84 protein-coding genes and 8 pseudogenes (1 of these 92 cut by a window edge) are annotated in these 115,343 nt (G+C 35.1%); 38 read left to right on the top strand and 54 right to left on the bottom strand.

What is annotated here, in order from left to right; translation table 11 throughout:
* The 9 genes from PSA_RS20895 to PSA_RS20855 all read right to left on the bottom strand — a co-directional run.
* Positions 1-61, bottom strand: partial view of an aldo/keto reductase gene (locus tag PSA_RS20895; RefSeq protein ID WP_231665462.1) — the start only. 953 nt of this gene lie to the left of the window's left edge; the window shows 61 of its 1,014 coding nt (coding positions 1-61); its start codon is at positions 59-61; the stop codon falls past the left edge of the window.
* 151 nt (positions 62-212) lie between these two features.
* On the bottom strand, positions 213-1,337 hold the full coding sequence (locus PSA_RS20890; RefSeq protein WP_042143631.1) for a DUF3083 family protein: 1,125 nt from the start codon (positions 1,335-1,337) through the stop codon (positions 213-215).
* Positions 1,338-1,370: 33 nt separating this feature from the next.
* The gene (locus PSA_RS20885; RefSeq protein ID WP_127924073.1) at positions 1,371-3,431 is read right to left on the bottom strand and encodes a methyl-accepting chemotaxis protein; all 2,061 of its coding nucleotides are present in this window, start codon (positions 3,429-3,431) and stop codon (positions 1,371-1,373) included.
* Between the two features lie 279 nt (positions 3,432-3,710).
* Positions 3,711-4,652, bottom strand: coding sequence for a substrate-binding domain-containing protein (locus PSA_RS20880; protein ID WP_042143635.1), 942 nt, complete (start codon positions 4,650-4,652; stop codon positions 3,711-3,713).
* Between the two features lie 306 nt (positions 4,653-4,958).
* On the bottom strand, positions 4,959-7,175 hold the full coding sequence (locus PSA_RS20875) for a multiheme c-type cytochrome (protein WP_082305854.1): 2,217 nt from the start codon (positions 7,173-7,175) through the stop codon (positions 4,959-4,961).
* Positions 7,176-7,325: 150 nt separating this feature from the next.
* Complete coding sequence (locus tag PSA_RS20870) at positions 7,326-10,427, bottom strand: efflux RND transporter permease subunit (RefSeq protein ID WP_042143637.1); 3,102 nt, start codon at positions 10,425-10,427, stop codon at positions 7,326-7,328.
* Positions 10,417-11,637 (bottom strand): efflux RND transporter periplasmic adaptor subunit, encoded by a 1,221-nt coding sequence (locus tag PSA_RS20865; RefSeq protein ID WP_042143639.1) that lies wholly within the window; start codon positions 11,635-11,637, stop codon positions 10,417-10,419. The genes PSA_RS20870 and PSA_RS20865 overlap by 11 nt, the downstream gene beginning before the upstream one ends.
* Positions 11,634-13,022, bottom strand: coding sequence for a TolC family protein (locus PSA_RS20860; protein ID WP_042143641.1), 1,389 nt, complete (start codon positions 13,020-13,022; stop codon positions 11,634-11,636). Before PSA_RS20860 ends, PSA_RS20865 begins: the two co-directional genes overlap by 4 nt.
* Positions 13,023-13,244: 222 nt before the next feature.
* A complete protein-coding gene (locus PSA_RS20855) occupies positions 13,245-14,702 on the bottom strand; it encodes a sulfatase-like hydrolase/transferase (protein WP_052379867.1) in 1,458 nt (485 codons plus the stop codon).
* Positions 14,703-14,979: 277 nt separating this feature from the next.
* Between PSA_RS20855 and PSA_RS20850 the strand changes: the two genes are divergently transcribed.
* From PSA_RS20850 to PSA_RS20840, 3 genes are all read left to right on the top strand, one after another.
* Positions 14,980-16,455 carry a sulfatase-like hydrolase/transferase gene (locus PSA_RS20850; RefSeq protein WP_082305853.1) on the top strand — a complete coding sequence of 492 codons (1,476 nt, stop codon included), beginning with the start codon at positions 14,980-14,982 and terminating at the stop codon, positions 16,453-16,455.
* Between the two features lie 102 nt (positions 16,456-16,557).
* Positions 16,558-18,144: an alpha-L-fucosidase gene (locus PSA_RS20845; protein ID WP_052379868.1), complete on the top strand. Its 1,587-nt coding sequence runs from the start codon at positions 16,558-16,560 to the stop codon at positions 18,142-18,144.
* 73 nt (positions 18,145-18,217) lie between these two features.
* On the top strand, positions 18,218-19,771 hold the full coding sequence (locus PSA_RS20840; RefSeq protein WP_052379869.1) for an alpha-L-fucosidase: 1,554 nt from the start codon (positions 18,218-18,220) through the stop codon (positions 19,769-19,771).
* A 109-nt stretch (positions 19,772-19,880) separates the two neighbouring features.
* On the opposite strand, the gene PSA_RS20835 is transcribed toward PSA_RS20840, so the two are convergent.
* The 12 genes from PSA_RS20835 to PSA_RS20780 all read right to left on the bottom strand — a co-directional run bounded on the left by PSA_RS20835 (position 19,881) and on the right by PSA_RS20780 (position 37,687).
* Entirely contained in the window at positions 19,881-20,282 is a 402-nt protein-coding gene (locus PSA_RS20835; RefSeq protein WP_042143645.1) for an N-acetyltransferase, read from the bottom strand.
* A gap of 216 nt (positions 20,283-20,498) precedes the next feature.
* Entirely contained in the window at positions 20,499-20,864 is a 366-nt protein-coding gene (locus PSA_RS20830; RefSeq protein WP_042143667.1) for an MmcQ/YjbR family DNA-binding protein, read from the bottom strand.
* A gap of 585 nt (positions 20,865-21,449) precedes the next feature.
* Positions 21,450-21,737 carry a type II toxin-antitoxin system RelE/ParE family toxin gene (locus PSA_RS20825; RefSeq protein ID WP_042143669.1) on the bottom strand — a complete coding sequence of 96 codons (288 nt, stop codon included), beginning with the start codon at positions 21,735-21,737 and terminating at the stop codon, positions 21,450-21,452.
* Positions 21,727-21,978, bottom strand: coding sequence for a type II toxin-antitoxin system Phd/YefM family antitoxin (locus PSA_RS20820; protein WP_042143671.1), 252 nt, complete (start codon positions 21,976-21,978; stop codon positions 21,727-21,729). The genes PSA_RS20825 and PSA_RS20820 overlap by 11 nt, the downstream gene beginning before the upstream one ends.
* 712 nt (positions 21,979-22,690) lie before the next feature.
* The gene (locus PSA_RS20815; protein ID WP_052379870.1) at positions 22,691-24,586 is read right to left on the bottom strand and encodes an alpha-L-fucosidase; all 1,896 of its coding nucleotides are present in this window, start codon (positions 24,584-24,586) and stop codon (positions 22,691-22,693) included.
* A 507-nt stretch (positions 24,587-25,093) separates the two neighbouring features.
* Positions 25,094-27,454 (bottom strand): right-handed parallel beta-helix repeat-containing protein, encoded by a 2,361-nt coding sequence (locus PSA_RS20810; RefSeq protein ID WP_052379871.1) that lies wholly within the window; start codon positions 27,452-27,454, stop codon positions 25,094-25,096.
* 54 nt (positions 27,455-27,508) lie between these two features.
* On the bottom strand, positions 27,509-29,668 hold the full coding sequence (locus tag PSA_RS20805) for a right-handed parallel beta-helix repeat-containing protein (RefSeq protein ID WP_042143674.1): 2,160 nt from the start codon (positions 29,666-29,668) through the stop codon (positions 27,509-27,511).
* Entirely contained in the window at positions 29,668-31,341 is a 1,674-nt protein-coding gene (locus PSA_RS20800) for a sulfatase (protein WP_197276863.1), read from the bottom strand. Before PSA_RS20800 ends, PSA_RS20805 begins: the two co-directional genes overlap by 1 nt.
* A gap of 2 nt (positions 31,342-31,343) precedes the next feature.
* Positions 31,344-32,843: a sulfatase-like hydrolase/transferase gene (locus PSA_RS20795; RefSeq protein ID WP_042143676.1), complete on the bottom strand. Its 1,500-nt coding sequence runs from the start codon at positions 32,841-32,843 to the stop codon at positions 31,344-31,346.
* A 163-nt stretch (positions 32,844-33,006) separates the two neighbouring features.
* Positions 33,007-35,916, bottom strand: coding sequence for a TonB-dependent receptor (locus PSA_RS20790; RefSeq protein ID WP_042143679.1), 2,910 nt, complete (start codon positions 35,914-35,916; stop codon positions 33,007-33,009).
* Between the two features lie 569 nt (positions 35,917-36,485).
* Entirely contained in the window at positions 36,486-37,511 is a 1,026-nt protein-coding gene (locus PSA_RS20785) for a winged helix-turn-helix domain-containing protein (protein WP_082305852.1), read from the bottom strand.
* Positions 37,463-37,687, bottom strand: a complete 225-nt coding sequence (locus PSA_RS20780; protein ID WP_052379873.1) for a hypothetical protein — start codon at positions 37,685-37,687, stop codon at positions 37,463-37,465. Before PSA_RS20780 ends, PSA_RS20785 begins: the two co-directional genes overlap by 49 nt.
* A 277-nt stretch (positions 37,688-37,964) precedes the next feature.
* Here PSA_RS20780 and PSA_RS20775 point away from each other — a divergent pair, with 277 nt between their 5' ends.
* The 5 genes from PSA_RS20775 to PSA_RS20755 all read left to right on the top strand — a co-directional run bounded on the left by PSA_RS20775 (position 37,965) and on the right by PSA_RS20755 (position 42,835).
* Positions 37,965-38,846, top strand: a complete 882-nt coding sequence (locus PSA_RS20775) for a MipA/OmpV family protein (protein WP_042143680.1) — start codon at positions 37,965-37,967, stop codon at positions 38,844-38,846.
* A gap of 23 nt (positions 38,847-38,869) precedes the next feature.
* Positions 38,870-39,286 (top strand): DUF3019 domain-containing protein, encoded by a 417-nt coding sequence (locus PSA_RS25480; RefSeq protein WP_197276862.1) that lies wholly within the window; start codon positions 38,870-38,872, stop codon positions 39,284-39,286.
* Entirely contained in the window at positions 39,287-40,024 is a 738-nt protein-coding gene (locus PSA_RS20765; RefSeq protein ID WP_231665460.1) for a response regulator, read from the top strand.
* A 19-nt stretch (positions 40,025-40,043) separates the two neighbouring features.
* Positions 40,044-41,333, top strand: a complete 1,290-nt coding sequence (locus tag PSA_RS20760) for an ATP-binding protein (RefSeq protein WP_042143683.1) — start codon at positions 40,044-40,046, stop codon at positions 41,331-41,333.
* Positions 41,334-41,668: 335 nt separating this feature from the next.
* The gene (locus PSA_RS20755) at positions 41,669-42,835 is read left to right on the top strand and encodes a serine hydrolase (protein ID WP_042143685.1); all 1,167 of its coding nucleotides are present in this window, start codon (positions 41,669-41,671) and stop codon (positions 42,833-42,835) included.
* A 91-nt stretch (positions 42,836-42,926) separates the two neighbouring features.
* On the opposite strand, the gene PSA_RS20750 is transcribed toward PSA_RS20755, so the two are convergent.
* Entirely contained in the window at positions 42,927-44,210 is a 1,284-nt protein-coding gene (locus PSA_RS20750) for a DEAD/DEAH box helicase (RefSeq protein WP_042143687.1), read from the bottom strand.
* 411 nt (positions 44,211-44,621) lie between these two features.
* Between PSA_RS20750 and PSA_RS20745 the strand changes: the two genes are divergently transcribed.
* Genes PSA_RS20745 through PSA_RS20735 form a run of 3 tightly spaced genes read left to right on the top strand, consistent with a single transcriptional unit; the run spans position 44,622 to position 46,144 of the window.
* Positions 44,622-44,900: a hypothetical protein gene (locus PSA_RS20745; protein WP_042143689.1), complete on the top strand. Its 279-nt coding sequence runs from the start codon at positions 44,622-44,624 to the stop codon at positions 44,898-44,900.
* Entirely contained in the window at positions 44,881-45,813 is a 933-nt protein-coding gene (locus tag PSA_RS20740) for a hypothetical protein (RefSeq protein ID WP_042143691.1), read from the top strand. The genes PSA_RS20745 and PSA_RS20740 overlap by 20 nt, the downstream gene beginning before the upstream one ends.
* The gene (locus PSA_RS20735) at positions 45,749-46,144 is read left to right on the top strand and encodes a hypothetical protein (protein WP_157575808.1); all 396 of its coding nucleotides are present in this window, start codon (positions 45,749-45,751) and stop codon (positions 46,142-46,144) included. Before PSA_RS20740 ends, PSA_RS20735 begins: the two co-directional genes overlap by 65 nt.
* Positions 46,145-46,305: 161 nt before the next feature.
* On the opposite strand, the gene PSA_RS20730 is transcribed toward PSA_RS20735, so the two are convergent.
* Both PSA_RS20730 and PSA_RS20725 read right to left on the bottom strand, forming a co-directional pair.
* A complete protein-coding gene (locus PSA_RS20730; protein ID WP_042143695.1) occupies positions 46,306-46,881 on the bottom strand; it encodes a PepSY-associated TM helix domain-containing protein in 576 nt (191 codons plus the stop codon).
* Positions 46,871-47,344 carry a DUF4920 domain-containing protein gene (locus PSA_RS20725; protein ID WP_082305851.1) on the bottom strand — a complete coding sequence of 158 codons (474 nt, stop codon included), beginning with the start codon at positions 47,342-47,344 and terminating at the stop codon, positions 46,871-46,873. The genes PSA_RS20730 and PSA_RS20725 overlap by 11 nt, the downstream gene beginning before the upstream one ends.
* A gap of 163 nt (positions 47,345-47,507) precedes the next feature.
* On the opposite strand from PSA_RS20725, the gene PSA_RS20720 reads away from it, so the two are divergent.
* The 5 genes from PSA_RS20720 (at position 47,508) to PSA_RS20700 (ending at position 54,047) form a co-directional block, all read left to right on the top strand.
* On the top strand, positions 47,508-49,754 hold the full coding sequence (locus tag PSA_RS20720; RefSeq protein ID WP_231665458.1) for a TonB-dependent receptor domain-containing protein: 2,247 nt from the start codon (positions 47,508-47,510) through the stop codon (positions 49,752-49,754).
* 905 nt (positions 49,755-50,659) lie between these two features.
* Positions 50,660-51,076, top strand: a complete 417-nt coding sequence (locus tag PSA_RS20715) for an MbcA/ParS/Xre antitoxin family protein (RefSeq protein ID WP_231665456.1) — start codon at positions 50,660-50,662, stop codon at positions 51,074-51,076.
* 7 nt (positions 51,077-51,083) lie between these two features.
* Positions 51,084-51,749 (top strand): RES family NAD+ phosphorylase, encoded by a 666-nt coding sequence (locus tag PSA_RS20710; protein WP_042143697.1) that lies wholly within the window; start codon positions 51,084-51,086, stop codon positions 51,747-51,749.
* Between the two features lie 1,189 nt (positions 51,750-52,938).
* Positions 52,939-53,196 (top strand): hypothetical protein, encoded by a 258-nt coding sequence (locus PSA_RS20705; RefSeq protein ID WP_042143698.1) that lies wholly within the window; start codon positions 52,939-52,941, stop codon positions 53,194-53,196.
* Positions 53,197-53,705: 509 nt separating this feature from the next.
* Positions 53,706-54,047 carry an N-acetyltransferase gene (locus tag PSA_RS20700; RefSeq protein ID WP_052379875.1) on the top strand — a complete coding sequence of 114 codons (342 nt, stop codon included), beginning with the start codon at positions 53,706-53,708 and terminating at the stop codon, positions 54,045-54,047.
* A 122-nt stretch (positions 54,048-54,169) separates the two neighbouring features.
* Here PSA_RS20700 and PSA_RS20695 read toward each other — a convergent pair whose 3' ends face one another.
* The 5 genes from PSA_RS20695 to PSA_RS20675 all read right to left on the bottom strand — a co-directional run bounded on the left by PSA_RS20695 (position 54,170) and on the right by PSA_RS20675 (position 60,644).
* On the bottom strand, positions 54,170-55,636 hold the full coding sequence (locus PSA_RS20695) for a serine hydrolase (protein WP_042143701.1): 1,467 nt from the start codon (positions 55,634-55,636) through the stop codon (positions 54,170-54,172).
* 276 nt (positions 55,637-55,912) lie between these two features.
* A complete protein-coding gene (locus tag PSA_RS20690) occupies positions 55,913-56,824 on the bottom strand; it encodes a GTP-binding protein (protein WP_042143704.1) in 912 nt (303 codons plus the stop codon).
* 54 nt (positions 56,825-56,878) lie between these two features.
* Entirely contained in the window at positions 56,879-57,337 is a 459-nt protein-coding gene (locus PSA_RS20685) for a DUF6702 family protein (protein WP_042143746.1), read from the bottom strand.
* Positions 57,338-57,375: 38 nt separating this feature from the next.
* A complete protein-coding gene (locus PSA_RS20680; protein WP_042143706.1) occupies positions 57,376-59,847 on the bottom strand; it encodes a M1 family aminopeptidase in 2,472 nt (823 codons plus the stop codon).
* Between the two features lie 122 nt (positions 59,848-59,969).
* Positions 59,970-60,644, bottom strand: coding sequence for a DUF1826 domain-containing protein (locus PSA_RS20675; RefSeq protein WP_052379876.1), 675 nt, complete (start codon positions 60,642-60,644; stop codon positions 59,970-59,972).
* A 374-nt stretch (positions 60,645-61,018) separates the two neighbouring features.
* Here PSA_RS20675 and zigA point away from each other — a divergent pair, with 374 nt between their 5' ends.
* Both zigA and PSA_RS20665 read left to right on the top strand, forming a co-directional pair.
* On the top strand, positions 61,019-62,221 hold the full coding sequence (gene zigA / locus PSA_RS20670) for a zinc metallochaperone GTPase ZigA (RefSeq protein ID WP_042143709.1): 1,203 nt from the start codon (positions 61,019-61,021) through the stop codon (positions 62,219-62,221).
* A gap of 180 nt (positions 62,222-62,401) precedes the next feature.
* Positions 62,402-63,727, top strand: coding sequence for a dihydroorotase (locus PSA_RS20665; RefSeq protein WP_042143710.1), 1,326 nt, complete (start codon positions 62,402-62,404; stop codon positions 63,725-63,727).
* Between the two features lie 97 nt (positions 63,728-63,824).
* Here PSA_RS20665 and PSA_RS20660 read toward each other — a convergent pair whose 3' ends face one another.
* Positions 63,825-65,888, bottom strand: a complete 2,064-nt coding sequence (locus tag PSA_RS20660; RefSeq protein WP_042143712.1) for a S9 family peptidase — start codon at positions 65,886-65,888, stop codon at positions 63,825-63,827.
* Between the two features lie 276 nt (positions 65,889-66,164).
* Between PSA_RS20660 and PSA_RS20655 the strand changes: the two genes are divergently transcribed.
* Together PSA_RS20655 and PSA_RS20650 are read left to right on the top strand one after the other, a co-directional pair.
* Positions 66,165-66,725 carry an XRE family transcriptional regulator gene (locus PSA_RS20655; protein WP_042143714.1) on the top strand — a complete coding sequence of 187 codons (561 nt, stop codon included), beginning with the start codon at positions 66,165-66,167 and terminating at the stop codon, positions 66,723-66,725.
* A gap of 5 nt (positions 66,726-66,730) precedes the next feature.
* Positions 66,731-67,273, top strand: coding sequence for an N-acetyltransferase (locus PSA_RS20650; RefSeq protein WP_042143716.1), 543 nt, complete (start codon positions 66,731-66,733; stop codon positions 67,271-67,273).
* Between the two features lie 190 nt (positions 67,274-67,463).
* Here the strand turns inward: PSA_RS20650 and PSA_RS20645 are convergent, their stop codons facing one another.
* Positions 67,464-67,778 (bottom strand): transporter substrate-binding domain-containing protein, encoded by a 315-nt coding sequence (locus PSA_RS20645; RefSeq protein ID WP_042143718.1) that lies wholly within the window; start codon positions 67,776-67,778, stop codon positions 67,464-67,466.
* A gap of 361 nt (positions 67,779-68,139) precedes the next feature.
* Here PSA_RS20645 and PSA_RS20640 point away from each other — a divergent pair, with 361 nt between their 5' ends.
* Together PSA_RS20640 and PSA_RS20635 are read left to right on the top strand one after the other, a co-directional pair.
* Positions 68,140-70,521, top strand: coding sequence for a TonB-dependent receptor (locus PSA_RS20640; protein ID WP_042143720.1), 2,382 nt, complete (start codon positions 68,140-68,142; stop codon positions 70,519-70,521).
* A 69-nt stretch (positions 70,522-70,590) separates the two neighbouring features.
* Positions 70,591-72,156, top strand: a complete 1,566-nt coding sequence (locus PSA_RS20635) for a tetratricopeptide repeat-containing sulfotransferase family protein (RefSeq protein WP_042143722.1) — start codon at positions 70,591-70,593, stop codon at positions 72,154-72,156.
* A 914-nt stretch (positions 72,157-73,070) separates the two neighbouring features.
* On the opposite strand, the gene PSA_RS20630 is transcribed toward PSA_RS20635, so the two are convergent.
* The 4 genes from PSA_RS20630 to PSA_RS20615 form a co-directional block, all read right to left on the bottom strand.
* Positions 73,071-73,808: a complement resistance protein TraT gene (locus tag PSA_RS20630; protein ID WP_082305849.1), complete on the bottom strand. Its 738-nt coding sequence runs from the start codon at positions 73,806-73,808 to the stop codon at positions 73,071-73,073.
* Between the two features lie 39 nt (positions 73,809-73,847).
* Positions 73,848-74,015, bottom strand: coding sequence for a hypothetical protein (locus PSA_RS25475; protein ID WP_157575807.1), 168 nt, complete (start codon positions 74,013-74,015; stop codon positions 73,848-73,850).
* A gap of 459 nt (positions 74,016-74,474) precedes the next feature.
* Complete coding sequence (locus PSA_RS20620) at positions 74,475-75,158, bottom strand: transposase (RefSeq protein WP_193216491.1); 684 nt, start codon at positions 75,156-75,158, stop codon at positions 74,475-74,477.
* 24 nt (positions 75,159-75,182) lie between these two features.
* The gene (locus PSA_RS20615; protein ID WP_042143727.1) at positions 75,183-75,551 is read right to left on the bottom strand and encodes a transposase zinc-binding domain-containing protein; all 369 of its coding nucleotides are present in this window, start codon (positions 75,549-75,551) and stop codon (positions 75,183-75,185) included.
* A 110-nt stretch (positions 75,552-75,661) separates the two neighbouring features.
* Between PSA_RS20615 and PSA_RS25470 the strand changes: the two are divergent.
* Positions 75,662-76,253: pseudogene (locus PSA_RS25470) on the top strand (IS1634 family transposase); the annotation flags it as partial.
* Here PSA_RS25470 and PSA_RS20605 read toward each other — a convergent pair.
* The 5 genes and pseudogenes from PSA_RS20605 to PSA_RS20590 form a co-directional block, all read right to left on the bottom strand.
* Complete coding sequence (locus PSA_RS20605; protein ID WP_042143756.1) at positions 76,250-76,627, bottom strand: PDZ domain-containing protein; 378 nt, start codon at positions 76,625-76,627, stop codon at positions 76,250-76,252. The pseudogene PSA_RS25470 and the gene PSA_RS20605 sit on opposite strands and share 4 nt — an antisense overlap.
* Before the next feature lie 207 nt (positions 76,628-76,834).
* Positions 76,835-77,695, bottom strand: a complete 861-nt coding sequence (locus PSA_RS20600; RefSeq protein ID WP_042143759.1) for a PDZ domain-containing protein — start codon at positions 77,693-77,695, stop codon at positions 76,835-76,837.
* Positions 77,696-77,718: 23 nt separating this feature from the next.
* Complete coding sequence (locus PSA_RS20595; RefSeq protein WP_042143760.1) at positions 77,719-78,300, bottom strand: hypothetical protein; 582 nt, start codon at positions 78,298-78,300, stop codon at positions 77,719-77,721.
* Between the two features lie 40 nt (positions 78,301-78,340).
* Positions 78,341-78,460, bottom strand: a pseudogene (locus tag PSA_RS27360) (RNA polymerase sigma factor); the annotation flags it as partial.
* Positions 78,461-78,472: 12 nt separating this feature from the next.
* Positions 78,473-78,856 (bottom strand): RNA polymerase sigma factor, encoded by a 384-nt coding sequence (locus tag PSA_RS20590; RefSeq protein ID WP_042143762.1) that lies wholly within the window; start codon positions 78,854-78,856, stop codon positions 78,473-78,475.
* Positions 78,857-79,978: 1,122 nt separating this feature from the next.
* Here PSA_RS20590 and PSA_RS20585 point away from each other — a divergent pair.
* Together PSA_RS20585 and PSA_RS20580 are read left to right on the top strand one after the other, a co-directional pair.
* On the top strand, positions 79,979-82,543 hold the full coding sequence (locus tag PSA_RS20585; RefSeq protein ID WP_042143764.1) for a TonB-dependent receptor: 2,565 nt from the start codon (positions 79,979-79,981) through the stop codon (positions 82,541-82,543).
* Between the two features lie 357 nt (positions 82,544-82,900).
* Positions 82,901-84,280, top strand: coding sequence for a TonB family protein (locus PSA_RS20580; RefSeq protein ID WP_231665454.1), 1,380 nt, complete (start codon positions 82,901-82,903; stop codon positions 84,278-84,280).
* On the opposite strand, the gene PSA_RS20575 is transcribed toward PSA_RS20580, so the two are convergent.
* Entirely contained in the window at positions 84,277-85,029 is a 753-nt protein-coding gene (locus PSA_RS20575; RefSeq protein WP_042143768.1) for an MBL fold metallo-hydrolase, read from the bottom strand. The two genes, PSA_RS20580 and PSA_RS20575, sit on opposite strands and share 4 nt — an antisense overlap.
* Before the next feature lie 659 nt (positions 85,030-85,688).
* On the opposite strand from PSA_RS20575, the gene PSA_RS20570 reads away from it, so the two are divergent.
* The gene (locus PSA_RS20570) at positions 85,689-85,970 is read left to right on the top strand and encodes a hypothetical protein (protein ID WP_127924074.1); all 282 of its coding nucleotides are present in this window, start codon (positions 85,689-85,691) and stop codon (positions 85,968-85,970) included.
* Between the two features lie 165 nt (positions 85,971-86,135).
* The gene (locus PSA_RS20565; RefSeq protein ID WP_042143773.1) at positions 86,136-86,588 is read left to right on the top strand and encodes a GNAT family N-acetyltransferase; all 453 of its coding nucleotides are present in this window, start codon (positions 86,136-86,138) and stop codon (positions 86,586-86,588) included.
* A gap of 53 nt (positions 86,589-86,641) precedes the next feature.
* On the opposite strand, the gene PSA_RS20560 is transcribed toward PSA_RS20565, so the two are convergent.
* Positions 86,642-87,436 carry a hypothetical protein gene (locus tag PSA_RS20560; protein ID WP_042143776.1) on the bottom strand — a complete coding sequence of 265 codons (795 nt, stop codon included), beginning with the start codon at positions 87,434-87,436 and terminating at the stop codon, positions 86,642-86,644.
* A gap of 295 nt (positions 87,437-87,731) precedes the next feature.
* Here PSA_RS20560 and PSA_RS27355 point away from each other — a divergent pair, with 295 nt between their 5' ends.
* Positions 87,732-87,962, top strand: coding sequence for a hypothetical protein (locus PSA_RS27355; protein WP_193216493.1), 231 nt, complete (start codon positions 87,732-87,734; stop codon positions 87,960-87,962).
* 144 nt (positions 87,963-88,106) lie between these two features.
* On the opposite strand, the gene galK is transcribed toward PSA_RS27355, so the two are convergent.
* From galK to PSA_RS27345, 7 genes and pseudogenes are all read right to left on the bottom strand, one after another.
* On the bottom strand, positions 88,107-89,252 hold the full coding sequence (gene galK, locus PSA_RS20555; RefSeq protein ID WP_042143778.1) for a galactokinase: 1,146 nt from the start codon (positions 89,250-89,252) through the stop codon (positions 88,107-88,109).
* A gap of 1 nt (position 89,253) precedes the next feature.
* Positions 89,254-90,294: a UDP-glucose--hexose-1-phosphate uridylyltransferase gene (locus tag PSA_RS20550; protein WP_042143780.1), complete on the bottom strand. Its 1,041-nt coding sequence runs from the start codon at positions 90,292-90,294 to the stop codon at positions 89,254-89,256.
* Between the two features lie 111 nt (positions 90,295-90,405).
* Positions 90,406-91,293, bottom strand: a complete 888-nt coding sequence (locus PSA_RS20545; protein WP_042143782.1) for an aldose 1-epimerase — start codon at positions 91,291-91,293, stop codon at positions 90,406-90,408.
* A pseudogene (locus PSA_RS26605) lies at positions 91,290-91,952 on the bottom strand (SMP-30/gluconolactonase/LRE family protein). The gene PSA_RS20545 and the pseudogene PSA_RS26605 overlap by 4 nt, the downstream one beginning before the upstream one ends.
* A 212-nt stretch (positions 91,953-92,164) precedes the next feature.
* A complete protein-coding gene (locus PSA_RS20530; RefSeq protein WP_042143785.1) occupies positions 92,165-93,727 on the bottom strand; it encodes a sodium/sugar symporter in 1,563 nt (520 codons plus the stop codon).
* 297 nt (positions 93,728-94,024) lie between these two features.
* Positions 94,025-94,377, bottom strand: a pseudogene (locus tag PSA_RS27350) (2-dehydro-3-deoxygalactonokinase).
* Positions 94,378-94,442: 65 nt separating this feature from the next.
* Entirely contained in the window at positions 94,443-94,601 is a 159-nt protein-coding gene (locus tag PSA_RS27345; RefSeq protein ID WP_371257875.1) for a 2-dehydro-3-deoxygalactonokinase, read from the bottom strand.
* A 173-nt stretch (positions 94,602-94,774) separates the two neighbouring features.
* Between PSA_RS27345 and PSA_RS27340 the strand changes: the two are divergent.
* The 3 genes and pseudogenes from PSA_RS27340 to PSA_RS26005 form a co-directional block, all read left to right on the top strand.
* Positions 94,775-94,849: pseudogene (locus tag PSA_RS27340) on the top strand (hypothetical protein); the annotation flags it as partial.
* Positions 94,846-95,346, top strand: a complete 501-nt coding sequence (locus tag PSA_RS20520) for a transposase (protein ID WP_197276861.1) — start codon at positions 94,846-94,848, stop codon at positions 95,344-95,346. The pseudogene PSA_RS27340 and the gene PSA_RS20520, both read left to right, overlap by 4 nt.
* A gap of 32 nt (positions 95,347-95,378) precedes the next feature.
* Positions 95,379-95,567 (top strand): annotated as a pseudogene (locus PSA_RS26005) (ISAs1 family transposase); the annotation flags it as partial.
* A gap of 266 nt (positions 95,568-95,833) precedes the next feature.
* Here PSA_RS26005 and PSA_RS20510 read toward each other — a convergent pair.
* Both PSA_RS20510 and PSA_RS20505 read right to left on the bottom strand, forming a co-directional pair.
* A pseudogene (locus tag PSA_RS20510) lies at positions 95,834-96,232 on the bottom strand (transposase); the annotation flags it as partial.
* 122 nt (positions 96,233-96,354) lie between these two features.
* Positions 96,355-97,126: pseudogene (locus PSA_RS20505) on the bottom strand (IS5 family transposase).
* Positions 97,127-97,497: 371 nt separating this feature from the next.
* Between PSA_RS20505 and PSA_RS20500 the strand changes: the two are divergent.
* Positions 97,498-98,958 carry a Gfo/Idh/MocA family protein gene (locus tag PSA_RS20500; RefSeq protein ID WP_042143797.1) on the top strand — a complete coding sequence of 487 codons (1,461 nt, stop codon included), beginning with the start codon at positions 97,498-97,500 and terminating at the stop codon, positions 98,956-98,958.
* A gap of 318 nt (positions 98,959-99,276) precedes the next feature.
* On the opposite strand, the gene PSA_RS20495 is transcribed toward PSA_RS20500, so the two are convergent.
* The 3 genes from PSA_RS20495 to PSA_RS20485 all read right to left on the bottom strand — a co-directional run bounded on the left by PSA_RS20495 (position 99,277) and on the right by PSA_RS20485 (position 105,815).
* Complete coding sequence (locus PSA_RS20495) at positions 99,277-100,740, bottom strand: basic secretory protein-like protein (RefSeq protein WP_042143799.1); 1,464 nt, start codon at positions 100,738-100,740, stop codon at positions 99,277-99,279.
* Positions 100,741-100,852: 112 nt separating this feature from the next.
* A complete protein-coding gene (locus PSA_RS20490; RefSeq protein ID WP_042143801.1) occupies positions 100,853-102,907 on the bottom strand; it encodes a basic secretory protein-like protein in 2,055 nt (684 codons plus the stop codon).
* 67 nt (positions 102,908-102,974) lie between these two features.
* Positions 102,975-105,815 (bottom strand): TonB-dependent receptor domain-containing protein, encoded by a 2,841-nt coding sequence (locus tag PSA_RS20485; protein WP_082305845.1) that lies wholly within the window; start codon positions 105,813-105,815, stop codon positions 102,975-102,977.
* A 747-nt stretch (positions 105,816-106,562) separates the two neighbouring features.
* Here PSA_RS20485 and PSA_RS20480 point away from each other — a divergent pair.
* The 6 genes from PSA_RS20480 (at position 106,563) to PSA_RS20455 (ending at position 114,907) form a co-directional block, all read left to right on the top strand.
* The gene (locus tag PSA_RS20480) at positions 106,563-107,837 is read left to right on the top strand and encodes a sugar MFS transporter (protein ID WP_042143803.1); all 1,275 of its coding nucleotides are present in this window, start codon (positions 106,563-106,565) and stop codon (positions 107,835-107,837) included.
* Positions 107,838-108,677: 840 nt separating this feature from the next.
* On the top strand, positions 108,678-111,302 hold the full coding sequence (locus tag PSA_RS20475; RefSeq protein ID WP_042143806.1) for a basic secretory protein-like protein: 2,625 nt from the start codon (positions 108,678-108,680) through the stop codon (positions 111,300-111,302).
* Between the two features lie 78 nt (positions 111,303-111,380).
* On the top strand, positions 111,381-112,127 hold the full coding sequence (locus tag PSA_RS20470; protein WP_042143808.1) for an FKBP-type peptidyl-prolyl cis-trans isomerase: 747 nt from the start codon (positions 111,381-111,383) through the stop codon (positions 112,125-112,127).
* 17 nt (positions 112,128-112,144) lie between these two features.
* Positions 112,145-113,164: a S9 family peptidase gene (locus tag PSA_RS20465; protein ID WP_042143810.1), complete on the top strand. Its 1,020-nt coding sequence runs from the start codon at positions 112,145-112,147 to the stop codon at positions 113,162-113,164.
* Positions 113,165-113,266: 102 nt separating this feature from the next.
* The gene (locus PSA_RS20460; protein WP_059365033.1) at positions 113,267-114,466 is read left to right on the top strand and encodes a serine hydrolase; all 1,200 of its coding nucleotides are present in this window, start codon (positions 113,267-113,269) and stop codon (positions 114,464-114,466) included.
* Between the two features lie 111 nt (positions 114,467-114,577).
* Positions 114,578-114,907, top strand: coding sequence for a hypothetical protein (locus tag PSA_RS20455; RefSeq protein WP_042143813.1), 330 nt, complete (start codon positions 114,578-114,580; stop codon positions 114,905-114,907).
* Positions 114,908-115,343: the final 436 nt, after the last annotated feature.

Here is a 115,343-nt window from a genome sequence, read left to right as displayed (position 1 = left end):
AATTTCCTAAACTACTGGTACCAAATACGATTTTTGGAAAATTTATCAACTTAGTCATCATTATTTACTCTTTAAAACCAAGTAACAGTTTATGTATCTACTGTTACTAAGCTAATTAATGCACTTAAATTTTATTGTGTTCATATTATGTTTATTTTATATAACAATCAATTAAAATTGACTTTTACATATAAAAAACAAAAAGTAAGCTTCTACACTTTTCTTACTAGCTGCTGATTCAAGCGCATTAACATATAGTCTTGTTGTTTCTTCCAGTTAAGCGATAATGCAACATCTGCCATTGATAGCATTACTTGATTTACAAATTTACCGTAAGTTTGATGTGTTTCATCAAAATCAGTTGCACAAAATACCAAGCGTATTGTGTCTACCAATTTATCCCCTTGCCAATTACAGGTTATTTCACCTAGTTCATTATGAGGGTTATATCCAAGTGAAATAATATCGCCATTAATTATAGTATTTTCTTTTTCGTCATAACGTACTATTGGGGACATGCCATCAGCTATCATAGCACTATGATTAAGTTTGTATTTTTGTGCAGATTTACTAAATGCATGGGCTATCTCTCTATAAAGCTCATCAAATGGTTGCTCGCTATTATAATCAATATCAGTCCCTTTAAGTAACCTTCGTGTCATTGGTACACTCACCACAGCGTAAGTTATGGCTGTATGCTCTCCTGAAACAAGATAGTCTTGCTGTAAGTATCGTGCAGATATTTCACGAAAACTATGTGTCATCGTTTCTTTATAACCTTTATCTCGAGCAAAAATATCATAAGTTAAATGTTGATGATCGCGCATTTTTAGTTCGCCTTTTTCAAGACCAATACATTGAGATATTTTATTGACAGCATCAAATACTTTTTGATGAAATTTAGCTGCACCTTCACGCAAGTTATCACCTGTAGCCAAAAATAAAAACTTAACCTTGTTAGAGCGTACAGACCCATCAAAGTAACCTTTAAACGTACTATTATGCCCTGGACTATAAAAGAAATAGGATTGCTTTTGTGTATGTATCACTTGTTGTTCATCACTGTTACGTACACGCACTAATCTATTGTTAGCTATAAAGTTAGCATGTTCAATATTGCAGTCTTCTACAACATCAAATGCCAATTTAGCCAGTTTTTGATAAAAATGTTGGTAGGGTTTTTCTTGAGTATTGTCGACTACAACCCCCATTAAATCGATAAGTTTGTCAGTCAAAGGCATTTCAGCAATGATATAGTGATTGTCTCTGGCATTTTTAGGAACATAGACTTTATCTGAAGCACGGTGTCTACGCAGTATTGAGTTTGCTCTTGTCATAATATTTCCTCTTATATAACCAAAATGTGTGTTTTAGACGAGTTTAAATTTACTGATATGACCCTCTAATGAAGCACCATCAGATGTTAGAACATGAGTTGCATCTAAAGAGTTTTTAGCATGTCCTGCCAGAACCACAGAATCATCAGTGATCCCATGTAACCTTTGATTAATTTCTTCAGAAACGACAGTTTGTTCTTGGGCTGAATCAGCTATTTTACTTGCCATATTATTAATTGTGTCTAATTGAGTTTTTAGTACTGCAAATGCTTTTGAGTTTTCAAGTACACTTTGAATTGCTTTATCACCATTGCTTTGTAGTTGGCTCATATTTTTGCTGGCATTATTAGCGCCTAGAACCAGTGACTCAATTTGCTTTTGGATCTCTAATGTTGATTGTTTTGTTTTAACAGCTAAGTTTCTTACTTCATCTGCCACAACAGCAAATCCACGACCAGCCTCTCCAGCTCTTGCAGCCTCTATTGCTGCATTGAGTGCTAATAAGTTAATTTGTTCAGAAACTGTTTGGATCACACTTACAATGGCATTTATTTCATTAGCCTCATCATTTAACTGCTTAATCAGCTCAGTATTTTCACCTAGTTGAAAGTTCAGCTTATACATAATATCTGTACTGTTAGTTGCATCAATTTCACTATCGATCGACACTTTATGCGCTTTTTCGACTACTTCCTTTGTTGATTGTGCAGAGCCTGATACTTCTTGAATACTTGTGGTCATTTGGTTTACAGCAACTGAGATACTATCTGTAATATCTCTTTGCCTTTGAGACAAATCCATAGATTCAATCATATAACCTGATACTTTAGAGCTGGTTAAATTCATGGTATTTACATCTTTTTTCACGCCCGATAAAGCCAGGTTAAAACTTTTAATTAATTGATTAAATGCAAGCGTCGCTTCTGATAATTCATCTTTACCAAAATGACTTGCACGTAAACCCATATCTTTATTTTGTTCTAACTGAGTAAGTAAACTCACTAAAGTTTTTAATGGATGTGTGATACTTTTCATGATCAAAAGTGATATTGACCCTATTAATATCAATAAAAAAATTAAAATAAATAAGGTGTCTTTTACTTCTGTTTTAGCATTTTCGAGATATGCATTTGTTTTGTTATCAATTTCATTTAATACAAAACGGATCAGCTCATCATAATTATTATTAACTGATTGAGATAAGTTATCCCAATAGCTACGATTGATCGACAATGGTTTATTAATTAGCTTTCTTACATCTTTGCGTAGTTTTTTATAATGCTCAATAATCGTTTTATATTCAGGGTTATTTATAAATAACGTTTGGTGTTTTAATTTTGAGTCATAGCTTGCGAATAATAAAAATCCATCGATATTAGCTTGCTCTAAAGCATCAAATTTAGATATTTTACCCAATAAATTTGGGTATAAACTGGCTATTATGCCTCTATCTATGGCTTCAGCCATTAGCACTGAGTTGTATTTAGCTTTTGTTAAATGTAAATAAGCGTTTGTCATTTTACTTAACTGCTCATCTTTAGCTGCAATTAAGTTAATTTCACTCGTTGTAGCCATGAGTGCCCATATTAATTTTTCTATTTCTCTAGAGGCGAATAAAATTCCTCCAGTTAAGTTTTTACGTGTTGTTGATTTTCTTAACCTTTGTGAAATAAGACTTCTTACATATGTATGCTGTTTTAAACGCTTTTCTACTATGTCTATATTTTTTAATACTTGAGTAAATTGATCTAGTTTATTTCTGTTGTGTTCAACAAAGTTTTGATAATCCTTTATTGCTTTATCTACATATTGACGCTGTTTTAACAACGCAGGTTTTTCGTCTAAACCAATTGGATTATCTATTTTATCAGGACCTAAATATTTTCCTGAAAACAAGTGTTCACCTTCAAGCGCTGAGATCAAAGGTGCCGTTTTATTAATATACTCAGTTAATAACCCCAATTTTTCCATTGAATGTAATTGCGATAATGAGTCTTGATATTTCGAAAAGGATAAGTAAAAAATCGCCAATAATGGCAGTAAAACCAAAATAATGATCCGCGACTTAATTGTTATATTATTTAATATTTTCAAAATACAAACCCGATAATTAATGCTTAAAGTGATTGTTGTGCAAGATAAAAGGCATCAATCACAGTATCCTTAGATACAACCTTACCATGTCTTTTATATACAAGAAACACAAAATGCATTTAATTATAAAAAGTCGTTAGGCTTCATTTGAAAATTGAGCTCAAGGATTAATAGTGATTAAGTTTTGAAATATTTTGATTTGAATGTTTAAAAGCACTTACAAGGTAACATATGTTTAAATTACTTAAGCGCTGGCAAGGAAATTGAGGATTGAATTAATTAATGTATAGACGGGTATAAAACAGACTTAGTGTAAATAACATTAGAGCTTAATTTTTTTCCTTGTTTTAAATTAAACAAAGTTTCAAGGGCTTTTTCACCCATTTCAAATGGACTTTGACCTAAATTTCCAGAAGAAAGGCCACGTTTTAAAAGAAATATCTGTTCTTTAGATGCATCAATAGATACGATATTAATTGTTTGGTTTTTAATATTGTGTTTATATTTTTCAAATGCGTTTGTATATTTATCAATATTAATTTGTGCCCAGCTCCCCATATAAACTAACGTTTTGCTTTGTACATCACTGTTAAAATCTTCTATAAAACTGAAACCTTGTTTTATTGCTGATTCAGGGTTTTCTAGACTATATAAAGGGCATCTCGCATTTTCTTTAAGTAAATTTGAATGCCTAATTGCCTTTTTAAACCCTTTGATCCTTTCGTTTAAGTTATCTGTGACTTTATAGCCACTTACAATACAATATTCATGATTAATTTTTACTATATCCAGCAGGTATTTACCTAAATTATAACCAAGCTGATAATTATCACTACCAACATAGGCAGCTCTTAATCCATCAACTTTGGCATGCGTGTCTTTAGCAAAATCAGCATCAACGGTCACAACCGGAATGTTGTTTTCTTTAAAGTATTTTAAAGAATCAATATGAAATTTTGAATGGATCACAGATAAGGCCAAGCCGTCAACTTTTTGTGTTTGAAGTGCTTTTATAGCGTTTTTTTGAAGAAAAGGATTACTGGCAGACATTTCAATAAAATGGCAATTAACATTTAGCTCTGTAGCTTTACTGATACATCCTTGTTTCATTTTTTTAAAAAATGGGATCTCAATACTCTTAGTTACAAAGTAAAAATCTTGAGCTATTGAACAGTTAGAATGCAGAAAAAGAGAAACAATAATGCTTAATATGCTTTTCATATACTTCCTTATATTTCTAAAAAGTGTTTAGGGTAACAAATCTAATATTAACCTAACTTATTGGATTTAAACAAAATTATTTAAAGCCACCAATGATGTATACCAACTCTAATAAATATATGATCAATCTAAATGGTCTAAATATACAATAGCGGCGTTGCTTTCACTCCTTATAGCCAGCTATTACTCAATCAAGCGCCTTGCCTACATGGATGTAGGTAATTAGGTTTAGCCTGGAGCTATAAACCTGTGCTCTTGAAAATTTATCCTAATTTATATTAGATCACCAACTTAATAGAATTGGTATTACAATTGTTGAAACCAATTAAATGACTTTTCATCTCCCACTTTTTGAGATAAATATAACCCAAGTTCTTTTAATTGCTGGCTGCCTTTAAACTTCTTAATTTTCATTTTAAGCTTTTGCAACGCAAATTTAGTTTTATTTTCACCATCAAGCGATAATACATAGGTATATAAGTACTGTTCTTGTTCTGGCGCATAAAACATGGCTTTAGCAAAATGTTTTGTTGCTTTATGATGTTGCTGCTGTCTAATTAAATACAGTCCAAAAGCATATTGCACTTGCGCTGACTTGGGCAGTTTAAATAAAGCCTTATTTAATACTTGTTGTTCTTGATCTGATCTTTGTAAATTCCGATACAACTCAGATAAATTCAAATAGCCAGATTCAAAATAAGGGTCAACCTCAATGGCTGCTTTAAATGATTCTTCAGCACCAGTCCAATTACCAAGCCTCATTTCTAATACGGCTTGATTTGCTCTGCCCTCACCACGCCAACTATTTACTGTATTTGCGGATAATAATTCATTAAATACAGCTCTAAAAACAGTCATATTATTTGCTGCCATATTGGTATTAATTAAGCTTCTTGCCGCTTCAATCCGTACCGCTTTGTATTTATCTTTTAGCAAAGGAGAGATTAAACTAATGCGCTCCCTTTCATTTAATAATCCGCCTAAGGTTGCAGCTGACAGCCTTAATAAATCTTCTTCATGTTTTAAGTAAGGTTTTAAAAATTGCCCAGATAGCGTTTGCGTTGTCATATTTAATAAGCGTAATGCCGTGGCTCTTGTAATAACGTCTATATCCTTATCATTTATAATTGCTTTATGTTTTTCTAAACCAATTGGCTGTCCAGAATTTAATAAATAATAATCGTGACGTGTTGATGATAAAGCCTTAGATTTACCATGCCATTTATTTAGTGTTTTAGCGGCCCATAAGTTATCTTTATCTTCATGACATTGTACGCAGGCATTAGGCGTATTAAATTGTAGCGACAGATCAGGTCTGGGTATTTTGAAGCTATGATCACGGCGATCATCTACACCCATATAGCGATTTGTTGGCATATGACAGTTAACACATTGTGCACCTGTACTTTCTTGCTCATGCTGATGATGTGTTGGCACATTATAAACTTCAGCACCGTGGCATTGTAGGCACAAGCCATTGCCTTCAATTTTCAACTTCATAGTATGTTGATCATGGCAATCTAAACAATTAACCCCATTTTCAAACATTTTACTCTGTAAAAAAGAGCCATAAACATAAACTTCTTCTTGTATCTGCCCATCAACATGATACATAGGTGCGTTAAGCATTTGCGGTGTAAATTGATCTAAATACGGTGTGTTTGCTTTAAAACCGTCGGTTAAAGGAGAACGTAAGGAATGGCAGGCAAAACAATTGTCCATAAAAGCATTATCACGTTTAGCGCCTTGCCAATGTGCGGTTTTTTGGCCTGATTTCCTTAGCCATAAACCTGTGTTTTGTGTTTTGATACTTGGTTTGCTTAGTGTTGATATATTATTTGAGTGTTCAGTGATATCACCATGGCAAGATAAACAGCCCACATTAATATCATCCCATTTTGTATCAAATGTATTGGTTTTTTCATTATAATTTCGAACTAAACCATCAGAATGACAATCGGCACACATGCCATTCCAATTTTGTAATGGTTGCTTCCAGTGTAATCTATCTTCAGGGCTAATTTCTTCATTACTATAATTGTGATACCAACGCTGGCCTTTATCTTCTTTACTGCGTGCATCCCAAGCAAAAGGTAATACTTGCAAAGAACCCTGTTTAGTTTCTACAAGGTATTGCTGTAATGGAAAGTGACCAAAGGTATATTTAATATCATAGGTTTCAGTTTTATCATCGTAAGAAACTTTAGCTTTGTATTTATCATTCTCTATATAAAACAGTACTTTTTGGCCATAATGTTCTGCTGATACATTATTAAAGTCACCTAATACACTGGTTTTATCAGCGTTCGCCATCGCTTTGGCATGATCTGATTTTTGCCAATCATGAGTTTGTGATTTATGGCAATCAATACAAGTTGCATTGGGTGATTTTTTAGTAATAAAGTGAGAATCAACATTATCGATTTTTGCTAATTTTTTTGCATAGTTTTTAACAACCTCGCTTTGATCAGCCCATAGGTATGGCGACACTAAAACAAGTAAAAACCAAAGTTTTGAATTCAAAATACACCTTTATATTATTATTTTTTATTATTTACAATTAGCATTTTAACTATAAAAAACACTACTTAGCAATTAAAGTCTGCTCTGTTACTATACTAGGTTGTTCTTTTTAATTAATGAACAAATATAAACAGGATGGTTCCATTAAACTTATTGCTTAACCAGCAAATTATCTACTGCTATTACTACTGGCTTTTGTTTTTCATTTATAACTAAATACAAACACGGTAAAACCAATAAACAAACCAAAGTGGTAAATAATATGCCAAACCCTAAAGACACTGACATAGGTACAACAAACTGTGCCTGTCTTGAGGTTTCAAATACCATAGGTGCTAAACCTACAAAAGTTGTAATGGTTGTCAGCAAAATAGGTCTTATTCGTCGTCTACAGGCTTCTTTAATTGCATTAAGTGCTGTTTCATCCTGTTCAAGTTTTTTATTTGCATATTCAACTAATATCAAACTATCGTTCACAACTACGCCCGCTAACGCTAACATGCCCATTAAACTCACCACACTGAGTCCATAACCCAATATTAAATGCCCTAAAATTGCACCCACAGCACCAAATGGAATAATCGCCATAATCACAATTGGTTGAATATAATTTCTAAAAGCAATAGCTAACAAAATATAGATGGCAGCTAAAGCAAACCCAGTGCCAAGCTCTAATCTTGAAACACTTTTAGCGATTTCTTCTTGATCGCCACCAAAAACAACTTTTATTCCAGAGTACCTGCCCTCAAGTTCTGGTATTAAATATTGCTGAACCATTTTAGTGACCATTGGAATATTCTCCTCTGGTAGTATTTCAGCACCTATTTTTTCGACCCTTTGGCCTTTTCTTCTTACTATAAAAGCAGGTGCTAAAATTTTATTTATTCTGGCGACATTACCTAAAGGCACATAACCTCCAGCTTTTGTTCGGATCAGCAATGACTCCACTTTATTCACATCAGCTCGTTCATTTTTTGGTAATCGCACCAATGTTGTGACTTCATTTCTTAATCTATGCTGTCTTTGTGCCTTTGCGCCATATAAAGCCGCACGCATTTGCTTAGATAACTCAACGGCATCTAAGCCTAATGCTCTGCCGTTTTCATTTAACGTTAATTTCCATTGTGGTGTACCTTCTTCCAAGGAATTCACTGTTGCAACAACATGCTCTATTGAATCTAAAAAACTGACAGCGTCTTTTGCTCCCTGAGCCAAAATAGTGCTATCACTGTGCCTTAATTCTATTGTTAGAGAAGCCGTAGCCAAAGCACTAGAGCCTCTTCTTGCACCACTAAATCTCAGTTTGCCATATCGTGATAGTGACTTTGCTTGCACTCTCCAAAATTGCTTTATATCTCGTGTTGCGTATTCTCGTTCTTCACTTTCCACCAGCAATAACGCCACTTCAACACTGTTATCTCTAATAATGCTGCGAATACTGACCACACTGTCTGCTATTTTATAGTCAGCTATCATAGATTTTGCGCTATTTTCTAATAAGCCTCTCAAGGCAATTGCTTGTTGCTCAGTTGTAGTTTCTGATATCTCGTAACTGGCTTTTACCCATCTAGCATCCATTTTTGGATAAAGACTAAAACCCATTTTTCCGCTAAAGGCATACGCCAATACAATACAAAAAATAAAAGCAGCAACAGCAAGTGTTAAGGCTGGCCAATTCAAACATTTATTAAGTATTGGAAAATAAACATCATTAACAAATTTGTTCAAACCATAATTACACCGTGACTGCGCTTTGTTTAATGCAATCTCGAATTTATTGGGTGGTTTATCTTTTATATGCGCTAAGTGTGATGGCAAAATAAATAGCGCTTCAATCCAAGATACAACAAAGCATAAAACGACCACAATAGGGATTGCCCCAAATAACAACTTCATGCTGCCAGGTAGTAGTAATAAAGGTAAAAATGCCACAATATTGGTTAATATTGCAAAAGTGAGTGGTTTTGCTACTTCATTAGCGCCTTTAATTGCCGCGTCATGAAAAGAGAGTCCCTCTTGCATGTGTGCATAGATATTTTCTCCTGCAATAATGGCATCATCTACCACAATGCCTAACGCTATAATAAAGCCAAACATAGAGACCATATTAATAGACACATCAAATACAGGTAAAAATAACATAGCGCCTAAAAACGATGAGGGAATACCCGCAACAACCCAAAATGCCAATTTAAACTGTAAAAATAAGCTCATAATAATAAGCACTAAAAGCAAACCTAAAAACGCATTTTTAAGCAATAAGCTCAGACGTTTTTGATAATTTTTAGCATCATCATCTACTATGGCAATGCCTGCATTTTCTGGCAACATAGCTAATATTTCTGGCCACATTTTTTCAATTGATTGTGCTATTTGTGATGGTGTTTGCTCTCCCATACGATAGATATTCAATTGCGCAGATAATTGCCCGTTATAGGTGACTAAATTTCGCTCATCTGCAAAGCCTTCTGTCACTTTTGCAATATCGCCTAATGTGAGTTGATCACCCGATTTATCAGAGATCACTGGCACATTTTTAAGTTTTTGCGCCCAAAATGCCCGCTGATCAACAGAAACAATAATATCGCCATTATTTGCTTTAATTTTACCTGCCGATTGTTCTACCACATTCTTTTTTAATAATGCTGAAACTTGATTTAAGGTGAGGCCGTAAGCTTGTAGATCAGCCTGAGATATTTCTACATGTATCTCTTCTTTTGGAAATCCTTTTAATTTAATTTGTGAAATATAGGGAGATTGTAAAATACGGTCTCTTACTTGCTCTGTTAAGCGCTTTAAAGTAAATCTGTCCATATCTCCATGAACAATCAGCTCCATCACATCAATCACTCGGGTATCTAATTTTACTCTTGGTCGCTCCATAGATGCAGGAAAAGAGGATATGCGATTGACCACTTGTTGCGCATCTTGATAAATTTTTTGGCCGTTTGCGCCTGCCTCTAACTGTGCCCGTACTCTCACCCAACCAGTACCAATGAAAGTATTTACTTCACTGATACCCGATAAACTATGTATAGCAGCTTCAATAGGGACTGCTATGCTGTGTTCTATTTCACTTGGTGCGGCACCTGGATAAGAGACATATACAGATAATGTATCCCTTGATGTTTCAGGCATATATTCTTTACGGATAATAAATGACATCACTAACCCGCCTAAAATCAAGGCAAGCATCAATAAATGTGGCGCAACTCCATGGCGTATCATCCAAGAAATAGGATTAGATTTCATGATCTACTCCTTGGCGTTTATTATCAGTTTTTTTAGCTGTTTGTGTTTGCTCGATTGCTAAATTCTTACGACGTTTTACTTTAAGCCCTATGCTGGCGATGCCAGGTTTTTCTGCTAAAGCTTTATCACCTTTTTTAAATTTTGCTTTCACAAAAATATCATCAGTGCCTTTATAAAGTACTTCTACATTTCGCTTTTGCAATGTACTTTGTTTATCCACCACCCAAATTGTATTATCAGGCTGTAACCAATGATGCTTAATCGTCCACGCTTTTTTAATCGGTTTTCCTTTTAAAGCGATATTCAAAAAGTCATTAATAAAAACTTTTGGCTGACTCAAAGTTTCATTTAAGGGATTATCAATTGCTAATAATATTTTTACTTGTCTATCTTTGGTATCAAGCTCTGGCATCGTTGCGATATATTGCGCTTCACGTTTTTGATCACCCCATAAACGATTTTGAAATATATCAACCTTAGCGTGAGTATTTAATAATGCTAAAAATTGATGAGGAACTTTTGCTTCTATCCAATAACGTTGGCTATTGACCACTGAAAATAGAGTTGAATTAGTTGTAATACGACTGCCTTGCCCTATATTTTTTGATATAATTTTGCCATCAAATGGCATTAATATTGTTGCGCGTGATAAGTTTAATTGTGCCTTGGCGACATTATTTTGAGCTATCATCACTTTAGATTTAGCCGCTTCAATTTGTGGTTTTCTCAAAACTAAAGTTTGATCAATATTAAAGCCATCAATGTTATCAACTAACGCAAGCTCTTCCCGTGCTAATAGTTGTTCAGCCTGCTCAAGCGCTAAATTAGCCTGTGCTTGCACTAGCCTTGCCTGTTCAGATTTTAACGCTAATGTTAAGTATTCAGTATTGAGCTTTACAAGCCACTGACCTTTTTTAAGCATAGCTCCCGGAAAAGCTTGCGGGTTTATCGTTTTAACATGCCCCGATACTAACCCATTTACTTTTACTGACTCAGCTGGGATCACAAATCCAGAAGTATGATAGATAGGTATTACAGAGCCCTTTTCTAGTTTCTCTGTATATACAATCCGAGCACGTTTCTTATCTTGTTTTAAGTATTCCACTGGTTTTTGCTGGGCAGACACTAAGATTTGATAACCTAAGCCAATTCCTAATAAAACAATAAATAAAGGCAGCCATTTATTTTTAGTAAATCTTAAATTAATCATGACTTTATTCCTGTATTAATGTTTTTATTTTTAGCAGTTTGATCACGATTAAAGTCCCCATGACTTAATGCGCGATAAAGTAAAACTCGGTTATTCATTACATTTTTTTGAGCATCTATCATTTGTCTTTCTAAAACTAAAATGCTTTCTTGTGCTTTGAGTAAGTTTAAATATGAAGATTTACCATTGAGGTATTTAATATTGATTAGGGCTTGAGTTTGTTTAGCTAATCTAGTTTGTAATGTTAAATTTTCTACCACTTTTAATAACTGTGCTTCATTAACCAAAATTTGGTTAACATTGGCAACCGCTTTTAACCATACCTCTTGATACTCAACAATAAGTGCCTGCAATAATAACTTTTTTTTAGAAACATTATGTTTTCTTGCACCTGAGTCAAACAAAGGCATTACAAATGAAGTGATTAAATTTCCGGACCAGTTCTGCAACAGATCATGTGTATTATTTTTTGCTGAAGCATAATTAGCACGTAGTGTTATACGCGGATATTGCTCTGAAATGGCAATTGCTAATTGCGAATCTGCGGCTTCAATTTTAGTAATAATATATTGAATGTCTGGTCGGTGTAATAAAGTTTTAGCTGGCAATCCCATGTTTGGTAATGCAGGTAAAATCGGTAAATTTCTATCAGCCAAGTTTTCAAGTTCATGTGTATTTACACCAAGCAATAAGGCCAACTTCTGTTGCTGACTATAAATATTGGCAACATTTTTTGCTTGTAATACCTCAATAGATTTTAATAATTTTTGTTGTTGCCAAATATCTGTAATGGAATTTTTTCCCATAGCAAATCGTCGACTAATTACCTTTAATGAATCACTTATACGCTCAAATTGAGTATTGAGTACTTTACTCTTTTGCTTTTGAGATATTAAAGAAAACCAGGCATTGCTAATATTGCCAGCCACTAAGTTTGCATCGGCATGAAACAACGCTTGTTGTCCTTGGTATTGCCAATGTACTTTTTGTTCATTAGCAGAGATTCGACCAAAAAAATTAATTTCCCAACTAGCACTTAAGCCTAAAGATGCTGCGCTTGCCCGGTTTAAATCATCAGGTTTTACAGTTGTACTCGCATTTAAGTTTAAACTTGGATACAAAGAAGAGGCTGCAATATTGCTATCTAATGCCTTACTTTTTAATCTTAAACTACTGGCTTTAAGGGATAAGTTATCGTTTAAAGCATTCTGTACAAGTTCATTTAAGTTTTCATCATCAAATGATAGCCACCAGCGCATATCTAAAGGTGCAGCACCTTGTTTAATAAAGGGAACTGTAGTTTTTAAAGGTTGTTTTTTTATATCATGAGTATGCGAACAGGCCGAAATTAAAAACATACTGATAAAAATTGATATTAACTTCACATTTCACTCTGAGTGATTACTTATTGTCGATTACAAATAATAACCAAGAGAGTGTTAACTCTCATCAAAATTTACATTACTTTACTTCGTAATTTAAAGGAATTGGGCTTTATTAATATAAGTGATTTTGTATTTTATGTTCTAAAAACAAAAAATCACTTTCAAGATATTTTGAAAGTGATTTATAAATTCAGTTTTTAACAATACGCAGCCAATTATTGGTTATTGTTTCCATTGCTGACTTTTTACAGTGACAGGCTTATCCCAAGGCAATTTTGCTTGTTTTTGATAGTTGGGATCATTATCTCTGGTAGGTAAACCTTCCACTATTTTAATCAAGGCATTTTTAGCATTAATTACTTCGGGATCTTTACTATCTAACAGGTTCACTTTTTCCTCAAAGTCAGTTTTAAGATCAACTAGCTTTTCATAACCACGCTCTGGAGATGCTTTAACATAAAGTTTGTAACGTTTATCTCTTACAACACGATCACGATATACGTACTGGTTTTCGACCCCTTTTTCAGACACTTTTGCATTATTTTTTCCGCCCATAGACAAAATAAAATTACGCTGTGAGTCATCTGCTTTCCCTAAAATATGTGGTGCAAAAGATTTACCATCTAAATCATATGAAGCAGGCGCTTTTGAGTGAGCAAGATCTGCAAAGGTAGGCAAAATATCAGTAAAATCTACTAGTGCATCTGTCACAATATCTGATGGCACAACACCTGGACCATTTACAATAAATGGCGAGTTAATACCATTTTCTGTGGTCATCTGTTTACCGCCTTTAACAACACGACCATTTAATCTTCCTGTGACACTTTTGTCTGTACCATTATCTGTTGTCCACACAATAATGGTATTTTCTCGCTCTCCCATAGCTTCAAGTTGGCTTAACATTCTCGCTAAAATATAATCGGCATATTCGACCATAGCGCGATGTTTGCCCATCTCAGATCCTATTTCAGGTTTAAGGGGCGTGGTTGTTTTTGGGCCATGCGGTAAATTCATCGCGTAATACGCAAACCAAGGTTGGTCTTTTTTCTTTTCAATAAAATCTAATATAAAACTTGAAAAAACATCTTCTCCAAATTGACTTTGATAAGTGCGGCTACCTGATTTTGTATGAATATATGGGTCCCAATAACGCTCTGCACTGGCAGGCACGCCAGTTTCGTAACCTGTCCACATTGCGTAATCATCAAATCCATGTTTTGTCATCGCATCTGGTTCAATTCTAAAATCATTAACTTGCCACTTTCCTGCAGCCACGGTTGCATAGCCTGCATTTTGCATCACTTTCGCGAGGCTTTGATTTTTTTCACTATCTAAATATGCTTGACCCCAACGCGGGCTATCCCAATGATTAACCCAACCATTTTTATAAGGATATTGGCCTGTGATCAAAGCAACACGAGATGGCGTACATTGTGGATGCGACCAAGCATTATTAAATCTCATGCCATTTGACGCTAACTTATCTATATTGGGCGTTTTAATTCCTTGAGCGCCATATGCACTGACCCACTCTTTACCCATATCATCAGCTAATATAAATAAAATATTGGGTTGCTGTTTTTCTAGTTTATTTACAGCAAACGTAGGCATGCTCATTGTTGCGACAATACAACACGCAGTTATTAAATGACATAAAGTTTTAGGCTGAGTCTTCATCTTACGCTCTTGGTTGATTTTTATTTATATAAAACATAATATTTTGATTTTAACATGTCAATATTTCTTGTAACCCGTTTGGTTAAGCTTGAACAAATATTTAAGTTTTGTCTATCTATAGCTAGATTTTTAAAGCGATACACAGGAGTGTAATGTTTTGTAAAGACGCAAAGCGCAATGTAATTTTATGTAAAGATATTTTTAATTCATTGACAAGCTTTACCCCCTAAAACAAAATGACCTTTATAAATTATAAACACAAAAGAGAGCCGCTTTAATGAAATTGCTATTATCACTCATATTAATGTGCTTATCCCTATATAGTCATGGGCAAGGATCACGACCTAATATCATATTAATTATGGCTGACGATGTTAGCCCTGATCTATTTGGTGCTTATGGCTTAAAAGGCGCAGCCAAAACCCCCAATATAGATATGCTTGCTAATGAAGGTGTGATGTTTAAAACAGCTTACGCCAGTGCAATGTGTGGTCCATCAAGAGTTGAAATCATGACTGGTAGATACGCCAATACAACTGGGGCATATCATAATTCAATTTGGTTAGATGGCGCGAGAAAAGATGTATATACCGATAATATCGCCTTTTCTAAAGTACTAAAAGAATCAGGTTATGCCACTGCAATTACAGGAAAGTGGCACGCTGGCGTGCAAATGCCACATGAAAGCGTATTAGCATTTGATGAGTATTCATTATGGGAAGGGCTAAAAGAAATAAAAGCTTTACCTGGCTCACCTAAATTTACAGGATTATTTGAGAATAAAAAAACAACCTCTCGTTATTGGCATCCAGCGTATATTCAAAATGGTAAGTTGCTAGATACTAAGCCTAGTGATTATGGTCCACGTATAGAAGCTGATTTTATAATGGACTTTATGGAACGCCAAGTTAAAGCGAAAAAACCTTTCCTTGCTTACTGGCCTACAGTTGCACCACATGGCACACGTAAAGGATACCCAACTACACCGCTTCGCGGCAAACAAGGCGAAATGGATAAAGCGCCAAATGCAACTGAGAGTCGCGCAAGATTTGTTGCTCTCAATGAATACCTAGATATGTTAGTGGGTGATGTTGTTACAAAAGTAAAAGATTTAGGCATAGCAGACAATACCGTTATTATTTTTGTTTCAGATAATGGCACTGCTGTAACAGCTAAAACCAGAGGTGTTGAACGTGGACCACAAGTAGCGCATATAGTGTGGGGTGCAGGTATTAAAAAACGCGGTGCGACAGATGAATTAACAGACTTTTCGGATATTGCGCCAACTTTAATTGACTGGGCAAATGCAGAAGATAAATTACCAAAAGATTATAAATTTGACGGCACTAGCCTAGTACCTTTCTTAACAGGTAAAACAGACGCCCATAGAGACTGGATCTATGGTTATATTTCAGGTTCTCAAATTGTTCGCACTAAAAACTATTTATTAGAAGTGGTTAATCCTATGTTGGGCATGCCTAAAGGCCGAATGTATTTCACAGGAGATAATCGTTTTGGAGAAGGCTATCAACTTGTTACTGGTGATATAAGTGGTGATAAAAAACATGCTAAAGCCAGAAAGCAATTTGATGATATTTTAGCGCAATATCCACCATTAACGGCTGACCACCCATACTTTTCAAAGAAAAGAGGTAAAAAGTTTTTACAAGATTACACATCTAAAAAAAGCAAAGCCAAGCACTTACATAATCACAGAGATTATCAAACTTATGATGAAACCTACATTGAGTAAACCATAAAAAACTCACTAGGATGTGCCTATAAACACAAGCACATCTTTACCCTATAAAGCAAACAAAGTTTTAGATAAACGAATAATTAACATGGCAGAGTTATGATTACATTTAACAATAATAAAATTTACACCATTTCAAAAGTAACATTTATTACCGCTGCAATTTTAGGCCTCAGTGCTTGTAATACAACAAACAGCACAACAAAGAACACAACACAAACAAATACTGATACAACACCTGAAGTTTATGAAGCCAATATCGCTTCATTACAACAATACAAAACACCCCAATGGTTTCGAGATGCTAAACTTGGTATCTATTTACACTGGGGGCCTTATTCAGTTGCAGAAGTAGGCGAATGGTACCCACGTAAAATGTACATCCAAGGTACTGAAGAAAATAAACATCATGTTAAAAATTACGGCCACCCTTCTGAGTTTGGTTATAAAGATCTTATTCCATTATGGAAAGCCGAAAAATTTGATCCTGATGCTTTAGTGGGATTATTTAAACAAGCTGGAGCCAAATATTTTACCCCTGTGGCTGTGCATCATGACAATTTTGATTTATGGGATTCTAAGCATCAAGAATGGAACTCAGTTAACCATGGGCCTAAAAAAGATATAACTGGCATGTGGCGAGATGCAACATTAAAACATGGATTACGTTTTGGTGTGACAACGCACCTTTCTCGTAGTTATAGCTGGCTAAATACGTCTAAACTTGCAGATGCAAAAGGCGAAAAAGCAGGTGTGCCTTATGATGGTAATGATAAAAACTTTTCTGGTTTATACCATGAACAACACAGCGATACACATCCAAGAGCGCCATTAAATCCACCTAAGGCCTGGCGAGATCACTGGTCTGCGCGTATGAAAGATTTAATCGATAAATATCAGCCAGATCATTTCTACTTTGATAGTGCGATTCCTTTTAGAGGCGAAGATAATGGCCAAACAGGTATGGATGTCATTGCACATTTATACAATACCAGCTTAAAAAAATATGATGGTGAACAACAAGCTGTCATGGCCATTAAAGAACGCCCTTGGCAAGCTATGTATGACGATGGCATGGCAACGTTAGATTATGAGCGTGGTAAAGCTAGCCACATTCTATCGGAACCTTGGCAAACAGATGATTCGATTGGTGATTGGGGCTACCGTAAAAAAGCCACTTATATGGAAACGAATTTAGTGATTGATAAATTTATCGATATCGTAAGTAAAAACGGTAATTTATTATTAAACATTCCAATTAAAGCCGATGGTACGTTAGATAAAAGAGCGACCCAAACACTAGAAGAAATGGGCCAATGGATGTCAGCTAATAGTGAGGGCATTTATGGTTCTCGCCCTTGGTATTTATTTGGAGAAGGTAAAGTTAACGAAATTGACCATAAAGCACAAAAGTCACCTTATACCAGTAAAGATATTCGTTTTACTACTAAAGATGGCAACCTTTATGCTTATGCGTTAGCTTGGCCAGGTGCAGGGAAAACCCTACGCATTAAAAATATTACCAAAGGCAATATGCGAATTGGCTTAGTTGAAAGCGTTACTATGCTTGGTTCTAATGCAAAAATAAAATGGCAATCTGCATCTGATGGTTTAGAAATCATTATGCCTAAAAAGCCTGCAAGCGATTTTGCTCATGGCTTTAAAATCACCTTTAAATCACGTTAAACACACTTTCATAATCGCTCACTTATTAACAACAAGTGAGCTTTCTATCCTATTTATTTAAATTAGGTATCACATGAATTTATCTATAAAACCGATTGCATGTTTATTAATGTGCTCAGTTGTTTCTTCGTGCGCGGCTATCAAACACGAACAAAATAACGTAATTGAACCAATTAAAACATATTCAGAAAATTGGCAGTCTTTAGCCAAACATCAAGCAGCACCTAATTGGTACCAAGATGCCAAACTCGGTATATATCTTCATTGGGGCGTATACTCGGTACCAGCCTTTGCCAGTGAATGGTATCCAAGGTGGATGCACTTTGAGGGCCGTAAAGAAAACAAACACCATATTGAAACTTATGGTGAACTCAATGAATTTGGTTACCATGACTTTGTGCCCATGTTTAAAGCTGAGCATTTTGATCCACAAGCTTGGGCTGAATTATTTAAAAAAGCAGGTGCTAAATTTGCAGGCCCAGTGACTGAACATCATGATGGTTTTGCTATGTGGGATAGTGAGTTAACGCCATGGAATGCCATGGACAAAGGGCCAAAAGTAGATGTAACCGGTAAACTTAAAGAAGCGATTACTGATAAAGGCATGAAGTTTATTACTACCTTCCATCATTCAAGAAACTTACAAAGATATAATGCCATAAATAAGAAAGGTGAAAACAAACCAAACGAGAGATTTGGTGGTAGTCACTACCCTTATTTTGAAAATACACCACCAGCAAGTTCAGATCCAGAACTTGCTTTACTGTATGGCAATATGCCTGCAGATGAATGGAATGAACAAATTTGGTTTGGTAAGTTAAAAGAAGTCATCAATAACTATCAGCCAGACATTATTTGGTTCGACTCATGGTTACACTTAGTACCAGAGAATTACCGTAAAAAATTTACCGCTTATTATTTAAATGAAGCAAAAAAACGCGACCAAGAAGTGGTTATTATTCGTAAGCAAAACGATCTGCCGCTATCTTTTAGTGTTGATGATTTAGAAAAATCTCGAAAAAATCATATTGGTGAGCAACCTTGGATGACAGATGAAACCATCAGTAAAGGCAGCTGGTCTTATACCAAAAATTTACGTGTTAAAAAAGCACAAGATATATTACATGTGCTCATCGATGTAGTAAGTAAAAATGGTACTATGCTGCTAAATGTCTCTCCAAAAGCAAACGGTATCATTCCACAAAACCAACAAGATGTATTGCTTAAAATGGGCGCTTGGTTAGATAAGCATGGAGAAGCAGTATATGGCACTAGACCTTGGTACACATTTGGCGAAGGACCAACTAAAGAACCTGTAGGCCACTTTAAAAACCATAGGGAATTCGCCAAAATAAAATATACCAACCAAGATATTCGTTACACCACTAAAAAAGACACCATTTATGCGACGATCTTAGGGCTAGTTAAGCCAAATAAAAAAATAAAGTTAACAGCATTTGCTAAAACCAATTTACCAAATAATATTGATATTTCGAATATCAAGTTACATGGATCAGACGCAAAAATAAGCTGGAAACTTAATAATGATGGGCTAGTAATTAATATCCCTAGTGATATTAAAACGGATATGGCCAGTGTATTTAAGATTTCGTTATTACCATATTAAAGACTGTAAATAAGATCGATTCAAATAACAAATCAGCTTTTAAATACGTTTAAAAGCTGATTCTTAAACAGTTGTTTATGAATTACTTAAACACTTAGGGCAAGTTTTTCTATGCCATGAGTAGGGCAAGTTTTTCTATGCCATGAGAAGGTGTCCATCTTTTAAATTCAACAAACCCATGCTTTTGATATAACTTAATTGCAGGTTCATTTACAACAGCAGTCTCAGCAATGGCTTTATCATGAGCAATCGAAGTTAAAACATAAGCGATTAACTTATCTGCTATGCCTCTTCTAAAAAAGCGAGGATCAACCGTTAAACTATTAATCTCTAGGTTATTAACATTCATTTCTATTTCAATAACCGCCGCTAGGCATTTGTCATCAAAATAACCATAAAAGTCTGTTTTTGAATTCCTAATATCATTTATACCACGAGATAAAGGAGGGAAATTATCTGTACCAATCAATTCAGCCTCAATTTTATATGAGCTTTGGAAAACATCATAGATACCACTTGCCGCGGGTTCATCTGAGTTTTTAAGTTTTTAAGTTTTTAAGTTTTTAAGTTTTTAAGTTTTTAAGTTTTTAAGTTTTTAAGTTTTTAAGTTTTTAAGTTTTTAAGTTTTTAAGTTTTTAAGTTTTTAAGTTTTTAAGTTTTTAAGTTTTTAAGTTTTTTTATCATGTTCAATAGTGCCTTTATTTTTGTATAACTTTCTTATTCTTGGCTAAGTTTGATTTAACCCTAATTCTTTTTGTTTTCTTTTAGTTAACCCTAAAGAAACTAAACGATGAGATTGTGTAATGTAATATTCTAAGTCTTCATCTTTTTGATTATCACAATCAACTTGCTGTATCCATTTCATGCCGCGGTTAGCAAAGTATGGTGCAGGTATATAACCATCGCATTCACTTAAAAAATAAAAATTTTGCTCTGAGGTTTTAAAAGTAAAAGCGGGTTGCTTATCTTTACCCCATCCACCAATTGCAAAAACTTTACCACCTACTTTCCATACATGAGAATTCCCCCATTGAACAACATAAGTAGTTGCAGGTAACCCACCACAAAATTTATTAAATTCATCGTAATTCATAAATACATCTAGATCTTATTATGAGCGAAAAACTTGTTATTTAACTTCCTTAATTTATGATATATATGCTTATTTTTATATTATTCAAATAACGTTCATTCACCAAGCCAATTTAGCTTGGCATTTTTGTTAATTTTATTACATTTAGACTGGGTGATGTTTTTGTCTGCTAAATCCTTTTCGGCAGCCCTAATAATTTTGATATATTGAAGTTCTATTTCCGCAAGTATATATCCTAATTTTCTTTCGGTAATTTTACTGATCTATTCATTGATTGAAGTGTTTGTTAAGTTCCATTACACACTTTACTTTCAATAAACTGAAGTGAAGCAGTGATTGGATTTGAATAGTACCAGTTGAGGTTAACCGATAAACCTCTCGATTAGTGCATCCTGCTTCATTTATTAAGAGCTTAAAAACATTTAAAAACAACAGGCTACGGTGGAGTTCCATAAGAGAGCCTCTATATGTGTTTTCTGTAATTGACTTAGACAGCCACATGACAGATGTTGACTGTAGATTAAAAAGATTTTATAAATTGAAATAAAATTGACGATGATCCGGCTCATATGTGCTACACAGGTATTATTCTAACCTAGAAGCTAACTTTTTATAGATTGCACTTTTATCACGTTTACCAATAACTAATACGTAAATGACGATTTCATTATCAATAACCTCGTAAGCTAACCGATATCCAGCGGTTAGCAATTTAATTTTATAAACAGATTCATATCCTCTCAGCTTAGCAGACGGTACATGTGGATTTTCTAACCTTTCTTCAAGTTTTTTCTTAAATTGCTTTTTGAGTGGTACTGCCAATTTGTCCCACTCTCTTTTAGCAGCAGGAAGAAACTTTAATTTATAAGTCATCTAAGTTAACTTCAATAGCGTCAGATAAATCACCACGACGATCTTCTACCACTTTAGCCAATTCATAATCATCAACAACATCCATTAGCCATTCGTAAGTTTCGGCTGGGACTAAATATGCAGCAGGTTTATTGTGATTTAATATTGCGATAGCAGAACCATCAGCTTCATTAAGTAATGCTGTAGGGTTTTTCTTAAGTTCAGAAATACTCGCTGAACAATCAGCTAGAACTTGTCTCATAATAACCACCAATTAAGTGTCAAATTTAGCTCTTATTTTAGACCTAATTAAACTATTAAGCTAGAACTTAATTTAGCGGTATAACGCCGCTATCAGTAGCTGGCTTGTAATTGTGAAGTTGTGCTAAACGTTTTAAAATTCATCTAATTCATTAAGCAATAAATCAACTTCAGGTGAAGAAATTAGCCTAATACTATTTGCTTCATAATTCATTTTTAACTGCTCAGCATTTAATTCAAAAAATAAATTTTGAATATCCTGAATAAATTTGGCGTTACCCTGATTTTGAAATTCTACATTTCGCTCATCTTCTATTTTATTGATATCTTCAATTAAAGCTTTATTTTACCCTTTCACCTTCAAGTATGCGGTTAAATAGATTGCAAGTGAGCCTAAACCAAAGCAAAAAATATTTATGATTACATCAATATTAAATTTAAACTCCATGACGGCTAACAACTTATTAGAAACAAAACAGCTTTGTTGTCTTCACACAAGTTGATATTTAGTAATTTTTCATTTTAAACAAGAATACGTGTTTAGTTATTTAAAAACAACAAAATAGAAAATATTTCCATTGCTAATTTCACATCTAAAAATACGAATAGCAGTATATTGAGTCATAAAATAACTCATAGACAATTACTAAATAAAAAAAATCAGATATTACACAAAACACCTGATCTTTTTGCAGAGTTTTGGCTTGGACTTTTTAAGTATTTGGTAGCATGAGCTCAATTGAGTCTATTTCGATATTCATAGCGCGGTAACGCTGATCTTGTGCTTTAAAATCTTGAGTACTGGCTTTTAATTCAAATGCCTGCCCTTGCTTTAAAGTTACTTGCTGAATACCTGCTTGGCTAAAATGTAATTGACCTAGATTACTTTTAAAAAAATTACTTTGTGAAGTATTGTTTTGTGAAAAGCTGTTTTTCGAAGGTTCATCTAAGTTATCACTTGTTTTAGCGACTTGCTCATTGCCATCAAAAGCTTGTAATTTTTTAACTTTTTTTCCCTTTCCTTTTAAGTTAAATGCTAACTCATCACTGCTATTCGCTAAAATAAAGTCTTTGTCTTTATAGCGCATTTTATAATTTATTTTAACCTTATAACTGCCCGCTTTTGGCACATCTACATACCAGCTTCGCGAGAAGTCTTTAAGCATTGAACGATAACTTTGTTTACCAAATTTCCCATGTTTTGTCGCTTCATCACCCACTAGCGTAATTTTGCCATCTTGATTAGCTTTGCTGTGCCTAGGTATTAAATTAAGTTCTCCCTCATAACTGAGTTTTATTATGCTCAAATATGGATCTTTAGCTACACCAGATAAATCAACTATCGCATTACCATTGGCATAAACTACCGATAAATTTTTATCCAATTGGGTTAAAGGTGAAGCTTTTGAAACTGTACTTTTAAATCCAGGTAAAACTATTTTATTGTCTTTTGGCCATTGATGAATATGTAAATACAAAGTGCCTTGTTTAGTTGATACCTGACCCCAGTCTAATTTCAAAAATGGGTTTAAACCTGTTTCAAAAATAGCTTCTTTATTTTTATCTACCCAGTTACCTACACCAAGTAAAACATCTTTTTCATAAGGTAAAACACTGCCATCACCTTTTGGACCTATATTTAATAGGAAATTACCACCCATGCTTGCTATATCAGAAAGCTTACGTACTTGTACTGAAATTTGCTGCTCCAAAGGTAAACCTTTGACCCAAGATTTATAACCCCAAGTATGATAAAAAGTACCCGGTGTTTCCCACGGATAATCTGTAATTGGCGAGTCTGGTACATGATTATCTGGCATCGTTAAAAAGTCGCCTTGATTATTCATCACTCTGCCATTTATAAGTGCATTAGGCTGATATTTTTTCACTACGTCTCGAAAACGCTTACTTTGGGCTAATGTGGGCTCTCCCATATCAAAAAATACTTCAACAATGTCACCATAATTTGTCATTAACTCTTCAAGTTGTGCCACTTGAAAGTCTTCATTGGCTTTTGATACTTTGCCAAATACGCTGATCTTGCCATCAACTGGATTACGTTCTGGATTTGGACCATTAAAATGCCAATCTGGTGTTGAATAATATAAACCTAACTTTAAACCATAGCGCTTTGTTGCATCAGCAAGTTGTTTTAACAGATCTTTTTTATAAGGTGTAAAGTCAACAATATCAAAATCTGTATGTTTTGATTCAAACATTGAAAAGCCATCATGGTGTTTTGTGGTTAAAACGATGTAACGCATCCCCGCTTTCTTTGCCAGTTTTACGATTTTTTCAGCATCAAAGTTTTTTGGATTAAATTGCTTAACTACTTTTTGATAATCTTCAGATGAGATATCGGCATGGCGCTGTATTTGCTCACCAAGTTTTTCGATTTGTTTTCCCTGCCAAACGCCTGCTAAATCAGCATAAGCACCAAAATGGATAAACATGCCAAAGCGCATAGCTTGCCACTTTTCTATTGCTGATTGGTTTGGTTGTAAAGGCGTTTCTATAACATTTTTCTCGTAAGTACACCCAAGTAAAACACTTGTTGATAATAGACCTATTAGTACTATTTTTTTTAATAGTATTGATACGTTTGCCATAAACGAAACTCCTTATTCTTCTTAGAGGATATAATTATTTTGAGCAACACAAATGAACCTTACATTTAATAAATGTGAGGCTTAGTGATAAAACAGTATTAATTTAAATGAAGTTTAACTTTAAAACCCAAACCAGTTTCCGATAAAATAACTCGGAGATGACGTATATAAAGCTTTGGGAGAAGGCAAACATAAAGTAATTAACCAAGCCTAAAATCATAGTCATTCCCGTGGTGTTTATATCGTGAATCTATGCCCGCTAAACTTCAATCTAATCTCAAAAACCAGACCTTAGATAAAACACCTCGGAGATGACGTATGTATAGCTTTAGGGGGAGGCAAACATTAAGTAATTCACCAAGCCTAAAATCATAGTCATTCCCGTGGTGTTTATATCGGGGATCTATACCCGCTAATCTTCAATCTAATCTCGAAAATCAAATCTCCGATAAAACACCTCGGAGATGACGTATGTATAGCTTTAGGGGAAGACAAACATTAAGTTTGCTAATGTACGTTCTTTTGTACGCCCTCTAAACCACCATGAAGCAAAGTTTCACCGCCCCATTGCATGGTATCTCTGTCTAATTTTAATAAGTGTTCAGGGTAATCTTTACTCACGCCAAAAGAATCCATGCTGACATCAAATGGAATAAAACCAGACTTTAATGCCGCAGCATTATCAACTAAACGGAAATCTTTATTTTCAATATCAACAAATTGCTGCATTTCTGTTGCGATAGAGTTTTGCTCAACACCATGCTTTTGATGTTTAGCTAAAAACTTTTCAGCACCTTCAAATGCATAAGTATTGTTATCTAAAATGTATTCATAAGGGATTAATTTCGTGCCTTTTTTAGTAGCAAAAAATTCTTTAGTATTCCATAAATTGCGAGAGCCATATGGTGGTCTTCTCCCTTTAGTAAATATATTTTTTTCAATAATAGATTCTGGTTTGAAATATTGACGTGGAAAAGCACGCATTCGAATGGCTTCACCATTTATATTAATAAATAAATTATTAGTAATATGGTTGTAATCTTTATGAACGATACCTGTTCCCGCGTTTTCTATAATATTTTGTGTCGTAATTGTGCCTCGTTGCCAATCATCTGTACGGGTACCTATGTAATCCACATCAAAAATATAGTTATGACGTATGATATTGCCTTCACCCGCACCTGATACATTAATTGAAGCACCATCATGCAGTTGTAATAATGTTTTAGTTACTTTGTTATTTTCAATAATGTTATTTTTAGCATGTAAATAAGGCATAAAATGCGCTTGCGTATCGTCAGACCATTCAACATCTAAATCAAGCTCATTCCAACGGATCGTTTTAGCTGCTTCATCAAAATCTTCATGTTTTTTCATCAAAATTTGAACGCGAGGGCCTGCAACTCCAACGGCTTTACGTGGTACATGATGGATCCAGTTATTAGAAATCGTATTGCTACCACTTTGCCAAGCAAAAATCGCATGACCATGCCAAATAATTTCACCGACATGATGGATAATGTTATTTGTAATTGTATTGTGATGATTTACATCTTTGGTACCTGGCCCATAGCCAGCAAGTAAAATGCCCATATGGCCTACATAATCAATTAAGTTATCTTTGATTGTGATATTTTGCGCATGTAAATCCAAACGCATTGCAGAGCCTGCTGAGTTAGTAAAGTGATTGCCTTTTACTAACATATTTTCAGCACCACGAAAACGTAACATGGCATTACCTGTATCAAAGGTATCCCAGTCATGTTGAATGCCCCAACCTTTACGACCTTTATACCAAGTTGCGCGTTTTGCTTTTGTAAACGTAATGCCTTCAAAACTAATGTTTTTTACTGGTTGATCAACTGGGCCATCATAATCAATTTCCCCCTCAACTCTTACTAGTTCTTTTAATTGAGGAATTGTGATATCTGTTGGCTTTTTATTATCATGAGGCCAGTAATAAAGTTTACCTGTTTCACTGTTATGGGCCCACTCACCAGCTTCATCAATAAAGTCTACTGCATTTTCAATAACCGCCCATGGGCTATCTTGTGAAAACGCAGGTGCATTTGCTTCATACTTTAAATTCAAAAGCTGTTTATCTAAATCGATAGACTCTAACGGGATGAAATTTAATGCCCAAGGAACAGGGTTAAAAAACACTTCTATATCATCTAAATTTGACCAATTGCGAATAGGCGCACCTGTTTTATAAGTGATCTTTTTCAAAAGATGACGATCTTTTTTATGCATTACATTTCGAGAGTCTGCAATTTCGTATCCTGTTGGTTTTTCACCATCAAAACGCTCACTACGTGCTCTTGGTAAACGTTTATCTTTTGTGAAAAGAGCTGTAAAACGACCATATTCTTCTCTAGATACATCGCTTACCCAAACCTTACCTTTTGCGATATCAGGTAACCCATCTAAAGGAGAATCTAATAGCTTCCAGCCATCAACAGACTTCCCACTAGAAATCACTGGGGTTTCATCTTTATAAGCACGATAATGAATAAAATGCTCGCCTTTACCGCCATCTTGACGATTTAATACTAAAGTATCTTTTAGTGTATGTGTGCCACCTCTTAACCAAACCGTAATATCTTGATCGCGCTGCTTTGTATCAAGTTGACGTATTGCATCTCGTGCCTCTTTTAAAGTTTTAAAAGGTGATGCTTTACTACCCATATTGCCAGCCTTACCATCAGGTGATACAAAAAATGTGAGCTGCTCTGAGCTTGCTGTAGCTGATAGTTTATTGTCTGCTGCTTGTTGCTCATTATTATTTGCTTGATTACAACCAGCTAAAATTATACTTGAACATGCAGCTAGCAATAATGTGCTAGATGTTGTTAATTTGTTTATCATAAAGTCTCCAAATTGACTGAAATTCTGTCATACATACAAGGTTTTTTAGATTTTTTATTGCTCAACTGTAAAGTGCCAAATCGGCCCTTTTATGGTTTTTCCATCTTTCAATGCATCAACCCGCCAATAATAGGTTTCACCTAGTTTTAGGTTTTGAGGGGTAAAAATGTTATTCGCATAACGGCCTTTATAAGCAGGTGAAGTGGAAGTTGCCGCTAAGATGTCATTTTTTGAATTAGATAAGTAAACACTGTGAATTGTTGCCTTATAGGCCTGTAACCACATTAGATCAGCATCAATTTTAACATTTTTTGCAGATTGTTTAGGTACAGGTGATGACGCTGTTTTCGCTTGATATCCTGGGATCCAATAGTGAGTATCACCAAATTCATAAGGACCTATATCAGGTGCTTTGCCAATAAATTTATTACTTTTACCTTTCACCACAGCTCCGCTATCAATCAAAGTAGCGCCTTGTTTTGGTCTAAAATCAAAATTATCGGGATCTCTTAATTGTGATCGCACATCTAAACCTAATGTCACGCCATCCCAGTTATGATCTACTATGCCTGGTAAAGGAAATTTATTTCGTGGCTTAGTTCTATGGCCAGAGAATTTATTACTTATATTGTTACGTGTAATAGTTTTATGATTGTGGCCTTGAATTTTAGTATTGCTGCTAATAATCAAATCATTTTGATGATTATCAAAACTCAAGTTATTAAAAATAAAGTGTGATTCACCCTTAAAAAAAATACGGTCGGTATGCCAAGCGACATTGTTAGAAACTTGACCATTGTTTCCATAAGGCGCATTAGGGGTGTTTTTATTATCAAAGCGAATGCCTTGTTTAACTGAATTATGCACCCAGTTATTACGCACTATACCACCAGGTTGTTGCTTAACACTTAGCTGTACCATAGAGCCATCATTTTGTAGATGCCCTGAATCAGATAGATTATTTAACTCAACTAAATTTCGCACACCTGCTTTAAATAGCTCAGAACAACCTGTTGTATGTATGGTATTACGTCTAAAAATTAATTCAGAGGCATTGACCATATTTAAGGTATATCCGCCTTTGTAAGTACAACTGTAATCGATGTCATGCATATAGCAGTTTTCAATTAAGTTGCCTTTACCATTCATTTCAATGGCAGGGCCGTCGGTATATGCGATTTTGCAGTTTTTAAGCTGGTTATAAGCCGCATCATGTTCTTTTTTAACCACCATTTTTGTTACTTTAATCGGCGCTATATCACTTAGCATTCTTTTTGAATATGAAGGATATAACAGCGTTGTATCTTCAACAGTGACGAACTGGCTCTTTTTAATATTAAAGCTAGTACCAAAAAAGTTAATACCTTTAAAAGTCACATGTTCAGAGCGGTTGATATTTAATGCATATGACTGAACTTTGCCGCGAATATTTAATGCTTGTGGATTGACACCATCTTTAGCCCATAAATAAAGTTGCTTGGTTTTTACATCATAAAACCATTCATTTTCTTCATCTAATAAACCAAGCTTACCTTCTATAAAATAACCATGACGTTTTACACTTTCTTTAAAGCTAAAATGCGAAGTCACACCTTGTGTATTGTAAGAAAAATGATCATTACCTACATTATGTTCAGTGATTTTTCTTTGGTATGTTTTAAAAGAAGCTGAATTAACAACAGCAATACCACCCGCCAAACTAAAATCGAAATCTGCCAATTCTTGATTGTAATATTTACCTAGTTTTCCTTTTTGTGGCCACATCATAGATTGGCTTTTGTCCCAAACTGAGCGGTCATACCAATTACCATTTGGCCAACGTGCTGATGTCATGCTTTTATCATCTACAAATAGCTGCCAAATATCTTGTTTTAGCTTAGTTTGATAAATATTACCCTTATATTTTGTCCAAGTTTGTTTGATCTTGATTGTGCCATCTAAAGTCACACTTTCATCTTGATAAGCCTTAAAAGTAAAAGGCTTTTTAGCTGTTCCTTTCAGTTTTGAAAGATTAACTTCTTCAAAATAATTACCTTGTCGAATATGAGTAGTATCTCCAGCTTGCATTTGTTTTGCTGCATATTGAATACTTGCAAAAGGTTGATTAATTGACCCTGTATTTTTGTTACTACCATTTGTAGCTACAAAATATTCTGCAGCCATAACAGGCAAACTTGAAGTAACTGCAAGTGTTAATAAAAGAATTTGATTCATTATTTTTCCCTAGCAGCTAATTGTACATTTTTATCAAACCAGTGCTTTTCTTTAACAGCTACAAGAGAAGGATATACCTCATCTGTATCACCAATATTCCGCTTTAAATTACTTAACTGCTGTTTTAATTGTATTTTTATAGCTGAACTTTCTTTATTAGGATAAAGGTTATTCATCTCTAATGGATCTTTGCTTAAATCATATAATTCCCAGTAAGGTGGCGTTGCAGCTGGCATAGCGCCATTAGCATCTAGCGGTAACCCATAAAAGAAAGCTAATTTATGAGTTTTAGTGCGAATACCATAATGCGCAGGGATAGTGTGATGGCTCATATGTAACCAATAGCGATAATAAATTGCATCACGACCAGTCGCTGTTGTCGGATCTAATAAGGCTGATTTAAAACTTTTACCTTGCATTGATTCAGGCTTTTTTATACCAGCAAAATCTAACAATGTAGGTGCGATATCTATATTTAAAAACAATTCATTTGTGGTTTGATTTTGAGATGCTAATTTAGGGTAGCGAACCAAAAATGGCATTTGGATAGACTCTTCATATATCCAACGTTTATCGTAATAATCGTGCTCTCCTAACATCATGCCTTGATCAGATGTATAAACAACTATGGTATTGTCAGTTAAATCATTAGCATCTAAATAATCTAATACGCGACCTACATTTTCATCAACTGCTTTAATCGTACGTAAATAGTTTTTTAAATATTTTTGATATGCAGCAGAAACAACAGTATTCCAATCATAGCTATCTAGTTGTAATTTACCTGTAGGCCAAGCTTCATCTAACATACGTGTTACTAAACCACGACCTTCCATTCTACGAGAGACAGAAGAGCCAAATTGTTGGCCAGCCTTACCATCTATGATCACCGCATCTGTTGGCCCATGGTTTTCACGGTGATATAGGCTATCTGGCTCTGGAACTTTCACATCAGCTAAAAACTTTTCATGGCGTTTAGCACTCTGCCATTTTCCATGTGGTGCCTTATGATGGATCATTAACATAAAGGGTTGGTTTTCATCGCGTTTATCTAACCAATTTAAGCTTTCATCAGTAATGACATCTGTCACATAACCTGGGTGGACTTTTCCGCCTTTTCTACCGTTTTGCCATTTCTGACCAGTTTCTTTTAGCTTAGGATCAAAGTAATCACCTTGATTTGGTAGTACGTTGTAATAATCAAAACCTGATGGTTGCGTTTTTAAATGCCACTTACCTACTACAGCAGTTTGATACCCAGCCGCTTGTAGTTGCTTAGCTATATTGTCTTTTTTACGGTCAAGCGAGTCAGCTAATGTTTTAACACCGTTAGTATGGCTATATTGTCCAGTTAATATGGCTGCACGGCTAGGAGTACAAATTGCATTATTTGAGTACATGCCATTAAAACGCACGCCTTGTGTTGCTAACTTGTCGATATTAGGCGTTTTAAATACTGATGATAAACGCCCTTTATAACTTGAAATAGCATTGGCAGCGTGATCATCTGACATAATAAATACAATATTAGGCTGCTTATTTTCCTCTTTTGCCCAAACTGTACTTGTTGAAAATACAGATGTACAAGCAAGTAAAGCCAAGATAGCAAGCTTAAAACTTGTTAAAAATGCTGTTTTATTTTTTGTAGTAAAATTCATTTTATTCATCTTCATTTTTAATCCCAAGTTAATCTTAAAAAGGCATCGTAACTTGCTTCTGGTGCATTCAAATCTAATGGATCATCTACCACCTTTTTCCAATCTTCTAATTGCGTCATCATGGTTTTTATTTGTTGTTGGTACTGAGGTTGAGAGCTTAAATCATGCATTTCTAATGGATCAGCTTTCATATCAAACAATTGAGTACGTTTGATCATTGGATAGTAAATAAGCTTGAAGTCTTGGCTGCGAACCATGCGTTGAAAATGTCGATAAGCACCATAAATATTGTCGTAAGCCACATCTTTATTGCCATTAATTAAAGGCACGATACTTGGCGCATCTACACTTTTAGGAATATCTAATCCAGCAAGTTCTGCCGCGGTAGGAAATATACTATTTAAATAAAACATGCCCGTAGCAGTTTTACCTTTAGGGATATTAGGCCCTTTAACAATAAATGGCGCTCTGATGCTATGATCATATTGATTTTGTTTACCCATTAAGCCATGACGACCCATAGCTAAACCGTGATCTGAGGTAAAAATGATGAGGGTATTATCTGCCTGATCTGATTCTTCTAATTTTTGTAAAATACGCCCTATTTGTGCATCTGTATGCTCTATCATAGCGTAATATTTACTGATTTTATCTTGAATGCTTTTTTTAGAGCGTGGAAAACCTGCGAGTACTTCATCTCTCAGGTAATAGTCACCTTGATCAAAACTATGATAAGGCAAAAAGTTTTCTGGTAGTTTTATTTGCGCTTCTGGATAGCGGGCTAAATATTCATCCGGTGCATGTAGCGGATCATGTGGTGCTAAAAAACCCACATACATCATAAATGGTTTACTGTTATTGTCTCTGTCTGCTAAAAAGTCTACTGCAGCATCTGCAATCACTTCACTGGTATGTTTACCCCCTTTGTAATGTGTAAAAGCATCATCGCCTGTTTTAGTTGGATCATAATCTGTAAATTCCGCATCCCAGTGACCGCCCTTCTCATGGCGAGACATGCCGTTTTGGTGAATTGCTTTACCATGAGTAAAACTACGACGCCAAACTTCAGTTGATAAATGCCACTTTCCAGTTTGAAAAGTATCGTAGCCTGAGTTTTTAAATGTTTCACCAAATGTTTGATGTTTTGCAACAAAGGTAGGATCGTTTACGCCTCTGGCATCAAGACCAGTACGGTATAAATGCCTGCCAGTATTTATCATTTGTCTACTAGGTAAACACACAGCACCAGACCAAGCACCTTGATTAAATACATGACTAAAACGCATACCTTGATTTGCTAAAGAGTCGATACTAGGCGTATTTATATTGTTATTACCAAATGCAGAAACCGTATCTGGTGCCTGATCATCAGTTAATATAAATAGGATATTGAGTGGTTTTTCATCTGGAATATTGTTACTACATGCATTTATTTGTACACATGCAAAAACTAACAATATCAATTTAGTTATTGCTGTTAGTTTATGTATTTTAAAACGGAAGTTCTTAAAGCTCATTCATTACACCTAATGTTTAACAAACTGATATAGAAGATTAAGATTTCAATTGTTAATAAACTTAATATTGCACAGAAAAAGTGGGAGGTATGATGTGAAGCCACTTAATAATTGCGCAAATAAATGGGCAGCATAAGCCACCCATTATTATTAAGTTTTTTAGTTAGAAAGCGTATCTAACTGATAATCTGTAACTGCTCCCGTAATCAAAGATTGATGATACGCGCTCTTTTGAGATATCGCTTAAGTCACCTGTTACCTCTGATACAATACCATCGCGACCTTTAGGATTATTAACAACATCATAAAAAACATCATAGCTATCAGTTAAGTTCATCGCAGAGAAGCTTACTTTCATTTTGTCTGTTACATCGTAGCTTGCAGTGAAATCTAATGTGCCACGAGCATCGCGTACAATACTGCTATCTCTATTTACTGTTTTGCTTAAAGCTTCAGAGCGATATGCATACGCTAAACGTAAGCTGAGTTTGTCATTCTCCCAAAATACGGTTGTATTTGCTGAGTGTTTTGAAGTATTAACAAAAGGTAGGCCGTTAAATGGGTTTTCTATATTATCAGGGTCAATAATTGCTTCACTATCAGCGTAAGTATAATTAACTGATGAGCCTAAGTTGCTCAATAAACCTGGTAAGAATGAATAATATTGCTGATAAGTTAACTCTAAACCTTTTATTTCAGCACTACCGCCATTAACGGTTTGAGAAAAGTTAATATCTGCACATGGAGATGTTGCTGTTAACTTATCATCGCCATCATATATACTGCGATCTACAATACACGTATTGGTAAGCGGATTTTCAAACTCCTGATTACTGCTGGTATTATATGTAAAGCTCTTGAAGTCCTTTACAAAAACAGCACCAGATAGCAACGCCCCCTCTTCAAAGTACCACTCTAATGACATATCAAATTGATTCACTTCAAATGGGTCTAACTGAGTATTACCACCCGCACCAACTGGTACTTCTTCTAAGTTATTCGCTTTAATATCATAGTTTGGTCTTAAGCTATTGATTTCAGGACGTGCCATTACTTTTGCAGCTGATGCACGAAAGATTAAATCATCTTCAACAACCCAGTTTAACGTGACGCTTGGTAACCAGTTATCATACTCTTTTTCATCAGCTACAGCGTAATAAACCACTTCTTCACCATCAACTAAAAACGGCATGTTTTTCGCAAATTTAATACCTGAGCTACCCTTGCTATCTATTTCAGTTTTGGCATAACGAATACCAAAATTACCTGTGATATCACCATCTAAAAGTTCATAGTTAGCTTGAGCATAAGCACCATAAGTTTTTTCATTCACTTCCCAAGCTTTTAAAGGGTTTTGTACAAATAGGTCTTGGTCTAAGCCATTTGGAAATACATGAGCAACCGTTGAATCAATATCTGGGTAAATCCAATCGTTTGGCATACCAGAATGTGCGATCCCATCTAGGAACTTGCCACCTGTAATACTGCTAGACTCAGCACCTGGAATATCGCTGGCTAATATTTTATTTCTATTTTCAAATACGTCTGGACCAAAGAATGCTTCACCAGAACTCACTGATTTACTACGAGATGTATATTTAAAACCAAACTCAACAGAATCTATACCATTCGTTTCAATAGCACGGCTTGCATCAAAATATACGCTGTTCTTACTATCATCGACATCACGGTGATCTGATCTAAATTGTGTTAACTTCATAGTTGATGGGTCATTGCCATCATAAGTTGGCGCACAGAAGTTAAGGCCTGGTAAATAATCACCTTGAGGACCTTCGGCATATTCAATACCACACCAAGGGTTTTCTTCAGTTTCATTACCTAATTTTTTAGCATTATCCGGCATCCAATTCATACGATAACCATCAGTAAATTCTTGATCAGTACCAGAGTGGCCCACTCGACCTGAAATCACCCAATCTTCACCAATAAAATGTTCAAATTCTAAGCCTAGGACTAATGAATCTGTTGTATTTGTCCAACGGCCTGACTGGTTCAAGCCACCGATATGACCAGTTTTAGCTGCTACAACACTATTAGAAGTTTTGTCATCGCCTAACTTAACTGTGATTTCATATGGATTACGATGTAATGCGTGCATACGAGTATGTGATTGTAAATGTTTGATTTCTTGGCGAGAAAATGACGCATCAAAACGGATATCTGTTTGGTCACTAGGACGATATTGAAAAGTAAAAGTACCGCCTTGTTTTGTTTTATCATCTAAACCTAAACGGTTTAAGTAAAAATCTGGTGCAACTGCAAATGTATTACCAGGGATCACTTCACCTGTATCAGCATTAATGACCTTTTTAGCTGCATTGCCTGATTTATCATTACTACTAAATTTACGTACAGCTGTTCTAAAAGTATTGAATTCATCTTTACGGACACTTTGCTCATCATGAAAAACAGATGCAGCAAAACCCATAGTATCATCTAGATTATAAATACCTGTATAAGCAAACCTTGGTGTACTTTCTTCACTTAAGTCATTATGGCGGGCTTCAACTGTCACAACATTTACATTTTTAGCTGAAGATAAAGGTGCACGTGTTTGCAAATTAATTGATGCGCCTAGAGAACCTTCTTCTTGATTAGCTGAAGGAGATTTAATTACATCGATACGGCTTAGTACATCAGCTGAAAATAAACTTAAATCAACGGATTGATTATCAGTATTACTGGTCATTGATACGCCGTTAAGCTTAATATCATTTAACGCAGCTTGCACACCACGAACAGTAACAGTTTGCGTATCACCGCCATTACGATCTAAAGATACACCTGATACTCGAGAAAGCGCTTGAGCAATATTTTCATCTGATGATTTACCAATTTCTTCAGCAATAATCGAATCTGAAATCGTTTCAGCACCACGTTTTGTATTAAGTGCCGACGTCAAACTCGAACGGATCCCCGATACTTGAATTACCTCGATATCTTCAAGTGCCTTTTTATCTTTCTCGGCTGCTACAGCACTTGCACTTGCTGCAGCAGATAGAGCGATACATACATATGTTGCAATCTGGTTTTTTTTAAACTGTCGTGACATTACGTTCCCCTAGATGGATTTACACCCACACCTGTAATTTTTGATAAAAAACTAAACCTTATTTAAAAGGAATCACTCCCAAAATAACTCCAATTACAATTTAGAATTTATAACTAGCAGTAAATAGTTGTTTTTTATTGCACCAAAAACATCAAATGTTTATAAATGCGTTAAATTCCCTACCGCTTGTTAACAAATGTAAATTAATTAATGTGTATTGTAAAGAAAAAACACAAAATTAAAATGTAAAAAACAACAGTAAAAAAGTTCAAAATAACATTATTAAGCTTTAAAACAATAAGTTAGAACATGATAAAAACACCCTCCTAGTGTCTTTGATTTATAAAAAACACACTTGCGAGCATTTAAAATGATATAAAGGTATTAATTTACAAGGTTTTTAAAGAGGAAAATGAGAGCTAAAAAAGGAGTCTAGTTTTATTAAAAGATTAGAAGATACGAAGTTATCTTTGCTTACGCCACCAACGAGCTTTGAGCAATTAGTCTGCGTTTTACACCAACATATAAACTCAGATAAAAGCTCTTTAGCTAAACCTATTGTATAGACGTTAGCTTTGTAATATTTTAGTGAAATGGCTTATATCACTATCAGATAGGTTTATTTTATCGGCTGTAATTTTACTGACATTGATACTTTTAACATTGTTAAACAATAACAATCTATTCAGTTCTGTTTTTAGCTCTACAACAAACTCATCAGGTTTCTCTGTTTGTAAATGCAGATTAAGAATATTTAAAACCCCTGATTTTCTGTCCATTTTCACATCCATTTGACCTGAAAACGTCCGTCCCCATAGCAGTGGTAAACTAAAGTAGCCGATTTTTCTTTTATCCGAAGGTACATAACACTCTATTTGGTAATCATAATTAAACAACTGTTTAATTCTTTTTCTTTGAATAAGCAGGTTATCAAATGGAGAGAGTATTTTTACCGTGTTATCAGGTACTTTGTGTCTTAATAAATCATTAATACTTGGTAAGAAAAAGTAACTTTGACCATCAACACTAACTGTGATTAACAAACCAGCTTCAAGCATTTTCAAACACTGTGTTTTAACCGGTTTTTTAATCCCTTTAAGCAAATAGCTCATTTGTTCTGGCCTACCAATGGCATTGGCTGTCAAATAACGAATAATTAAATGTGCATAGTATTCCTCTTCACTCGGTATGCTCATATCAATATTTTCAGGTAAAAAGCGCTCTGTTAAGTCATACACTTTTTGAAAACCCTGTCTTTTTAGGACCTTAAGATCGCCCTGCATAAATAACTGCTCGAGCGCTTTTTTGGCTGGCTTCCAATCCCAGCAACCTGTTGTTGTTTTTCTTGTATCTTTAAAGTCTTTCGCTTGTAGTGGACCATCTACCTTGATCCGTTCTAACACTAACGCCATGGTTTTATTATCTTGCTTAAACCAATGTTGCTCGCCTTTGGTTATCGCATTTTTTCTTGGCAGACTATAACGATAATGATCCATAGGTAAATACGAAGCTGCATGAAACCAATATTCAAAAACATGCTGATTTTCTAATAATTGATCGATATGAGATGGATGATATTTTTTGCGCGATTCCAAATACTGTGATGATGAGCTAGTTCTACAACAGAGATAGAATCTATTTGAACATAATTAATAAACCTTAGGACTTGAAAACTGGCTTCAAGATCATTGCCACATTGATTCTTTGTATGAAAGCCTTGGCTGATCAAAATTGCTTTTTGTGCATCTTTTAAACTCAGTGCATTTGCCATTTATTAAAGTTCCATTATTTAGATTATAACGCCAAATTTATTTTTTATTTGAATAAAGTTCATATTTATCAGTAGCTAATTTTATATTAATTACAAAACCTAAAACTGTAATTATTTCCCTGGACCTGTGACAAAGCTGCTTCCATTCTTTATACTCATTGCTTTGAAATTCGCAAGTAAGATACAAAATGATACATCTAGGTAACCCTAGATACATCATTAATTTCGATACACTTTACAATATGTTTAATAATTTAAAATAACAAAAGAACATAAAATGAGACTTTTATCAAAACAGCTTATCGTTAGCTTATTATTTGGCTTAACAAGCTTTTACGCTTCCTCAGTATTATCAGGTGAGAACCAAGTCAATGAAGATGCTGAATTCACACAACCAATACAACTTAATGATATAGACCGTAGTGGTGGCTATTTAAAATTAGGGTTTGGATACAATATCGTAACTAACCCCTATAACGATGAAGAGAGTGGCATGTCATTATTTATCAACGCTCGTTATCAATGGGAAAGCCAAGTATTTGTTGAAGCAGCATTTTATAGAGTGCTCAATTCTGGAATAAATATCGGTTATAACTTCTATAATACCGAACGTTGGAATTTCGATTTAGTAACGAATATTGCCCATGGCAAAAATGAAACTGGCTTTATTGATCAAGGGAAAGTCTTTTATAAAAAAAGTGATATAACACGAATGGCAGCCTTGAGATCAACAGGCAGTTTTGACAAAACGACAGTTCAATTTGTTGTTGCTCCCTACTCTTTCAATGATGAATATGACAATGCGTTATACGCCTCTGTATGGATAGACCAGTCTTTTCAAGTTAAAAATTGGGAGTTATATACTGCATTTGGTTTAGAGTATCGCTCTGAAGATATGCTTGATTATTATTATGGCATTGAAGCGGATCGCGCTACTAATAATTTTAAAGCCTATCACCCAAGTTCAGGTATAGATACCACAACTGAACTTGGAGCAAGCTACCCTATCAATAATAAATGGCTATTTGAAACTTATTACAGATATACCCGTTTGGCTGACAGTATAACCGATAGCCCAATAATGCAATTCGCAAGTACCCTTGAAAGTCGTTCTAAAAACATGACTGAATTTGGCATCCTTGTAAGTTATGTTTTTTAGCTAGAGATCTGATGACTAAAATTATGAAAATAAAAAAAATAAACAATAAAAATATCATAACCAGTTTAATCGCTATGGTTATACTTTTTTCAACCAAACTATATGCAGAACCAAACGAAGCAATATTGACCCTTGAAGTAGACCCTGAACAATGTGTTTCTATTGTTCAAGGTGATGACTGCTATGTTGATGTCAAAATTTCATGGCTATCAAAAAAATCCCATGATTACTGTTTATTCACATCTCAGCAATCTAAGCCATTACAATGTTGGAATAATCTAGCTCAAGGACAATTAACTAAAGAGTTTGTTTCCAATGAAAATATTACTTTTTATTTAAAACGCAATCCAAGTAAGAAGATAGTGGCAGAAGAAGTATTAGAAATGGCTTGGGTTTATAAAAATAATGGTAGATCTCATGCATCATGGAGAATGTTTTAAATGGCAGTAGATCAAATGCTATACATGCCTAATATTTTAGTTGTTGAAGATGATGTAGAGCTATGTGAATGGATGTGCGAATACTTAAGTGCAAAAGGCTATCAGGTAACATCGACTGGTAGAGGTGATGAAGCTGTTACTTTAATCAACAAAATAAATCCTGATTTAGTAGTTTTAGATGGTATGTTACCTGGTTTAGATGGTTTTGATGTTTGTAAAGCTGTCAGGCCAAACTTTAAAAATACCATTATCATGGTTACTGCCCGAGATGAAGAGATTGATGAAGTATTAGGTTTAGAAATGGGCGCTGATGAGTATTTAACAAAACCAGTCAGAGCAAGAGCCTTATTAACAAGAATTAAAAAGCATCTAGATCGCCAACAAGAACATGCTACTCATATTGAACAAGCCGCTATAGAGAAAAATACGGATAGATTAAAGTTTAATAATCTCATAATTGATCGACAAGCAATGACCGTATCTCTTGATGGTGAACAAGTTAAAATTTCAACCAATGAATTTGACGTTTTATGGCTGCTAGCACAGCAAGCCGGTACACCAGTTTCAAGAAGTGAGCTTGTAAGCCAATTAAGAGGTTTTGACTATGATGGTTTTGATCGCTCTATCGATCTGAGAATATCGCGATTACGCAAAAAACTAAGAGACGATTCATCAGAGCCATTTAGAATAAAAACAATTTGGGGTAAAGGTTACCTCTTTGCTAAAGATGCTTGGTGATCTTGGACTTAACTAAATAATGCGCGCACTTACAATATCATTATTAGCAGTTATTCTAACTGCAACAGTTGGCTTAGGTTGGCTATTTGATCGTGTCTACGAGCAATACTCAACCGATGAGCAGCATCAAGGTATTAATGCTATTAGCGTATTAGAAAAAATGGGCGCTGATCTTGCGCTAACACTTGATAAATTACCTGACCGACAAAAGTTTATTCAGTTATGGTCAAGTAAAAATCAATATAAATTGAGCTTAATGTCTTTAGTTAAATTTCCGTTACCCAAGCAATTAATTGAACAACTAAAATTAGGTGAACCACTTCTATTAGAAACAAAAACGCATGTCGCTTTTCATTATTATTTAGCTTCAAGTGATGAATTATTGATTGTTAAGTCCCCCCGTATTAACGTTGTAAAAACAGATGACACTCAAAACTACATATTCACCGTATTGTTTTATATCGCCCTATTATTACTCTTTTTATTGTGGGTACTGCCGCTAATAGTGCGTTTGCTTACTCTGAGAAAAACAGCAAAATCATTTGGTGAAGGCAAATTAAACCAAAGACTAAAAATCAGTCCGCTTTCATATATTCGTGACATTGAAATTGAGTTTAATCATATGGCGCAACGTATCGAAAACTTAATTGGTGATGTAAAGCTATTAAGTAATGCGGTATCGCATGATCTGCGCACACCTTTGGCCAGAATACGTTTTGGTATAGATACCTTACAAGAAGAAGATGATCCTGTTTTACGCCGACGTTTCGAAGATAAAATAAGTAACAATGTTGATGAAATGACCTCTTTAGTCGAAACCTTGCTTAGTTATGCACGTTTAGATCAGTCTATGTTAGAAATAAAAAAAGACGAAATATTATTAACGGAGCTAATCGCTAATTGTATCAAGACTAAAAAATCTGATATTGTGGATTTTACTTTTAACGATTTATCAAACGACATGAAACTCATTGGTGATCGTTCATATGTATCTATGTTAATAAACAATTTACTACAAAACGCAGTAATTTACGGAAATGGTCAAATACAGGTAACGTTAAATCGTAATCAAAATAATGCACTGATCATAATTGAAGATAATGGTTTAGGTATTGCTAAAGAACAAAGAGAAAACATACTCAAACCATTTGTTCGCGGTGATGCTAAAAACACCACCATCAAAGGCCATGGCATTGGTTTAGCTATTGTTAAACGCATTATAGATTGGCATCAAGGAAGTATTGAAATAGATGATTCAATCGAATTATCTGGTGCTAAATTTACCATAACTTTGCCTACAGAGCGCTGATAATTAACGAGAGAAGGACGCTTAAGCCGCGCCCACATTTAAAACCAGATTATACCTTTGTAGGCGAGACTTCAGTCTTGCGCCTTCAAAATACAACACGCATAACTAAAGCCGAGCTTACATTTAAAACCAGATAATCTCTCTGTAGGCGAGACTTCAGTCTTGCGCCTTCAAAATACAATCGCACGGCTAAAGCCAAGCCCACATAGCTTAATGTAAACCGGATACACTTTGGTACATGTTGAGAATGTTTGGTACGTCTTTTTGTTTAATTACCTTTTATAGTTTTTTTTATCAAATACATATCAAGTACAAAACAACTAAGAGTGAACAAAATGATGATAACAAATACAATCAAATCAGCTTTATTCGGTGCTACAGTTTCAGTTTTCTTAACAGCGTGTGGTGGCTCAGATTCAACTACAGAAGTGCAAGAACAAGCTAAAGTGGTCACGCCTGAACCTGTTGCCTTCGATTACCAGAGTTTAATTGATAATAAAATTTCTTCAGCTGTGCCTGGTATTATTTTATTAGTAAACACACCTGACAGAGAGTTTATTGGCAGTGCGGGCGTGTCTGATATTGAAAATCAAACGCCAATGCAAACATCCGATACATTTCATATCGCAAGTACAGGTAAAGTTTTTATCGGCCTACTGGCTGCACAATTACACCAAGATGGTTTACTTAATTTAGATGATACTTTAGATACTTGGTTACCCAGTGATTTATTAACTAAAATTCAATACAGTGATAAAATCACATTACGTCAATTACTTAATCACAGCAGTGGCATTTATAATTATGGTGATACAGACAAATGGAAAGAAGATGCACTTGCGAATCCAGAGCAAGAAAAAGGTAACGCAGAATTAGTTGAGTACGCATTAAATAAGCCCGCTGAGTTTGAACCAGGCACAGGGTGGCATTATTCAAATACAAATTATAATTTAGCAGGCATGATTTTAGATACTGTTTTAGGGAGCCAAAATGCCTATGAAATGCGAGACAGAATATTAAGCCCTTTATCTCTTGAAGATACTTTTTCGGTTGGTGTTGAAAACAATATGATCGAACTCATTCCAGGGTATGAAACCATAAATGGACAACACTTTAATACCAAAGATCTCAATTTAAAATATACATCCGCGGCAGCTCCAATCGCGTCTTCAGTTTCTGATGTAGCGCACTTTACGCGAAGCATGTTTAAAGATCCTAATTTTATTAATGACGATATTCGAGATTTAATGTGGGGAACTGACAGCTTAGTTAAAGATAAAAATAATGAAAATTATGGTCTAGGTATGTCCCAACTTAAACACAATGGTGCAAACGTATATTTTCATAGTGGTGGCAACCCAGGGTATTCATCTGAAAACTTCTACTTTGAAGCTCAAGACATCAGCATTGTATTATTTTTAAACTGTGGTGGTAGTGATGAATGCTTAACTTCATTTAAAACAATCCGAGATAAAGTGATAGAACAAGTGACTAAAAGTTAACAATACAAATAACAATCCTGATGACTTAGTATTAAAAAACCCTAACAAACAGAGTTTACTAGGGTTTTAAAGTTCTTACGATTTAATTAAATTACAGATTTTTTAACCAAATATCGGTTTGCTGCGACACACTCTTCTTACGGTGTTTTTTACCGCTACCTTCTGGTTTTGCCATAGGTTTACCAGCATCTAAATACTTGTCAGGAATAACTTCTGCTACTTCAAAACCTTCAGCTTCTTCACGCTCAAGTCTAATTTTATTTTTCTTTTCAATGATTTTAAAGTGATGATAATCTTCATGATCGATAAGCGATAATGCTAAACCTACTTCACCTGCACGGCCACTACGACCAATACGGTGCATATAATCCGATGGACTTCTTGGTAAGTCGAAGTTAATCACAACAGGTAGCTTTTCGATATCTAATCCACGTGCAGCGATATCAGTTGCGATTAAGACTTCAATTTCACCTGCTTTAAAGGCATCTAATACACGATTACGCGCGCCTTGGCCTTTATCACCATGAAATACTTCAGCGGTAATGCCACGTTTTGATAATTTATCAGCTAAGTGATTACAGCTCTTTTTAGCATTTACAAAAATAAGCACTTGTCGCCATTGATGTTGCTTTATCATTTGTGCCAATAAAGCTGTTTTTTGGCCTTTATTAACGGTAAAAACACGCTGAACTAAGGTACTTGTATCTGCACTTTGTACTTGTATTTCAATTGGATCATTAAGTAGCTCTTGCGTTAGTGCTTGTACTTGCTCAGGGAAAGTTGCAGAGAATAACAAAGTCTGTTTTTTCTGAGGCATTAACGCTAAAAGTTGTGCTAACTCTTCAGTGAAACCAAGACTTAGCATACGATCGGCTTCATCAAGTATTAAAGTCTCTACGCGGTCTAACTTAATTGCATTGCTTGAAATTAAATCAAGTAATCGACCTGGAGTTGCCACTAAAATATCAGTGCCACCACGCAGTGCAAGCATTTGAATATTTATTGATACACCACCAAAAACAGCAACAGTTTTAACTGCACCATTTAAATGTGTCGCATAAGATTTTATGCTATCAGCAACTTGCTTAGCAAGTTCACGAGTTGGCACTAAAATCAAACCTGAAACAAAGTTACCTTTGTCGCTTGATTTCTTTTCTTGCTCAAAAATTTGCTGTAATAAAGGCAGTGCAAAAGTCGCTGTTTTACCAGAACCAGTATTGGCACCTGCAATTAAATCACGTCCAGCTAATACACTTGGGATCGCTTGTGCTTGAATGGGCGTTGGCTTTTGGTATTCCATTTCTGTTAAACGTGCTAACAAAGGTGAAATAAGGCCTAATTCTGTAAAGTTTGCTGGCGTTGTGACGGTACTCATTAATATAAAGGGCTCAAAGCTAAAATAACAATCTGTATTTTAGCTTACTTATGGCTATTTCTGTTAGTAAAATTGCTAAAACTACTGTAATGATCTTGACCCTATTTCAGTTTTTGGATTATTAATACAAATTTATAGATCATTACAAGCTTATAACCCTGAACAATTCCAGCCTGCGCTACAGCTAAATCATTTTCAATTGTGCCTCACAGAGCGCTATCCTTAGTAACCGCTTTACTTTATAAGATATCCGCAATTTTATTATTTAAATGCTCCAACTTTATTTCTATAAAAACAGACTCTCAGACTCATGTATACATTTTGAAACAAATAAATGCATACAATATACTTTTATATAAGAATATCCGTATACAAACAATAGATCAACTCATGCTTAATAGGGATTATCCAATGAACAAAAAACTCAGTTTACTATTTACCGCCATGTTTCTTGGCGCATGTGCACAAGATCGTTCACCTTTAGTTGAAAAAACAAACCCAGTTGTTAGCAATCAAACTTTATCAGTTGTGCAAGCCATACCTAAACCATCCCAAATGATTGCAGATGTGAGTACCAATGCACGTGTATCTACCATAAAACATATTGATGTGGCTTATGTTCAACAATCCAGAGTACTCTCAATACTTAAAAATTTATCATCAAGAAGTCATGAGACAACAAACGGATAGTCGTGCAGAATCTCTTAAAATCATACAGAGCATAGTGCCTGACTGGGAAAAACTTGAAACACAGTTTACAACTTGGGTTGCAAATATTGATGAAACGCATGAAGTTGCCAGCGGCGGTCAATGGGAAATGGATGGCAATATGTATTACAAAAGAAAGTCCAGTTATGACTACGCGCCACAGCGTTTAGGTTTTAATATGACACCTGCGCAAACACCTGTTTATAAGCCATTTAAAACAGACTTCCCAATGCCAGATAAGAGCGAGCTTTTATTAGACATACAACGTGGCGTTGATGAACCCACTTTAGGTTACGAACTGCAATACCAAAAAGACACATTACAGCAAGGTATTATCGGTATGTCTTTTGGTACTCAATCAACCCCAGAAAACATCGAATCTAAAAAACATTATCGTAGCTGGAAAGACGGCAATACCGATTTAGATCAACAATTACGTATCGAAGTACAAGAAGCCAAAACTTTAATTATTCATAGTCGTAATTTTGGCGCTAGCGCAAAAGAAATCGCTTTACCTGCAAACATGATTAGCAGTTTGAAAAAGCAAATTGAGCCTAAACTCGGTGTATCTGTTCAATTTAAGAAAACATCTCTTGTTGTTTCCCTAAAAACAGCTAACGCTGATACATTTGAAATTGTTGAGCCAATCACAGAACAACAACATAGTGATTTAATAAACCGCTCTTTTGGTTTGGTTTCAAGTGATAATCAACATGGCATTACGCCGCATATGGATGATGGCCGTGATTTAAATCCAAATATGCCAAATTACAACCAAACCACAGCAGCTAATGCCTGGGGATTTAAAGGCGATAAATTAGCTAATCGTTTTGCACGCGCTAGCTTTAAAGCAGGCAAAACCTGGCGAAAAGTTAAATGTACAGATCCCTGCTGATTTACTATCAAAAGGTAAAACTGTGACTGCAGATTTGAACTACAACTGGCAAGGCACGCAATTAAAGCAACAAGTAAGCCAAAAAACCAAGCAATATCGTGGATTTGAATTACCACAAATTAATGCAGAATTTAAAAATGAAGCATTAGAAATAACCGCTTTATTAAATGGACCATTTGCAGGTGAAACCAACGGCATAATTACCTTTGATTTATACCATAGCTTTAAAAAGCAAACATTCCAACAAAAGGTCGATATCAAACCTTATGAAGAGCAAAAACTCACACATAACTTCAAAATATCTGAAAAAGACTTAGATCACGATGCCTGATTTGAATTAACTGTTGTTGCCGATTCAGACGCAGAGCCACTGACGTTACGTAAACGATTACCTTATATTCCTAATAAGTTTAATCGTTAAATTAACCAGTTCAAAATAATAGCGTCAATCCTAAGTCTTATAAGCATTGACGCTAGTTGGTAAAGCCCAATTTAGGAGGCATAAAATATCACAAACCCTGCCGGAGTGGCTAAACCAATAAGTACAAGACAGCCTCTATGTTTAAAAGCACTATATTTACCTTTAACCATGAAAAGTGCTGAAATTGATAAAAAGATTAACATGAGCGCATAAAAATCAGAAAAGTATACCCAAGCTTTTTTTGCTTCATTTAAATGTAAAAAATTTAAGCTTCTTAGTAGAACCCTAGGTTTTATTTGTTCAACAATAACTGTTTCTAGATTTTTATTGATTGTAATTGAGCCATTTTCATAAAATAACTTATATATATTAGAATCTTGCCAGAACCTAGCTTTGATACCTATTGAGATTTTTAGCTCATTTAAGAGCCAAGATTCAAATTTTTTAGATTCAATATCTTTACTAACGAGTGAAATATTATAGCTTTTTTGAGTGACTGAATAATTAGAGTTCCAATCATTGATATGATTTAAGGCGATCCCAGAAATTGCAAAAACTAAAGTCATTCCAATACAAAAATAACCAATATCTCGATGTAACGCTCTATTTAACTTAAACCAATTAATACGAGGTTTTTTAATCAACAATCGTTACACCTATTGGAGAGAATCGATAAACGGTCATCGCTTGAGTTATTGTAGAAGGATCAAATTCAGTTTGGTTTTCTTTTGCTTTGTGAGCTAAATAATCACGAGTTTTCGCTAAATTTAATTTCATACTATTAAGTGTTCCGGTAGCAAAAGCTGTTTTTCCCATTGCACTCATAGGGAAAACCATTTTTCCATCAGGAACTTTTATCGTTAAAGTCTGATATTTTTTATCTGACGCGAGCTCCATCCAACATCCCCGCTTTTTGCAAACTTTAACTATTGAACCTGTTATCGTGGCCACCTCATTTTTGTATTTTTCTGGTGAGTTCAGCATGTCAGAAATATTTATTTGCTTTGACATATCAGCACCACCACCAAATTGAGTCGACTTGGCTAAGCAATCGTAGCTAAAGGTTAAAATCATCAAAAACATGATTGTTTTAAAAACTAAAAATTTCAATTTAATACTCCTAATTTTAAATTTATTATCATTAATAACAGTACATTAAGACCTTATAACAAAATAAAATAACTTATTGCCAAATGATTTTAGTTCATTTACTCTACCGCCGCAACACACAAATGATAATGGTTATCATTTACGTTAAATAAAGGTTAATCAAATGAAAATGAAACAATCCGCTCTTTTTATAGCTATGTGTTCGGCTATTTATGGCACTCCTCTTGCTGCTGAGGAGGAGGCTAAAACTGACAGGAAAGAATTGGAGCATATTGAAGTTTTTGGTCATAAGATTAGTTTATTAAATCAAGATGTCGCTTCTTCAATCTCTGTAATCAATGAAAAAGAAATCGCTCGAAAACAGCAATCCGAACTCATTAATATCTTAAAAGACTTGCCTGGTGTCGATATTAACGGAAGCGTAACCCCATTATCAGGGCAACCTGTGATAAGAGGATTGTACGGAGAAAGAATTCATATTTCGGTTGATAATGTAAAACGAAAAACAGAGTCTGATGGTACAAGTAATATTGCCAGCATTAATAGTTTAGGTGTAGATCCTGCTCAGTTAAAACAAGTTCAAGTATTACGGGGTGCAGATTCACTTACTGTAGGCTCTGGTGCAATTGGTGGTAGCATTCGTTTAGTGACAAAAGATGCTAGTGATTACTTATTTGGTGAAAATGGTTTTGGCGCGCTTGCATCTAGTATATATCAATCGGCATCTGACTCAACTAAGTTTGGAGTTTCACTATTTAGCTTAACAGATCAATTAGATACCGTAATTCATGCAAGCAAAATCACATTTTCAGATATTGATGTCGTTGCTAAAAATAAAAGTGACTTTGTAACACCAGACGATATAGAACCTGTTGCATTATTAGATAAAATTAAAAATAGCTCTGAGAGAATAAACTTAACACTTAAAAACACTTGGCATTTTTCACCTATGCATAGTTTGCAAAGTAAATTAGATTGGAGTGATACCCAATCTATTGACCAACCCTACGGACAACGCCAATCTCACGCAATTAATTACCCAACCTTAGCTGAAGATTATCAAAATGACTATATTGAAGCTATGGCCAATTATACTTATCAACCAGATAGTGCTTTGATAGACCTTGATGTTCAACTTGTTTACTCAAAGAAAAACTATCAAGAAGAAACCAAAGGTTACATAGAGCGTCGTGGTAATCAAATCAGTTTTGACAAAATAAGTGAGGGGGCGACTAAAAGAACTGGAATAAGAATTGCCAATTTAACTGAACTTGAAAGCTTTATAAACCACCGTTTAGCCACTGAATTTAATTATGAAAGCGAAAGCTTTACACAGTCAGAGTATACCGATGACAATATCAACACCTATTATGGTGATAGTGATGCCAAAAGCTTATCTTTTTCAATAATTGATCAAGCTGAATTTTTTGATGGTCATTTATTATCTACTGCAGGAATTCGTTATGATACTTATAAGCGTAGTAGTAATAAGTTTGTAGATTATAGTAATAATGATGATGGTTCACTTTCTAAAGAACTCGGGTTAACAATTAAAACCACTGACTTTTTAAATTTTTATTTAAAATATGCTGAAGCATTTAGAGCACCTTCGGTGCAAGAGCTTTATAAAAAAGATGAATGGCGTTGTCATATAGGCGGGAAAATTTGCTATTCAGAACCTCAGCCTAATTTAAAACCTGAGACATCTAAAAACTATGAAATTGGATTTGGATTATCTTGGCAAGATACGCTCTTTTCAGATTACTTAAGCTTTAAAGCGATTTATTTCGACAATGAGATCGATAATTACATCAATAACGTACCTTTTATGTATTACATTAATGATGATGGCGATAAGATACAAGGTTCTCCAGGCCCTCAACCTGAAAATGGAATACCTGTAGCAACACATAGAGATTACAGCGCTAAAAATATCGGATTATTAATTAATAAAGGAGTTGAATTAGAGCTTAATTACCAACTAGGTAAATTTGATGCTTATCTTGGATACTCATCAATGAATATGGATGTTGAAGGTATGCCTAACTTTTTCTTAGGTAGTATAGATTATCAAAAGCAGCCTTATGCTGATGCCCCTGCAGACAAATTATCAATCAACTTAAATTATCAGCTACTTGAGAGTCTTAATATTGGTGGTCAGATATTAGCTTATGCAAAGCAAGATAGATTACCGGAACAATATTTAAATGCGGGCTATGGTACTGACTCTTACGAATTATTTAATTTAAATGTAAGTTATTCTCCAAATGGCAAGTTATCTGGTTTAGGTTTCGTTATTGGAATAGATAATATAACTAATGAAAGATACCTTAGAGCACCAGCCAGTGAAGCCAATGATCCTGGTGAGTTAGGTCGTAACTTTAAAGCAACTTTAAGCTATCAGTTTTAATATATAATGATCAACCCACTTGTTAATCTATTTACCGTTTTATAAAAACAGCTAATAAAGTGGGTTTATAAATAATAAGCTAGCAAAATCAAATAACCGACTTAATGTCATGCATGATTAGCATTAAGTCTGTTATTTTATAAAATATTTAAGAATCATTGAGGTATCAATCAATGCACTGCTAATACATACCTATTTCACAAATAAATTAGCACAACACATAACGGGTTAACATTTGTATAAACTTCACGCACTGAGATCTATTAATATAAATTAAATCGCTTAGAAAAACATAACATTAAATACAGAGGCCTAAAAAAGTTTACTGCATGCTTTGTAATTTATATGCGACAGTTATATCGAAGATATATATTCGTATCCAATTGATTTTATGGTTTTTATTCTTTATCAACAAAACCTGCGCTACAACATATCAAGCCGTGCGATGATTCTGATGTAATGAAGTTATTTATGGAAAAATTTAAAAGTTAACAATCAACTTTAACTTATTTGCTGTTCAGTATTTATTTCCAATTATACTGAAAAGTCACTAAGTATAATGACTGTAATAGGCTCAAAGTCACCATTAATGAATAAAAAACAAAGGTCTGCTTCTTTCAAAGGCGGTCATTAAGTGAAGTAACCGCCTTGCCCACACTCCTTAAGTGATCAGGCTTCCACCTTAAAATCTATACGTTATTAATCAACAGTCTCGTATTTGGATCAAATTTTACTCTCTGCTTATAACCTTAGAAATAGTGATTGAAGTTCTGATGCTGCTTAATAATATTTACAAAAATCATTTCAAAAAGTATTATTTTAGACTATTATTGATTTACAGTTCAATTATGGACTTTATTTAACTTAAACTTTAGGCTCAGTTTAAGTTGAAGAAGGCGGATAAAATGAAAACATCACAAGATAAAAATACTGAAAAGGCTGAAAAGGCTGAAATTAAAAAAGCAACTACAGCGGGTTTGAAAGCTTCATTGAATATTTTAGATAAATGGGGGGCTAGTACTGACCAAGCGATTAATATTCTACAGCTAGGTAGGGCTACCTATTTCAATGTAAAAAAAGACCCTACTAGGGCAAACCTCAATAATGACCAAATAGAGCGTTTATCGTATCTATTAAATATGCATCAAGCGTTAAGGCTTGTGTTTGATAACCCTGAGAATGTTTATGGCTTTATGGGTTTTGAAAATAATAATGAATTTTTTAACGGTAAAAAACCGTTAGATGTAATTGCAACTGGTAGCTTTGGTTCTTTATATGAAACATTCAAGAGAATTGACGCTATGAGAGGTGCACAATGGTAGTGGAGTAATGACGATAGTGTTAATTGGTTATAGGTTAATAAACTCAAAGTATCCAACAATAGACATGTTTGATGATGTAGCAGATTCGGATGAATTTGAAGATCTATTTTTACTACAGTCATTAACAAACCCAAGATTGAAAGCTGAAATAGGGGATCTTGGGCTAGTTAATCAAAATGATATTCCATTTGGTATTACTGGATGTTCATACGCTACAGCTCCTTTTACTCATATCAATCCAGATGGTTCTAGGTTTTCTTATGGGGATGCTGGTGTACTATATGTTGCTGATAGCATGGAAACAGCATTGGCTGAAGTCACTCACCATCAACAAAACTATTTTAGTAAAGTTTCTGGGTTGCATTATGATCGTATCGTCCTTAGAGGGCTTAAAGTTAAGTTTAATGTGGGAAAAATTCACGACTTAACGAATTTAGATATAACAGATCCCGTATATGATAAACAAAACTATACGGATGCTAGACAGTTAGGTAACAAACTCAGAAATGCAGGCATAGAAACAATCAAATACAACAGTGTTAGAAATGAAGGTGCGATTTGCTGGGCGATGCTTACACCAAAAAATGTACAAGAAATAATTCAAAGCACACACTTCGCACTTATTTGGAATGGTGAGCAGATCACAAGTGCTGAAAGTGTCTCATTAGTTTAAATCGAGATCCAACCTAAAGGACATTTACGACTGTCAGATTTGATTAACAAAATAAAACCTGATCGTCGTATATGTCGCAAGAGCACCCTTTATAATAAACAACACGAATTTGTAATCCAAAAGACCTTTTTATAAATCAGATTTATCTTGATAGGGTTATAAAGTTACAACATCTATAGCAATTTAAAGCCTCTAGCTAATTTAGTAAAAATAGAACCAACAAATAAATGAAAATAATTATCATTTAAGTATTGACACAGCAATAGATCTAACTGATAATCATTCTCAACGAAACGCAGTACCTAACCTCAGACCACAAGGACGAAATATTGGCAGGAAGCCAGGCTTATTTAGATAAAAGAAAGAACCCTGTAAGACGTTAAACAGAACGTTAAACTGTAAGATCATTGATAGCTTAGTAACTATCGCCCCTTGATACTGGCTATCGATGATCAACCCTATTACTTGCTACATTGCTCATATCGGTGACGGTTGATATGAATTCTCAAAAAAGCCCTTTTGGGCTTTTTTTTTGCCTGAAATAAATATAAACCATTATTGAAAAGTGCTAATAGTCCTTCAAAATATTAAAATTTATTACTTTCTTAGCAGTGTGAAATTATATACATTTAAGCTATAACTGATGTATTAAAGCACGAAAACGATATTTAACATCTTATTTTATAAGGGATTTAAAATTAAAATAAAATTTACAGCTATTTTCATTTGTTGGTTAATGAGTATTTCCACTAAAGCCCAAATAACCTCAAGATTAAATATTATGCTCAATACTTCCGGATCTATGTCTAGATACAATAGCGCAATTGCCTACAGTATATTAAGCATCAAAAAACATAGCTCAGCCCACTCTACTTTGACTGAAAACATTTATTGAAACTCAAAACGATGATTATATAAAACTTGGTTTAGCAACTAACGGTAAAGTCTGGAGTACTAGAGATTTACTTAATAAGCAGAATAATTCTATTCAAAGCAGGCGCTTCGAAAGCCTAACTTAGCAGATAACGACCAAGACAAAAACATAATAAAAATTTTCTATGAAAAAGAAAATGAGCTCCTTATCCATGAATGGTTAGAATATAATACAGAAGATCATGATGATATTATTCTTACAATTCTTCAAAAAATATATGATATATTTTTAATTTACCCTGTTGAAAAAGTAATTGTGAAAGCTGATATGACTATTGGAGTGTTTTCTCCTAGCATTAAAGAATATATCAAGGATGTGCATTTTCCTCGACTTATTGCAGATACGAACCTTCGATTTGTCGCAACTATAAAATCAAAAGATCATATGAAAGCGTTAGGTCCATTATTGTGGCAAGATCAATTTAATGATCAGGCCGAAGTTATTTTACATGATGTGGGTAGTGAAGAAGAGGCTCGTAATTGGTTGAGCACTATTTCTAAAAAGCTAACATGATGAAATTACTGCCTAGTTATATTAATTAAGCCGCAACAAACAAATGAAAATAATTATCATTTATAGATTGACTTAGAATCAATTCTAATTGATAATCATTATCAACGAAACACAGTACCTAACCTCAGACCCAAGGACGACATATTGGCAGGAAGCCAGGCTTATTTTAGATAAAAAAGAACCCTGTAAGACGTTAAACAGAACGTAAAACTGTAAGATCATTGATAGGTTAGTAACTATCGCCCTTTGATACTAAGCTGTCGATGATCAACCCTTATTACTTGCTACATTGCTCATATCGGTGACGGTTGATATGAATTTTCAAAAAAGCCCTTTCGGGCTTTTTTTATGTCTAAAATAAATACAAAAAACATCTAAAGTTTAATAATCACTAACGTGACAAAATTGTAGTGGTACAGTAATTCTGGCCACCTAGTTAGAAGTTATATCATTCATCTCAGTAGTTTTTTAGTTTTGCCTTTAGGCTGACTAAGTTGATAACTGTGCTGATGACTGCGTTTATCAAAGCACGGTTAGACAATAAGGATTCGGTCATTTTATTCGCTGAATTAGATAAACAATCTGTTGGGTTTGTGCAACTGTACCCTGCATTTTCGTCCACTGCGATGCAAAAAATGTGGATCTTAAATGACTTGTTTGTATCACCTGATTTTCGTCAATTAAAAGTGGGGAAATCACTCATGAATGCGGCAACAGCATATGCTATCGATACACATGCCCATTCATTAAAACTGTGTACATCAGTTGATAATCATCAAGCACAAACACTTTATAAACAATTGGGCTATAACAAAATTACAACATTTGATCATTACACTTTAATGCTTTAAAGACATTAAAAATAGTAAATAGAAAATTTTGAAGTTCATCACATATAAGTGGCGAATATCACCAATAATACATATAGGTGATATATGCCTCGCTATAAATGAGTGTTTTTTAATTTACAATATTATTTATAGGCTTGGTTAATTGCCTTTATTTGCTTTTTGGCCCAACGATTACTTGGGTCTAGATCAAGTACTTTTTCATAATTAACCAATGCATTTTTGTATTGTTTTATCACAAAATAGGTTTCACCTAGGCTATCAAATGTATTTGTAACATCAGGGTTTAAAATTGTATTTAAGGTAAATACAGCTAATGCTCCTTCATAATTTTTTTGGTTTATGAGCTCGTATCCCCAGTGATTTATTTCACCTACATTAAAAAAAACGCCAAACTGTGCTTCTATCTTAGATGTTATTTGCACTATATTTTCAAAAGCGTTATTAGCCGCTTCCGCTTTAAGCACTTCAAAAGGCACTTGCCAGCCATTTTCTTTTTTCATGTCAGGAATATAGATACTTGCTATCTCATCAACAAATTGTATCGGCAAAGCCCCTAATAAATTAGTCAGTATAATAATAGATAAATCATCATCAGGATAAATCATAAGTGTATTAGCGTTTGCTCCACTGGCACTGACACCTCTATGTGCTTTTCTATTTTCCACTTGCCAACCAATAGCGTAACCATTTTCAAATGAACTGAAACCCGCAGTACGACCGTTATTCAATACAATTGGATCCCATAAATCATTTAAACTTGATTCATTTAATATCGCACCACTTTGTAATGCTATCGTATATTTAGCAAGTTCATTAGCATTGGCACTCATACCTGCGGCAGCTCTCATTAATGGTGCAAATTCAGCAAACTCATTACGTAATTTCCCATTTTGTCTAAATCTATATTGGTTTGCTTGATTAGTTATGACATCTTCTAAATACGCAAAGCCAGCTTGCTTAGTTAATGGCATACCAATTTTTACAAGTTGATGCTCAATAATGAAATCGGTAAAGCTTTGATTTGCTAATTTATTAATCAGCTTGCCTAAAATAACATAACCGGTTTGATTATATTGAAACTGAGAATTGGATCTAAATTTAAATGGTTTTGTTTGTACTTTTTGCCAAGCAGCATCAGGATCATTACTAGCAATTAAATCAACATGTCTCCCACTTAAAATATTTGGCAAACCAGATGTATGGGCAAATAACTGTTTAATTTTAATATGATGCCATGATGAAGGTAATTCAGGTAAATGCTTTCCAATTTCATCATCTAGCGTCAATTTATTTAGTTCTACAAGTTGCATAACAGCAACCCCTACAAATAACTTTGTCATTGAATTAATTGGGAATACTGTTTCTTCTGTTACTTTAACTGAATGCTGTATATTCGATTGACCATAGGCTTGAGACTTAATTATTTTCCCATTTTTCACTATCGCTAATTGAAGCCCGGGAATACTTCGTTCAATCATTATTTTTTTGATTAAATCATCAGTTTCATCAGCGTAACCAACTGTTGCCATGAGGTTATTTGTAAACATAAAGATGACTGCACTAAATATTTTTAATTTTCTAAGTTTCATTATCTCTCTCTTGATTATTGCGCCTGATAAATACCACAATCAGAAACTAATTTTAATTCATTGTTTTTATTTAATAAAGTTAAAAATAAAATCATATCTACAAATCAATTAAATTAACCCATCTAAATACAAGAAAAAGGAAATACTTGAGAATATAAAAAATGGAAAGGCTTTAAATTAATGTACTATATCTGGTCTTTATTCAAGACTAGCGAAAATAGAGCTTTTGAGCAGGTATCGAGATGAACACTTAATGAGTAATACCTGCTTTTTAAATTAGCGCTTACTTGACTGTTTAAGAGCTTGATTTATCACACGCTCTAAGAGTGCTTTATCACTTCCAGGTCCTATAGTTAATAACTTAGCACCAGTTGTAGGTTCACCTTTATATGGCCTGACATAAACTTCACCATCAGGACAACGTTCAAAATACGTATAGTGAGGCTCGTTGGCTATTTTAGTACACCCTTTAATTCTTAAAATTGACTTAGGTAAAGCTTCACAAATATCTTTGACACACATGTAATCAGGCAATGGCGGTAAGTCGGTCGAACTCGATGCCCAATGTGCTTTGTGGTGTGGTAATTTATCAGCTTGGTTATGAGATGGGCTCACTTCTGGCAGCATCTCAATATTTAACATGTCTGATGTTAAAATCGTGGCACTTGGATTAAGTGTTTTTAATTGTTGTTTAACAAATGCAATACGCTTTTCATCGACTTTATCTTCATGAGTGAGCACAATAATTGATGATACCTGGATTTGATTAGCTTCAAGTTCATTATGCTCGCCGCGTTGCTGCCAATTTTTAACATCAACAACAGATAGCTGAATTGGCGATAAAAAACGCTGGTTGATACCCACACCTAAAAAGCCCATTAATGAACAAGCATCGGTAGTACCATTGGCTTCTATAAACGTTATGCCATTATCACGCGCTTGAATACGATTAACTGATTCTCGTAACTCAGAGATACCACTGCAACAAATACAACTCCCGTTGAGGGCTTTTAAAAAATTAGGGTTTATTTTGTGACTTAGTTGGGCGGCATCAAGACTGGCACTTTCATAATCATTTAAAATTACAAATGGGCTCCAATCACGCTCAAATGCAGTTTCGACTAACTTTTTAAGTAAGGTCGTTTTACCTGCACCTAAAAAGCCCACTATCACTACGATAGCTTCCATTTAGTTTCTCCATGATAAAAGTGCTGCTCTGGATGAACAGCACCTGATTGAAAACTAAAATTTAGCTGTAAGCCAATCTTTATTTTCAGAAAAATACAAAGTACGTATATTGCCTTTGCCTTCTATATTGACCATATTAATTTGAGTTGGCCAAAGAGAGCGTAAAGTACCATTAAATAACTTGATACCTTTAATGTTGTCAGGCAGGGCTGTTTCTTGATACACCCAAAAAAACTTGCCTTCAACTTCAAAACCAACATCACTTAGAGGTAATGCATTGTTAGCTAAATCACGAGCTAAAAATTGCTTTGCAACATAATTAGCAAATGATTTTTGCGTATCTTTTGAATTTAAAATATCCGCATCTTTATTAAATAAATGCTGAACTGCATGTTCAGTATCATGTAAATAAAAGCGATGCATCACTTCAAGCTTATGAGACTTTTTATTAAATAAAACAGTTGTTTCAGCTGCTTTTTGCTGATGTGCGAACGCTAGGTTCGCAATCAGCATAAAAACAACAGCTATTATAGAAGTAAGCTGTTTCAATCTTAGTTACCTTTATCTTGTTTTTCTTTATCGTCTTCGTCTTTTTTAAGTTCTGTTTTGATATCTTGCATGATATCGCGATGAACTTTACCAGAACGTTTTTTAGCTTTATAAGCTTCTACACGAGAAGGAATAATACGACGTGGGTAATGGTTATTTTCTACATCTACATCAGCTGTTTCCCAACCTGGATCAACAGTGACATCTACAAGCGTTTTGCTTTTATCTGTTACTATCAGCTTACGAACATGTTTAGGTGTACGACGCCAGATCTCTGCAGGTATATACTGAGATTCTTTAGTCCCATCAGCATAGCTAAGTTCAAGTATAATAGGCATCACTAGACCACCTAGGTTTGAAAACTCAAGTACGTAATAGTTGTTATCTTCAGCAACTGCACGCTCAAGTGTTTTACGCTCCCAAGGTTTAAGATCTTTTAAGAATTTCTGATACTTATTACGCTCTTTATTTGTAACTGTAAATCTATCGTTAGTATCATAAAAGTCTGTAATATCTGGATTTTGATCTATCCATAATTTTTTGCCTTCAGCTTTATTACGCTCAACAAATAACGACGATGGTTTGTCATTTTCAATATCACGTAAACGTGCAAAATCAATGTCTGGATTATGCGTATCTAAACGTAATTTATATACTTTATCGATTGAGATATCTACATGATCTGTTGAGTAGAACCAACCACGCCAGAACCAATCTAAATCAACACCTGATGCTTCTTCCATAGTACGGAAAAAATCTGATGGTGTTGGGCGTTTAAATTTCCAACGATCTGAATATTCTTGAAATGCGAAATCAAACAGCTCACGACCTAAAATTACTTCACGTAAAATATTTAGGGCAGCAGCAGGTTTAGTATACGCATTAGGACCTAAGCGTAATACACTATCTGATTGTGTCATGATAGGTACTTGCTTTTCAGATTTCATGTAACCTACGATATCACGAGGCTCTACACCCCAAGGAATAGTTGGATCCCATTCACGACCAGCAACACCATCTAAGAAGCTATTTAAACCTTCGTCCATCCAAGTCCATTGGCGCTCATCTGAATTTACAATCATTGGAAAGTAAATATGACCAATTTCATGAATAATTACACCAATTAGGAAACGCTTTTCAGCTTGAGAATAAGTACGCGTGCCATCATCTTGCAGCTCAGTTCGCGGGCCATTAAAGGTGATCATTGGATATTCCATGCCGCCTACAGGGCCGTTAACTGATTGTGCAGTTGGATAAGGGTAATCAAATGAAAAACGTGAATATACTTCCATTGTATGGATCACAGATTCTGTTGAATATTTTTTCCATAAATCACCACCTTCTTTAGGGTAAAATGACATAGCCATAACATGTGGCATATCGTCACCACCTTGTTTATAACCTTTTGCATCCCACATAAATTTACGCGAAGAACCCCATGCAAAATCACGCACATTTTCAGCTTTAAACTTCCAAGTTTTACGCTTAGTTGTACCTGCTTTTTCGTTTTCTAATGCTTCTTCTTCAGTAACAACAAACACTGGACGTTTTGCAGTTTTTGCTTTCTCTAAACGTTTACGCTGTATTGAAGTTAAGACAGACTTAGGATTTGTCAGCACACCAGTTGCACTTACGATGTGATCGGCAGGTACGTCAATTTCAACTTCGTAGTCGCCAAATTCTAACGTAAACTCACCACGGCCTAAGAATTCTTTATTCGTCCAAGCTTCATAATCGGTGTAAGCATGTAATCTAGGGAACCACTGTGCCAGTAAGAAAATATCGTTGCCGCCTTCACGTGGATCTTTTGGAAAGTGCTCATAACCAGAACGTGCAGAAACAGCATCTTCTTCAACAATATTAAAAGCAAAATCGATATTAAATTTTACTTTTTGGCCTGACTTTAATGGTTTTGGTAAATCAATACGCATTTGCGTACCAACAACTGTAAAGTCTAGGTTTTTACCGCGGCTATCGCTTATTTTGCTAATTTCATAACCTAATTCGTTATCAGCCATGAATTGATGACGACGTAATTCACCTAAGCTTAACTTAGCCGGAGTATCTTTATCACCTGCTTTAGTCATAGGACCACGACGACCGATACCAGCAAAATTATTGGCACGATTTGCTATAGAGTCTTCTTTAAAGATATTTTGATCTAGCTGTACCCAAAGGTACTTTAATCTATAAGGAGAGTTATTCTGGTAAGTCACTTTTTGGCTAGCTGAAAGACGACGTTTTTCTTCATCTAGCGATACTTTTATTTTGTAATCAACTTTTTGTTGCCAGTAACGCTCACCAGGCTCACCTGCTGCATTTCTATACACATTGGGTGTAGGTAATACTTCATCAAGTTGACGGAATTTATCTTCAAAATCACCTTTCGTTTGTTTTATAGCAGAAGCATGTGCTCCAGCCATAAAAACTAAGGGTAACATTAGCGCTAAGCTAAGCGATTTTCTTATCTTCATAGTACTCGTTCTTTTAGTTAGTTGTCGTATTTTTATAAAACCGGGTTAATTCAGTTTATTTTATGTACAGCAGTGCCAATAAATCATTAACACTGTAAGCATACTTGAAAAAGTGATTTTGTTTAATCGATAAAATCGAGTGTGATCACTAATCTTTTTTGATTGTTAGACTGTTTAGGCGAACGATGAACAAGTCCAGCATGTTCATTATTTTGCCAATTACTGCCTTTTAATAACGCAACATCTCCAGTGCGCATTGTTTGTATTTGGTTAGCGTCAGTATATATGCCTGACACATCATCACTCACATTGAAGCTTGCTTTACCAAGTTTAGAATAAACAACATCTTGATGAGCAATCCATTGTGTTGCAGGACCAGAAAATGTTGAAACTAAACGACAAGGAATTTTATCAACATGGAACTTTGGGCACATTGCTTGATCTAAAATACTTAAACGAATGCCTGCACGTTTTAATTCAAATAAAGTACAGAACATATCCACTAGTGTTTGTATGTGCTGATTTAAGTGATGTGTGTCTGTTAAGCCTGAATGTTTGTTCACCAATTGTGTAATGACATCATCTGGTCCAGCTGCAATTTCAAGGTTGAGCTTGCCTTCATCAATGATTAATTGTGTTGCTTGTTCATGTGTTTGCTCTGATAGACCATTTTGCCAAATGGCGATATTGACATCATCTTGATAAATATGAGCCAAAATATCTGGTGTATTAGATGTGGCTAAACGACGCATAAGTTGCGTATTCTCTTCAGGTGTGGGCATCACTAATGCGCTCATAACAAATACCTTAATTATTACAATGACGGTTACGCTCGCATTGTAATGTTATATTGTAACAATTATCAAGTATAAGCGATAAACAACATAGGTATGTTTATCGAAACCGTAAAATAAGTCACTAAGCTTTAGTTTGATACAAGCTTAGGGACTGCTATGTGTCTTTTTATTTTTTAAAGTCCTAAACCGCATTTTTAAATTCAAGTTATGTTGAGCGCGTATTGAGTATATAAGCTGTTATTTCTTTTAAAAAATCTTATGAACACATGCACACTTGCTATCGCGGCTTTAAATAATTTGACTCGTCATTACTTTATTATACTTTTGTTATAATATAACATATCTATAAGTAATGTAGAAAGTAAGGCAATTTAATGAACCAACCAACACGACTACCCGTCACCGTGTTATCAGGCTTTTTAGGGGCTGGTAAAACCACCGTACTCAGTCATATTCTTAACAACCGACAAGGTCGAAAAGTCGCTGTTATCGTAAATGATATGAGTGAAATCAATATCGATGCAAGCCAAGTAAAAAATGATGTATCGCTCAATCGCAGTGAAGAAAAACTAGTAGAAATGAGCAACGGCTGTATTTGCTGTACTTTACGTGAAGATTTACTCTTAGAAGTTAATGAACTTGCTAAAAATGGTCAGTTTGATTATTTACTAATTGAATCAACTGGCATTTCAGAGCCGCTTCCAGTGGCTGAAACATTTACGTTTGCGGATGAAGATGGCGTCTCTCTTGGTGATGTCGCTAAGCTTGATACTATGGTTACTGTCGTTGATGCCATTAATTTCCTAAAAGATTATGAAGAAGCAAAAAGCTTAGAAGAAGCTGGTGAATCTTTAGGTGATGAAGATGAGCGTAGTGTTGCGGATTTATTAATTGACCAAGTAGAATTTGCAGACGTTATTTTGATCAGCAAAACAGATTTAGTTGATAGCAGTCATATAGATAAATTGACTGCAATATTAAGTACGCTTAATACTGAGGCCCGGATTATGCCAATTTCAAATGGTAATGTACCTGTTGATGATATTTTAGGTACGAATTTATTTGATTTTGAACGTGCACAGCAAGCGCCTGGTTGGCTCAAAGAAATGCGTTCAGAACATGTGCCTGAAACTGAAGAATACGGTATTTCAAGCTTTAGTTACCTAGCTCGACGTCCTTTTCATCCGCAAAAATTTTATGATGTAGTACACAACACCAGAGACTTTGGCAAGTTATTACGCTCTAAAGGTTATTTTTGGTTAGCAACACGTCCTGAATTTGCCGGCCAATGGTCCCAAGCTGGTGGCATTGCACGTTATGGCTTTTCAGGCATGTTTTGGAAAGCTGTTCCAAAAGAGAGCTGGCCAACTGAGCCTGAATATTTAGAGTCAATTGAATCACAATGGGTTGAACCATTTGGTGATATGCGTCAAGAACTGGTATTCATTGGTCAAAACCTCAATCAGGCCGCTTTTTCTCAAGCATTAGATGATTGCTTATTAACTGAAGAGGAAGTATTACGTGGCCGTAATTACTGGGAAACGTTAGCAGACCCTTTCCCTGCTTGGCAAGAGTAGTAATACAACAAAACGCGTTATTTACCAATTAGTTCATGCTCATATGAAAGCTATAAAGTGATTTTTCATCATTTTATAGCTTTCGCACTAGGTGTCTCAATACCATTTAAAGTAATACATGCAACCATTTCAGCTAAGTCAAAGGACAGAATTAATTTAATAAACTAAGCAGGAGTAATAATGCTAATTAAGAACGCCCATGTGGTAAACGAAGGTAAAACACTTACCGTAGATGTTCAAATAAAAGGAGAACGCATACATAAAATAGCCCCTAACATTTCACCATCAAATAACGAGCCTTTTATAGATGCACAAGGCAAGTATTTATTGCCTGGCATGATAGACGATCAAGTTCATTTTCGTGAGCCTGGATTAACACATAAAGGTACAATAGCCAGTGAGTCTAAAGCCGCGGTTGCAGGCGGTATCACAAGTTTTATGGAAATGCCTAATGTATCACCCGCAACAACAAGCATTGAAGCATTAGAAGCAAAATTTGATATCGCAGCTAATAGCAGTTTAGGAAATTACTCTTTTTACCTTGGTGCCACAGAAGATAATCTTGCTCAAATTCAACGCTTAGATCCCAGTAAACATTGTGGCGTTAAAGTGTTTATGGGCGCATCAACAGGTAATTTACTCGTAGAAAATGAAACTGCCCTTGAAAATATTTTTAAAGAGTCACCCACTTTAATTGTTACCCACTGTGAAAGCGGCCCAGTGATCGCCAAAAATCAAGCACGCATTGATTTACTCAATCGCGACATTGTAATACAAGATCACCCTATTATCCGTGATGATGAAGCCTGTTATGCCTCTTCATCTTATGCTGTAAATCTTGCAAAACGTTGTGGTAGTCAATTACACGTACTCCATATCACAACAGCAAAAGAGCTAGATTTATTTTCACCTGGGGCTATCAAAGGCAAAGCCATTACAGCTGAGGCTTGTGTACATCATTTATGGTTTTCTCAAAACGATTACGAGCGTTTAGGTAATCAAATAAAATGTAATCCCGCGATTAAAAAAGAGAGTGACCGCCAAGCATTGTTATCAGCGTTAAATGATGGTCGCATTGATATAATTGCAACTGATCATGCGCCTCATACCTGGGCTGAAAAGCAGGTTCCTTACCCACAAGCACCCGCAGGTTTACCACTAGTACAACATGCATTATTAAGTTTGCTAGATCAGGTTCAACAAAAAACTTTTTCTATAGAACAAGTAGTTGAAAAAACAGCACATAACCCTGCCATACGCTATGCCATAAAAGATAGAGGTTATATTCGTGAGGGCTATTATGCTGATTTAGTGTTAGTCGATATTGATAAGACAACACCTGTGACACAAGAGTCTCTTTTGTATCATTGTGGCTGGTCACCTTTTTTAAATCATAAATTTAGTGCAAATATTGCAAGTACTTGGGTTAATGGTCAGCAAGTTTATGATGGTCAAAAAGTCATTGATACTTCGCTTGTAGCTAAGCGATTAGCATTTGAAAAGTAACTATAATGATATAAGTGTGAAACACATCTAATAAAAAATAAAAAGTCACCAAGTAAACTGTTGGTGACTTTTTTAATTTTAGTAATGTGAATATTTTTTATTCTGTGGTTCGGTATTTCTCGAACCAAGCCAGTACATTACCAACTTTTTGTATTAAGTTGCTTGGTCTGGCAGCAATTCCATGAGCAGCTTTGGGAATTCGCACCATAGCAGTATCTACATTTTGCAATTTAAGCGCTTGATAATATTGCTCAGTTTCACTCATAGGTGTACGGTAATCAACTTCACCGGTTAATAGCATAGTCGGTGTTTTAACATTACCAACTAATGATAACGGAGAATGCTTCCATAAATGATCTGCGTGCTCCCATGGCATACCTGGCATCCAGTATTTTGTGAAATATGAGTAACCATCTGCTGTTAAACTAAAGCTCATCCAGTTAATTACTGGCTTTGCGACCACTGCGGCTTTAAAACGGTTTGTTTGACCAACAATCCAAGCTGTTAAAGTACCGCCACCTGAACCACCTGTTACAAATAACTGTGACTCATCAACATACCCTTTGCCAATGACACCATCAACCACATCCATAAGATCATTATAATCTTGAGAAGGGTAATTATGATGAATTGTATTAGCAAACTCTGCGCCATAAGAGGTACTTCCTCTAGGGTTTGCCCAAACAACAACATAACCTTTTGCTGCCATTAATTGCACTTCAGTACTGTAGTTTGGTCCGTAAGCAGCATGTGGACCGCCATGGATTTCCAAAATCATTGGGTATTTTTTACTTGCATCAAACCCAGGTGGTAATGCTATCCATGCTTCAATATCACGGCTATCTACCGATGATTTAACTTTTATCGCTTCAACTTTAGCTAAATCTTTATGAGCAAAAATATCTTCGTTTAATTGCGTTAATGTTGTTACTTTGCCTTTTTTATTGATAATCGCTAAATCTGCAGGACGCTGATTATTTGCTTTTGTGAATACTAAAGCGCGATTATCTGCAACAGTGTAATCACCTGAAGTATATGGACGACCGAGAGATTGACTACCAATCTTTACCAGCTTACTTGTTAGCTTTCCTTTTAAATCAACATAGCCTACGTAGCTTTGACCATGATCATCATATGAAAAATAAATGCCTTTGCCATTTTGCGCCCAGTGAATATTACTCACATTACGATCTAACGATGCTGTTAGATTTTTAATGTTGTTTCCATCGCTATCCATCACATGAAGTTGTGAATTTTGGCTTGATAATTTTTTATCTTCAAAACTCAAGTATGCGATTTTTTTACCATTAGGACTCATGCGTGGATTATTATCTGGTCCATCTCTTTTAACTAAAGTGGTTACATTGCCAGTGTTAACATTGATTTGATAAATATCAGATTCGATGGGTCTATCTTGCCAATCAGCATGGCGGTCACCATCTATAATGATATTTTTACTATCTTTAGACCAATTGATCACGCCACCATGGTGAAAATCACCTGATGTAACTTGTCTCGCTGTACCACCAAGTGCTGGTACAACATAAATATGTGTATAGCCTGCTTTAGTAAAACCTCCGCCATCTCTGCGGTAATTCATTTGATCTATGTATTTCGCAGTGCCAGCCCAATTTGCACCTTTAGGTTTTTTAGGCATACCTTTAAATAAACTATTTAATTTACCTGGTTTAAACATTGAAAATGCAATTGAATTACCGTCGGGAGACCAAGAAATGTCACTTGGCGAAAACTGTAAATTAGTGACTCGCGCAGTTTTGCCAGACTCAAGCCACACTATATAAAGCTGGTTATCACCTTCATGGGATGACAAATATGCTAAACGTTTGCCATCAGGAGAAAAACGCGGCATACGATAGTTGGCTTTACCTGAAAATACCGGCTCATGTTCACTACCGTCTATATTCACTTGCCATAAGTTGATACGGGTGCCGTCTTTCATAATATCCATAGAACGACGTTCGTAAATAACATACTCACCATTTGGGCTAACCTGAGGTGATGCAGCATATTCTAGATTAAAAATATCGTCATAGTTCACCCGTTTACTTTCGACTTTTTCCGCAGAAATACTTGGAAATGAAAGTAACAAAGTAATAGCGGCCGTAGATAATACCGATATATTTTTAACATGTTTCAACATGTGTAAGTTGCTCCTTGTGTATAGGGTAGGTATTCACAAAATCAGAACTTCCTTTTCATTAAATCCTGATAATAAGCGATTGAATTTATAATCTAATCCATATCATTGGCTTAGTAAAATAAATGCTTCAGTTCTACAAGATTTATCCTTCAATAACATTTTTACTGTAATTAGCGTGGCATTTATTATTTAAGAAGTATCAAAATTAAATCTTCTGCTTGCATTGATTCTCTAAAAAGGTAATTATTCCCACATTAGAGAATTAATGTTATCGTTATGAAAGTCGAAACAAGTCCGATGGATACATTGGCAATACACTTAAAACAACTTCGTATCGAGCATGGTATGTCTTTAGATATGCTAGCTAATGCATCAGGAGTGAGTCGTGCAAGCTTATCTCGAATAGAAAAAGCCGACGTCAGCCCAACCGCGCAAGTATTAGCTAAGTTATGTACTGCATTTAACATTACATTATCGCGTTTAATGCTAATGGTAGAGTCTCAAAGTGCCAGTTTGATTAAATTTAGCGAACAAATAGAATGGCTAGACTCTGAAAGCGGATTCAAACGCCGTTGTGTATCTCCACCAAATAAGCAGTTACGTGCTGAAGTGATTCATTGCGAATTACCTGAAAATAGTCATATACAATATGAACACTCTCCTATCCCCAATTTAGAGCACCATTTAGTGTTACAACAAGGCCATTTAATGATTTCAATTGAGGGTAAAGCATATGAGCTTAAATCAGGAGATTGCTTACGTTACACACTCAATGGCTCAAGTAGTTTCAAGGTTATCGGATCTGAAACTGTAAAATATTACCTCACTTTGGTGTAATCATTATGGATCATAGCTATATTCAAATTATATTATTAACCCAAACTAACTTTGAGGCCTATTTAAACGATTTAACTAATACCTTATATCAATGTGTACACGATGGTGCCAGTATCAGTTTTATATTACCTTTCACTAAAAAAAAGAGCGAAAACTATTGGTTAAATAAAGTGTTACCTGAATTAATTAATAAAAATACAGCTATTTTTGTCGCGCTAATAAATGATCAAGTCGCAGGAACAGTGCAACTAGTATGTGATACCCCACCTAATCAACCTTATAGAGCCGAAGTATCTAAACTTTTAGTGCACCCAAGCTTTCAACGCAAAGGCGTAGCTAAGAAACTGATGTCAGCGCTAGAAGATTATGCAATAGATCACAATAAGTTGTTAATTACCTTAGATACCCGAACAGGCGATAAGGCTGAGCCTTTATATTCGGCTTTGGGCTATCAAACAGCTGGAATCATACCGAATTTTGCTAAAGATCCTAAAGAAGATAAATATGACGCCACCACTATCATGTTTAAACAACTCAAAGCGTTTTAAGTCATGATAATTTGGATTTAGTAATACTGTGGGTGCTTAGCAATAAACTCATTGATTGCTTTTACAAATATTCCTTGCTCTGTTGCCTGCTGTATTGTGGAAATATTTGCCTTTGTGATCTTAAAGTGGCTGCTTTTACTAAAACCAAAGTTTAAACTGCGTTCAACTTGATGGGTATAAGAAGCAAGCTTTACGTATCAGCTATATCTAATTCTTTAATTGAGCTATTAAAAATTTCTTCCGCTGTGATCACTACATCTAAGCGTTCTTTAACCAATAGCTTTACTCCTGTTTTGATATCTTTAACCTCAATTTTTTTCATATTTTTGTCTGTGTCAAAACGTTTAAAATATAGCGTATCTTTTGTTACCCCAACATTTAGCCCTTTAAAATCATCATACCTTTTAATATCTGAAGATTGGGTGCGGATCACAAAGATATATTCAGAGTCTTTTTTATAAGGGACTAATAAAGCGATTTTTCTACGATTTTCGTTATCTACCAAGCCCGCTAATACATCAACTTTACCGAGCTCTAATAGCTTTAGGCATCGAGAAAAATTAGGACCTCTTACAAATTTAATTTAAAAGGCATTTAGCATCTCAAATAAACAATAAATTGAATTGTTAATTATTGTTTATAGATATGTTTTGAGCAATAAATCACAGTTTTTTAACTTTTTACTATAAATTAATTTTGGAAATATATTCTGATAAAAGTCAGTATAAACAACAATACTACTGCATATTATGCACTAAAGGGTGAATACTCATTCACAATCGTTTTTCCTCAATTGTTTTAGAGTTTTTTTAATGTTTATTTAATGTAATAAATATAAAGAGACAGTAAATAAAAAGGGGAATTTAATGTTTAAACTAAATGTGATCTCTCTGGCTATTGCCAGTTCAATTGCCATACCAATAACAACTCAAGCAGCAGAAGTTGGTGCTGATAAATCAATTGAAGTAATTCAAATTTCAGCAACCAGACGTAAAGGCACGGTCCAAGAAGCACCACTGAATATTACCGCTTTAGACGGTGATGTAATGAAAGATCAAAATATCAGTGAACTTGCCGATGTTGCGCGTTGGGTACCAGGTTTAACTGTCACAGATCAAGGCGGTCGTTCCGGTTCACCTATCATCGTACGTGGTTTAAACACCAACTCATCAGGTCCTGGTTCTGACGGCGGCACAGTTGCAACTTACATCAATGAAATTCCAGTATCCATTGATATGCGTTTAACCGATGTAGAACGTGTTGAAGTATTAATTGGCCCACAAGGCACACTTTACGGAGCGGGTACTTTAGGTGGCGCAATTCGCTATATGCTAAAAGCGCCGCAGCTAGATATCACCACAGGTGAAGTATATTCAGATTTATTTTCAGTCAATGAGAGTGATAGTACAGGTGGCGAAGCAGGCTTTATTTTTAACCTGCCACTCATTGAAGATCAATTGGCTGTGCGTGCCAGTTTAAATGTTTATGACGATCCTGGTTTTATTGATTATAGCTATGTTGTAAAAGAAGGTGGTGTATCACTACCAGATCCTGATTGGACAAATAACACAGTAGTTAATGAAAATTTAAAAAAAGTGAAAGATGCGAATGGCGAACAAACAACAACGGCACGTATATCTGTGCGTTGGCAACCAACCGATTGGCTTGATACGACAATAAATTACTTTCATCAAAAACAAGATACTGAAGGTCGCTCAATTGTTCACAATAATGCATTAAACCCAAGTAATGTTTTAAATCAAGTGCTTGGGGAATACGAGTCTGCATATCGTTATGAAGAACCTAGAGAAAAAGAAGACTCATTACTAAGCCTAGAAATAAAAGCAGATCTTGGCTTTGCAGAGTTAGTATCTGCAACAGGTTTATCGGCATTTGAAGCTGATGGACAGCGGGACCAAACAGATTTACTTATTCGACTCGATTATGGTTACGAAGAGTTTCCATCATTTTCGGCATTTACAAGAGAGCTCAGCGATGATAACTCTATCACTCAAGAAATTCGTCTAGTTTCTCAAAATGAATCAGCACTAAGTTGGATTGTTGGCGGATATTATAATAAAAATGAAACGGATGGTTCTAGTAAAGAATTCACACCACATTACGATGAGTTTTTAGGAGGCTCTCGCCCTGATGATTTAGAGTATTACTCTGTTGATCGCAGTGAAACAACAGAGAAAGCCATTTTTGGTGAGCTTGGTTACGCAGTAAACGAAAAGCTTAATATTACCTTAGGGGCACGCTTTTATGATTATAAAGTCTGGGCTGAGTCTGCTGTCGATTTTCCATTAGCAAATACGATTTTTAGCGGTGAAGCACCTGATGCCATTAATTTAGAATTTAAAGAAAATAAAGCCTCAGATGACGGCAGTTTATTCAAATTTAATGCGAACTATCAATTTACGAACGATGTTATGGCATATGCAACTGTTAGTGAAGGCTTTAGAATTGGCGGTTCCAATGGTTTAGCTCCCTGCCCAGATCCATTACCTGAAGGCACTCAAAAAGGCTGTGGCAAACCGGATGAAATGCTCTATACCCCTGATATTACAACAAACTATGAACTAGGCTTTAAAAGTACTTGGTTTAAAAATAAACTACATTTTAATGCTGCTTTATTTAATGTAGATTGGGAAGATGCGCAAATAGCTGGCGCGACTGAAGTGGGTCAATTACCATATACTTCAAATGCGGGTAGTGCCAATGCAAAAGGGGTCGAAATTTCATCTCGAGCAATCGTAAGTGATAAAATGACAGCCTATGCAACTTATGCTTATACGCAAGCTGAGCTTACCAGTGATGCGCCATATTTATTTAATAAAGATGGCTCTGATGGAGCAGAGCCAGGCGATAGATTGCCTGGCTCTGCAGAAAATCAATTCTCATTAGGTTTAAATTATCAAACCGAAGTGATGAATGACAAAATGCTAGATGTTAATTACGGTATTACAGCACAAAGCGATGTGATCTCAAAAGTAGGCTTACATGATAATGCTGAAACCTTACCTGGTTTTGCTTTAAGTAACTTATCAGCAAAAGTATCAGCGGATGCATGGGCTGTTACTTTTTATGTGAACAACTTATTCGATAAATATACCTACACATCGGTAAGACGTGATCGGGCAGATATTACATCAGCAAATGGTGCCAATATTCAAAGAAATTATGGACATTTTGTAAATCGTCCTCGCACCCTGGGATTAAAATTTAACTATCAGTTTGAATTATAACTGTAGCTAAATATTATTCTAAACATCAAGCCTGAAGCTACTTCAGGCTTTTTATATAAGATTATTGTTATGACTCAAGATATTTTAGCACTTCATCGCACAGCGCAAATTGCACTTAATAAGTCTGATATAAAAGCGGCACATAGCGCTTTAATAGCTTTATTAAGGTTAAATCCAAATCATGCCGATGCCTATTTTTTATTAGCTATGGTTAATCTTAAAATTGGTCAGTTAAAAAAAGCAATCGCACTAATTACTAAAGCGCTGTCATTTGATAAACAAGATGAATACTTGGCGCAACTTGCTAAATGTTACGCAATATCAGGAGATTTAAAAAATGCACTTAAATGTACATTAAGTGTAGATATACAAAATATAAAATCAGCTCTAATCGCTGATACTTTTGCAGTTGCTTTAAGCCATACAGAGCATCATCAACAAGCCATTTTATTTTTTAAACACGCCTTAAATCTCGATAATACTAAAGCACAATTTCATTACAATTATGGTGTATCTTGTAAATTCATTGGTGATTTTAAAACTGCAGAACTCGCTTTTGAAAATGCCATAACAATCAATCCTGCGCATTATCAAGCACACTTTGCTTTAAGTGATATCGGCAATATCAGTAAAGATAAAAACCATATATATCGTTTAAAAATAGCATTTGATAAACAAACTCACCCCGATGGGTTATTACATTTGGGCCATGCCTTAGCTAAAGAATTTGAATGTTTAGGTGATTATGAAAAAGCTTTTTATTATTTAGAAAAAAGTAAAAACAACAAATTAAAGCACAGCAATTATTACTTTTTAGAATATCAAAAATTATTTGACCATATAAAATCTATTAGTAAACAACCTATTACAAATAAAGGCTGTGATACCAAAGAACCTATTTTTATTTTAGGCATGCCACGCTCAGGTACAACGCTAGTAGAGCGTATCATTTCAAGTCATGATTTAGTGACTTCAGCGGGAGAACTTCAAGATTTTGGTATGAGTATAAAAGAACTCACACAAACCAAATCAAATAAAGTGCTAGATGTAGAAACCATTACAGCAGCTTATGATTTAGACTTTGAGAAACTAGGCAATGCCTATTTAAATAGAACACGCACTGTAACAGGTGAAACAGCACATTTTATTGATAAACTACCATTTAACTTTTTTTATGTCGACCTAATCAAACGTGCTTTGCCAAATGCCAAAATTATATGTTTATTGCGTAACCCTATGGATACCTGTATCGGTAATTATCGACAATTATTCACAATAAATAATCCATATTACGGCTATTCTCTTGATCTTAATACTACGACAAAATTTTACAGTGAGTTTCATCAATTAGCCCATCACTTTCAATTACAAAATAACCCTAACTTTAAGTTGTTAAGCTATGAAGATTTAGTTGCTAACCCAACCGATAAGATAAAAGAAATCATAAAATTTTGTGACTTACCTTGGCAACAAAGCTGCTTGGAATTTCATACCAATAGAGCACCTGTTTCTACTGCAAGTAAAGTACAAGTGCGCGAACCAATTAACAATAAAGCGTTAGGGCGTTGGAAAAAATATCAAAATAATACACTTGAAGCCCAATCTATTTTAAAGCAACAAGGTATTGCATTCTAAGCGATTACATTATTTGATAGACCTGTATTAGGTTAATTCTGGCCTATCAAATAATAATTTTCTATTATTTTTCCCTCTTATTATTTTTATTAGGCTCTTCCACATTACCCAAATCTTTAACCGTAACACAGCCTTTATGTAAATAAAATTTGTTGGTTATTTTAGATAATAAAGCTTGCTGCTGTGCTGAAAATCGATTGTTGGTTTAATAGCAATATCGAATCCAGCATCCGCCGTTACAAAAGGTGAACCAGGTGCGGTACCTGCACCAAAAATTTCGCATAGTGGCGTATATATCTGTTATACTCCAACCATTTATGCTAGCATTTATTTCATCAGTATTTTTAATTCGCTCATTAATATCATCTCGCGCATATACATTTTTACCTGTATAAGCCTGTTTAGTTATTCTCGGGCTACCAATATATCCTTGATAAAAGCCATACATAACTTTGGCATATGCTTAAATTTTTCATATACAGTTTTATATTAAATTGTCTTTCCGCACCTAAAAATTTAATGAACATGGACACATTTGATATCAACAGCTCACAAGCGCCAAAGCCTACCGTGTTTCAGGTTTCTGACGGGAAAACCGCTAAGAAATGAGTCACTGAGTACCCAGTATGGTACTTTAACACCCTTGCGATTTAAAGTATGAAACTATATTACTCGACCACAACTGTATACTGTTTGCTAAATCGGCTTTTGCTGCTGGATTTGTTGCTGTCGAAAACTGTTCTAATAAGTTGTCATTCTAGGTAGATATGAGATAACTACCTTTGAAAGTGAGTGTGAGGAACGAGACTAATAAACAGTAATTACGCTGATTTTCCACAAAATCTGTGAATAAAATTAAGGTGAGAAAAAAGGCTACTTGGTAGCCTTTGAGAGTAACCTAACTTAAAGAGGTTTTATAACAAACCTGAAATAGAGTTTACTAAGCCATTAACCAAGTGTGGTTGCGCTTCAGCAAAATCAAGATTCACTTTATTAGCACTTGACACTATACGAGTCTGGAATTTTTTACGATTAACGGTTTCTGTACTTGTAACAGTTTTATGACCTGATGTACCTTGCTTAAGAGCTGCGTTATTCTTTTCAGTTACCACTACACTTTTTTTGGCTTTTTCAGAAATTTGTAGGTCAGTTGTCATCAAAAAGTAGGTATCATCAACCATTGCATCACCTATCAAGCCAATACCCGCACCAATTAGCCCCATACCAACCTGACCGCTATTACTGCCGAATTGAGCGCCAACTGCTGCACCCACAATAGCTGAGCCATAACCACCAGCCAACATATTTTGTTGCTCTCTTAAATCTGATTTTCCTACCTTCAGAATGTTAGCTTGAATCCAATAGTGTGCTTTATCCGGATCTTGAACAACGGTATAACCTTTGTTTTGAATTGCTGCTGTTATTTGGTTATCGAGTTTAAAATCTTGCTTATCAGAAGTATTTCTTAACTGTAAAAAAACAGTGCGCTTATCAGCTGAAACTGGATCTAAAAAGACGGTTTCACTCATTTTTGTTTGCACATCAAGATTACGTTTTTTTACTGCTGTATGCATGGCTGCACAACCTGTGAACATAGATAATACTAATGCTACAGCCGTTAATTTCGTTGCTTTGTTGATAAATGTTCTCATAGTAATATTCCTTTATAAATCAGATATGTTAATTGTTTTTTATATTTCAAATTCTATTTTGGTTGTTGTGATTTCTTGTGTAAACCGCCACCCCCAAGTATTATCGAGTTTCAATTGATATTTTACATTAAAATTTTTAAGAATTGAATTTAGTTCTTTGATATATGTACTTGTCGGTGATTTAGCTTCTTTATCAATTCCTGCCACTTCTTTTGCTAATCAGCTCTGTTATATCCATCTTTACTCTCCAAGTACCGTTTGATTGCCAGGTTAACCTCATATATAAAGTCGCTATCAGGCAACTTATTGACAACTCTAATTAAATTAGAGATATAGGTTTAACTTGCCGACTGTCCTTGATATTAATTGCTTTCATTTTTCGATACAGACTATAAGAGCATCCAAGTAGTTCAATCCACACTTTATCTGGAATGTTATCTGTATTTGGAAATATCATTTCCAAATTGATTCCTTTAACTTTCCAGTAGTTGATGTTGTTAGAAAAATCTTCGTTTTTCATATTTACCTTACTGTGGTTGAACAAAAACACCTACACCTAATCTGGTGCAAATATATCATAGAAAACCCCTTCCCTGGATGAAACAACCGAGTAAGTTCCATTTTTTCACCACAATAGGCGCGTGACAGAGGATTTCGCCCCGCCACTTATTCAAAAAAATCTGCGTATCTCAATCGGTTTACATAACTTACCATCGCATCAACCAAATCTACAGCAATACGGGCTATCACTTCATACCATTTTTTAAAACTCGCTGTTGCCTGTAATCCGTAATACTTTACTCGCTGAAAACCTTTCGGTAGTATATGATGTACCATTCGGCCTATGAATGCCTCAACATCTAAGCATTCATATTGAATTGCTTTCGTGCGATGTGACTTGTAGTAATATGTTACTTGCCCATTATCATAAGCCGTTATCCTTGAGACCCCTATCGGTGGGGAAGCGAGGTATTTAGTTAAGTACCGTAATAAACCTTTATAATGTTTTGTTGGCACTTTCTTATTATTACCCAGATGGGCGGAAAAAACCTTAGGGTGATCACGCCATAGCTTATCAACCAACCCATTAAGCTCACCAAATTCGGTATTGATAAAGTTGAGCAGCTGTTTTTGCCATAATAATCGTAATGGTACGTAATCTAAAAAAGTAAATTGAAGCCATTGCGATTTATTACCATTAAATCCACCTTCACCCAAAATAATATGTAAGTGTGGATTATAGCAACCATTTCTTGCGTGCGTATGAATAAAGACAATCGTAGCGATTTTTAACGACTTACAGCCAAATTTAGTGTGTATTATCTCCTCTAAACATTGCTGCGCTAACATCATGAATTGTGAATATAAACGGCTCTATTGGGGATGATTATAGAATTTAGTTCTTAGCTGTGCAGGTAAGGTTAAGACAACTTGTCGATAACTCACACCAGGAAGTAAACGTACTGCTATTTTCGTCATACTTTCTCGTGCGTAGCACTTACCACACTGTGGGCAGACTTTCCCTTTACAACTGAAATGAACTTTATGTTGTCCCTGACCACATGATAGACATTCGAAAACTGCAAACCCTGTCGCTTCACTACCACAATCAAGCATCTTTGTTATTTCACGTTGATAATACGCACAATTGTAACGAGCATGTTTAGCCACAAAAGCTGACCAGTGATCACTAAAGATAGCTTTAAATCGTTTGAGTTTATTTTTTATTCCTTTGAAGTTCATCGCACACACAACTTTCGTTCAATCTATTAATTAGGACTATAAATCATCTATTAATAAATTTATACAGGCCTTATAGATAGTGGCTTCCAAGATGAATTTCCTAGGTATAATTAAAATCCTATCGTGAAGTTGGAATAAGTGACAGTGAAATACTCAAACACGCCGTATTTAAACAAAGTGGCCGTCCCAAACTAAATCAGCAACCCGATAGCTATGAATATCAAATAACAGGGCTGTTATATTGGTCGTTAAAAAATCGGGAGCAGCGATTGCAGGAAAAAGGCATGTTTATGTTAGCAACCAATGACTTGAGTGAAACACTAACGATGGAGAAAATGCTTAGCCTTTATAAATCACAACAAAGTGTAGAAAAGGGCTTTAGACTCCTAAAGAGTCCTGACTTTTTAACCGCGTCTCTTTATTTGAAAAAGCCAGAAAGGATTGAAGCACTACTGATGCTTAATGGTTTATGCCGCATTGGAGCATAAGCTCAGAAGAGAGTTAAAGGCTCAGTCGGTATATTTTACCAACTTAAAATACAAACCGTGCTAAAATCCAACTGCTCGATAGGTGTTCTTTTGTTTTCAAGGTATTGATGTATTAACAATCATTGGCGAGCAACAATTAGTCCTCAATGTGGAGGAGAGGAACAGTATTATCATTAATTGCATGGGCAGCATCAATCAAGAAATTTATTCCTAAAAATGCTGCGGAATGTCGGATATAGGCTCTATTCCACACGCATTTTCAGCAAACTCGCCTAAAGACAAGTTGATTTTTGGAACATGTAACCCTTCAAGTACAGTAGTTAGGTTTTTAAATTTACCGTTTGAATTAAGAGCTAAACTTAGTGTTTGATTTATAGTTAAATCACTAAATATTTTTAATACTTCTCTTTTGTTAAAGTTAGCAAGTTTGCTGCCATTTATTTCTAGTATTGTATCTTTAACTTTAACTCCGAGCCTATCGGCTACACTTCCTGAATCGACTTGTGTTACATCATAGCCATTTTTATTATTATTTAATTCGAATAGTAATCCAAAGTTAATATAATCTTTTTTATCTAATAATAACAAACAATTAAAATCATTTATTTTGTTCCCTTTTGCCTTTTCATTGTTAGCAATGGCTAAAAGAGTCGCTGCTATTTCTTGCTCTAACTCTTTGAGTAATACTTTAGATTCTTATGTATAACTTTCAGGTTGAGCAGTAGTTGTAAATGCCAATAAACTAAAGCTTAAAAAACAAATTAATTTAATATATTTCATAGTGAACTCCTCTTATTAATTATTGATACATTCATCTGTTTCAGTGCGCCAATTTACGATTTTACGTGTTCCATTTATTATTTTCTCCGCTACGAAGTAACGTTTATTAGGTTGTATATCGATTTCAATTGGTGCCAGTTTTTCAAATACAGCATCACCATTAAAAATAGATCGCGCAAAATCGATTTGATGCTTTCCTGCTGACAATTTTGCTGTATTCAATTCATATGACACTCCACGATTGTCGATTCGCCTAAAACTAAAGGCTCCAAAGCTACCCATTGATGAAGGAGGCCTAATATGTACAGTTACTCTGCCACAGGAATTTTCTGGATAATGTTGATTGGCAACATTATCCAATCGAGCTCCTACATTAAAAAAAACTCTTGGCACATCAATAACAGATAACTTAGGAGATATAGTTTTAAAATCATTTCCAGATTTAATACCTAAGGTGAGATTCTGATCTGCTTTCAATTTATATAAAACATTTAAGATTTCACTGGTTGGTAGCTTTTCAACTGCAATTTGATTTATTTCAGTAATATAATCATGTACTTTAATCCCTTGCTCCTCAGCTTCACTGCCTGGCGTCACTGAAATCACTTCATAACCCAATCCAGAGTTATATGGACCAATTACCAAACCTAAATTAAAATGCTGATTTGCAGGCAATGATAAATTATAGCTAAAATCATGCATTTTCTTACCCGCATTAACTTCATTTTCAGAGACATAAAGTAAAGTATGTATAATTTTTCGCTGTAGATTTTTTAATAATACTTTTGAATCTTGGGTATAGTTTTGAGCTAATGCATTATTAAATGTAAACATTATTAAGCATATAAATAATGTTGTAAATTTTGTTACATTCATTTGAATTCCTTATGTTTAAATCGTTAAATTTGTACTTCGGCTTCTAAAGGTGTTTCTGCTATTTTATTTTTGATGATCTCAAGCCGCCTTTGCCATAACTTAGACACTTCTTCTGCAGGCAGTTGATTCATATAAGTTTGTTGAATTGATGAGTCTAAAATACTTAACTGAGAGCTCACTAAACTTAAATCAACTTGTTTAGAATCAAGCGCTAAATTCGTTTTAAATAACTCTTGCTGCAACCAATTATTTTGCTCTATTAACTGGGTAATTTGCTGATTAGAGTCAATTGTTATCTCTTCGGAATCTTTTATTTGAGGTACCAATAATACTAATAAAATAGAGGCTGCTAATGCTAAGCTACTCAACTTCCATCTATGCATACGCTTTTTATTCAATTCTAACTGTATTTTATTCTGTGAAACTTGGTGCTTAAGTCGTAAATTTTGCCAGCTTTTATTTGGCATACTCAATTGAGGCATATTCTGTAACTGTGCTTTCATTCCTTTTAGATTTTCAAGTCTGCTAGAGCACAATTCACAGCTATTAACATGACGACTTTGTTCACCAGTAGGTTCAAGTAATTGATCATCATTTAAATGCATTATATTTCTCCTGCTCTTTAACTTGTTTCTGTAAATTTTTTTATGCACGACTCAAGGTCACTTTTGAATAGCTTTCAGATTTACCATATAAGCCCGCTATTTCTTTATGGGTATAACCTTCTACTTCATGCAAAAGCAAAACAGCACGGCTTTCAGTTGATAGATTTTTTAATCATTCATCTAAATCCTGGCAAATAATTAGCCAATTAAAATCAAATAAATCTTTTGAAGCAGGTTCTTCAACCTCATCTTGAACGACTAATCGTAAAATGCTTTGTGATTTAACACGATTAATAGTTTCATTCACCACAAGTCTTCTGATCCACCCTGCAAATGAGCCTTCATTTTTAAAGTTACCAATTTTATTTATTACTTTTATAAAAGCTTCTTGCACGATATCTTGTGCTAACGCTTGATCTTGGCTTATTCTAAAAGCCAAACTGAAACACGCATCTGCATAAGTAAGATAAACCGTTTCTAAGGCCACCATATCCCCATTGATAGCCTTATCAATTACGGCTTGAGGTAGCTGTTTTTGAAATCCTATTTTCGACATTTATTATTCTTTTTATGATCCGTTACTAATAAAGACATTTGAAAATTAAAAAGGGTTACAAAATTATTTATTTGTTTTAAATTTTAATTTTTTGTTAAGGGGAAGTGTTTATAACATACTTAAGGGATTTATAAGATTAAGTAAAACAATAATTTACTGAGTAACGAAGCATACAAACAATACACTTCGTTATTATATTTGATTTAGCGTGGCTTTTAAGTTGCTAAAATAGCAATCAAACTTTTTGTCATGGGAATAGCTGATGCAGGATTTTTCCCTGTGATCAAACCGCCATCAACTACTACATGAGGCTCGTTTTTTTGGCTGAACTATAGGCACCACCCAACGGCTTAATTTTATCATCAAGAAGAATTACAACTGTTTTAATACTAATTATAATCACACTGATTGCGGCTTTTTATTTTAATGGCTCAAATCAAATACAAACCAAACAAATAAAACCTTTTACGAGAGATTTAGGTGATGAACTAAACCCGGCCGTATCTCCTGATTTATCTTTACTAGCTTGCACAAAAGAAGCGTTCGGATCAAAAATAGGCTAAAACAGTTCCTGGATGGGCATTTCTACTTGAGATGTTCTAATTGATTGATGAACGACCACTCTTTGTGCTGGTGTCATAGATAAAAGTGCTGAAGTTATTTGGTTAAGTTTTAGAGTGAATTATTTTGTCTTCATTGTCTTTACCTTCAATGCATTATGAGCACTGATAAGTATAGACAACAATTAGCTACAACAGAGCCATTTTTTAATAACATGTTATTTGTTCTTTTGGATACTGATTTTTCCAAAAACTCAATAAGTAAACTTAACTTAATCATAATTAATCAAAAAGATTTATGTTTTTATTTGTTTTATATTATTGATATTAAATCACTATATTTTAAATTTTTTTATTTTCACAACTTTTCACTTCAATTCAAGACCACTCACCTTGTTTGCGTTACAAAAAAGTTAAGCAGGCGTTAATACATAATTATTTAGTTTAAATTGGTTATTAAAAATATCTATAAAGCTGAATGATTAGGAATCTATTAACAACTAATAAAGCGTTTGCCTAACTGTTTTTTAAACACGCTTTTTAAACACCAAGGGGAATCAAAATGTCAAAGTTAAAAATGAGTAAGCTACATTTAGCGATCAGTGCAGGGTTATTAAGTTCAGGGTTAGGAATTGCGCCTATGGCTTTAGCACAAGAATCAAAAGTAAAAGCAGATGAAGTAGAAGTAATTGAAGTAAAAGGGATCAGAGGCAGCGTTGTAAAATCTATCAATACAAAACGCTATGCAACTTCAGTTGTTGATGCTGTTACCGCTGAAGATATTGGTAAATTTCCTGATCAAAATGTCGCGGAATCATTACAACGTATCACTGGCGTTTCTATTTCTCGTAACTTTGGTGAAGGTGAACGAATTAGTATTCGTGGCACAACAGAAAGTCAAAACCGTACATTATTAAATGGCCAAGCTGTTGGTTCTGCAGATTGGTGGACAAACTCTGCGGCTAGTCGTGGTTTTAACTACACTATGTTGCCTTCGGAAATCGTATCTGGCCTTGAAGTATATAAATCACCAGAAGCTGATATTGATGAAGGTTCAATTGGTGGTACGGTAATAGTACGTACACGAAAACCACTCGATTTAGAGGCTAACAAAATTGCGGGTTCCGTACTTGCGCAATACAGTGAAGTATCAGGTGAAACCGATCCGCAACTTTCTGGTATGTATAGCTGGAAAAATGATGAAGAAACTATCGGTGCGTTAATCTCTGTTGTGCGACAACAGCGTAACCTGCGTCGTGATGGTATTGAATCATGGAGTTGGGCGAAACGTGATATTAAAATGGCTGATGGCACTGTGCATGAAGATGTATATAGCTCTGGCGGTGGTGGTTCTGCTATGTTTTTACAAGAACGTGTTCGCACAGGTTTAAACTTTACCCTGCAATACCGCCCGACTGATGCATTAGATATTACATTTAATGCGTTAGATTCTGCTTTAGAAGCCAATAACGAAAACCAAAACTTCTTATGGCTCCCTGGTTACGGTGGTTCTGAATATACAGATATTACTTTAACTGAGCACAGTAAAGTGGGCACTATGGCCACAGCTGGTACATTTGGTTTATCTCCTGATGGCAATAATATTCTTGATGAAACAAAAGTACGTAACTCAAAATTAAAAACACAATCTTATGACTTAAAAGTAGAGCACGAAGGTGAAGTGTGGAATTCGAGTATTCACTTAGGTTATACCAAAGGTAGCGGCGGTTCATCGGAAGACAGAAGTGTTGGTTGGGAAGGTAATTATGTTCATAGCTATGATATTTCATCTACTGAAGATATCAAAACGAGCTATGGTGCTGATCCTGCTGATGGCAAAAATTGGGACTTAGGTTTCTTACGTTACGATAGTAATGATGCAAAAGATGATGAAGGTTACGTACAGTTAGATTTTGATCGTGCGATTGATGTATCTGTATTTAGTAACATTAAATTTGGTGTTAAATATCGTGACCATTCTCGTTTTAATACCAAACACACAACAGATGCTAAAACAGATTTAAACTGGAGTTTAGATGATTATTCTCTTGGAATACCATCTGATTATCAAAGTAGCATAGGCTCAAATGGTACGTTAAAAGATTATGCAATTACTGATTCTGATAAAGTACGCCGCGAAGGTGATGCACTAGATTGGGATTATCGCGTACTAAAAGCCAGTACGTTTGATATTAATGAAAAAATTACAGCGGGTTATGCAAAAGCGACAATCGACGTTGAAGGCATGCGCGGTAATATAGGTGTTCGTTTAGTGCAAACACAACAATCATCAGGTGCATATGAAGGCGCTTCTGGTAGTGAGGTTTGGGTTGTAAAAGATAAAGACTACTTTGATGTATTACCAAGCATTAACTTAGCAATCGATTTAGATGATGATTTAGTTTTAAGGCTTGCAGCTGCACGTGTTATGTCTCGACCTGATTATAACTCTATGACCGCATCAACATCATATAACCTTGAAACTCAAACCGGTACAGGTGGTAACTCTGATATTGACCCATATCGTGCAACACAGTTTGATGCCGGTGTTGAATGGTACTTTAGCGAGGCTGGCATTTTCTCTGCAGCGTTTTTCCATAAAGATATTCAATCATTTATTGACCGCCCTGCTGCTTTTGAAATCCATGAAGGCGTAGAAGTACGTATTAGCCGACCTGTAAATGGTAAAGGCGGTACTATTCAAGGTTTAGAGCTTGGTTTTCAACAAGAACTTTATCAAGGGTTTGGTGTATCGGCTAATTATACATTCGTAGATGGAGAAGCTAAAAATTCAGCTGGTGAAGATATCACTATCCCTGGTAACTCAGAGCATACTGTTAACTTAAGCTCTTATTATGAAAATGAAACGCTAAGCGGTCGTATTTCTTACAACTACCGCAGTGGCTATGATTCTGGTTTTGATTGGCCTGGTTACATTGATGCTTATGGTCAAGTTGATGCCAATATTACTTATAACGTGAACGAAAACCTTGCTGTTGTTTTAGAGGCGATTAACTTAACGAATGAGCATACATTTAGCTACCAAGCAAAAGGTGTAGAGCAAGCTTTAACAGGTGTATATGCTGATGGTCGCAGATATGTAGCAGGTGTTCGTTTTAACTTTTAAATTTTTTATAAGAATTTAGTCTATTTATCGGTAGTCTGAGCCTCCCCTGAAGTAAACAAAGGCTCAATCAACTTGCTAACACAGGCATTTAGACTAATAACAGTTGTATTATGTAAATTCTCGCTGAGTGGGGATTTAATTACTACAACTGGTATCACCATGGAAGGTCATCTCTTGTTTCCCGCAAGAGGCAAGCAGCTAGTTTATAACTAGCTGCTTTTTTAGTTTTTGGTAATAATATCAATACCAATAAATACATGATTAATCTAAAATGCACAGGTTTATGGCCTATATTCCATAGAATCATTCAGTTACAATGGAATTTAATTATTTTAAATATAAGGTAGTATGCGTCAGGTGAATTTCAGAATTTTGCTATTAATGAGTTGGTTGGCACTGTTTTCAAACAGTATCAAAGCTGATTTATTATCAGCAACTGTCAATTATCATCAAGCAAACTACAGTTTGGCATTTGAACAGTTTGAACAACTGGCAAAATTAGGTAACAAAGACGCTATTTATAATATTGCGGTGATGTATTTACATGGCCAAGGTGTTGATAAAAGTATAATAAAAGCCCACTCATGGTTTTTACTTGCCGCTGATTATGGTTTAGCAGATGCAGGTGAACATGCCGCTCTAATCGCTTCACAAGTCGCAGATAAAAAAGCACTTGAATCAGATTATAAAGCACTGACAAAAGTACATTCATATAAAGTGTTTTTTAAGCAGTTACTACCCATTTTTGATGAGGCACAAAAAAGTCAACAGGCACCCATTAGAGAATATACAGTTGATGCACAATACCCCGAACAAGCTTATGAAAAAGGTTTGGAAGGCTGGGTTTGGCTTGAATTTGATATTGACGTTAGCGGCGCTGTAAAAGATATAGAAATATTAGACTCTTATCCTAACAATACTTTTAATCGCGCGATAACAAATGCTGTACGCCGCTGGCAATATAAACCTTTTATAGAAAATGGTGAAGCTAAAACCTTTTATAACCGTTCTTTGTTATATCATTTCACAACCTATAAAGGTAAACGGTATAAGCAAAGCTTTGCTAAACAACAAAAGCAATATCAGAAAAAAATAAACAAACTGATAGAGCAAGCTGAGCAAGGTAATTCATTAGTACAATATTACATTGCCAATTGGTTAAGTGCAGATGAACATAACGCCACGCGTTTGTTAAAATATCATTGGCATCAAGATAATGCGGGCTCAGATCTGTTGTTAAAATCAGCGAGCAATGGTTTTGCTAATTCTCAATATAGATTGGGTGCTAACTTATTAAATGGTGAACAAACTCAGCAAGATCGTAAAAAAGGCCTTAATTGGATTTTACTTGCTGCGCAAAGTGGTTTTGCACCTGCGCAATATAGGTTAGGTCGTGAATTACTTAATCGTCAACATATTGAATATGATGAAATAAAAGCTATTGGTTGGTTAAATACAGCCAGTGAACAAGGGTACTTTAGAGCGATTAGAGATTTAACAACTTTATACTTAGACAAACAAAATACTTCACAAGAAGTGGTTTCTTTAATAGAGCAAGGTTTAGAAATAGACGATTCGCACCCTGAAGTTTTATTAAATTCTGCAAAATTATCGTTACTCAAAAAAGATCTAAAATCAGCAAAAAAAATCGCGTTATCAGCCCTTAATGCTGCTCAATCAAAAGGTTTTTCTACCGTTAAAGTTCAGCAATTTATAACTAAACTAAATAAGTCTTAACTTGTTCTCTTAATTATACTTTTAATTCTGAGTTTTACAGCACGCCAGTGAGTTTTTGGTATTTTTGGCGATTTTGATAATAAGTATTGTAATTGTTGCTTAGTTGGTTGTACTTCCCCTCCATGGGCTAAAATGATGCTATCAGGTTTTAAGTCTATTATTTTATATAATGAGTCTCTGTATCTATTTGGGTAAAATACAGGAAAAGGTGGTATAAAGTGCTCTTTTACCGTCACCATTAAGTCTGCGACGTAAATTTTATTTGTTGGCACGTGATGTAGCGAGATATCTCTATCTGTATGACCTTGTGTTGAAATACAAATCCAATCCTCAAAATTAGGTAAAACTTGCCCATCATCGAGTTTGTAGTCTGGATTTAATTTACTTGGATACCACACTTTACTCGCGGGCTTATTTAAACGCTTAGCAACCCATTTAGCTAATAACATATCTGTTAAATGCATTAACTTACCATCAAACCCCTGATACCATTGACCATCAACATTAGATGCGGCAATGGAACAGCCTGTTAAATCTCTCAGTTTATGAGCAGCACCTGCATGATCTGGATGCATATGAGTCACAACAACGAGTTTTAAATCGCTAAATGAGCGTTGTAATGTTTGCGTTATAAAGGTTTTTAAAACAGGTATATCAGCTCTGCTACAACCATCTAATAATAAAAGTTTTTCAGGATATTCAGCTAAATAAATAGATTGAATATAGCCTTCCATTCTATGTAGTTTCATTTTGACACAGACGCATGAGCGCAATTAATCACGTAATAATATTGATTATGCATCAACTGGTCTGACCTTCAAAGGTTTAATCTGATATGTACAATTTAGTTCCAAAATATCACTGTATCTTAATCCAAATTTATTCAAATTATTTTCTAAGCGACTTGAATCATTCGGTGATATTTTCAAGTACGGCAAACGTAAAATAAATATCTGTCTGCTGATTTCATGCTTTTTGGATCATCTTGAAGAAATCGATTGTAACAGTACAATAAAAGAGAATGTTTTAAAGGTTAGATATTTTTAAATTTGATCATAATTAGAGCAGGAGAACTATTTGAAGAGTTCCTGTCATACCATGAGGGTGATTATTTAGTTATGGCCTTGCCACAACAGGGACCTCAAGATCATTCTTATTTAGCTAAATGATTAGAAAAGCAATTTCCAAAAGAAGAGTATATCTTACTAGCAGAGTCGTTTTCGGGGGACATAGTTCTAGAGTTACTAAAGCAAGATCTCACTAATATGAAAGGTGTTATATTTGTAGCTAGCTTTATATAGCTAAATCAAAATAATATGAAATAATACTTTGATGACTTATAGTATCGATTTTCGCCGACACGTATTGGCTTAAAAAGAAAGTTATAACCTCACATTTGAAAACACCAGTGAGCACTGCGCTATCAGCTTCAGAACATTATTTCGCTGGCATCACGACAATAAGAGCATTATTCATCCTTCACCTCATCAAGCATACGAATTATGGCAAAGAAAAACAAGAAATTTCTAGCTTACCATTAGGCTATCAAGATGGTGTATATTCTCCTACTGATGATGTTTATTATTTTATAGCCGATCATAGCTCTCAAGTAATGCGATTCAAAAACTTTAATGAGCCACCGACTTCAGGTCACAGCTACAGGCCTTATTTGTCAATCATCAACAATTGAAAATACGTTAGTTCATTACTCATTTAAAGAAAAAACGAGTAAGATTTGGCAAGAATCACCAAAAAAGTCGATTTTGATGTCAATAATAACGGTATTATTTATACAAAAATGACGGGCTCCGTTGCTAACATAATGCGAACAATTAGTTTATAAAAAGGAGTCCTTATGGTCATCATAAAAGAAGCAACAGTAGCCGATATTGATACCTTATACAGTTTGATTATCGCTATTGCAGAGCATCATCAACAAGCCCAGTATGTGCTAACAAGTAAAACTGAATTAGAACAAGTTGGGTTCAGTGAAAACTCCTCATTTGGCGCACTATTGGCAGAAGTTAATGGTGAAATAGCAGGATATTTTTCTTATACATGGAATTATTCAATTTGGTTAGGTGCTACCAATATGAATATAGACGATGTTTTTGTTTGGAATAAATTTCGCGGCCAAAAAGTAGGTGAAGCCTTAATGCTTAAAACTAAAGAGGTTTGGATAAAAAATGGCGCATCTCGCATTCGTTGGGAAGTTGAGCAAGATAATCACAGAGCGATTAAATTCTACCAAAATTTGGGTGCTCAACTAGATATCAAAGGACTGTTTCGCTGGAATTTAAATGAATAAAATCTAGTTTACTGTATTACAAAAATCGGGGTTTTCATCCCGATAAATCAATTTTATAAAATTGCTTTTTTAAAGTTATATACATTAAGCTTTCGAGCAGAATCTCCCACAATTTTACACTGATAACTTAATAATAGCTTCTGAGCTTGGCGTCTTTCACCTTGCTCAATTAGTTTAGTATAAGTTTTTTGGCATTGATTAAAGTCTGCTTTTAGCTTATTTTCATTTGAGATGTACTCTTCTTTTAGTTGCTTTATTTGATTTTTAGCTGCGACCATAGCCAAACCACAATACACTTGGTCAAAATTTTTGCCCGTACACGCTTTATCTCTAAATACTTCCAGTTCTGGGCCTTTATATTTTTTTTGTAACGCCACTATTTCACTTGCCTGTTTTGCTTCAAAAGAATCATTATATGCTTTACATCTTGCTCTTATATTTATAGAAGCGACAGGCACATTTTTACATTGTTTTTTAATCGTCAAATAATTTAAATATGGTAAGTCTTTCAATAAAAGCAGCTGTGCGGCATATTCATTATCAAACTTTTTTTGATTAATTTGTTCTAATCTTTTAGCTACTAATTTTTCTTTTATCTTATGGTCTTGTTCAATGCGCTGCTTATATGCCTTATATACTTTAATTGCGGCAATACATTCATAATTTTCAGAAATCTCATCAGCTTTCGCATGATCTTTTATTGATAGGGCATTATTTAGGGAAAGATTACAACTGTGAGACTTAAGTTCAGCCTCATTAATATGTGCTTTATAATAGTCATCATGGCTTTCTAAACATCCATTTAAAAACACACACGAACAAATAACAAAAATCCATTTTGTATTCATATCTTAATCCTTTAATTTTTTGAGTGTATACTCCAATGTATATGGATTGACTATACTTAATTTTCAAATAAGGTACAATATCTATCACTATGTTATTCATAAAAATTATTTATACCCTACCTATTTAATGAATGATTTTTATATATGCAAAATCTAATTGTTCTGTTCAAAAGCCCAAAGACTGAACAACTATTACCCTTTTCTATTTATACTTCCCCTAAAGAGCAATGCTTATTAAGTTCATTGATTCAGCATCCCGACTTTTCCGGTGCAGCTTATGCTAAAGCGATGATGCATCATTTACCCAAGTACAACGCTTCATCGTCTTAACACAGTTACATCAGGTTCTAGAAAAGTAGCTTTAACTTGGATAGAAAGTCATATTCCGCTTTCATCACAACGTGAAATATTATGTGATTTAGACTCTGCACGAAAAGAGATAATGAAGCTAAATGGAAAAACGGATGCATTTGATAAAATCACTAAGACCCATGCTAACTTATTAAGACAATGGACGGTTACTTAACCGAATAAAACTCATTACAAATTCAATATTTAAAATTCGCAAAAATTAATAAAAAACCCTAAACATGTGTTTAGGGTTTTAGTGTGATCAAAAATTATATTACTATGCTCGTACAATTTTAAGTACACTTTAATTACGCAATTCTTATTCCATGATTAAAAAACCGTCAGCCGCTTTGCAAACAAAAATTGAAGCTTCTAAATTAAAGTTTTGAGTATAATTATCTTCAACAGCTTGTTTAATGAGTTTTATATCAACGTCACGGCATAAACACACAATTGCACCGCCAAAGCCACCACCTGTCATACGTACTGCGCCACGACTTTGTAAAGCCCCTTTACATATTTCAACTAAACCATCTGTCGCTGGCACTGTTACTTCAAAATCATGTTTTAAAGAATGGTGAGATGCTGCCATCAGCGCGCATAAACTTGCCATATCGTTGTTTTTTAGTGCCTCTGTCGCTTTTATTACTCGGCTATTTTCACTAATAACATGGTGTGCACGCTTATATTCATTGCTAGTTAAATCAGATTTAGCAACATTAAGCATTTCAATAGTACCATGGCGTAATGTTTTGATACCCAACTTTTTAGCTGCTTGCTCGCAATCTATTCGGCGCTGGTTATATTCACTATCAACGAGTTTTCTTGGATAATTAGAATTGATAATTACTAAATTTAAATCTTCAGGGATCGAAACTGATTTTGTTGCTAAAGATTCACAATCAATCAGTAATGCGTTATTTTTTTGACCTTTTGCTGATATGAGTTGATCCATGATACCGCACTGGCAGTCCATAAAGTCATTTTCAGCTTGCTGACCAAATAACGCTAACCCTTGCTTAGATAAACCAAGATCACTTACATGATTAAATGCACCGCCTACTGCAACTTCTAGTGCTGCTGACGAAGATAACCCCGCGCCTTGCGGTACATTACTTTCAATTAATAAATTCATGCCTTTGAGTTTTTTACCACTGCGCTTTAATACAAAAGCAACTGCACGAATATAATTGCCCCACTGTGAATCACCTTGCGTAATTTCATCAGCTAAATTAAAGCTGTCTTGTTCATTTGGATATTGAAACGAATGTACTACAACGAGGTCATCGTCTCTTTGAGCAAAGCCAACTTGGGTAGTAAATTCCAATGCACATGGCAAAACATAACCATCATTATAATCTGTAAATTCACCAATTAAATTGACTCTACCAGGCGAGCTAGCAATGCCAGTTGGTTCACAGTCAAAAATGGCTTTAAATCCTTTAGATAAAGCATCAAGGTTCATTTTATTTTCCTAGTTTATAATGTGTTGTACTGGCTGAGCGTAATATTTTAGCTGCAGTTTCTGCACTAAGATCTCTTTGGCTTTCAGCTAACATTTCGTATCCCACCATATGTTTTTTTACAGATTCAGAACGTAAAAGAGGTGGATAAAAATGAGCATGTAATCGCCAATGACTGTCATCATCTAAATTTGAGGGTGCATTATGCCAGCCCATAGAATATGGAAAGCTACAGTTGAATACATTGTCATAACGAGTCGTTAGCGCTTTTAAAGCCAAAGAAAGTGATAACTTATGCGCCTGTGTTAATTGACCAAAATGTCGAACATCCTCTTTAGCTATCAATAGTGTTTCAAATGGCCAGGCAGCCCAAAAAGGCACAACAACGAGCCAATGTTCATTTTCAAGAACCATTCTTGATTGATTCTCAATTTCTCGCGTTACATAGTCATCTAATAAATTTGTGCCATGCCGCTTTTGATAAGTTAATTGGTTTGTATCTTCTAATAAAACTTCTGTAGATAAATGATCATGAGCCCAAATTTGACCATGAGGATGAGGCTGAGAGCATCCCATAACAGCGCCTTTATTTTCAAAAATGTGTACACAGTTGTATGTACTAGCAAGCTCAATATAATTGCTTTGCCACGTATTAATGACAGCGTCTATTTCAGCTGTCGATAATTCAGGTAAAGACTTATTATGTTTAGGTGAAAAACATACAACACGACATTCACCATTGGCAATATTAGCCTTAAATAATGGATCATTATTTGCTAAATTTTGTGTTTGTATTTGCTCATTTACTAACGCGCCAAAATCATTAATAAATACAAAAGTATTTTTATAATCAGGATTAGATTCATTATTAGCTCTATTATTACCAGGACATAATGGGCATGTTGCATCATGCTCAGGTAAATCATAATTTGAAGTGCTTTCGGTTGCGCCAAGCCAAGGTCGGTTATTTCTATGTGGAGACACTAACACCCAATCTCCCGTCAATGGATTTTGACGTCTATGGGTAAACTCTAAATTATTCATACTATTTCTCCAGACCCTAAGCATGTGACTTCATCACTTATAATTATTTGTATTATAAATATGATTTAAAATTTGTATACAAAATAATGCCTGGAAAGTATTTTAATTACATTACGTAATAATAGGTTTAGGCGAAATATTCATCCAAATATGCATTTCCTCTTGAGGAGATAGAGATTTAATGCCGGTATTTTTATCACCTGCTTCTGCCATATTAATCGCATCAGTACAGTGTGATACTGGCTCTATACATACAAAACCAGTTTTATCTGGGCTATATACAACCAAAAAGTCACAGTTATTTGATGTAGTGATATCAGCTTTTGCTTGCCATTCTGGCCAGTAAATTGAAGCCTGATAAGGGAAGTTAATGAATACATTATCAAGTACCGCATCATTAATTATATGTCCTTGTTTATCTTTAAAAGCCTCTGGTGCATTGGTAATGTGTGTTGGCATACACTCATTATCAACTGCCCACATTTGGGATATATTTGTATGTAACGTGCACTTTTGTGTTCGAGTAAAAAAGGGATGAAAACCTAAACCTGCGGGCATTTTCTCAGCTGATAAATTAGTTAAAGTCATCGACATTTTTAATGTCGTATCTATCAGTTTAAAACTTTGTCTTGCAAGATAACTAAATGGCCAAGCATCCGCTTTATGTTTATACTCTATCCTTACTTCACTCCCACTGTTTGATATTACTTGCCACGAGGTTTGCCAACCATGACCATGAATAACATGTTTTTCAGGTAAGTGATTTAAAGGGAGCTTTATCTGTTTATCTTGCCAATCAAATTGTCCATTTTTAATCCGATTTGAAAAAGGCACTAAAGCAAAGCTTGCACTATCATGTATAGAATTTGCATCATCGGCGTTTCGAAAAACATCACGTAACGTGCCATTGATCATTGCTGAGTAATGTAAAATACACCCACCCATATTTGGATCAATAATTAACTTTGCAACTTCATTTTGTAACGTGATACAGCTCATCTGTTAACCTTAGTTTCATTATTTAATACAAATTGATTTTCAGCTAAGCCTTTTATGCCATTCAATTGATAAATAAATACATGGCCAGCTTTATCATCTTGTTTCAGTTGTGATTTATTTAACCCTTGTTTTGCACTTGTTATAAATAACAGATCCATATTTGGTCCACCAATTGCCACACATGAGGGCTGTGATACATCCATTTTAAGAACCCAATCTATTTCACCATCAGGCTGATAACGTACTATTTGACTGCCTGCCCACTGGACATTCAAAAGGTAACCTGCTTAATCAATACATGAACCATCAGGGAAACACCCTTCATCGGTAATGGCAAATCGCTTTTTATTGCTCAGCTGAGCCGTTTTAATATCAAAATCCTATTGATAAATTTCTCGCGTTGGAGAGTCTGTATGATACATAGTTTTGCCATCAGGACTGAAACATAAACCATTTGAAACAGTAATATTACTAAGCAATTCAGTACATTGTTTATGACTGTTACAAAAATCATCATAACAATATAATTTTGCTGTTGGCGCTGTTTCTTTTTCATTCATTGTGCCGGCCCAAAACCGCCCTTGGCGGTCAATGCGGCCATCGTTAAATCTATTAACTTTAATTGTAGTAATTAATTCTGCTGTTATTTTATTGTTCATTCAGTCATTCTCGAAACATTTTAAGTTGATAATATAGTTATTAAAGTGACGTTTATACCATTTACATTAATTACCTGATCACTCAGTAAGAATGGCTATTAATTTAAATCTCAATAAAAAAGCCTGTAAACACTTACAACTATCGGTTAATAACTACCATAAATTGCAATGATTACAGGCTTATAAAAATCATTTATTTATTGGAATGGGTATCACCACCAAGTGGTATAAAAACCTACCAATATTAAACACACCGCAGCTGTTGAAATGCTAAAACTCTTTGAAGTACCAAAGCTAATACCTTTTAAATCCACAGCATTTTCATGATTGCCTTTGTTTTCGACTAAAGACACCACAACGGCAAGTAACATACATAAAATAAACACTAAACCGACTCGATCCATAAATGGTAATTCAGGCCACAACATCTTTAAAGCAAATGATAAAACAGCAGAGCCTAACGCAGCAGCAAGCCCGCCATTTGCCGTTGTTTTCTTCCAAAACATGCCTAAAATAAATAAAACGACGATACCAGGTGTGAAGAAACCTGTAAATTCTTGTATATACTGGAATGCTTGATCAAACTGACCTAATAGCGGTTTTGCAACTAACATCGCTACGATTAAAGCTGTAAAGCTTACGATTCGGCCCACTTTTACATAATGGACTTCACTACGTGGATTCTTATCATTTTTGTATAAATCCATAGTAAAAATAGTCGCGATACTATTTGTCATGGATGCTAAAGATGAGACAATTGCAGCGATTAATGCAGCAAATACTAAACCTTTTAGTCCTGATGGCATTAAATTCATTAGTTCAGGATAAGCCTGATCTGGCTTGCCTAAATCTGGTAGCAATAACACAGCAGCAATACCTGGTAATACAACTATAATTGGCATTAATAACTTTAAGAATGCAGCAAACGAAATACCTTTTTGACCTTCACGCAAATCTTTCGCCGCTAAAGTACGTTGAATAATATATTGATTAAAACCCCAGTAAGATAAGTTCATGATCCACATACCACCTACCAATACTGAAATACCTGGCAAATCAGCATAATGCTCACTTTGGGGCGATAAAATCATATCAAACTTTTCAGGTGCTTTATCCATTAATACGTTAAAACCTTGGATAAGCCCTTGACCTTGACCTATTAAATCAAGTGCCATATAAGATAAAAACAAGCCGCCAAACACCAATAATACCACTTGAATAATATCAGTGAATGCAACCGCTTTTAAGCCGCCATATAAAGAGTAAGCAATTGAAAAAAAAGCTAAAAATATCATGCCATACATCATATCGATACCTGTGATGGTATTAAGTGCAAGCGCGCCTAACCACAATATTGCGGTTAAATTTACAAACACATACACTCCCAGCCAAAAAATCGCCATGATAGTGCGTACGCGACTATCAAACCTTTGCTCCAAAAATTGCGGCATAGTATAAATTTTTCGTTCTAAAAAAATCGGCAAAAAATATTTACCAACGATCATCAAGGTTATTGCAGCCATCCATTCATAAGATGCGATTGCCAATCCTATTTTATAACCTGAACCCGACATACCGATTATTTGTTCAGCAGAAATATTAGCTGCGATCAAAGATGCACCTATCGCCCACCAAGGTAAGCTATTTCCAGCTAAAAAATAATCATTAGCATTTTTTTCATGCCCTGCTTTTTCTCGTGATACGTAATATGCAATGCCGATTAAGGCAATGACGTAAAACACAAAGACTGATATGTCTAGTGTCGATAAAGTCATAACTTACCTCATATTGTTTTAGTTATAGTGCTTGAACTGAATAACGATTTAATAAATTTTAAAACGCGTCATCCATCTCAATAGATTTTTGTATGATATATATTATTATCTTATTAATTAAAATAAAACCAATATTTTATACAATCTACATTAACCTAAGCCACTAAAGCCTAATGAGGTAATTTTTTCTACATTATGTACAGTCGACTTTATGTTTTTTATAGATAAAAGCTTGGAAAAGCAATCGCTTAAATGTGGCGCGCCAATAATCTCTATACTTTCAAAACTTTCCATATTCTATTGCGAAGCATTCATTGCAGCCCTAATATCACAACCGATTAAAAAGCCAGATAAATAAGAGTATGCCGCATGCTCACTTAACTGGGAAAATAAATGCTTACTGCGAACACTAAATAAAGAGTGAGAAAATGCGCCCTGCTCATTATTTATTGTTTTGATTGCACCGCTTAAAAAAGCTTCTTGATTAAAATGCTTTGCGTGCTTAATAAGTCAAATAATTCACCTGTTATTGCAGTTTTAAAAAGTTGAATTTCTCCATCAACCAATAAAACCCATTTTGTATGTATTCCAGGCAAACATAATAAATAACGCCCAGTCTGATGTTTGGGATTTAATTCTAGCCAACCCAATATTTACAACTCTTCACCTCGCATTACATCAAAATCTTCTTTACCTAAACAGCAACTATAGATACTTAATAGCCACGTACACAAAAAGATAAAAAGTCATTTTTTATTTTATGAGGATTTAAAGGGCATGCTAGATACAGCGCTTCAAACCAGCCTATACTTGAGCCAATTTGACCACACAAAAATATTAGTAATTTGCCATATAGATTTAACCAAGGTTCAATACAAATAAAAGAATCGGCCGCAAGCGACCGAATTTAAAAGAGTCCTATAGCTAAATCAAAATAATATGACATAATACTTTGCTGACTTATAGTATCGATTTTCGCCAACACGTATTGGCTTACAAAGAAAGTTATAACCTCACATTTGAAAACACCAGTGGGAGCGAGTCAAACGGCTAAATGTTGGGCAACCTGCCATTCATTACGGTCTAAAACGACTCAAGATTACCTATAAAAAAAAGCGTTGAGCCACCCCAAAGCGAATGATGAAGCTCGCGTATGTTTTAGGGAAAAAATATCCGCTTATGAAAAAGCAGGTAAAGAAATCGTTTATTTGGATGAAAGAGGCTTTGCTCAGTGTATGCCACGCCTTTATGGGTATGCAAAAGTGGGTTCCCGCTGCTATGGCAACCATGACTGGCATGCTAGAGGTCGAGTAAATGTTATCGGTGCTACATTTGTCACGCTGATTGTTTTTTCTTGCGACATCAACTCAGACGTATCCTACGCATGGCTAACCCAAGATTTACTCCCTAAAATATCTAATGATGCAGTGATTGTCATGGACAATGCTTCGTTTAATAAAAAAGAGGATATGTTGGATGCTATTGATGAGCATGGATGCACATTGGAATTTTTACCGCCATACAGTCCTGACTTGAATCCAATAGAAAAGAAGTGGGCACAAGTTAAAGCTATAGAAGAGCTAAACGCTGTAGTCTTGATGACTTATTTACGACGCTAATGGATCATGCCAATTTATATTGAACCGGCTATAAGGATACAGAGGAAACACGTTGGTACATAAGTTCTTTAGATTTAAACGCAGAACAAGCCTTGCACGCGGTGCGAAGTCATTGGCAAGTTGAAAGTATGCACTGGATGTTAGATATGACTTTTAGAGAAGATGAATCAAGGATAAGAAAAAAACAAGGGCCATTAGTTTTTAATATTATGCGAAAGTTAGCGTTAGCGTTAGCGTTAGCGTTAGCGTTAGCGTTAGCGTTAGCGTTAGCGTTAGCGTTAGCGTTAGCGTTAGCGTTAGCGTTAGCGTTAGCGTTAGCGTTAGCGTTAGCGTTAGCGTTATTTAAGAAAGATGAAACAAAAACAGCAAGTATGGCTAGAAAAAAGAAAATGGCAGGGCTAGACGATGAACACTACCCAACCCTGCTAGAATCTGGGGTTAAAATACACTAGCCGTGAGCTTTAAGGCTCCCCATATCTTTTCCATTTTATTTAGCCTCATTTATGAGGCTTCTTTGAGCCTTTTTAATGATACATTCTGGAATATGATAAATTTGATGCTTCAGAATTCTTTTTCCTAAATAACAGTAAGATAATACTCGCCTTTTCTTTATTGTATTTGCTTGGAAGTGGTAGTGACATTTTAATAATTCTGCAGTTTTGCCAATAACATACAGCGTATACTGAGCAATTAAAGCTATCAATAATAGAGTCTGTAATCGCTCAATGTTATTACTTCTACTACGCTTTAGACCTAGACCATAATACTCATTTTTTGTATTTTTAAATGCTTCTTCTATGGTCATTCTTCGTTTGTAAATATTAACTAAATCCTGGGCCTTAAACATTTCTTTTGGTAAGTTAGAAACTAACAACCAAAGCTCTTTTGATGACTTTTTATGTTTTTTATAATCATTTCAGTTTGGGGGCTTTGGTTTTTTACTACTTTTTTGTACTTGTTTCTTTCCTCTAAATAAAACCCCTCTACATGAATATTTTTGCTTTTTACCTAGGGGCTGTTGATCTTTAACATTGGCAGCCAAATCATTGCACACGCGAGTGCTAGCATACTTTCAAACTGTAACTTCAATTTATCATATCTTGTCGCTATAGCACGCAAGTGCTTCAGTCTTGCAAATGCATTTTCAACTAAGTGCCTATATCTATATAAGCACCAATCTATATCACCATTACCCGTTTTTGAGTTTTGCTTTATGGGGATGACAGGGCTTGAATTTCTCTCTCGTACTTTATTTCTAATAGCTTCACTATCATAACCTTTATCTGCGATAACAAAATCACCCTGAGGCAATAATTCAATCAACTCATTTGCTACTTTACTATCATGAACATCACCACCTGTAATAATAAATTCAATCGCTAAGCCATAACTATCAACAAACAACTAAATGAATTTTACTGGTATTACCACCACGACTTAATGCTATCGCTTGCTCGCGTTCAGATGCAGCACCTGTAATGTGTTGGTGTGCTTTAATATAGCTACCATCAATAAATTCCCACTCTGTATCACTATCTTGTGCTAACCTACTGAACAGTCTCATTAATATGCCTTTTCTTGACCAAAGAAGAAAACGGCGATAAATGGTATTTTACAACCCAAAATATTCAGGCAAATCTCGCCACGGACAACCAACACGTAAGCGATAAAGTATTCCTTCTAGCGTTTTTCGATGTTCAAGCTTGTTATAAACTCTATCTTCAAGCAATATAGTTTTTAGTTTCGACCACAGTTCATCAGTGAGCATTAATCGGCGCATGACAATCTCGTTTAGTTTGGTGTTGATGAAGAGAATTATACGAGATTGTTACTTACGCTCAAAATTCAAACAAAGATCAACAGCCCTAGTGAATAGTTACAAAATAATAATGATTACCTGTTATTTTAAATAACAATAGTAACTTTCAAAACCTCACCACGTAAAACTTTGAAGCACCACATAAAATTTCAAAACTTATTCGAAATATAACGAAACACGATAAAAAACAATTGGACGTGGTTTTAAAGCATTTATTCAAATACTTTCACAAATGAAATGAAATGAAATTTTGTATTTAAATTTTTAATCAGTTATAAATACCTCCCATAAAATAAAAACAAACTCCAAATTCAACTTAGGTAGGTAATTTTATGAGTACAATTGACCGTCGCGGATTTTTAAAATCGGTTGCCGCTTTATCTGCAGCTGGTGCAGTAGCAGGTTGTTCAACTACTAATAATACAAGTTCAGTTTTAACACCAAAAGCAAAAGGCAAATCTGTTATGGGCCTAGTTGTGCCAAAAATGGATGTGGTTCGTATTGGCTTTATTGGTGTTGGTCAACGTGGTAGCGGTCATGTAAAACATTACACCAATATTGACGGTGTTGAGATCAAAGCAATTTGTGATACACATGAAGAAATGTTAGACAAATCAATTGATCTAGTTGTTAAAAAAGGCCTACCTAAACCTGCTCGATACACAGGTTCAGATCACGCTTATCGTGAAATGTTAGCTCGCCAAGATATAGATATTGTTATTATATCTACGCCTTGGAAATGGCATACACCTATGTCAGTTAAAACCATGGAAAGCGGTAAACACGCGTTTGTAGAAGTACCAGCAGCAACAACAATAGAAGAATGTTGGCAGTTAGTTGATACAGCAGAAAGAACGCAAAAAAACTGTATGATGATGGAGAATGTGAACTATGGCCGTGATGAGCTAATGGTTTTAAACATGGTTCGTCAGGGCTTATTTGGTGATTTATTACATGGTGAAGCCGCATATATTCACGAACTTCGCTGGCAAATGAAAGAAATAGACGAAAGTACAGGTTCATGGCGTACGCATTGGCATACCAAAAAAAACGGTAACCTATACCCAACTCATGGTTTAGGTCCAGTATCTCAATATATGAATATTAACCGTGGTGATCGTTTTGATTATGTGACTTCTGTAAGCTCTCCAGCACTTGGTCGTGCTGCTTATGCTAAGCGTGAATTCCCAGCAGATCACGAAAGAAATCAACTTGATTATATTGCAGGTGATATGAATACCAGTATCATCAAAACAGTAAAAGGTCGCAGCATAGTTGTGCAACATGATACGACAAGCCCTCGCCCTTATTCTCGTCACAACTTAATACAAGGTACAAATGGTACTTTTGCAGGTTTCCCTAACCGTATTGCAGTTGAAACACCACCGCCAGCCATTAAAGCAATTTATGAAAATGAATACACCAAGACATTAGCACAATGGGAAAAAGATGGCAGTAAAGGCCGTAAACCGAGAAAACCAAGTTTCCATGGTTGGGATCGTGATATGGAAAAATGGCGCGCACAATTTGATCATCCTATGTATGTTCGTATGGGTGAAGAAGCAAAACGTAATGGCGGACATGGCGGTATGGACTTCTTAATGTTATGGCGTATGGTGTACTGTTTACGTAATGGTGAGCCACTTGATCAAGACGTATACGACGCAGCCGCATGGTCAGCAATTTTCCCTCAAAGCGTAGCATCTGTTGAAGATCGCAGTAACTCAAAAAATATTCCAGACTTTAGCCGTGGTGCTTGGAAAACAGGTAAACCTTTAGGTATTGTTTCTTAAATTGAAAAATGTAATTTTGTTCTATTTTACACAGGCTCTGTTCCAGGTTATTAGTTCACAGCCTTTTAATAAAGAGTTTAAAGTAAAAGAGTAATTTTATTAATAGCGTGATAGAACAGAGCCTTTAAAAAGATTTATGTAGCCAAAGCCACAAAATTAACTTGTGGCTTTTTTAATTAAAAAATTTAGTAACATATTTAAAATTTTTGAGTGATTACTTTTGTGCTATGGGATGCTAAAAATTGGATACTTAATGAGCTTTAATATAGCAATTGATAAAGCAGTCAATTGCTATATTTCAAACCCAATTTATTTATGTTACGACGTACCAGTTACTAATGATTGCTGATATTCACGCCATAAACTCTCTATTGATTCTCCTGTAATTGATTCTACTGCTTTTTCAAAGCTCCAATTGTTCAAACTATTTGCTGACTGATTAAATTTATAAGCAAAATCATTGTTTTTATTTTCTTTTATCCAGTGTAGGAAAAAACCTGTATTGGTATAACCACCTAGCCAAGAATCTGATTGCTTAGGCTCTCTGGTTTTATGAAAACCGGCGTCAATTCTAATCAAGTCAGCAACGCCTTCGATAAATGCGTGTACATCTTCATCAGCACCATATTCTCTATTTTTCGGGAATAGCTGATAACCATGAGTTAACTCATGCCATAACACACCTAATAGTTCATACTTTACAGTGTCATCATCAGCATTTTTTAGTTTTTCGGTAATATACTTTGAGCTAAAAGCAATCACCATGTTAGTTTCATCACCTGAGCGGTACGCTAGGGTATCCATCCATTTTAACTGAAATTCAACTTGTTCAAACTCAGGGATCTGTGTGAAGTCTTTATAAAGTCGTTTCACTAATTGCTGTGTCACTTGATTAATTTGTTGGTCAAAATGAGGAAATAACTTAATTAACCTTTTATAACCCTCTGATTGCGTATCTTCATATGTCAAGACTACTTTAGGGGGTTTAAATCCATTCCAAGGTGATTTTTTGTCTAAGACTTTAATCACGTTTTTTTTAATTAATGTATCTGTGCCATGTTGATTTTCAGTGACGAGTTTTACATCATAACTTCCTGGTTGATTAAAGGTGACTAACACATTTTCACCACTAAATTTAATATCAGCACCTTCAACTGTCCAAAGGTGTTTTGTCGGTGTATTTTCACTGATACTCTTGATCGATATTGACTCACCTACACTCACTTTAGTTCTATCAAACTTAACTTTGGCAATTGGCAGTTTTGTTAGAGCATTAAGCGAAAAATCAGCTAATTGTAAATAGTGGTCACCATGTACAGTTTTACCTCGCTGCTGCATATCAAGTCTGAAGTATTTAAATCCTTTATCATTATCAATATCAAAAGTTGACGTTTGGCTTCTTTTGCTAAATATATGGCCATCAATCTTATCCAGTACCTGCCAACTTTTTTCATCATTAGAAGCCATTAACACCCATTCATGGGGATCGCGCATAGGGGCATCTGTAGCAGAAGTTAGCTGATATTGTTTAACAACTTGTGGCTGATTACTTTGATATTGCACCCATGCATGTGGCTGCTTTGAGAGGTATTTTGATTTTAGTGAATGGTCAAATAACTGAGCCAAACCTTCACCTGGGATCTCGTCAGGGAATTGTGAACTATAATCTCCTTTATCAAGGGGAAGTTTTTTTAACACAGTCGGCGTTTCATCTCGATTCAACTGCCCACACCCTAAAAATATAAGTGGTAAAATAGCACTTAATAATATTTGTTTATTCATGATTATCTCTAAAAAAAGTACAAGGTGTAATCCAACACACCTTGTACTGGGCTTATACTTTGCTCACTAAAACAGTAAGGTTTTAGCTCAAGTATTTTCCTGGGGGGAACAATTAATCTTCGGCTAATAAAGCAACTTCACCGATTTGTAATAACACACCATTACCACCGCCAATTCCTTCACCAGTTCGTTTATTAGCGAATACGAAACGATAGAAACGATAGTCACTTTCATTATTAATATCAAAGACAAAAGTATCTAATTTATCATTTTCCTCTGGATAAGCATTACTATCGAGTTCTGCCCAAGTTTCATTATCATTTGAAGCCAGCAAATACCAGCCCGAAGGATTCCATTTCAAATGATCAGTTCCGACTGTAATGCTGTATTTAGCGATATGTGTCGGTTGTTCAAAATCAAATGTTACTGACGCGTCTGCTTTCGTTTCAACAGCAGGTAATTGCTCAGGCCACCATGCAGGTTGACTCAATACACAAATCAAAGGCGTATTAATATTATTATCACTAATATTGGTATACTGACCAATGCCAAAAGGCGCTAAGTCTACACCATCAAACGTAACAACGGCATTCATTGCGATATTACTATAACCTGCAACAGGTGTCGGGTAAGGCGGCGAAATACCTAAATCAGAGGTTAAATGTTGCTGGTAGGCAGCCCAAGCTTGCTCAATGCCATAATCTTCGCCAAAAATAGCTTTAAATGCGCCATCAAAACTCCAAGTTGGTAGCAATTTAGCCTGTTTATTAAACTCTTTAATAAAATCAATACCTAAGTTACCATTTTGAACCCATTCTAGGAAAAATGAAGTTTGCTCATAAGCATCATCATTCCAGCTATCTACCCACTTGATACCTGCTCTTCTGTGTTCATGAAAACCAGCTTGAATTCTTGAGTAATTCCCTAAGGCTTCTAAATAAGTATGGAACTCATCACCAGCTTGATAACTACCAGAATTAGGTGTGTTATTGTAGCCATGAGTCAGCTCATGCCATAACACTCCAAGCACTTCATCACGCAGGGCATCATCGCCTTGCTGTGCAATATTTGCTAAGTGGTTTAAATCAAACATTAAAATCATGTCTTTATCGGTACCACTCTTTGCAGCAGGGAAATCATATTCACCCGTTTCAAACTTGAGCGTTTCAAAAATGTTAATTTCGGTCACATTGTTAAACAGTACTTTTGCAACACCTAAAGAAATTTCATGTATTACGGCTTCTAAATCAGGCATAACACGCTCAAGTGCAGCTTGTCCTTCATGCTCAGGCAATTTTTTAACAAAACTAACCTGTGGTTTTGGAAATCCAGCCCAAGGGTTTTCAGGATCCCATACTCTGATCATGTCTTGTTTAACGAGCTCTGTACTGCCTTTATCATTAGTTGCAATAAGCGTTACTGATTTTGCTCCCAGAGAATCAAACCTCACTAATGGGTTTTGCTCTGTACTTGTCGCTGGAGTTCCACCTTCAAACGTCCACTGCCAACTTGTTGGATTAACAAGTGAGTCATCATGAAATATGACTATTTCATTCACTGTTGGCGTCATTACTGTGCTTGAAAATTCTGTTAGTGGCGCTTCTGCTTTAACAACTAATTCAAGCTCTGAAAACTGTAATATTCCAACACCTGGGGCGTGTGAAAGATTAAATCTAAACTGACTATATGCTGCAATATCTTCATCAACTTGATATTCATTTGTAACAAAGAAATTTGAAAAGTTTTCACTTGTACGTTCATCAATGGCTTGCCAAGTTACTCCATCATTTGAACCTTCAAGTGTCCAATCTGTTGGATCTCGCTCAGGTGCATCATTGGCTGAAGTTAATTTATAACCAGTGATTTTATAAGCTTTAGGTGTTGTCACAATCACTTGAACTGCATCTGAGAAAGTAAGAAACTTAGTCGCAGACGAACCATCTATTAAGTTAATCACTTGCTCACCACTCGGTACGTCCACTGCATCAATTGCTACAATATCAGTCCCAGTATCACCTACAACACCACGAAATGCGTTATCACCACCAGATGTTGCTACATTTGAAATAACCTCTTCATTTGAAACAAAACCTGAACCATCATTATTACATCCAATTAATGCAGTGCTCAAACATAACGCCACTGCAGATAATTTAAATTTATTCATGCTATTTACCTTTAAATCAATTCTAAATGGACGCTATTACTCATTTTGAGCAATAGCGAACGACTGCCTAAAATGAGTACGTATACCTTAAATTAAATTGACGACCTAACGTGTCGTAAGCACCCATACGATAGAATGGATAGCTAGAGAAGGTTTCATCTTGTGGTGGCATAGCATTAAATAAGTTAGTTATCGTTAAAACAACGCGACTTTCATCTGTGATTTGTTGTCCTAATGTCAGGTTATATCTGATCCAAGCAGGTAACTTTTTGCGCTCTGAATAATTTGCGTTATTCCATAACTTACCTTTATAGCTAGCAAGTAATGAAACCGCAGTGCCGTCTTTTTGCCAAGTCACAGATGCATTTGCCATAGTTCTAAAATCAAAGTTATTTTGATCTGAAATTAAATCAACTAACTCATCTTCTGCTCTGAGCTTTTCTTTTTTACCTAATGTACGAGTCAGATTAAATTTATAATCAAAGTCGCCATATTGGGTTGCAGCTAAACCTTTAAAACCTAAATCAACACCTGAATCACGTCTCTCTGCAGCATTGATATATCCTTCAGTAATTGTGTGTGGTACATAAGCTTCACCTGTAATCGTATTGCCTAACCTATCAATACCAACACCTGTTTCATCATAGCGTTGAATACGGGAAGCCATGTTGCTACACATTGCTGAGTTTTCATCATGCACACCTGTTTGACATTCGTAATCGAGTTGCATGATATATCCAGCGCCTAGCAACTGAATTTTATCTTTTATCACTATATTGTAGTAATCAACATTAAATGAAAAATACTCATTTAGTTCATATACTAACCCTGTTGTAAATGTCGTACCTGTTTCTTCTTTTAAACTTAAATCACCTTTAGATACACTTTCAAAATCAACTTGTATGCTTGGCTTTGTTGGATCTGCAGTGATATCTGCGTCAACACAGGTTTGCGTCAGTGCTTGAGTATCATAACCAGCCACAGCGCTTTCATTCGCTAAAGTTAAACATGCATCAGCAATAGTACGATCGTTCCCACTACCAAAATTACCACTAAACCCTTTATATAAAGCTGCCATATCCGGCCCTCGGAAAGTGGTACCGAAAGCACTTCGAATTACTAAATTTTCTGCTGGTCGATAAGTAAAACCAACTTGAGATGATGCAGCTCCACCGACATCTGATTTATCATCGTAATAGTCATAGCGCACCGCAGCTTCAACATCTAAATTATCAAGTACAGGAATTAAAAACTCAGCAGCAGCAGCATAGCGATTTCGGCTACCATCAGTGATCACTCCAGTTAAACCTGAAAACTCTTTATTAAGGACTCGTTCGTCAGGTACAGCTTTACTCCCCTCATCCATTAATTCTATATAAGCAGAAAATGCAACTGGCCCTGCTGGTAAATCAAATAAATCACCCGTTATATCTGCTGTGAATGTGTTGTTATAAGACTTACCTTCATAAACAACCCAATCAGCAATTTCAAATGCTTTTTCCTTATTTAGACCACCATACCATGTCTTATAATCTGGTCTATATACAGGTAAATCATTATGAGTACCTAGCTGTGGTCCTAAAATACTAGCAAATCCTGTATTAGTTGCATGTAAATATTGGTCATTAAAGTCATACACAGAACGGGAAAACCCTATCGAATAATCATAATCCGCTATCTCACCTTCTAAACCAAAGTTTAAAGAATACGAAGAATCATCGAATGTACGCCCATAACCATCATCTGTATACTCAGAATCCATCACTTTGCGCCACATTTGTTTTACAGCGCCACCATAACCGCCGTCTTTATTAGGTAAGTCTGGGTCCCAAAATTTATCGCCCATATAAAATAATGATCCGCGGGTACCTTGCTTTTGCTGTTGAATGTAAAACGCATTAGCAAATAAATTTATTTCATCGGTTAACTGATAATTACCATTAACATAAACACTGGCTGATTCATTTTTATTAATCATTTGATTTGAGACATTTTCGTCCCACCCACAACTGGCACCAATTGTTGTGGTGCCACGATCTACATAGTGCTGGACTGCCATAGAATGTGGATTTTCGCTAGTATTACAATATTCTTTTGCGTAGTTATTTACCGTTAAAGTGTCATCTGAACGCACAGTAATTGAGCGGTTTAGCTCAATTCTTGCATCAGAAGAAGGGTTATCCCAATCACTGTCATGATAAGGTCTATCACCCGAGACTAACCCGTCATTTGTTTTATACTCTGCGGCATAATCAACACTCCAATCGTTATCACTAAAACCACCTACAAAACTCAATGCTTTTGAATTATTAGTACCATAGGTATCCGTGCCACCTTGAAGTTCAACATAATGTCCTTCGATCCCTTTCTTAGTGACAATATTAATCACGCCGCCCATAGCTTCGGAACCGTAAATAGCCGATGCGCCGCCTGTTTGTATATCGATGCGTTGTACCATAGCTGTTGGGATCATATCTAAATTTACAAAGTTAGTTTGACCACCAAAAGGCATAGGATAATAGGCAAGTCGTTTGCCGTTTACTAAAATCAAGGTGTACTCTGGCCCCAAACCTCGAAGATTTAGCTCTTTAGCACCTGGGGTATAAGAGCCTGTATTTATCTCACCCAGTACAGCACCACCGGCAGCTGTTAAATTTGATAAAGCATCATAAACGTTGTTAAAACCATTTTTGATCATATCGTCAGATGTGATGGTTGTAACATTAATCACACCTTCAAGATCAGTTCTCTTAATTCTAGAGCCCGTGATCTCAACACGTTCAATTTCTTCATTATTTCTGATTTGCTCATCGGCACTGATATTAAAGTGCGTGATTGAAGAGCACATACACGTCACAGCAACAGCGACTTTTGAAAGCAAGTACTTTTTATTTTTTTGATAGCTCATTGAAATTCCCTAATTAATAACTGGAACGTTCCAATAAATTGTTAAATAAAAAAACCTCAAATTCATCCAAACAGTAAATCTAGTCTGCTGTGGATTATGTGATATGTTAGTTAACTTTTAATGGAACGTTCCAATTAAGCTTTATTATTAACATTAAGTCAACATGAAAATAAAAATTTTAGTTAATATTTAATCGACACTATAAAAAATTTTTAATCAATTCGGTATGAAATATGTATCTAGATAAGCGCTAATCAAAACCAAAGAACTGCATTGCGTTGAAATCCCCTAAAGGTCAGTTAAAGTTTAGAGTATAATTATCAGTTACTAAGGGGATATAGCATAATTGGTTATGCTAATTACGACTAACAAAAACATAAAGCGATTAAACTAAATCCTTAAAACGACCTTATACTATTAATTCAACGTGAGTTGATAGCTGATATAATATAACGATTTAATTTAGATGGTTTATTCACTCACTGGAAATTACAAAAACACGGAGCAAATAACTCCTACAACCAGATAGAAACAGAGACGCTATCGTTAAATTGGATAATTCCAGCTTTTACAGTATAAAAACCAATCAATTCCCCGGATTCTAAAAACATACTAATTATTTGTTTTTAAGCGTAAAAAATATAAAACCCATAAAATAAATATGGAACGTTCCAAATATAAATTGAAATTATTGCTCGGTACAGGCAAGCTAATACCACAATACTAAAAACCGATACAAGGCTAACCATGGATCAAGCTAACGCACACTATCGAGGCGCATTTTCGTTACTCACTTGTCTATTTTTTATTTGGGGTTTAATCACAACTATAAATGGTACGCTAGTGCCTTATTTTAAAGAAATTTTTGATTTAACTTTTTTTGAAGCAGGCTTAGTTGACTGGGCTTTTTTTATTTCATTTTTATTGATGTCAATTCCAAGTGCAAAAGTGATTGAACGTTATGGTTATAAAGTGTGTTTGTTATTCGGTATCGGTCTTTTATTTATAGGCTGCTTAGTTTTTTTACTTGCCTCTATTGTTGTCAGTTATCCTTTATTTTTATTCGCCTTATTTATCTTAGGCATTGGGATCACCCTATTACAAGTTGCAGCTAATCCATTTGTATCAGCATTAGGGCCAAATAAATATGCTTCAAGCCGACTAAATCTATCCCAAGCACTTAATTCATTAGGAAAGTTCTTAGCACCTCTCATTGGGGCATGGTTTATATTAGATGTTTCAGGTTTTAGCCCAGCTGAAAAGCTAGCGACAATTCAAACGCCATATATCATTATGGCGAGTATTTTATTAATTGCTTTACTGTGTCTTAAATTCACTCAACTTCCAGTAATAGCAAAAATTAGTCATCAAGATACGCAAACTGCTGATCATACTTTGAGATCCTTCTATCAATTATTAATCCAATACCCGCATTTAAAAAAAGGCGTAATCGCAATATTTATTTTAGTAGGTATTGAAGTCAGTGTCGTTCATTACGGCAATAGCTATATTATGGCACTTAGATTACCAGGCTATACTCTACAAAGTGCAAACACTTTGGTCTCGTATATATTAATCGGTGAGCTGTTGGGTCGATTTATTGGTGCTTTCTTACTAAATAAGTTTCCTCAGCTAAAATCTCATAATATGCTGACGGTAAATGCTTTAACTGGTATTGCATTATTGCTAGCTTCAATTATGACCCAAGGAAGCCTTTCCTTGTGGTGTTTTATTCTACTAGGTCTGTGTAATTCAATTATGTGGTCTAACATTTTCACCTTATCTTTAGTAAACATAGATAAAAATACAGCTAAAGCTTCTAGCCTATTAGTTACCGCCATTGTTGGCGGTGCATTTATCCCGCTAGTTGTGGGCTTGTGTGCAGACTATTACGGTATTAAGAATGGCTTTTATACCGTAATTGCATGTTATGCTTATATTGTTTATTTTGGTTTAAAAGGATATAAACCAGTTTTAAATTCAGAGGGAAATGACGCACCACAAAAGTTAGTTGCACAATAACTTACTTGGCTTTATTGCCTCGAAATCTTAATTTGAGCTTATTCTTCGTTTAGTGCAATGTCTACGTATAATCAGTAAATGATTATGTTTAAACATTGCACTCTTATAACTCACGATTTATGAAAAAATATGAGCCATTAAATATGTACAATATTTCATAGAAAGTTAGTCTATAAAAAATAAAATTAGCAACCTAAAAATACATAAAATTAAACCTAATAAGCCCTCATAATATAGTCCAACAGACGATTATTTAAAGCCTAGCCAGAGGGAATCATATTTATTATTTTGCCAGATTAAGATTTCCCAATGCATTCATTTCATTACTGATTTCAAAGCTAAATTTTCACAATTAGTCCGGTATGTCATTATCAAGTTTTTAGAGTTGAAAAATATATATTAAGTAAAGCTATGTCCTATTTAAACATATTACTTTTCACCTTTTTGATGAGCATATAAAGTCTCTTCAAAGTGGTTTTAACCGATTAACTGAACGTGAAATTATCGCTTAAATGAACGAAAGTATAAGTTCCTACCCAGAGTGTTTGAGGGTTTTCAATTCTAAGCATGTTATCGCAGTAATCCTCTTCCTTAAAAGATAACATAACAACACTAAACTATCGAATACAAATTTAGAACGTTCCAATAAAATGTTGACAACTTGTTAAATTAGTATTTAAATTAGGTGAATTGAGTGGAAAAATTAACCATGCACGCAGTTATAAAAGCAGTAGAGTCTAATTGCGTTTCCATATTAATAGCCTGTGTTAAGGATATAATCAGAAAATAAATAAAAGCATTAACAATGGAAGTTAATAACTTTTAAAATTAGGAATAAAAATGATATTTAACAACAAGTTAAAAGAGAAATGTAAAATTGCCACAATTGCTTTATTCATCACTGGTATACCTTTACAACTATTGGCTGCAAGTACAGTTTTAACCAATAAAAATGGAACGTTCCAATCATCTAGTGAAAATACGAGTGGTTCAGAGGTAACGACGAACCTATTTGATAACAATAACGATAGTAAATGGCTTGCATTAGACAATACAGCTTGGGTCAGCTATCAGTTTGATCAGCATGCAATTTTAAGTAGTTACAGTGTTACGTCAGCTAACGATGCACCGACACGCGATCCACAAGATTGGCGCTTGCAAGGGAGTAATGATGCCCTAAATTGGCAGGTTATAGACAGTCAAACAGCTCAGGTTTTTGATCAAAGATATCAAACAAAAACTTATATGATTTCAAATAGGGATAGTTTTTCACATTATCGATTAGATATTACGAAAAACAGCGGTGATAATCTTATTCAACTAGCCGAATTTGCATTATCAGGTGAATATCAAACAGATCCACCTCCAGTAGATAATAGCGAGATACTCACTCAAATTGATAATGGTACAGTCACTTTTTCAGAGCAAATTCATGCGGGTGAAGGTGCGACTAATCTATTTGATGGCAATTCTTATTCCAAATGGCTCGCACAAAATAATACAGCTTGGGTTGCTTATCAGTTTACTAAGCAAGCTCATGTCACACATTATACGCTTACTAGTGCAAATGACGTACCTGATAGAGACCCAAAGTCGTGGTTATTACAAGGTTCTAATGATGGTCAACAATGGACCACTTTAGATAGCCAATCGAATCAGGGATTTAATAATAGGTATGAAGTTAATCAATATACAGTTAACCAACCAGAGTCATTTAGCTTTTATCGCTTGAATATAACAGATAATCACGGTGCTAATTATACGCAACTGGCTGAAGTTGCACTTATAGGCACATTCACAAATACGCCACCACATTTAGAAGCCAGTTTTACTGCGCAACCAACAAATATTCATACCGGTGAACAAGTTCAATATCACGCGCCAGATAATATGGATAGTTACAGTTGGTATTTTGAAGGCGGTACGCCAAATCAAAGTTCAGCTCAAAGCCCAACAGTGAGCTATCATAATAGTGGTTACTTTGATGCAAGCTTAACGGTTCAACTAGCAAATCAATCAGATACATTATTAAAACCACAATTAGTTGTTGTTAGCGAACGTCCAAATAATAATGTTGATATTACAAGTGACTCGGGTGTCCTACTGAGTCAATATGGTTCATCAATCAGTGGAGAAGGGCTAAATGAGCTTACTGATGATGTTTTAACTACAAAGTATGTCGTGCAATCAGCATCATCTTGGATTGAGCATAAAGGCGACCAAAACTATATAGTAACAGGCTACAGCATTACATCCGCTAATGACGCTCCTCCAAGGGACCCTAAATACTGGACCTTAGAAGGCTCTAATGATGGTATAAATTACACTATAATTGATAACCGAGACAACCAAAATTGGACTAGCCGCACTGAAACTAGAGATTTCAATTTTATTAATGTAACACCTTATCGTTATCACAGATTTAATTTTACCAATCATGGTATTGATGAATGGGGCTATGATGTATTACAAATTGCAGAGCTTAAAATTCATGGCTATGGTACTGGCGGCCAATATCCTTCAGCTAAAATGCAATTTAAAAACCCAGTAGCAATCTCTCAAACAGTAACGTTTTCATCAACAGGGTCAAAAAATGCAGCTCAAGTATTATGGCAAGTTCAAGGACAAGCAGATAGCAATAAAGCTTCACCCAGTTATACATTCAATCAAGCAGGTAACTATGCTATATCGCTTACAGTAACAAATGCTGAAGGTGAGAAAGATATAACAACAGGTAGTATACGAGTAAAACAGCCGGTAGGTTCTGGTAATTTTGTAGCCCCAAATATCAATTTTGTTGATGATGATCCGACTCATCCGGGTTCAATCATTTTTAAACAAATGATCCCAGATCCTGTGGCATTTATTCAACAACACTCTGAGACACTTGCTCGATTGATTTATGATGATGTTACACCGCAATTAATTAACAACGTTGAAAATATTACTTACCGATTACACGATTATGATGGTATTTCAGGAAAAAGTGGTAAAACGCCTAATATTAATATTAGCTTGAGTAGTCGATATATTGCTGAAAAAGCGCAACAATTAGGTGGCGAAACTGCATCCATTTTAACAGAACTAAGAGGCGTACTTTACCATGAATTAACTCATGGCTATCAATGGGAACCTGTAGGAGCTGGCGGGTATGCTGGCGGGACTGAGTTTTATGGATTCATTGAAGGATTAGCTGACTATAACCGCTTAACGCTTGGTTTTCACCCTGAAGCAGTTGCAAACAAAGGCGGCAGTCATACTAGTGGCTATACAACTTCAGCATTTTTCTATGTTTGGCTTGGTGAGCAATACAATATAGAACGATTTGGTAGCAAACTTAACGAAACGGCAACCACCATTGCTCCTTGGACGTTAGAAAAAGCATTGCATCAAATCTTTATTAATGAAGGACTCAACCCGCAGTCTGTTAGCGAATTGTGGACACAATACCAAAACTCACTTTAACCCAGAAATAAAAAATCTTTGCAGGTATTTAACCGTCATAAAACGTTGAATACCTGCATATATAAACAAGGAATTAACATGTTCTCTTTTTTGTCTGCAAACAGTTTAATTTTAGTGCTATTGAGCACCTCTGTTTATGCACAAACACCACCTGATAACCCAGAACCAACCATTTTCCCCTCTCAATTACATCCTTTAATGTCTTATGCGCAGGGTGTACATGTCGCAAAACTTATTGCACCGCAATTCAAACGCCAACTTAATTTAGGCATAAAGCTAAATAAACAAGACTTTATTAAAGGTTTTAGTGACTATTTACTAGAAAAAAACCAATTACCCAACAACGAAGTTAAGTTATTAAGCCAACAAATGTATCATTTAATGCAAGTTAATCATTTAAAAAATAACGCAAAAATTGCGCTTGATAACTTAGATGAAGGGCAAGCTTTTTTACAAAAGAACAGAACTAATCCAAAAATAAAATTCACAGCTTCTGGGTTACAATATCAAATCAATACTACAGCAAAAGGTATGAAACCAAAGTTAAAAGATGTAGTCACACTACGCTTTAATGCATCACGTATTGATGGCAGTACGATCAGTTCAAGCGACGTCAAGAATAAACCTCTTAATATTACCGTGAATAAGCTATTTAAGGGCTTTCAGCAAGGTTTACAAATGATGTCTATAGGCGCTAATTACACTTTTTTCATCCCTAGCAAATTAGCTTATGGGATCACTGGGGATGTTAATTTAAATATAGGCCCAAATGAAGTGGTTATTTATCAAGTTGAGCTTCTTAATATCCAGCCAGCAACATCATAACCTTTAAGAGACTCATTATGAAAAATAGTTTATATGTCATTATTATGTTTATTACAACTTTGAGTTGGGCGCATCCTGGTGAGCATTATGTACCCAGACAAGCCGGCACTTTACTTGATGACGGAGAAATAATTACACAAACCCCTTATCTATTTGAATTTGAAACCTATAAGCAGTTTACGCAACATCAATACAGTTTGGGCATGAATAAACAGCAAATAGATCAATTACTTCCTTTTGATAAATTTACGCAATATCAAGCTAATCATACAGTTCAAGTAACCGAAATTATATACAGAAGTGCCGCCACAAATATTGCAGGACTTATATTCACCCCAAAAGGAAATACTTCCAAACTTTTACCCATTATTATTTATAATCACGATGGTTATTTACGTAATGCAAAAATTAGCTTTTCCGAAATCATTGAATTGTATCGTTTAGCTGAACAAGGGTATGTTGTAATGGCATCTTATTTTCGTGGAAATGGTAACAGTGATGGACGGGCTGATTTTACCTTAGGCGATGTTACTGACGCCTATAATTTAACGATGGTTGCAGCTAAAAACATTAAGCAAGCAAATATAGATAAAGTAGGTATATTAGGCTTAGGCAGAGGGGGCACTACGGCTTATCATATGGCATTTCATAATGATAGCTATGATGCGGCAATTATGATGGCGGCTCCGACAGATTACAGTACATCTCACCAACTTAATCATCTAGATAAACATGTTTTTCCGTATGCTGTGAGGCACTACAAGCAGGATAAAAAAGCGGCTTTAATTCGAATTTCACCACTTAAACAAATTCAACATTTAAATAGACAACTTCCTATATTATTACTTCATGGTACACAAGATAACCAAGTTTTAGTGTCTGACAGTTTAAATATGGCGACTGCTTTAAATAAGCAATCACAGGTTTATAGGATGGCTATATTTGAACAAACCAATCATACATTTGATACTCAAATTTTAAAGTTAAGATCGGAAATTGACTATTGGTTTAATAAGTATTTAAAAAGTGAGACTTAAAACTTTCAATATAAGCAACTTAATTAAACGCTTTATGGGTATCTAAATCAATGAAAAGTATGTTATGTTCTAGTAGATATAATTACGTCATGGATGAGTCTTGTGAATAAAAAGTCTTTATTAAAGCTAGTACTTATCGTTTCAATATTGATACCTGATTTAGTCTTTGTAAATAAACAAATGGATCAAGGCGTCGACTACCACAATAAATACCAGCCAATGCTAAATAATCTTGTATCTAAATACATTCCCGGTGCCGTGCTTTTGGTTGAATCAAAACACGGCAGGTTTATAGGTAGCGCAGGCTTTAAAGACTTGGAAAAAAAGCAGCCAATGACAACAGATATTGTGATGCCAAATGGTAGTGCTGGAAAAAAATTAACTGCGTTGCTGATTGCTTTGTTGGCAGAGGAAGGGATCGTTGATCTTGATGCACCGATAAGTAAATATCTTGATAAAGAATTACTTAGCCAAATCCAATATTCGAATAGAATGACGTTAAGGCAATTGTTAAATCACACGAGCGGTATTTTTGAATATAACGATGCGGGTGATTATGCGTTTTTTAAAGCGCAATATGCTCAACGGAATAAAGTTACAACTGACATTTTTCCATTACACTTTGCGTTGAACCAACCCGCAGACTTTGAACCAGGAGAAGGATATTCGTACTCGAACACAGGCTATGTACTTGCTGGAGTCATTTTAGAGCGCGTTTTAAAAGAACACCCTTCGAAGGCTATCAGAAAAAGAATTTTAGCACCATTGGAAATGACATCTAGCTACTCTAAAGGGGTTGAAAAACATCAACCAGAGCTGGCTTCGGGCTTTTTTATCAATGATGAAGATCATCTTTTTCCAACCCCGCTTAATGTGTGGATTGATACAAAAGACATTATTGGGACTACTGCAACGTCTGACGCACCTTTAGCATCAGATGTTAATGATATAGCGAAACTTCTAAGGACTATCGTACGCAAGAACAAGTACTTCAGCGAAAGGTTGAGAACCGAAATGATTGGTGAAAAGCACTTAGTTGAGTCTTGGGGACCACGTTTTTATCAGGGCTCTGACTTCTATTATGGGCTTGGTATCTGGGTTGAAAAAGTTAATGATAAGAAATTCTACCATCATGGCGGTACTGAATTTGGCTATTTTACGCAAAATATTTACATCCCAGATGGAGATATCAGTATTACTGCCTTTGCGAATTGCGGTGTAAACGACAAATGTGAAGAAGCATTTCAACATTTTACTTTTGAGGTATTAGACTCCTTTTTAAACGTTAGTAGGGACATATAACAAGTGCCTAAACTAAGGACGAAAAAACAGCAGGCTTGCGCTCATTCTTCGCTAATTTTAATCTGCTATTTAGCGCCGGTTAGGCAAGCGTTATATTCCAAGGAACGATCGGTGAAAGTATTCGCATTTTTAGTACTTATTTTTAGCTTTGCCCTAGAAGCTAAAGATATTATTTTTATAGGTTCACCTTATTCAGTTGTCGAAAGCAAAAATTCTTGTAATAACCTTGTTGAAAGTGGTATTTGCATGGATGTTGCTTTTGAGCTGAAGTATAACGTTGTTGAGTGGTTTAATACTTCCAACGAAACTGAAAAAATTGAATTTATTGGTTTTACTAATTATTCTGGTTTAGCTAAGTTCACATCTTTTCAATACGCCTTGATTCACCTAAAAAAGGTAAAAGGATATTATCTTTTTAAAGATGTTAAGCCTGTCGTGTAGTTGGGAGAGGAACACATACTTTGTATCGATAAACAATTACCATATTTAAAAAGTTGTACGCAAAAACAAGCGGTAAAAAATTATTTAGGCTCGTTGTAAACTGAAATATAACAAATAAAGTTAAGTGTCGCGTGGTCGACACCTCATCTTTGTGTTGAACAAGCCCGAGCTAAAGTCGTATGACTTATTTATAGTAAATAGTGATGATCATGTTTTTTATTTTCTGTAGCTTTCATTTATTTTAACCAAGTGAAAAATCTGGGGTCAGGTTTTGCCTTTTGACCTAGAGCTTATGACCGCAATGTCACAGAAGCAGCCATAAAGCCACACTTAAAATATTGTCATGAGCATAAGTCCAAACAGAAAAAAACGACATATCAATAGTAATAATTAATTTTAACTCCTATAAAAATACCTACTTAAACTAAACTACAGC

The sequence above is a fragment of the Pseudoalteromonas sp. '520P1 No. 423' genome, assembly GCF_001269985.1.
In the GTDB taxonomy this organism is placed as follows: Bacteria; Pseudomonadota; Gammaproteobacteria; order Enterobacterales; family Alteromonadaceae; genus Pseudoalteromonas.
Note: the sequence above shows the minus strand (reverse complement) of the source record. Positions and strands in the feature narration are given on the sequence as shown.

Excerpts from the sequence above, each read along its gene's own strand:
- PSA_RS20780 (WP_052379873.1), bottom strand. The coding sequence starts at position 37,687 with ATGGCAAATGCACTGAGTTTAAAAGATGCACAAAAAGCAATTTTGATC.
- PSA_RS20855 (WP_052379867.1), bottom strand. The coding sequence starts at position 14,702 with ATGAAGACTCAGCCTAAAACTTTATGTCATTTAATAACTGCGTGTTGT.
- PSA_RS20490 (WP_042143801.1), bottom strand. The coding sequence starts at position 102,907 with ATGAATAAATTTAAATTATCTGCAGTGGCGTTATGTTTGAGCACTGCA.
- galK (WP_042143778.1), bottom strand. The coding sequence starts at position 89,252 with ATGAACCTTGATGCTTTATCTAAAGGATTTAAAGCCATTTTTGACTGT.
- PSA_RS20640 (WP_042143720.1), top strand. The coding sequence starts at position 68,140 with ATGTTTAAACTAAATGTGATCTCTCTGGCTATTGCCAGTTCAATTGCC.
- PSA_RS20805 (WP_042143674.1), bottom strand. The coding sequence starts at position 29,668 with ATGAATCAAATTCTTTTATTAACACTTGCAGTTACTTCAAGTTTGCCT.
- PSA_RS20465 (WP_042143810.1), top strand. The coding sequence starts at position 112,145 with ATGAAAAATAGTTTATATGTCATTATTATGTTTATTACAACTTTGAGT.
- PSA_RS20560 (WP_042143776.1), bottom strand. The coding sequence starts at position 87,436 with ATGAATACAAAATGGATTTTTGTTATTTGTTCGTGTGTGTTTTTAAAT.
- PSA_RS20650 (WP_042143716.1), top strand. The coding sequence starts at position 66,731 with ATGGATCATAGCTATATTCAAATTATATTATTAACCCAAACTAACTTT.
- PSA_RS20720 (WP_231665458.1), top strand. The coding sequence starts at position 47,508 with ATGAAAATGAAACAATCCGCTCTTTTTATAGCTATGTGTTCGGCTATT.
- PSA_RS20755 (WP_042143685.1), top strand. The coding sequence starts at position 41,669 with ATGATGATAACAAATACAATCAAATCAGCTTTATTCGGTGCTACAGTT.
- PSA_RS20765 (WP_231665460.1), top strand. The coding sequence starts at position 39,287 with ATGGCAGTAGATCAAATGCTATACATGCCTAATATTTTAGTTGTTGAA.
- PSA_RS20745 (WP_042143689.1), top strand. The coding sequence starts at position 44,622 with ATGAACAAAAAACTCAGTTTACTATTTACCGCCATGTTTCTTGGCGCA.
- PSA_RS20615 (WP_042143727.1), bottom strand. The coding sequence starts at position 75,551 with ATGAACTTCAAAGGAATAAAAAATAAACTCAAACGATTTAAAGCTATC.
- PSA_RS20890 (WP_042143631.1), bottom strand. The coding sequence starts at position 1,337 with ATGACAAGAGCAAACTCAATACTGCGTAGACACCGTGCTTCAGATAAA.
- PSA_RS20575 (WP_042143768.1), bottom strand. The coding sequence starts at position 85,029 with ATGAAACTACATAGAATGGAAGGCTATATTCAATCTATTTATTTAGCT.
- PSA_RS20710 (WP_042143697.1), top strand. The coding sequence starts at position 51,084 with ATGACGATAGTGTTAATTGGTTATAGGTTAATAAACTCAAAGTATCCA.
- PSA_RS20715 (WP_231665456.1), top strand. The coding sequence starts at position 50,660 with ATGAAAACATCACAAGATAAAAATACTGAAAAGGCTGAAAAGGCTGAA.
- PSA_RS20825 (WP_042143669.1), bottom strand. The coding sequence starts at position 21,737 with ATGACTTATAAATTAAAGTTTCTTCCTGCTGCTAAAAGAGAGTGGGAC.
- PSA_RS20880 (WP_042143635.1), bottom strand. The coding sequence starts at position 4,652 with ATGAAAAGCATATTAAGCATTATTGTTTCTCTTTTTCTGCATTCTAAC.
- PSA_RS20675 (WP_052379876.1), bottom strand. The coding sequence starts at position 60,644 with ATGAGCGCATTAGTGATGCCCACACCTGAAGAGAATACGCAACTTATG.
- PSA_RS20790 (WP_042143679.1), bottom strand. The coding sequence starts at position 35,916 with ATGTCACGACAGTTTAAAAAAAACCAGATTGCAACATATGTATGTATC.
- PSA_RS20680 (WP_042143706.1), bottom strand. The coding sequence starts at position 59,847 with ATGAAGATAAGAAAATCGCTTAGCTTAGCGCTAATGTTACCCTTAGTT.
- PSA_RS20850 (WP_082305853.1), top strand. The coding sequence starts at position 14,980 with ATGAAATTGCTATTATCACTCATATTAATGTGCTTATCCCTATATAGT.
- PSA_RS20530 (WP_042143785.1), bottom strand. The coding sequence starts at position 93,727 with ATGACTTTATCGACACTAGACATATCAGTCTTTGTGTTTTACGTCATT.
- PSA_RS20635 (WP_042143722.1), top strand. The coding sequence starts at position 70,591 with ATGACTCAAGATATTTTAGCACTTCATCGCACAGCGCAAATTGCACTT.
- PSA_RS20545 (WP_042143782.1), bottom strand. The coding sequence starts at position 91,293 with ATGAGCTGTATCACGTTACAAAATGAAGTTGCAAAGTTAATTATTGAT.
- PSA_RS25480 (WP_197276862.1), top strand. The coding sequence starts at position 38,870 with ATGAAAATAAAAAAAATAAACAATAAAAATATCATAACCAGTTTAATC.
- PSA_RS20565 (WP_042143773.1), top strand. The coding sequence starts at position 86,136 with ATGGTCATCATAAAAGAAGCAACAGTAGCCGATATTGATACCTTATAC.
- PSA_RS20870 (WP_042143637.1), bottom strand. The coding sequence starts at position 10,427 with ATGAAATCTAATCCTATTTCTTGGATGATACGCCATGGAGTTGCGCCA.
- PSA_RS20685 (WP_042143746.1), bottom strand. The coding sequence starts at position 57,337 with ATGCTGATTGCGAACCTAGCGTTCGCACATCAGCAAAAAGCAGCTGAA.
- PSA_RS20830 (WP_042143667.1), bottom strand. The coding sequence starts at position 20,864 with ATGAATTACGATGAATTTAATAAATTTTGTGGTGGGTTACCTGCAACT.
- PSA_RS20740 (WP_042143691.1), top strand. The coding sequence starts at position 44,881 with ATGAGACAACAAACGGATAGTCGTGCAGAATCTCTTAAAATCATACAG.
- PSA_RS20820 (WP_042143671.1), bottom strand. The coding sequence starts at position 21,978 with ATGAGACAAGTTCTAGCTGATTGTTCAGCGAGTATTTCTGAACTTAAG.
- PSA_RS20865 (WP_042143639.1), bottom strand. The coding sequence starts at position 11,637 with ATGATTAATTTAAGATTTACTAAAAATAAATGGCTGCCTTTATTTATT.
- PSA_RS20660 (WP_042143712.1), bottom strand. The coding sequence starts at position 65,888 with ATGTTGAAACATGTTAAAAATATATCGGTATTATCTACGGCCGCTATT.
- PSA_RS20470 (WP_042143808.1), top strand. The coding sequence starts at position 111,381 with ATGTTCTCTTTTTTGTCTGCAAACAGTTTAATTTTAGTGCTATTGAGC.
- PSA_RS20485 (WP_082305845.1), bottom strand. The coding sequence starts at position 105,815 with ATGAGCTATCAAAAAAATAAAAAGTACTTGCTTTCAAAAGTCGCTGTT.
- PSA_RS20500 (WP_042143797.1), top strand. The coding sequence starts at position 97,498 with ATGAGTACAATTGACCGTCGCGGATTTTTAAAATCGGTTGCCGCTTTA.
- PSA_RS20595 (WP_042143760.1), bottom strand. The coding sequence starts at position 78,300 with ATGCATTTAAATGATGATCAATTACTTGAACCTACTGGTGAACAAAGT.
- PSA_RS20550 (WP_042143780.1), bottom strand. The coding sequence starts at position 90,294 with ATGAATAATTTAGAGTTTACCCATAGACGTCAAAATCCATTGACGGGA.
- PSA_RS20840 (WP_052379869.1), top strand. The coding sequence starts at position 18,218 with ATGAATTTATCTATAAAACCGATTGCATGTTTATTAATGTGCTCAGTT.
- PSA_RS20700 (WP_052379875.1), top strand. The coding sequence starts at position 53,706 with ATGACTGCGTTTATCAAAGCACGGTTAGACAATAAGGATTCGGTCATT.
- PSA_RS20495 (WP_042143799.1), bottom strand. The coding sequence starts at position 100,740 with ATGAATAAACAAATATTATTAAGTGCTATTTTACCACTTATATTTTTA.
- PSA_RS20630 (WP_082305849.1), bottom strand. The coding sequence starts at position 73,808 with ATGAGAACATTTATCAACAAAGCAACGAAATTAACGGCTGTAGCATTA.
- PSA_RS20590 (WP_042143762.1), bottom strand. The coding sequence starts at position 78,856 with ATGTCGAAAATAGGATTTCAAAAACAGCTACCTCAAGCCGTAATTGAT.
- PSA_RS20600 (WP_042143759.1), bottom strand. The coding sequence starts at position 77,695 with ATGAATGTAACAAAATTTACAACATTATTTATATGCTTAATAATGTTT.
- PSA_RS20800 (WP_197276863.1), bottom strand. The coding sequence starts at position 31,341 with ATGAAGATGAATAAAATGAATTTTACTACAAAAAATAAAACAGCATTT.
- PSA_RS20815 (WP_052379870.1), bottom strand. The coding sequence starts at position 24,586 with ATGGCAAACGTATCAATACTATTAAAAAAAATAGTACTAATAGGTCTA.
- PSA_RS20620 (WP_193216491.1), bottom strand. The coding sequence starts at position 75,158 with ATGTTAGCGCAGCAATGTTTAGAGGAGATAATACACACTAAATTTGGC.
- PSA_RS20795 (WP_042143676.1), bottom strand. The coding sequence starts at position 32,843 with ATGAGCTTTAAGAACTTCCGTTTTAAAATACATAAACTAACAGCAATA.
- PSA_RS20775 (WP_042143680.1), top strand. The coding sequence starts at position 37,965 with ATGAGACTTTTATCAAAACAGCTTATCGTTAGCTTATTATTTGGCTTA.
- zigA (WP_042143709.1), top strand. The coding sequence starts at position 61,019 with ATGAACCAACCAACACGACTACCCGTCACCGTGTTATCAGGCTTTTTA.
- PSA_RS20585 (WP_042143764.1), top strand. The coding sequence starts at position 79,979 with ATGTCAAAGTTAAAAATGAGTAAGCTACATTTAGCGATCAGTGCAGGG.
- PSA_RS20845 (WP_052379868.1), top strand. The coding sequence starts at position 16,558 with ATGATTACATTTAACAATAATAAAATTTACACCATTTCAAAAGTAACA.
- PSA_RS20480 (WP_042143803.1), top strand. The coding sequence starts at position 106,563 with ATGGATCAAGCTAACGCACACTATCGAGGCGCATTTTCGTTACTCACT.
- PSA_RS20810 (WP_052379871.1), bottom strand. The coding sequence starts at position 27,454 with ATGATAAACAAATTAACAACATCTAGCACATTATTGCTAGCTGCATGT.
- PSA_RS20475 (WP_042143806.1), top strand. The coding sequence starts at position 108,678 with ATGATATTTAACAACAAGTTAAAAGAGAAATGTAAAATTGCCACAATT.
- PSA_RS20760 (WP_042143683.1), top strand. The coding sequence starts at position 40,044 with ATGCGCGCACTTACAATATCATTATTAGCAGTTATTCTAACTGCAACA.
- PSA_RS20750 (WP_042143687.1), bottom strand. The coding sequence starts at position 44,210 with ATGAGTACCGTCACAACGCCAGCAAACTTTACAGAATTAGGCCTTATT.
- PSA_RS20690 (WP_042143704.1), bottom strand. The coding sequence starts at position 56,824 with ATGGAAGCTATCGTAGTGATAGTGGGCTTTTTAGGTGCAGGTAAAACG.
- PSA_RS20655 (WP_042143714.1), top strand. The coding sequence starts at position 66,165 with ATGAAAGTCGAAACAAGTCCGATGGATACATTGGCAATACACTTAAAA.
- PSA_RS20665 (WP_042143710.1), top strand. The coding sequence starts at position 62,402 with ATGCTAATTAAGAACGCCCATGTGGTAAACGAAGGTAAAACACTTACC.
- PSA_RS20695 (WP_042143701.1), bottom strand. The coding sequence starts at position 55,636 with ATGAAACTTAGAAAATTAAAAATATTTAGTGCAGTCATCTTTATGTTT.